This is a genomic window from Delftia sp. SD018, from assembly GCF_017355445.1.
GTDB lineage: Bacteria > Pseudomonadota > Gammaproteobacteria > Burkholderiales > Burkholderiaceae_C > Comamonas > Comamonas acidovorans.
This window is the reverse complement of sequence record NZ_JADDRN010000009.1, coordinates 1-114,312: the sequence shown is the minus strand read 5'-3', so window position 1 is coordinate 114,312 and position 114,312 is coordinate 1. Positions and strand designations below refer to the sequence as shown.

The window sequence follows — 114,312 nt, the reverse complement described above, 5'->3', positions numbered from 1 at the left end:
CGGCTGGGCAAGCGACATGTGATGAAGGTGCTGCATCAAGGCTGAGGGACCGGGGTGCAGGCGGCCTGCCCGCGCCCCTCAATCCATCTTCACGGCCACCAGCCTCCACCCCATCAGGCCTTCGCGCCTGAAGATGAAGCCGCCCGGCTCGCCGCGCGGGTGCACGAAGACCTTGGACCAGCCCTGGTACTCCACGGAGTAGTCCTTGCGCGGCGGCCCGCCCTGGGTGTCCACGCCCACGCCTGCGGCGGCCACGTCCGTGGGTTTGCCGGGCTTGCCTTTTTCCAGCATGAGCATGACGCCGTCGGGCGAGACCAGCGCCTCGGTGAACTGGCTGACCAGGCCTTGGGCCAGTTGCTGGCCAAAGCCGGCCAGGGGGTTGGAGGCGCTGTCGCCCGAGCCGCCCATCTGGGACTGCAGCCTGGCCATCATCTGGCCCTTGATGCTTTCGCGCAGCGCGGGAAAGTCCACGTAGCCGGACAGTGCCTGGGCATCGCGGCGCTCCACGGCCTTGCCGATCTGGTGCAGGGCGATGTAGGGCGATGCGTAGAGCAGTCCGGCCGCAGCCACGCAGAGGGCGGCCAACGCGCCGGCAAGGGTTTTGGGTTTCATGGATCTCTTTCGTGAAGGCAGGCCAGGGGCCTCGCGCAAGCGCGGATGAACGCGCATGAACCGCGCATGCACAGCGCACAAAGGCGGATTCTAGGCGGGCCGTTCGGCGCCGCAGCCACTGCCAGGGCCGTTGCCGCCTGTATTTTTCATAGCGAAGCAATACGCAGAGAGCCCCTATCAGGCCAAGGCCAATACCTGAAAAACTGGTATTGCTTGGCCCATTCAATTCATACTATAGTTTGTAACAAATAGTTTACAAACCAATACAACATGGATCGCCATTGGCCACGCAGGCCACGGCAAGCCAGCATCGCCGTTTCCGGATGCCTGTGAGCATTTGTGCAGACCGGGCATTTCCCGTTAGTGAAATCTCATTTTCATTACCGATTCCGTTATGAGAGATGCGAGCCATCACGGGGCGGCCTGACAACGCAAGTACCCACCAACCATCCGCAATGCATGCAAAGGACGCAGTATGAATAATTTCAAGTTATCGACTCGCCTGACCGCCTTGATTGGTTTTCTCTCACTGCTCATGATCGTGATCGGCGCTTTCGGGCTATATGGAATCAGCGAGTCCAACCGCCGATTCAAGGTGGTCTATGAAGAGCGCCTGGTCGCACTGGGCGATTTGCTGGAAGTGCAGCGCCTGCTGCTGCGCAACCGCCATGCGGTCTCGGGCGCCATTGCCGTGCACCTGCCCGAATACACGCAGCAAAAGCAGCAGGAGATACAGATCAACATCAACGACGTGAACAAGGCCTGGGCCTCGTTCCGCCAGACCCGGATGACCGAGGAAGAGGAGCAGCTGGCCGACCGCTTCGAGGCCGTGCGCGCGCTGTTCCTGCAGGGCTTTCTGAAGCCGGCCCAGCAGGCGCTGCAGTCCGGCGACCTGGAGCTGGCCCGGCAGCTGCTGATCGACAAGGACGAGGCCCTGTACGCGCCGCTGCGTGATGTGATCGTGCAGCTGACCGCGCTGCAGACCCGCGTCGCCAAGGAGGAATACGACGCCGCGCAGTCGCTCTACCAGGTGATTTTTGCGGTGGCCGTGGGCTCCATCATCGCGGGCGTGCTGCTGGGGGTGTTGCTGGGCTGGTCCATCATCCGCAACATGGCGCGGTCGCTGCGCCTGGCCATCCATACGGCCGATGCCGTGGCGGCGGGCGACCTGACACGGCACATCGATGTGCGCGGCAAGGACGAGGTGTCCATGCTGCTGCGCGCGCTGCAGACCATGCAGGAGGGACTGCGCGGCGTGGTGCGCCAGGTGCACCAGGGATCGGTCAGCGTGGCAGCGGCCAGCGGGCAGATCGCGCAGGCCAACCAGGACCTGTCCTCGCGCACGGAAAGCCAGGCCAGCGCGCTGCAGCAGACGGCCGCCTCCATGGAGCAGCTCAGCTCCACCGTGCGCCAGAACGCCGATAACGCGCAGATGGCCAACCAGCTGGCGCTGGGTGCCTCCACCGTGGCCGAGCAGGGCGGCGAGGTCGTGCGGCAGGTGGTGCACACCATGCGCGGCATCAGTGATTCCAGCCGGCAGATCGCCGACATCATCAATGTGATCGACGGCATTGCCTTCCAGACCAATATCCTCGCGCTGAACGCGGCCGTGGAAGCCGCGCGTGCGGGCGAGCAGGGCCGGGGCTTTGCCGTGGTGGCCACCGAGGTGCGCGGCCTGGCCAGCCGCAGTGCCGAGGCCGCCAAGCAGATCAAGCAACTGATCACCGACAGCGCCAGCCGCGTGCACAACGGCAGCGCGCTGGCCGACCAGGCCGGCACGACCATGGCCGAGGTGGTGGACGCCATACGCCGCGTGACGGATCTGATGGGCGAGATCAGCGCCGCCAGTTCCGAGCAAAGCTCGGGCGTGGCGCAGATCGGCCAGGCGGTCACGCAGATGGACCAGGCCACCCAGCAGAACTCGGCACTGGTGGAGGAGATGGCCGCCGCCGCCTCCAGCCTGCGCGGCCAGGCCGGCGACCTGGTGCGCACGGTGGGCGCCTTCAAGCTGGAGGCGGCAAGCGGCCATCAGCATGCCGCCGTGGAACTGCAGCGCAGGCAGCCCATGCTGGCAGCAGGCTGAGACGGCAAGAAAAAAGAGCGCGCGCGAGAAGCAGCGAGACAGGCCGGAGCAAGGCAGCAACAGGTCTTGGCCGCCGGGCCAGGCCTGCGGCTGGCTCAATGCAGCGCGTTGCCCCTGGCTTCGCGGCTGCGCGCCATCTTGACGCGGTACATGGCCGCATCGGCCTTTTGCAGCGCGTCGTCGGCGTCAATGGAGTCCGGCCGCAGGCAGACCACGCCCACGCTGGCGCCGCCGTAGTCCAGCGTCTTGCCATCGGGCAGATCGACCTGGAAGGCCGAGGCATCCGACAGGCGCTGCTGCAGTTCACGCGCCACGGCATCGGCCTCGCTGCCGAACAAGGGCCCCACGCCGATGAAGACGAACTCGTCCCCGCCAAAGCGCGCCAGCATGTCGGCGCTGCGCAGGTGGGCGGACAGGCGTTCGCCCATGGCACGCAGCAGCGCGTCGCCGGCCTCGTGGCCGTGCTCGTCGTTGACGTTCTTGAAGCGGTCCAGGTCGATGAAGCCGACCACCACGCATTCCTGGCTGCGCACACACCGGGCAATGAGCCGGCCCAGCTCATCGGTGAGGCAGCGCCGGTTGGGCAGGCCGGTCAGCGGGTCCAGCAAGGCCAGCGCAGCCAGCTCCCGGTTGGTCCGGTTCAGGCTGGCGATGAGCTGCTCGCGCTCCACGCGCTCGGCAATCAGGTTGGCGAACAGGCGCAGCATGCCTTCGGCCTCGCTGCTCAGGGCCTGCGAGGACTTGCTGGCCGCGCACAGCGTGCCGTAGAGCTGGCCATCCGAAAAACGCACGGGCGCGCTGGCGTAGGTGCGTATGCCCAGTTCACGCGCAGCCTCGGAGTCTCCCCAGCAGTCGCCCACATCGGGCGTGTACATGCGGCCCTCGTCCAGGGCGCGCTTGCACAGCGTGTCGCCCCAGGGAACGACCAGGCCCTCGGGAATCTGCATCTCGCTGGCGTTGCGCGCGTACAGCACGCGCTGCTGGCCCTGTTCTTCGTTGATGGTGGTGAGATAGGTGGACTCCAGATGCGAGCTTTCTTCGAGCATTTGCAGCAGGGGCCGCGTCAACTCTTCCAACGAATGCGCCTGGGTCACGGACTGGGACAGGCGCTGGACAAGGGACTCCATGAAATACCTCTTGAAATGACTACGGAAGCAGACTGCCCGCGCGGCTGATGAGGGAATGGCAAGGCAGGCGGGCGGGCACCAATTTGGGGATTGTGACCCGGCCGGACGCAAGCTGGAAGCATTCCGGCCGCGCTAAAGGCCGACAAGCCTGCGCGCCACGCGCCGCTGTCAGCGGCCCGACACAGGCGGCCAAATCACCTGCACGCGCAGGCCGCCCAGCGTGGGCGAGCGGTCCAGCAGCAGGCGTGCGCCATGCCGCTCGGCAATGGTCTGCACGATGGCCAGGCCCAGGCCGCTGCCCTGCGCCTGCTGGCCCGCAGAAGCCGCAGAAGCCGCTGAAGCCGCTGAAGCCGCTGAAGGTCCACGCACAAAGCGCCGCAGCACCAGTTCGCGCTCGCTTTCGGCAATGCCGGGGCCCGAGTCCTCGACCACCAGCGCGCGGCCCTGGGCATCGCTGCGCCAGCCCACATCGACGCGGCCGCCTTGCGGCACGTACTTGACGGCGTTGTCCAGCAGGTTGCGCACCAGCATCTGCAAGGACTGTGCGTCGCCCGCCACGGCAAAGGATTGCCGCAGTTGCGGGGACTCGCTCAGGCCCATGTCCAGGCCGTGCTGCTGGGCGGCCACGGCCTGGTCTGCCAGGGCCTGCTCCACCACCTCGCGCAGGTCCACGTCGGCAGGTGCGGCCGTGGCAGCGTCGTGCCGGCCCTGCATGCCTTGCACGCCGGGGGCCGTGCCTTGTACCGTGCCTTGGGCTTCCTGCCGCGCCAATGTCAACAATTGTTCGACGAGCCGTGTGGCCCGGTCTATGCCGGCTGAAAGACGCTGCACGGCCTCGTCATGCGCGGCCACATCGGGCGCGCGCTGCAAGGCCACCAGTTGCAGCTTGAGCGCGGCCAGCGGAGAGCGCAGCTCGTGCGCGGCGTCCGCCACGAAGTGCTGCTGCGCCTCGAAGGCCTGGCCCACGCGCTGCAGCAGCGCGTTGAGCTCGGCCACCAGGGGCCGCACCTCGTCGGGCAGGCCCTCGGCAGGCACGGGCGCAAGGTCCTGCGGGCGGCGCGTGGCCAGCTCGCGGCGCACGCGCTGCACGGGCGCCAGCGAACTGCGCACCACCCACCACACGGCCAGCGCCAGCACGGGAGCCAGCAGGGCAATGGGCAGCAGGCTTTGCCAGGCGGCGTCGCGCGCCAGGGTGCGGCGCACGCGCATGTCCTGCGCCACCTGGATCACCTGCGAGCGCGTCTGCAGCGAGAACACGCGGTAGACGGTGCCGCGCGCGGGCACGTCGGCAAAGCCCAGCACGGCCATCTGCGGCAGGGCGGCGCCCAGGGCGGATTCAAAAATGCGCAGGCCTTCGTTGGTCCAGACCTGGACGATGAATTCGTGGTTCTCATCCTCGGGCGGCGTGCCCTGGGGCCTGCCGCGCGCATCCACCGGCAGGCCGGCGCGCAGCGCAAAGGCGGTCTGCTGCATCTGGTAGTCGAACAGGGTGTCGGTCTGCAGCAGCGCATTGCGGTAGGCCAGCAGGCCCTGCAGCAGCGCCGTGAGCACGATGGCGGCGCCCAGGAACATGAGCAGCCGCGTGCCCAGTGCACCGGGCAGGCGGCTGCGCGCCCGGGCGACAAGGGAGGAAACAAGGGAGGAAGCCGGCGCCGTCATGGCTTGGGCACCATGTAGCCCACGCCGCGCACATTGAGGATCAGCCCCGCGCCCAGCTTCTTGCGCAGGCCGTGGATGTAGACCTCGATGGCGTTGCTGCTGACCTCGTCGCCCCAGCCGTAGAGCTTGTCCTCGATCTGCTGGCGCGACAGCGTGCTGCCCGGGCGTGCCAGCAGCGTCTCCAGCACCGCCCATTCGCGGCCGGAGAGCACCACGTCGCGGCCATCGACGCTGGCCTCGCGCGTGGCGGGGTTCAGCCGCACGCCCTCGCGCTCGTACAGCGGGTCGGACCCGCCAGAGGCACGCCGCGCCAGCGCGCGCAGGCGCGCGAGCAGCTCGTCCAGGTCATAGGGCTTGACCACGTAGTCATCGGCCCCCGCATCCAGCCCGGCAATGCGGTCGCGCACGGCATCGCGCGCCGTTGCCACCAGCACCGGCGTGCGATCGCGGCGCCCGCGCAGATGGCGCAGCACCTGCAATCCGTCCTGCCCCGGCAGGCCCAGGTCCAGCAGCACCATGTCATAGCCATGGCCGCCGCCCGGGCCGGGGCACAGGGCCGCATCGGCCTGCAGGCCGTCACGGACCCAGTCCACCGCATGGCCCTCGCCGCGCAGCAGGGTCTGCACGGCCTCGCCGATCATGGCGTCATCTTCGACAAGCAGTAAGCGCATGGTTGAAGAATAGCTCCCTGGAAGGCTGGCTCAGTTGGCGACTCAGGGGGTGAGCGGCGGCTACACCGCCGCTTCAATCTTCGGCATGGCCATCCGGGCCTTGGTCAAGGCCATGCCCAGGTTGGCGGTACGCCGGCAGACGAAGACGGCCACGTAGTCGGGCATGAGCTTGCCGCGCAGGAAGACGTGGATGAGGTTGTCGCTATTGACGATGAGCTCCTGGAAGTAGTGGTGGCCGTCGTCCTTGAGGCCGCGCGACTTCTTGAACAGGCTCTCGATCATCGAGACATTGGGGCCGTTGAACAGGTCGGCCGTGGCGGCGGCCACCAGGTCGATGACTTCGCGCGGATGCGAGTCCACCGTGCGGATGGCCAGCAGCATGCCGGAGGCGGCATCCACGTAGCCGATGGCCAGGCACTCGGGCACGGACCCGGCCACCTCGCTCAAAACGTTATCCAGGCTCATTGCAGCTTTCCTTTTATTGTGAATGGATGTGATCGGTCAGCCCATCTTCAGCAGCAGTGCCACTTCATACGCGTAGAGCAGGTCCTCCTGGGCCTGGGACTGCACGTACTGGGCGTCGATGAGGCGCACGCGGCGCAGCGCCTCGTCGGCGGTGAGGCCCTCGCGCACCAGCCATGCGGCCAGCACCGTGCCCGTGCGGCCCAGGCCGGCCAGGCAGTGCACGGCCAGCACCTCGCCCGCGCGCAGCATGGCCGACATGCGCGCCAGCAGCATCTGGATCTGGGCCACCGTGGGTGATTCGTGGTCGCGCACCGGCAGGTGCAGGTTGCGCAGGCCGTGCCGCTGCAGCGGCTCTTGCGGCAGGTCGTTTTCGGTCAGCGTGATCAGCACGGTGACGCCGCAGCCGCGCAGGGCCTTCAGGTCAAAGTCCATGGACTGCACCACGCCGGGCTGCGGCGCACCGGCCAGCCGGCCCGGCACCAGCCAGGCAAAACCGTTGGGGCCACGGCTGGCGGGCACGGCCTGCGGGTCAGCGGCCAGCGGCTGCCAGTCCACCAGCACGGCGGGATTGACGGCGCGCGGCCGGGCAGCGGCAGCGGGTGTCGGTGCGGGTGCGGGTACCGGCGCAGGCATGGATGCAGGCACGGGTGCAGGCGCAGGCTCAGGTGCAGGCATGGGCTCGGATGCAGGCTCGGTGGCCACTGCATCCGACAGAAACTCGGAGATCGCGGCCACGGCCGCTGCAGGCAGGGGTGGCGGCAGGGGCACGCCCTCCTCCAGGTCTTCGGCCCGCGCATCGGGAGAGGCCACGGCACAGCTGCCGGTGCGCAGGAACTGCTGGCCCGCCAGCGACAGCGGCGCACGCTGAAAGGCTTCCATGGATTGCGCCTCGGCGATGCGGCCGCCGGCCAGCAGCAGCATGTCCTGCGCCACGGCCTGTGCGTGCTGCTGCTGGTGCGTGCTCATCAGCACGGCAGCGCGCTGACCCACCTGGCGCAGCAGCTCCAGCAGCACGAAGGCCTCGTAGCCCTCCAGCTCGGCCGTGGGCTCGTCCACCATCAGCAGCGCCGGCTCGGCCAGCGCCTCGCGCAGGATGGCCACGGCACGCTGCTGCACGGGGGACAGCTGCAGCGCCGGCTGGTCGAACATCAGCGCAAGCTCGGGAAAGCCGAAGGCCTGCACCTGGGCGCGGCACCAGTCGCGCAGTTCATGCGGCACCAGCTTGAGACGGGGGCGCGCCAGCTCCACGATGGCATCGAAGGTGCTGGCCATCATCAGCCTGGCCTGCTGCTGCACCAGGCGCGGCGCCTGCAGGCCGCTGCGCCATGGCTGGCCCGCGTAGCGCGTGCTGCCCCAGCGGCGAAAACGCGGATTGGCGGCATTGAGATCGGCCAGCGTGCGCAGCAGGGTGGATTTGCCCGATCCCGAAGGCCCCAGCAAAACGGTGACGCCCCGGGCGGGCAGTGCGAAGTCCACCTCAGCCAGGATGACGCGCGCACCGAACGATGCGCCCAAACCCGCCACCTGCAAGCTGTAGTCCTGATTCAAAGCCGTGCCCCTCCTGTGATGCGTTGCGCCCCCAGGGGCCGTATTCCGTGAATCAAGACGGTCAGCGCACGCCTCGATGGGCCGGCAGTCTAAGCGGTTTCCCTTACATCAATCCGTCACAAAAAGAAACATTACTAACGCAAACGTGCGTCATTTCACACGATACAACCATCACATTGGCGTACCGCTCCTTGGACCGCTGGCATTTTTCTCTGGGTTTTCCCAAAGCGATAGCCCCGGCGCATTCACGCCGGGGCCGTGCGATCAATCAAGTGTGTGGATGCTTCTGGTCCCTTACCTCCTTTCACTTACCCGAGACGTACGGGGACAAAGATCCTGTTGCCATCGCGCCAGATCAGCACGGCCACGGTCTTGCCGGCCTTGGCCATGGCGGCGCGCACGGCCTCGATATCACCGGCAGGCGAGCCGTTGATGGACAGCAGCACATCGCCCTGCGTGATGCCGGCCTCGGCGGCCGGGCCTGCGGCGTCGGCCACGACCAGGCCGTCCTTCACGCCGATCTGCTGCTTTTCCTCGGGCTGCAGCGGGCGCAGGGCCAGGCCCAGCTTGCCCTTGCCGGCGTCGGGCTTGTCCTTGGCCACCTTGGCGGCCTTGTCGCTGGCATCGCCCAGCACGGCGCTGAGCGTGCGGGCCTCGCCGTTGCGCCATATCTCCAGCGTGACCTTCTGGCCCGGCAGCGCCTGGCCCACAAAGGCCGGCAGATCGCCCGATCCCACGATGGGCTGGCCATCGATCTTGCGCACCACGTCACCGGGCTCCAGGCCTGCCTGGGCGGCGGGGCCGCTCTTGTCCACGCTGGACACCAGGGCGCCTTCGGGACGGTCGAGCTTGAAGGAGTCGGCAAAGGCCTGGTTCACCTCCTGCACGGCCACGCCCAGCCGCGCATGCTGCACCTTGCCCGTGGCCACGATCTGCTGCTGCACGCGCGTGGCCACCTCGATGGGAATGGCGAAGGACACGCCCTGGTAGCCGCCCGAGCGCGAGTAGATCTGGCTGTTGATGCCCACCACCTCGCCGCGTGCGTTGAACAGCGGGCCGCCCGAGTTGCCGGGGTTGATGGCCACGTCGGTCTGCAGGAAGGGCACGAAGGAGTCGTCAGGCAGGGTGCGGCCCTTGGCGCTGACCACGCCGGCCGTCACGCTGCTCTCGAAACCGAAGGGCGAGCCGATGGCCAGCACCCAGTCGCCCACGCGCAGGTCGGCCGTCTTGCCCAGCGATACGGTGGGCAGGTTCTTCGCCTCGATGCGCAGCACGGCCACGTCGGTCTTGGGATCGGCGCCCAGCACCTTGGCGCTGAACTCGCGCCGGTCGGTGAGCTTGACAGTGACTTCCTTGGCGCCACGCACCACGTGGGCATTGGTCAGGATCAGGCCGTCGCTGGAGACGATGAAGCCCGAGCCTTCGCCGCGCGTGGGCAAATCGCGCTGGGGCTGACCCTGGCCCATGCCCGGCATGCCGGGCACGCCGAAGCGGCGGAAGAATTCAAAGAACGGATCGTTGGGGTCCATGCCCTGCAGGCCCTGACCTTGGCCCTGGCCCTGCCCCTGCCCCTGCCGCGCAGCGGCCTCGTCGCCATCGTCGCCCATGGCGCGCGAGCTGCCGACCACGCTGATGTTGACCACGGCCGCGCCGTTGCGCGCCGTGATGTCGGCAAAGTTGGGCGCCACCACGGCGGCGGCGGGAGAAGCTGGAGAAGCGGTAGAAGCAGGCTGTGCTGCAGGCGCAAACAGCGACGTGGCGGCACGTGCATCGCCATGCACCACACCAACCAGACCGGCGCCCGTGGCGCCCAAGGCGCCGATGGCACCTGCGGCCACCAGGGCCAGCACCAGACGGCGGGGAGTGGACAGAATCTTGTTCATCGCAGACCTTTCCTCAAAAGCAGCGTTCCTTGCTGCGTTGAGGAGAAGTCTGAAGGGGCAGACTTAGGCGAGGCTTAGAACCCTCGCCGTGCATCTCAGATCAGCGCCAGCACCTTCTCCGGCGGGCGGCACAGCGCCGCGCCCTTGGGCGTGACGACGATGGGGCGGTTGAGCAGCACGGGGTGCTCGGCCACGGCGGCGATGAGCTGCTCATCGCTGACGGATGCATCGCCCAGGCCCAGCTCGGCGAAGACGGCTTCCTTGCTGCGCAGCAGCTCGCGCACGGGCACGCCAAGCCGCCGGACCAGGGCCTGCAGTTGCGCAGCGTCCAGGGGCTGGGCGATGTAGTCGACGATGGTCGGCTCCACGCCGTTGTCGCGCAGCAGGGCCAGCGCGCCGCGCGAGTTGCTGCAGCGGTTGTTGTGGTAGATGGTGATGTCGGTGCGGGGTGCGGTGGTGTTCATGGGCCGCAGTGTAGGCCCATGAAAATGCGCATCAGGCCACGGCTTCCTCGGGATGGGCATCGACCTCGCGGCCTGGCAGCAGCAGGTTCAGTCCCACCGCGACCAGGGCGCCGACGGTAATGCCCGAGCCGAAGACTTCGCGCACGAAGGCAGGCATGCGGGCCAGCAGGTCCGGGCGCACCGTGACCGCCAGGCCGCAGCCCAGCGAGACCGCGATGATCAGGCTGGCGCGCCGCGAGTGCTCGGCGCCGCTGAGCATGCGGATGCCGGCCGAAATGATCATGGCAAACATCATCAGCCCCGCGCCGCCGAGCACGGGCTGCGGAATCGTCACCACCAGTGCGCCCAGCACAGGAAAGAGGCCGGCCAGCAGCAGCATGACGCCCGTCAGCATGACCACGTGGCGGCTGGCCACGCCGGTCAGCGAGACCACGCCCACGTTCTGGGCGAAGGTGGACAGCGGAGGGCTGGACATCACGGCGGCGAAGGCCGAGCCCACGCCATCGCACAGCATGCCGCTGGACAGGCGCTTGCCGTCGATGCGCGTCTGCGTGGCCGCGCCCAGGGCCATGAAGGTGCCCGTGGTCTCGACGATGGTCACCAGAAAGGCGATGGACATGGCGACGATGCCGGCCACCGGGAACGTCATGCCGAAGGTCAGCGGCTGCGGGATGGCGAAGACCGCGGCCTCGCTCACCTGGGTGAAGTCGATCAGGCCCAGCGCCAGGCACAGCACATAGCCGCAGGCGATGCCCAGCACCACGGCCGAGGCAGAGACGATGCCCCTGCCCCACTGCACGAAGCCGATCACCAGCACCAGGACGAAGCCGGCGATGGCCAGGTGGCCGATCGCGCCGTAGTCGCTGCGGCCCACGCCGCCCGCAGCCCAGTCCACGGCGACGGGGGTCAGCGACAGGCCGATCATGGTCACGACCACGCTGGTCACGGTGTGCGGAAAGAAGCGGCGGATCACGGGCATGAAGTAGCTGCCCACGATCATCACCAGCGACCCTACCAGCGAGGAACCCAGGATGCCGGCCACGCCATGCTCCAGCCCCACGCTGATGCCCGCGCCCACGAAGGCGAAGCTTGTGCCCATGACACAGGGCAGCCGTATGCCCACGGGCCCCACCCCCCTGCACTGGACGATGGTGACAACGCCCGAGCCCAGCAGCGCTGCATTCACCAGCGCCACGATCTGGTCGGCCGGCAGCTTGAGCGCCCCGCCGAAGACCAGGGGCACGGCGATGATGCCGCCCAGCGCCGCCAGCAGGTGCTGCAGCGACAGAAGGACCGTGGTGATGAGCATTGGCGGACGGTCTTCCACCTTGTAAAGCAGTTGTTCCATTGTCTTGTCTCCTTGTGTCCTGGCCGTCGGCCTCTTCAGAGGCGCTTGTATGTATGTCGGGGCAGTGGTGCCGGAAAAGGGTGGGGGTCCTGAAAGTGCTGTCCGGGTCTTCGAGCCTCCTGGAGATGCTTCGGGGGAATGGCGCAGCGCGGCAGGCCAGCACCCGCGATGGCCTGGGTGCCGGCCTGCCGCGCTGCAGGGATATGTCAGTGGCCCGCTGCGCGCTCGAACAGCGTGCGGGCCAGTTCGCGGTGGCGTGTCAGCACGCGCGGCAGGTCGGCGGTGAGCAGGTGTCCGTCGCGGACCACGACGCGGCCGTTGATGACGCTGGTGGACACGTCGGTGGGCGTGCAGAACACCAGCGCGGCCACGGGGTCATGGCCTGCGCCCGCGTAGCCCACGCCCGACATGTCGAAGGCCACGAAGTCGGCCGACATGCCCGGCGCCAGCGCGCCGATGTCGTCGCGCCCCAGCACGCGCGCGCCGCCCAGCGTGGCGATCTCCAGCGCCTCGCGCGCGCCCATGGCGGCAGGGCCGTGGCCCACGCGCTGCAGCAGCAGGGCCTGGCGCGCCTCGCCCAGCATGTGGGCGCCGTCGTTGGAGGCGCTGCCGTCCACGCCCAGGCCCACGGGCACGCCCGCATCACGCATGGTGCGCACGGGCGCGATGCCCGAGGCCAGGCGCATGTTGGAGCACGGGCAATGCGCCACGCCCGTGCCCGTGCGCGCGAACAGCGCAATGCCCTCGGCATCGAGCTTGACGCAGTGGGCATGCCAGACATCGGGGCCGACCCAGCCCAGGCTTTCTGCGTACTGCGCGGGGGTGAGGCCGAATTTCTCGCGCGAGAAGGCGACGTCGTTGTCGTTCTCGGCCAGGTGGGTGTGCAGCGACACGCCGTGCGCACGCGCCAGCACGGCGGACTCGCGCATCAGCTCGCGCGTCACCGAGAACGGCGAGCACGGCGCCAGCACCACGCGCAGCATGGAGTGGCGTGCGCTGTCGTGGTACTGCTGGATCAGGCGCAGGCTGTCGCGCAGGATGGCTTCCTCTTCCTCCACCACCGCGTCAGGCGGCAGGCCGCCCTTGCTGCGGCCCAGGCTCATGGAGCCGCGCGCCGCATGAAAGCGCATGCCCATCTGCTGCGCCGCGGCGATGGAGTCGTCCAGCCGAGCGCCATTCGGATACAGGTACAGGTGGTCGCTGGTGGTGGTGCAGCCCGACAGCATCAGCTCGGCCATGGCGGTCTGGGTGGAGACGTGGATCATCTCCGGCGTGAGGTGCGACCACAGCATGTACAGGTTGGTCAGCCACGAGAACAGCTCCGCATCCTGCGCGGCCGGCACGGCGCGCGTGAGGCTCTGGTACATGTGGTGGTGCGTGTTGACCAGGCCCGGCATGACCACGCGGCCGCGCATGTCCAGCACCTGGGCCGTGCCGTCGTCCACCATGCGGCGGTACTGCGGCGGCAGATCGGCCGTGGCGCCCACCCATTGCACGGCCGGGCCGTCGGCCACCAGGGCGCCGTCGCGGATCTCGCGGCGCTGCGCATCCATGGTGACGAGTACATCGGCGTTCAGTGCGATCAAGGTCATGGCGTTCTCTTCTTCGAAATGGAAAAGCCGCCAGTCTAGGAAGGACAAGCCATTGCCGATAGCGCTGAATTCCGCCCGATGTGTCCACAAAAAGTGGACAAGTGACTAAGACTCACCGCCCCCCGGCAAACAGCCTTGCCAGCGCCTGGCCGATGGACTGGGCCATCAGCTCCCCCGCCGCGCTCAACTGCCCCCTGGCCCGGCCGGTCAGCACCAGCGTCTGCCGCCGCAGATGCGCATCGCGCAAAGGCACGAAGACCAGGGCATTGCGGCTGCGCTCCTCCATCACGTCCAGCGGATTGAGCAAGGCGATGCCCTCGCCCAGCATGACCAGGCGCTGGATCAGCGCCATGGAGGTGGACTCGGCCACGGGCGTGACCTCGATGGCGTTGCGCGCAAAGGCTTCGTCCAGCAGGCTGCGGATGGACAGCGGCGGCGCGGGCAGGATGAGCGGATGGCCTATGCACTCGCTGAGCAGCACGGACGATTGGCGCGCCAGCGCATGCCGGGGCGGCACGATGGCGCCGATCTGCCATTCGCTGGTGGCCAGCGCGCGCAGCGCGGGGCGTTCGGACAGGTCGTAGGCCAGGCCCAGGTCGGCGTCGCCGCCTTCCACGGCGGCCGCGATGTCGCTCAGGGGCAGGTCGATGATGCGCACCACGATGCCCGGGTGGCGCTGGCGGAATTCATGCACCAGCGAGGGCAGCAGCGAACCGGCCAGCCCCGTGGTCGCGGCCACGGTGATCTCGCCGCTGCGCGCGCCCTGCAGTTCGGCAATGCGCTCGCGCAGCGCCGCATGCTCGCGCAGCGTGGCGCGCACATGGGCCAGCACCATCTCGCCCGTCGGGGTGAGGCGCAGGCGCTTGTGGATGCGCTCGAACAGGGGCGTGCCCAGCTCGGCCTCCAGGTCGAGGATCTGGCGGTTGACGGCCGTGGGAGCCACGTGCAGATGTTCGGCCGCCTTGCGGATGGAACCGCGGCGGACCACTTCGTCGAGATAGCGCAGGACTCTGGCGTGCATGGCGCGAGCGTAGCGGGGTTTGCCGCGCCGCGCTTTGCAGCACCCGGCAGCGCAGGCTCAGCGGGCCGTGCCCGGGCGCTCGGCGCGCAGCGTGCGGCTGAGCATGATCACGGGGATCAGGCCCACCAGCACCAGGGCCAGCGACGGCAGGGCGGCCTCGCCCAGGCGTTCGTCGCGCGCGAGCTGGTAGGCCACGACGGCCAGGGTATCGCTGTTGAAGGGGCGCAGCACCATGGTGGCGGGCAGCTCCTTCATCACATCGACGAAGACCAGCAGCGCCGCCGCCGCCGTGGAGCGCCTGAGCAGCGGCCAGTGCACGCGCGACAGCATGCCCCAGGCGCCCGTGCCCAGCATGCGGGCCGAGTCGTCCAGGCTGGGCGCGATGCGCGCATAGCCGCTTTGCATGGACTGCAGGGCCACGGCGCAAAAGCGCACCAGGTAGGCCCAGACAATGCCCACGGCGGTGGCCGTGACCAGGCCGGCAAAGCCCCATTCGGGCCGCACCTGCTGCACCCAGCCCACAGGCAGCAGCAGGCCGACGACGACGACGGCGCCCGGCACCGCATAGCCCAGGCTGGCCAGTTGCACCACGCCGCGCGTGACGGCCGACTCCTTGTGGCGGCGCACGGCAAACGCCAGGGCCACGGCGATGATGACGGCCAGCACCGAGGTGATGGTGCCAAGGCGCACGCTGTTGAGCGCCCAGTCGAGGAAGCGGTCCCAGGGCAGCACCGACCAGTCGGCCGCCAGCGGGCGCAGCATGAAGAACACGGGCGCCACAAAGCCCATGAGCACGGGCAGCAGGCACGCCAGCCAGGCAAGCGCGCAGCGCCAGCCGTGCAGGCGCAGCGGCTGCGCCTCGGCCGAGCTGGCGCGGCCCGTGCTGCCGGTGACGAAGCGCATGCGCCGCTGGGCGCGCAGCTCCAGCTGCAGCAGCAGCACCACCAGCACCAGCAGGAAGGTCGCCAGCTGCGCGGCGGCAATGCGGTTGTCCATGGACAGCCAGGCCTTGTAGATGCCCGTGGTGAAGGTCTGTATGCCGAAATAGCTGACCACGCCGAAGTCGGCCAGCGTCTCCATCACCACCAGGGCCACGCCAGCGGCCACGGCCGGGCGCGCCAGCGGCAGCGCCACCGACCAGATGCGCCGCGACAGCGGCGCGCCCATCAGGCGCGCGGCCTCCATCAGGTGCGCGGCGCGCTCGCCCAGCGCGGTGCGCGCCAGCAGGTAGACATACGGGTAGAGCGAGAAGATGAAGACCCAGACCGCGCCGCCCAGGCTGCGCACCTCGGGCAGGAGCCGGCCTTCCAGGCCATAGGTGTCGCGCAGCCAGGTCTGCAGCGGGCCGCTGAACTGCAGGAAGTCGGTATAGGCATAGGCCGTGACATAGGCCGGCATGGCCAGCGGCAGCAGCAGCAGCCATTCGAGCTGGCGCCGGCCACGGAAGTCGAACAGCGTCACGGCCGCCGCCGTGCCCGTGCCCACGATGGCCGCGCCCAGCGCCACCAGCAGGCCCAGCCAGACCGTGGTCCACAGGTAGCCGGGCAGCACGGTGGCCGCCATCTCGCGCAGGATGGAGCCGGCCAGGGCATCGCCCTGCCCCACGGGCAGCCAGGAGCCGAGCACGGCCAGCACGGGCAGCATCAGCACCAGGGCCAGCAATAGCAGGGGAAGGGAGCGGAGTACGGACGACAGACGGCGCAAAGCGGAGGTCTCGGCTAGAGGATGAGGGAGAGGATCTGGCTGCCGGGCTATGGAACGGGCCGGGATCTGCGGCTGCCGCCGGCCTGTGGGCCGATGTGCCGCCGAGACCGGGCGTACCTGCAGGCTGCTGGAGTCGGCGGGCTCCGGGCATGCCCCTGGCCCGCCAATGCAAATGCGAATTCTATTCATTTGCGCGGTTCTACAATCGCCGCATGTTTTTGACCGTCTCCCAACTCGAGGTGCGCTACCCGGGCCGCGACAGGCCTGCCGTGCAGGGCGTCACGCTGAATCTGGCCGCTGGCGACATCGGCGTGCTCATCGGCCCCTCGGGGTGCGGCAAGACCACGCTGCTGCGTGCCGTGGCGGGCCTGGAGCCCGTGAGCGGCGGCGAGATCCGCATCGACGGCCAGCTCGTGGGCAGCGCGGATTTCTCGCTCCCTCCCGAGCAGCGGCGCATCGGCATGGTGTTCCAGGACTATGCGCTGTTCCCCCATCTGAACGTGGGCCGCAACGTGGCCTTCGGCATCCACCATCTGCCCAAGGCGCGCCAGGCCGAGCGCGTGGCCGAGGTGCTGGAGCTGGTGGGCCTGGCCGGCAGTGCAGGGAGGTTTCCGCACGAGCTGTCGGGCGGCCAGCAGCAGCGCGTGGCACTGGCCCGCGCACTGGCGCCCAGCCCGCAGCTGATGCTGCTGGACGAGCCCTTCTCCAACCTCGACGTGGACCTGCGCGAGCGCCTGGCCCACGAGGTGCGCGGCATCCTCAAGGCCGCAGGCGCCACGGCCCTGTTCGTCACGCACGACCAGCTGGAGGCCTTTGCCATCGGCGACATGATCGGCGTGGTCCACCAGGGGCAGCTGCAGCAGTGGGACGACGCCTATTCGCTGTACCACCGCCCTGCCACGCGCTTCGTGGCGGATTTCATCGGCCACGGCGTCTTCGTGCCGGCCACGCTGGCGCCTTCCGGGGCCGGCGGCGTGGTGGCGCGCACGGCGCTGGGCGATCTGGTCGATCCGGCCACCTGCCCGCTGCCCGCGCAGTTTCCGGGCGGCGAATGCGATGTGCTGCTGCGCGCCGACGATGTGGTGCACGACGATGCCTCGCCCGTGCAGGCACGCATCCTGCGCAAGGCGTTTCGCGGCTCGGAGTTCCTCTACACGCTGGAGCTGGCCAGCGGCCACAGCGTGATGGCCCATGTGCCCAGCCACCACGACCATGCGGTGGGTGAGTGGGTGGGAATCCGGCTCGACATGAATCACGTGGTCGCCTTCCCGCGAGAAACACAGGGCGCCCCGCAGTCCGCTGCAGCCTGAACCAGCGGCGTCCGCCGCGCCGTCCGGGCTTTGTCATTCGACGGTCACGGGTGGAACCCAGAATCAGTCACATCTTGTGACAATTCAAGGCCACCCCATGTTTGCTCTGGACCCCTCCTCCACGCAGCACCCTGCAGCGGATCAGCTACCTGACCCTGAACCCATTCCCGCGCTGGCCCCGGCGCCCGCCGCGCCGCGCCTTGTGGCCCGTGCAGGCCAGCTCAGCCAGCCCACGGCACCGATCGCGCCCGAGGCCAGCAACGAGGATGTGCACCGGCTGTTCAGCGAGCAGCCCCTGCTCGAAACCCTGGCCGTGGTGGCCGATGACCGGCCGCTGGGCCTGATCAACCGCCAGCGCTTCATGGAGCAGTACGCGCGGCCCTTTGCGCGCGACGTGTTCGGCCGCCGCAGCTGCCTGGTATTCACCGACACCGCGCCCATGGTGGTGGCGGCCGGCCTGCCCATCGACCAGCTGGTGCAGCAGGCGCTGGCCAGCGGCAGCCGCGTGCTCAAGGACGGCTTCATCACCGTGGAGGAAGGCCGCTACGCAGGCATAGGCACGGGCCACGCGCTGATGGCCGCCATGTCCGACATCGAGGCCGACAAGACGCGCCAGCTCATGGCCAGCATCGACTACGCCAGCCTGATCCAGCGCTCGCACCTGGTCGAATCCGACCGCGTGCTCGCCAGCCAGCTGGCCGACCACGGCCTGCTGTGGGAGCCGCGCGATGTGGTGGGCGGCGATGCGTATTTCTTCCGCGCCACACCGCAGGGCCTGCTGGGCTGCATGTTCGACTGCACGGGCCACGGCGTGCCGGGCGCCTTCATGACGCTGATTGCGCTGTCCTTTCTCGAACAGGCCGTGGCGCCTGCAGGTATCGGCACTGGCACCGGCGCCGCCATCGACCCCGGCGCCCTGCTGGGCCAGATGAACCGCTACATCAAGCGCGTGCTGCAGCAGCGCAGCCGCGACGTCCAGCCCGCCTGGGGCGCACCGGCAGCGCCCGCCGATGGCCTGCCCGCCGAAAAATCCTCCAGCGACGGCCTGGACGCCGCGCTGTTCCTGCAGTCGCCCTGCGGCACGCAACTGCGCTTTGCCTCGGCCCGGCTGGACCTGCTGGTGGCGCCACCCGGCGTGCAGGAGGCGGCCAAGGTACAGATCCATGCCGGCGACAAGCTGGGCATAGGCTATGCGACCACGCCCGACGACGCGGCCTGGAGCACGCAGGAGCTGGAGGTCGCGCCCGGCTCGCTGCTGATGGTGGCCACCGATGGCGTCATCGACCAATTGGGCGGCCCGCGCCAGATCGCCCACGGCAGAAAGCGCCTGGCGCGCTTCCTGCACGAGCAGCACGACCGCCCCGCCGCCCAGGCCTGCGCCGAATTCCGGCAGGCCTTTGCCCAGTGGCAGGGCACGCAGCGCCGCCGCGACGATGTCTCGCTGCTGGTGTGGCGCAACCAGGCCCTGCAGCCATGAGCCCGTCCGAATTCGCGCACCTGCGCGCCCAGGCCGAGCACAACGGCCTGCTGCTGTACTACGCGGGCACCTTCAACCCCAACGTGATCCAGGCGGCGGCCGACACGCTCAAGTGCCGGCTGGCCAGCGAGGACGGATCGAGCAGCGCCAAGCGCAAGCTGTTTTCCACCTTCATCGAAATGGCGCAGAACGTGCTGCACTACGCGGCGCCGCTGCCTGCCTCTGACGCCGGAGCCAGCCAGGCACTCGGCGAACCCGTGGCACAGGGCGCCATCGGCGTGGGCCGCGTCGATGCACCGGCCGGTGCCCCGGACGCGGGGGCCGATCAGGCACAGGCGCGCTTCTGGATTGCCTGCAGCAACGCCGTGCGCCGCGAACATGTTCCGCGCCTGGCCGCCAAGCTGGATGCCGTGCGCGCCATGAGCCACCCCGAAATCAAGGCCGCCTACAAGGCCCAGCTGCACAACACCGACCACAGCGCCAGCGATGACATCAGCCGCGGCGCGGGCCTGGGCTGGCTGACCATTGCGCGCGACGCCTCGGCACCGCTGCAGTACCACATCGCCACGGGAGAGGACGCCGCAGATACCGCGCCCCATGCCGTGTTCCACGTCAAGGCGCTGATCTGAGCGCCGGGCCCCCTTCCCGAATCCGAATGACGCCGCCATGCAAGCACTGAAATCCGAACGCACTTCCGTCACGCCCGAAGTGGTCTTCTCGCCGGCCGAGCAGCTTTTGCGCATCGAAGGCGAGTGCTATCCCGAAAACCCGCTGCCCTTCTTCAACCCCCTGCTGGCCATGCTGGGCCAGTACTTCGAGGCCAGCCAGCCCGCACGCTTCGTGGCCGAGGTGAAGCTGCAGTACATCAACAGCGCATCGACCATGGGGCTGCGCTCGCTGTTCGAGCTGCTCGACCATGCAGGCAGCAAGGGCACGGACATCCGCGTGCTCTGGGCCTTCGACGAGGAAGACGACGCCATCGAGGAACTGGGCGCCGACCTGGTGGAGGACTTCGCCAACCTGGTGCTGGAGCGACAGCCGTACAGCAACTGAGTGCAGGCCTGCTCCGCCCTGGCCTTCAGGCCAGCGGCTTGCCCATGAGCACCGTGGTCAGACCGCAGTCCCATTCCTCGTCGGGATAGGTGTCCAGCGTGGCATAGCCCTGCGCCGTGTAAAAGCCCAGGGCCTGGGTGTTGAAGCTGTCGGTCTCCAGGCGCACCTGGGCGTGGCCGGCGGCGCGCAGAGCCTGCTCGGCATGGGCCAGCAGGGCACGGCCCACGCCGCGCCCCTGCCAGGCCGGCAGCACATGCAGGGCGCCGATGAAGTCATCCACCCAGTCCACGAAGCCGGCGACCACGCCATCGCGCTCGGCCACCCAGAACAGGTGGCCGCGCGACTGCACGTACTGCCCGGTCTTGCCGGAGGCGCAGAACTGCGCATGCTTGTCCGCCGTCAGCTGGGGCTTCCAGGTGCTCTCGTAGGTGGCCCAGAGAACGGCGTTCAGGGCCGGAAGGTCATCAGGCCGCGAGGGCCGGAGCTTGAGGGTGTCTGTCATGTCGCTGGCAGCGTTCAGGCCTGGCGCAGCCGGTCCACCTCGGCATGCAGGTCCTGGGCCCAGACGCGGCGGTCGCGGCCTTCGGCCGTCTGCGGCTGGCCATAGTGGACGACGGCCACCAGGTCGTCGGCGCACAGCGTGCGCCAGATGGAGCCCAGCAGGGTTTCGTCGCCCTCGTAACTGGGTGCGTGGCTGATCTGCCCGGTGGCGCCGTCGATGAAGCGCAGGCCCACGGGCAGCACGGGCGCATCGATCTGCACGGCCGCTTGCAGCAGGTTGGCATGGAAGGGCAGCAGCTTGCGGCCGTCGCCCGTCGTGCCTTCCGGGAAGATGGCCAGGATCTCGCGGCGCTGCAGGGATTCCTCCATGCTCTGCACCATGCGCCGGGCATCGCGGCGCGAGGTGCGCTCGATGTACAGCGTGCCCGCCGCCGTGGCCAGCGTGCCGATCAGCGGCCAGCCCTTGACGTCGGACTTGGAGATGAAGCGGCAGTGCCGTGCCGCATGCAGCACGGGAATGTCGAGCCAGGAAATATGGTTGCTGACCATGAGCATGGGGCCCTGGCGCGGCGGCTCGCCCTGGATCTCCAGGCGCACGCCCGCATGGGCCAGCAACTGCAGGGCCCAGGCCTGTACATGGGCGTGCTGGCGCGCCTCGGGCAGCTGCGGAAAGCGCAGGGCCACGATCCACAGCCCCTTGCACACATGGCCGAACAGGCGCGCTGCGCGCAGCGTGGCGCGCCCTCCATTACGCAAGCGTTTCATTTCAGCCATTCAGCGCGTTTGGCAACGCCCATGCCCGTGAAACAGGCACGCTCCATCTCAGGGACACCGAGGAAGGGCCGCCCCGCACCGAGGGTGTCGTCCCCCTCCCTCGCGTAGCGAGTAGAGAGGGGGAAGTCGCGAAGCGACTCAGGGGGCGCTTCATTTCAGCGGCGTTCGTAAGCGATACGGCCATCGACCAGCGTGCAGCGCACGCGGGCCGGCAGCTCGTAGCCGCCGAAGGGCGTGCTCTTGCCCTGGCTGGCCAGTTCCTGGGGCTTCACGGTCCAGGCCGCCTGCGGATCGACGATGCACAGGTCGGCCACGCCGCCCTCGGCCAGACGGCCCAGTTGCTCCTGCAGCTCGCCCAGCGCCGATCCCAGCACCTGCACGGGCGATGCCGTGATGGCGGCCAGTGCGCGGCTCAGGGGCACACCGCTTTCCTGCGACCACTTGACGGCCAGCGACAGCAGCAGCTCCACGCCCGTGGCGCCGGGCTCGGCCTCGGCAAAGGGCAGGACCTTGGCGTCTTCATCGACGGGCGTGTGGTCGGAGACCAGGGCATCAATGGTGCCATCGGCCAGCGCGGCAGACAGCGCATCGCGGTCGCGCTGCTGGCGCAGCGGAGGCGTGACGCGCGCGCTGCTGTCGAAGTAGCCGATATCGGTATCGGTCAGGTGCAGCGAGTTGATGGACACGTCGGCCGTGACCTGCAGGCCTTCGGCCTTGGCACGGCGCACCAGTTCCACGCCTGCGGCGCTGGACAGGCGGCACAGGTGCACGCGCGCCTGGGTGCCGCGCATCAGCTCGAAGATGGTGTGCAGGGCAATCGTCTCGGCCGCCACGGGCACGCCGGACAGGCCCATGCGCGTGGCCAGCGGGCCGCTGGCGGCCACGCCCTTGCCCAGGTACAGCTCCTGCGGGCGCAGCCACACGGTGTAGCCGTAGGTGGCCGCATACGCCAGCGCGCGCTGCAGGGTCTGGGTGCTGGTCATGGGCACTTCGGCCTGGCTGAAGCCGATGCAGCCGGACTCGGTCAGCTCGGCCATCTCGGTCAGCACCTCGCCCTTGAGGCCCAGCGTCAGCGCGCCCAGCGGGAACAGGCGCGACTGGTGCAGCTTCTCTGCGCGGAACTTGAGCATCTCCACCAGGCCCTGCTCGTCGAGCACGGGATCGGTGTCGGGCGGGCAGACCAGGCTGGTCACGCCACCGGCCACCGATGCAGCCATCTCGGACTGCAGCATGCCTTCGTGCTCGTGGCCGGGCTCGCGCAGGCGCACGGCCAGATCGACCAGGCCCGGCAGCACCCAGCAGCCGGCGGCATCGATCTCGCGTTCTGCGGCGAATCCCTCGGGCGCCTTGCCGATGGCCAGCACCTTGCCGCCGTCGATGGCCACGTCGGCCTGCTGGTCCAGGCCCCGTGCCGGGTCCATCACTCGGCCGTTGCGGATGAGTATCTTCATGGTTTGCTACCCCGTAGACCGCAGGCGGCGCATGGGCTGCGGCCTGCGGCGATCAAAAACATATGCATTCACAAAAAGCGCCTGGACTCAGTCCAGGACACCGGGCATGGAAAAAGCATGGCCCATCTCAGGGACGCCGAGCAAAGGCCGCCCTGCAGCGAGGGCGTCGTCCCCCTCCCGCGTAGCGAGAGAGGGGGAAGCGACGCAGTCGCTCAGGGGGTGCTTCATTTCAAGCCTCGTTACCGGCGACGATGGACATGACGGCCATGCGCACGGCGATGCCGAACGAGACCTGCGACAGGATCACGGCCTGCGGGCCATCGACGACTTCGGAGTCGATCTCCACGCCGCGGTTGATGGGGCCCGGGTGCATGACGATGGCGTCCGGCTTGGCCAGGCGCAGCTTCTCGGCCGTGAGGCCGAAGCTCTTGAAGTATTCCTGGCTGGACGGCAGCAGGGCGCCGCTCATGCGCTCGTTCTGCAGGCGCAGCATGATGATCACGTCACAGTCCCGGATGCCCTCTTCCAGCGTGTGGAAGACGCGCACGCCCATCTGCGCCAGGTCCGGCGGCACCAGGGTGCGCGGGCCGACGACGCGCACTTCGGCCGCGCCCAGCGTGGTCAGCGCATGGATGTCGGAGCGCGCCACGCGCGAATGCAGCACATCGCCCACGATGGCCACGCGCAGGTTGGCGAAGTCCTTCTTGTAGTGGCGGATGGTGTACATGTCCAGCAGCCCCTGCGTGGGGTGGGCGTGGCGGCCGTCGCCGGCATTGACCACGTGGACATGGGGCGCCACATGCTGGGCGATGAGGTAGGGCGCGCCCGACTCGCTGTGGCGCACGACGAAGATGTCGGCGGCCATGGCCGAGAGGTTGGCGATGGTGTCCAGCAGCGACTCGCCCTTGCTGGCCGAGCTGCGCGCGATGTCCAGGTTGAACACGTCGGCCGACAGGCGCTTGGCCGCGATCTCGAACGTGGTGCGCGTGCGCGTGCTGTTCTCGAAGAACAGGTTGAACACGCTCTTGCCGCGCAGCAGCGGCACCTTCTTGACCTCGCGGTCATTGACGCTGACGAAGTTGGCCGCCGTGTCCAGGATGTGGGTCAGGATGTCCTTGGACAGTCCTTCGGTGGACAGCAGGTGGATCAGTTCGCCGTTCTTGTTGAGCTGGGGATTGCGCTTGTACAGCACGGTCAGGCCTCTTGGATGCGGAATTGGAAGACGCCGGCGTCATCGCGCGCCAGCGACAGCAGGCGGTCGGCCGGCAGCGCGATGCGCGCGGCGGCAAAGTCGGCCTGGAAGGGCAACTCGCGCCCGCCCCGGTCCACCAGCACCGCCAGGCGCACGCAGGCCGGGCGGCCGTAGTCATAGAGTTCGTTGAGCACGGCGCGCACGGTGCGGCCGGTGTAGAGCACGTCGTCCAGCACCAGGATGTCGGCGCCGTTCACGTCAAAGTCGATCTGCGTCTGAGCGCTGGTGGCCATGCCGCGCTGCGCGAAGTCGTCGCGGTGCAGGGCCGAGGACAGCACGCTGGGGTTGCCGGGCAGGTTCAGGTCCTTGTGCAGCCGCTCCACCAGCCAGGCGCCGCCGGAGGTGATGCCGGCCAGGCGGGTTTCAGGCCCCATGAGGCTGCGCACGCCGCGCAGCAGTTCGCGGTACAGGGCCTCGGCGTCCAGCACCAGGCTGCCGGCTCCCGCAATGGTTTCACTCATGGAAGACTCCTCAAAAACTGTTCAAGAATGATGCAGGCCGAGGCCGCATCGGCATCCCTTGCGCCACCGGCCAGGGCCTCGGTGGTGCTGTAGCGCTCGTCCACCTCATAGACAGGCAGGCCGAAGCGGCTCTTGAGCTGGCGGCCGAATTTCTTCGCCCGCGCCGTGTTCTCGTGCGCATTGCCGTCGGGGTGGTAGGGCACGCCGATGACCAGCGCATCGGGCTGCCACTCCTTGATGCGCTCGCCGGCCTGGGCCAGGCGGGCCTCGCCGGCCTCGGCGCGGATGGTAGGCAGCGGGTTGGCCGAGCGCAGCATGCGCGTGCCCACGGCGCAGCCCGTGCGCTTGGCCCCGAAGTCGAAGGCCACGAAACTCTGGAAATGGGAGGGAACGGTGGGCGGCACGGCCGTGCCGGCTGCCGCTGCTGCCTGGGACTCGGGAGCGGGCAGGCTCATGCGCGCCCCGCCTCGGGCGAGATCATCCAGCGCTGCAGGCCCAGCAGGCCCAGGGCGCGGTCATAGCGGTCGTCGACCGGGGTATCGAAGATGACGTTGGCGTCGGCGCCCACCGTGAGCCAGGCGTTTTCGGCCAGCTCCGACTCCAGCTGTCCCTCGCCCCAGGACGCGTAGCCCAGGGTGACCAGCAGGCGCTTGGGGCCTGCGCCGTCGGACAGGGCTTCGAGCACGTCCTTGGAGGTGGTCATCTCCAGGCCGCCGGGAATGGTCATGGTCGAGGCGTAGGCGGACTCGTCGTCGGGCGCGCCTTCGATGACCATGGGATCGTGCAGCACAAAGCCGCGATCGGTCTGCACGGGTCCGCCGTTGAAGACACGGTTGCCGCGAAGGTCCTCGCGGCCCAGGGCCAGATCCACCTTTTCCAGCAAGCCTTCCAGCGTAAGCTGCGAGGGCTTGTTGATAATCAGACCGAGCGCACCGCGCTCGCTGTGTTCGCACAGGTAGATCACACTGCGCGAGAACGCTTCGTCTTCCAGGCCAGGCATGGCAATCAGGAAGTGGTGCGTCAGATTGATAGGCGCAGTTTCAGCAGACATAACCACGGATTTTACCGGCGATCCATGCCACCTTCTTACCCTGTGGGCTTGGTCTGGCTGCGGCGCGACCTGCGCCTGGCCGACCACGCTGCCCTCTACCACGCGCTGCGCCAATGTCGGCAGGTGCATTGCGTGTTCGTGTTCGACGACGACATCCTCGCCCCCCTGCCCCGTGCAGACCGGCGCGTGGAGTTCATCTGCCAGAGCCTGAGCGGGCTGGACGATGCGCTGCGCCAGGCCTCGGGCCGCGCCGACACCGGCCTCATCGTGCGCCGCGGCCAGCCCGCTGAGCAGATCCCGGACCTGGCCCGGCAGCTCGGCGCCCAGGCCGTGTTCTGCAACTGGGACGACGAGCCCGACGCCCTGGCCCGCGACGCCCGCGTGCGCCAGGCCCTGGCCGCCGAGGGCGTGGCCCTGCACAGCTTCAAGGACCACATGGTCTTTGCGCGCGACGAGGTGCTGACCCAGGCCGGCGCGCCGTTCTCGGTGTTCACCCCGTACAAGAACGCCTGGCTGCGCCAGATCACGCCCTTCTTCCTGTCCGCCTATCCCAGCGAGCGCGACCTGCCCGAGCGCCTGGCCCCGCGCCCCGAAGGCGAGCGCCGCCCCGTGCCCACCGCAGCCGACCTGGGCTTCGAAGCCGGCACGCTGGACGGCCTGCGCCTTCCCACGGGCTGCGCTGGCGCCGAGGAACTGCTGGCCGACTTCCTGCCGCGCCTGCCGCGCTACAAGCAGGCGCGCGACTTTCCCGCCGTCAAGGGCCCCAGCTACCTGAGCGTGCACCTGCGCTTTGGCACGGTCTCCATCCGCCGCCTTGCAAGGCTGGCCTGGGAGCAGACGCAGAGCCAGCCCCATGATGCCGAGGGCGCCACCACCTGGCTGTCCGAGCTCATCTGGCGCGACTTCTATTTCCAGATCCTGGCCCACCATCCGCACGTGGTGCACGCCAGCTTCAAGCCCGCCTACGACGCCATCGTGTGGGATACCGGCCCCGAGGCCGATGCGCTGTACGCCGCCTGGTGCGAGGGCCGCACCGGCTATCCGCTGGTCGATGCCGCCATGCGCCAGCTCAACACCACGGGCTACATGCACAACAGGCTGCGCATGGTGGCGGCCAGCTTTCTGGTCAAGGATCTGGGCATAGACTGGCGCCGGGGCGAAGCCTGGTTTGCGCGCCAGCTCAACGACTTCGACCTGGCGGCCAACAACGGCGGCTGGCAGTGGGCGGCCTCCACGGGCTGCGATGCCCAGCCCTGGTTCCGCATCTTCAACCCCATCACGCAAAGCCAGAAGTTCGATGCCGACGCGCGCTTCATCGAGCGCTACGTGCCCGAGCTGGCCCGCCTGCCCGCTGCGCTGCGCCACGCGCCCTGGCAGGCCCGGCCGCTGGAGCTGGCCGAGGCCGGCGTGGTGCTGGGCACGGACTACCCCCATCCCGTGGTGGACCACGCAGCCGCGCGCGAGCGCACGCTGGCCCGCTACGGCGTGGTCAAGCAGGCCGGCTGAAAAAACTGCTGGAATAAAAAAAGAGCAGCGAATGCTGCTCTTTTTTGTTCAGGCCACCAGCCCTCAGGCCCCTTCGCCCAGGGGCTCGTTGTCCACCTGCAGCGCCTGCAGCGACTGCAGCGACTGCGGCGACTGCGGCGCCAGCGGGCCGCCGCTGATGCTGCCGCCCTGCAGGGAGTAGTGCTGGATCAGGCCCAGCAGTTCCTCGTCCGAGTAGGGCTTGCCCAGGTAGTGGTTGGCGCCCAGCTGGCGCGCCATCTCGCGATGCTTCTGGGCGATGCGCGAGGTGATCATGACCACGGGCAGGTCGCGCAGGGCCTCGTCGGCGCGGATGTTGCGCAGCAGGTCGAAGCCGTCCATGCGCGGCATTTCGATGTCGGACAGCACCAGGGTGGGACGTTCCTCGGCCAGGCGCTCCATGGCCTGCAGGCCGTCGGCCGCCAGGGCCACGCGGTAGCCTTCGCGCTGCAGCAGGCGCTGGGTGACGCGGCGCACGGTGATGGAGTCGTCCACCACCAGCACCAGCGGCACCGAGGCCGGCCCTGCGCTGGCCAGCACGGCTTCGCCGTCGCCCTGGCCTGCGGCGCGCTCGGCCTCTTCGGTCCGGGCGCGCACCTCGTCGCCATAGACGTTGGCCAGCGCCACGGGGTTGTAGATCTGCACCACGGCGCCCGAGGCCAGCACCGACATGCCGGTCAGGCCGGGCAGGCGGGCCAGCTGGGGGCCGAGGTTCTTGATCACCACTTCCTGGTTGCCCAGCACTTCGTCCACGTGCAGCGCAATGCGCTGCGCCGCGCTGCGCAGGATGACCACGGGCCGGGTACGGCCCACGGTTTCCTCGCTGCGCAGCGAGGACTGCCACAGCGCGCCGGCCCAGTAGAACGGCAGGGTCTCGCTGCCGTCTTCGAAGCTGTGGCTGGCATAGGCCTGCTGCAGCAGCTCCAGCGGCGCGCGGCGCACGATTTCCACCAGGCTGGCGGGCACGCCGACCAGCAACTGGCCCGCGCGCAGCATGACCACCTGGGTGACGGCGGTCGTCAGCGGCAGCACGAGGCGGAAGGCACTGCCCCGGCCCGCCTCGCTGTGGGTTTCGATGCGGCCGCCCAGCGCGTTGACTTCGGAGCGCACCACGTCCATGCCGATGCCGCGCCCGGCCACGCCGGTCACCTCGGTGGCCGTGGTGAAGCCGGGCTCGAAGATCAGGCGGCCGGCGTCCTGCTCCGTCAGCGTCTGGTCCTCGGGCCACAGGCCCTGGGCCACGGCCTTGTCGCGGATGCGCTGCAGGTTCAGGCCGGCGCCATCGTCCTCCACCGACAGCGCCACGTCGTTGCGCTCCTGGCTCAGGATGATTTCAATGGTGCCCATGGCGGGCTTGCCTGCGGCGGCACGCTGCTCGGGCGACTCGATGCCGTGGGCCACGCAGTTGCGCAGCAAGTGCTCGAAGGCCGGCATCATGCGGTCCAGCATGCCCCGGTCCATTTCAATGGTGCCGCCCAGGATGTTCAGCCGCACCTGCTTGCCCATCTCCTTGGAGGTCTGGCGGACCACGGCGTACAGGCGCTCGGCCAGGGAGTCGAACTCCACCATGCGCGTGCGCAGCAGGTCGCGCTGCAACTCGCGGGCCTGGCGGCCCTGGGCGACCAGGTCGTCCTCGGCGCCGGCCATGTCGCGCTGCAGGTTGCGCTGCACGGTGGCCACGTCGTTGACCGACTCGGCCATCATGCGGGTGAGTTCCTGCACGCGCGTGAAGCGGTCGAACTCCAGCGGGTCGAAGCCCACGGCCGAGTCCTTGGACAGGGCCAGGCGCGACTGCATCTGGCTCTCGGCCTGGACCTCGATGTCGCGCAGCTGCATGCGCAGGCGCTCCAGGTTGCCGGCCAGCTCGTCCAGCGATCCACGGGCCTGGGCCAGGCGCGCATCGACACGCGAGCGCGCAATCAGCACCTCGCCGGCCTGGCTGATCAGGCGGTCCAGCAGCTGGGCGCGCACGCGCACCGTCTGCTGGGCACCGGCGCGCAGCGGCGCAGTGACAGGCGCTGGCACAGGGGCCGCGGCCGCCGGTGATCCAGCCGCTGCCGATGCGTCGGAGGCCGCAGCCGCTGCGGGCTCGTCGAGGGAGATTTCATCGCCCAGGTCCAGCGGCGCTTCCTGCGCCTGCTCACCGGCCACGCGCAGCACGTCGAAGCCGGCCTGCAGCGCGTCGAAGCTGCCCAGCAAGGGCTCGATCTGCTCGGCGGTCGGAGATTCGCCATCGACCCGCTCCACGGCAGATTCAAGGCGGTGGGCCATCTCGCCCAGGCGCATGGCGCCCGCCAGCCGGGCACTGCCCTTGAGCGTGTGCAGGGCGCGCAGGGTTTCGTGGCGCGCCTCGTCCAGCGAGGGCCGGCCATGCCAGCGGCGCAGCGCAGCGCCCAGGCGGGGCAGCAGCTCGATGGCCTCTTCCTCGAAGATGGGGAACAGGTCGGGATCGACCTCATCCAGCGCATCGATGTCATCGTCCAGGTCGCTGCCCACGGCCACGGCATGGGCGATGGCCTCGTCGATGCGGCGCTGCAGCTCGGCTTCGTGGCGCGCATCGTTGACCAGGGGGCGCATGGAGTAGGCCAGGGGCGCCACCGACGGTGTCTGCGCCTGGGCACCGGCGTCGAGCACGGCGTCCGTGCCATCGCTGGCGTCCTGAGGCTCCAGCTGGTCCAGTTGGTCCAATTGGTCCAGCTGCTCCAGCGCGTCCAGGCGGCTGTCCGGCGCGTCTGCGGCCTCGATGTCCAGCGCCAGCAGCGCCTGCAGGGCCTCTTCCACGCCCGGCTGGGGCGTCTTGAGGAAACCGGCGGCGAACTGGTGCAGCAGGCGCTGCACTTCGTCGGAGGCCGCCACGCAGGCGGCAACCTGGTCGGGCGTGCCACAGCGCTGCGGCTGCAGATGGGTCAGCGTATGTTCCAGCAGGCGCGCCAGGTCCGACAAGGCCTTGAAGCCCACGGTGGCCGAGCTTCCCGCCAGCGAATGCGCAAAGGCGACGGCGTCGTCGGGCACGGGCTCGCCGGGCTCGGTCGCCCATTGCTGCAGCGTCAGGTCCAGGCGGCGCGACCATTCGTCGGCCTCGTTGAGGTAGACGTTGTACAGCGGCGCGCTGATGCGCAGGCCATCCACGACCTTGAAGCCATCGGCGTCGATGCCGGACAGATCCTCGTCGCCGGACTCTTCGGCCTGCGGGGTTTCTGCCTCGGGCACCTCGGGCGCCGTGACCGGCTCGACTGCGTCGGATGCTTCAACCGCTTCAACCGCTTCTGGCGCTTCGACCGCTTCAACCGTTTCAGGCACCGCGATCATCTCGATCGCTTCGGCGGGTGCCGCTGCCGGGGTCAGGCCCAGATCCAGGTCCAGCCCCTCGAAAGGCGCCAGGGGCACGGCGGCTTGCGGTACTTCAGTTTCAGTTTCGGTTCCAGCTTCGGCCTCGATGGCGGCGGCCTCGGGCAGCGCGGGCGGTTCGCCCGCGACGACGGCCAGGGCCTCCTGCTCGCTGTCGCGCATGGCAGCTTCGAAGGCCGCAAAGTCCAGTTCCTCGACGGCGTCGGTGGCCAGTTCGGCAGGCGCCTCGGGGGCTTGCGGCGTCAGTGTCTCCAGCGACTCCTGAGGCGCGGCAGCCGAAGGCTGGGGATCCGGCTCCAGCAGGTCGAAGTCCAGCGCAAAGTCCAGCTCGCCAGAGGTCTGGACGGGCTGGGCGGGCTGGGCGGGCGTGGCCTGCTCGGGCGCATCCAGGTGTTCTGCCTGCGGCTCCTGGGCCACGGGCGCGAATTCCTCGATTGCGGCGGGTGCGGGCTCGAGTTCGGGTTCGGGCTGTGCGAGGGGCTCGGCACGCGGTGTGCGCGGCACCAGGGCCACGTCGGCGCGCAGGCCTTCCAGGCGCATGGCATCGGCCGCAGCGCGGAAAGGCGTGGCCTGCCAGGCGTCGGCCTGGTGGCGCTCTATGGCCGAGGCCCAGGCGCCAAAGGCGCGCAACGCATCGCTGGCCAGCTCCTGCATGGGCTGGGGCATGGCCTTTTGCTCGGCCAGCCAGGCGTTGAGCATCTGCTCCATGGCCCAGCCGGCTTCGCCGAATTCATCCAGGCCCACCATGCGCGAACTGCCCTTGAGCGTATGGAAGGCGCGGCGCAGCGTGGTCTGCTCGCTGAGGTTGCCCGGCTCGTCGGCCAGGGCGCGCAGGGCCTGCAGGCCGTTGTCCACCACCTCGCGGGCCTCTTCCAGGAAGATGCCCAGCAGTTCGTCGTCCGAGTCTTCTTCCGAGACCGACAGGCCGGCCGGCGGGGGCACGGGCTCGGACACGGATGCAGAGACGGATTCAGAAACGGTTTCAGGCGCGGATTCGGCTGCGGGCTCTGGCTCGACCAGGGACTGGTCCAGCTGGAAGACCGGCTCGGCCGGCGCTTCGAGGGCCTTGGCAAATTGCGCCAGTTCCGCGGCATCGGCCAGCGCGTCCTGCTCGGCGGCCGCGGGCTGCGCCAGCGGCTCGGTCGCGATGTCCACGGGAGCCGGGGGCGGCGGGGGCGGCGTGGAGTGCGCGGCAAATTGCGGCTCGGCGATGGCGTCCTGCGGCACGGGCAGCGGCTGGGCCACGGCAACGGCTTCGCGCTGCGGCGGCACGGCGGCGGTGTCCAGGGCGGGCAGTTGCTCGGGCGCCTTGCCCGCATCATCGGCCCGGTGGCCGCGACGGCCCATGAGGATGCGCAGGCCGCCTTCGGCCTCGTCATAGACGAAGAGCTTGCGCGCCATGCTGCGCTGGTAGCTCAGCATGTCGATCAGAAAGCCCATGGCGCCCAGGCTGTTGCCCAGTTTCTCGAACACCTGGGGACGTTCTGCGTCGTCGATCTCACCCAGCACCAGCCGTTCCACGGTCTCGCGCATGCGCTGCATGGCCTGCGTGGCCTGGTCCAGGCCCAGCACGGACAGCACGCCGCGCATCTGCGCCATCTGGCCCGAGACGGGTGCCAGCACGGTGGCATCGGCAGGATTGCGGAAATACTGGTCCAGGTGCCGCTCGGCCTCGGCCAGCGTGGCACGCAGCTCGCCCACGACCGAGCCCATGGTCTGGTGGTCGCTGGCCTGGCGGTACAGCTCCTCCATCCAGGGCTCCAGCGGACGCGCGGGCGCGCCCTGCAGGGATTCCTCCAGGCGCTGGACCAGGTTGGCGGACTGCTCGGCCAGTTCCTCGTCGCCCATGTCCATGGTGGCAAAGGCCGCCTGCAGGTAGAGCACGGAGGTGGCCACTTCCATGGCCAGTTCGGCCGGTGGCGGCTCGCCGATGCGGGCCACGGTTTCGGCCACCTTGATCAGCATGCGCGCCAGGCCATGGCTGGCCGGGTGCAGCTTGACCAGGGATTCGGCCACCTGGGCGAACTGGTCCACCACGGTCTTGGTGCGGGCACGGTCGCCGCCGGCCAGGGCGGACCAGGTATCGGCTGCCGTGGTGATGCGCTTGCGCGCCTGCACCAGCACCGCCGGGTCGTAGCGGCCAAAGCGTGTCTGCTGGTAGTCCACCTGGGGCTGGGCCTGCATGCCGTAGGCCTGGCGCACCGCCTGCAGGGCGGCGCCAGCCTGCTCGGCAGGGCGGGCCTGGGCGCAGAAGAACAGCAGGTCCTGCAGCAGCCGCGCAGGCGGCGTGCGGTCGCCCTTGGCCATGGCCGCGTACTGCATGAGCACGCGCGAGGCCATGCGCTTGACGTACAGGTCGACCACGATCATCCCGCGCGACTGCGCGTCGAAGAAGCCGGCCGCCACCTTCCAGAAGCTGCGCGCGGTGACATCCTCGGTCTGGCCCACGGCAAAGCGCAGGCACAGGTCGCGCATCTGGGCGGCGGCCTCGCGGTCGTCGCTCTTGACCATGCGCAGCACCACGCCGTCGAGCAGGGCCCGGGCATCGGGGCCGTAGGCCAGCGGCTCGGGCTGGCGCGCCCACTCGGGCTCGCGCGCGCGGCGCTCGGCAGGCCACAGGTCGGCAGGGTGCACCTTGTCGTTGCCGGCCAGCGCCTGGGTGTCGCGGTATTGGGGAAACAGGGCCACGGCCGAGACGGTCTTGCCGGCCAGCACGGTTTCCAGGTATTCGATGAGCGCGAAGCTGGCGCGCTCCAGCGTGGCGGCGGCCTGGTCGGTGCACAGCTCGGGGCGCTGCACGAAGCGCTGCACGGCGCTTTCCATGCCGCGCAGCACCAGGGCCGGAGAGCCCAGGCCCACCATTTCGAGGGCGCCGCAGGCCTGGTGCAGTTGCTGGCGGGCGATGCGCAGGGCCGAGGTGTCAAGCTCCTCAAGGTCCGAGGCGCGTGCCGCATCGGCATCGCGCACGAAACGGGCCACCGCCTTGCTCGCCCCTTCCAGCGACTTGCGCAGCTCATCGAGCACCCAGGCCAGCGGGCCCAGGTCCTGTTCGGTGTGCGCGGCCTGCGCCGCGCCCGTTTGCGATTCGTCAACCACTGACATGGACAGTTCCCCAAGCCCCTAGGGCCTGTGCATAGCTATGTTGGACCGGGTCAGGCAATCTTGAAACGCGCCACCGACTGGCGCAGTTCCTCGGCCATGTGCGAGAGTTCGCGCACCTGCTGTGCCGTGGTGCGCGTACCTTCGCCCGTCTGCTCGGTCACCGCGAAAATGTGCTGGATGTTCTCGGCCACGTCGTTGGCCAGAACGGCTTCGCGCGAGGTGGACGAGGAGATCAGCTCGATCAGCTCGGCCAGATGGCGCGACACGGAGTCGATCTCGGTCAGCGCGGTGCCGGCGGAGTCGGACAGGCGGGCCCCCTCGACCACACCCTGGGTGGAGCGCTCCATGGCGGCCACGGCATCCTGGGTGTCGGTCTGAATCGCCTTCACCAGCGCCGCGATCTGGCGCGTCGCGTCGGCCGAGCGTTCGGCCAGGCGCTGCACTTCTTCGGCCACCACCGAGAAGCCGCGACCGGCTTCACCGGCCGATGCGGCCTGGATGGCGGCGTTCAGCGCCAGCACGTTGGTCTGCTCGGTAATGTCGGAAATCAGCTCGGTGATTTCGCCGATCTCCTGCGAGGATTCGCCCAGCCGCTTGATGCGCTTGGAGGTTTCCTGGATCTGGTCGCGGATGGAGTTCATGCCGCCGATGGCGTTCTGCACGGCCTTCAGGCCCAGGTCGGCAGCTTCCAGCGACTGGCGCGCCACCTGGGCAGATTCCTGCGCCTGGGTGGAGACCTCGTTGATGCGGCCGGCCATGTCCAGCACGGAGCGGCCGGTTTCGCGGATCTCGCGCAGCTGCTCGGTCGACGCGGCCAGCAGCTCGGTGGAGTTGGCATCCACCTCGGCCGTGGTCTGCGCCACGCGCGTTGCCGTGTTCTGCACGCTGCCCACCAGGGCGCGCAACTCTTCCACCGTGTAGTTCACCGAGTCGGCGATGGCGCCGGTGATGTCCTCGGTCACGGTCGCTTCCTGCGTCAGATCGCCCTCGGCCACCGACTGCAACTCGTTCATCAAACGCAAAATGGCGGCCTGGTTGGCGTCGTTGATGCGCTTGGCTTCATGCTCCTGCACGCGCGACTCTTCCTGGCGGCGTTCGGCAGCTTCCTGGCGCAGGCGGCTGTCGAGCAGCTGCACGCGGGACAGGCCCACGCCGCACAGCAGCACCAGCACGGTGGCCAGGGCCAGCAGGCCCATGGGCAGCGAGCCGATGCCGGCGCCGCTTTGCAGCTTGGTCTGCAGGTCTTCCAGCTGGCGGCGCAGCGGTTCGCTGTCGGCATTGATGGCGGTCTGTGCCTCGCGGGCGGAGACCAGGCCCTGCAGGTTGCCCAGAATGGCGCTGGCCTCGGTGCGGGTCTCTTCGTAGAGCTTGATCAGTGCCTCGATCTGCTCGCGGGTCTGGGCGTCGCGCGTGGGGGGCAGGCGCAGTTCGCTGCTGCCGCCCAGCAGGCTTTCGGAGATTTCCTTGAACGAGTTCAAGTCCTTGCCCAGCAGGAACACGGCCTCGGGGCTCACGCCTTCGGCGGTCTGGAATTCGTTGGCCGACTTGCCGATACGCTGGGTCAACATCACCAGCTGGCCTGCGGCCGAGATCTCGGCGGGGCTGGCGCCCTGCTGCAGCTTGAGCGAGGAGATGGTTTCGGCGATCTCCAGCAGGTCCGAGGACTGGCGGTTGATGGTGCGCAGCGCGTCGCCGACCTGGGTCAGGATCTGCTTTTGCTCCATCACCACCTTGGCGCTTTGCTCGGCGCGCTCCATCAGCGGCATGATCTGGCCCAGCTCGTCGGCGTAGGCGCCGCCCAGCGGGCGCACGCCCATGGAGTCATCGCCCGAGGTGAGGGCGCGCACGTTGCGCGCCAGCACGCCCGCACTGTCTTGCACGTCCGCAAACGAAGGTGCCGCGCCGGTCAGCGCCTGCGACACCGACTTGGCAAGGCGCTGCGACTGCATCAGGGCCTGGCCGGTGGCGGCCAGCTGCTGCGCCGAGCCGTCCGCCTGGCGCAGAGCCCATGCCGCCGCCAGCACCAGAGCCAGCACGGAAACGCCCAGCAGCGTGGACAGCGTGCGCTGGTGGCGCGCGGCAGGCGCGCGGCCCAGCAGCGGCAGGACCACCGTTTCCTGGTCCAGGACTGCGCCGGCATCGCCCGGCATGGCGTCGGGCGCGCCCTGCACGGTCATGGACGCATCGAGTGCGTACATATCCTGGGAGACGGTGTCTCCGAGCATGCTGTTGTCCGCGCCCGAGCCGGAGTCGGCCGGCTTGCGTTGGAAGCGATTTGCAAGACGTTGCAAGAATGACATGGGACGACCTTCAGAAACTCAGGCGCGAATGCTCAGAAACTCGGAGGTTTGGGACAGGCGCTGCAATTGCAGCTCCTGCCAGCGGTGGCCCGCTTCATCGATATGCACGGGGCCGAAAAAGGCGGGGGATTGCTCGGGCGCGGGCTCGGTGCGCACAAAGGCGTCGGCGCTGCGCAGGCCCTGCAGGCGGTCCACCAGCAGGGAGGCGTTCACTTCCAGCGCGGCATTGAAGGCCAGCAGGCTGGACTCGGCCAGCGCCGGTTCGCTGCGCGCCACGCCATGGCCCAGCAGGCTGGCCAGGTCGATCACCCCGGCCAGGGTGCCGCGCAGGTTGGCAATGCCCAGGAACCAGGGCTTTGTATAGGGCACGGGCTGTACGCCGGCCCAGGGAAAGATCTCGCCGGACTGGCCCAGCGGCATCAGGTAGTTGCGCCCGCCGGCCTGGACGGCCAGCCAGGCCGCCACCTTGACGCCTTCGCTGCGTGCGGCCTGGAGACGGCCGGCCAGACGGGATTGCAGATCGCGCAGTGCTTCACGGTTCGCCATGGCCAGCGCACCGCGTCAGTTCAGCGCCGCGATCTTGGCCTGCAGCTCGCCTGCATCCACCGGCTTGGTGATGTAGTCACGCGCGCCCTGGCGCATGCCCCAGACCCGGTCGGTTTCCTGGTTCTTGCTGGTGCACATGATGATGGGCAGGTCCGCGTACAGCGGGTCGCGCGTGATGGCGCGCGTGAGCTGAAAGCCGTTCTGGCCGGGCATGACCACGTCCATCAGGATCAGGTCGGGCCGGTCTTCGGCCAGGCTGCGCAGGGCCTCTTCGCCGTTCTCGGCCGTACGTACCTGCAGTCCCTGCTTTTGCAGCATGTCGGACAGAAACATCAGTTCGGTCTTGGAATCGTCCACGACCAGGACTTTGCGGATGGGCATCAAAGTGCTCCTATGGTTTGCTTGCCGAACTGCTCCACGGCCTGCAGCAGCTGGTCTTTGGTGAAGGGTTTCGTGAGGTAGTCCTGGCAGCCCACCATGCGCCCGCGCGCCTTGTCGAATACGCCGTCCTTGGACGAGAGCATGACCACGGGCGTATCGGAGAAGCGCGCGTTGCGCTTGATGATGGCGCAGGTCTGGTAGCCGTCCAGCTTGGGCATGAGGATGTCGCAGAAGATCAGCTGGGGCTGATAGTCGTTGACTTTGGACAGTGCGTCGAAGCCGTCGTCGGCCAGGAGCACTTCGTGCCCGCCCTGTTTGAGGAAGATTTCTGCGCTGCGGCGGATGGTATTGCTGTCATCCACCACGAGTACGCGCAAGGGTGCGCCCGATGTCGTCACTGAGAAACCTCCCGGAAATGTATGAGTCGGCGCGGGTGGTCCCGCGCTCAGATTTCGACCATCTCAAAGTCTTCTTTACGTGCACCGCATTCGGGACAGGTCCAATTCATGGGCACGTCATCCCAACGCGTCTGGGGTGCGATGCCATGCTCGGGGCAGCCTTGCGCCTCGTCATAGATCCACCCGCAGATCAAGCACATCCAAGTTTTAGGGTCGGTCACAGCTTAAAGGGCCTTCACATAGAATGCAACGATTGTATCTAGTCATAACCACCCGCCACGGCCTTCGCTGGCGGGGCGCAAACTGGGCTGAGCCATGGCATTGAACCCCTCCAACTCCCCCAGTCCCGACACCGAATTGGTGGACGAAACCGCTCCCGTATGCGTGCTGGTCTTCAACGCCAGCGACCCCAGCGGAGCAGGTGGCCTGTCGGCCGACATCGCCACCATCGCCTCGGTCGGCGGTCATCCGCTGCCCGTGGTCACGGGTGCCTACGCACGCGATTCGGCCAAGATCTTCGAGCATTTTCCCTTTGACGACGAGGCCGTGGCCGAGCAGGCGCGCGCCGTGCTGGAGGACATACCCGTATCCGCCATCAAGGTCGGCTTCGTGGGCAGCCCGGGCAACCTGGCGGCGATCGCCGAGATAGCTTCCGACTATCCCGACATCCCCATCGTCTGCTACATGCCGGACCTGTCGTGGTGGGAGGAAGACCCGCTCGACCAGTACATGGACGCGCTCAAGGAGCTTGTGCTGCCGCAAACCTCGGTGTTGGTTGGAAGCCACAGTACGCTGTGCCGCTGGCTGCTGCCCGACTGGAGCAACAGCCGCAGCCCCACGGCGCGCGACATCGCCATGGCGGCCGAGGCCCTGGAAGTGCCCTACGTGCTGGTCACCGGCATCCCCCTGCCCGACCAGTTCGTGGACAACGTGCTGGCCACGGCGCAGTCCGTGCTGGGCAACAGCAAGTACGAGATGTTCGACGCCACGTTCACCGGCTCGGGCGACACCCTGTCGGCCGCGCTGGCGGCCCTGGTGGCCAGCGGCAACGACCTGGGGCTGGCCACGCAGGAGGCGCTGGAGTACCTGGACCGCAGCCTGGACAGCGGCTTTCGCCCCGGCATGGGCCACTTCATCCCGGACCGCATGTTCTGGGCCCAGCCTGAGCCCGAGGACGAAGACGCCGAGGCGGCCGAGCCGCTCACCGAGCTTGACGCCGACACCCAGGCCATCGAAGGCTTCGTGATGCCGCCCCATGACACCAAGCATTGAGGCAGGCCGCCCCCTGAGCGGCTGCGCCCTTGCTTGGCGCCTCTGGCTTGTACCCCGCACATGGCAGACTCCTGCACTATGACCACTGACCTGAATATTCCCCTGTTCGAACGCGCCAAGGCCGTGATCCCCGGCGGCGTGAATTCACCCGTGCGCGCCTTCAACGCCGTGGGCGGCACGCCGCGCTTCGTGCGCCGTGCCCAGGGCGCGCATTTCTGGGACGAGAACGCCCAGCAGTTCACCGACTACATCGGCTCCTGGGGTCCGATGATCCTGGGCCACGGCCACCCCGAGGTGATGGCCGCCGTGCAGGCCGCCGCACTGGAAGGCTTCTCCTTCGGCGCACCCACGGAGCGCGAGGTCGTGCTGGCCGAGAAGATCCTCTCGCTCATGCCCTCCATGGACATGGTGCGCATGGTCAGCTCGGGCACCGAGGCCGGCATGAGCGCGCTGCGCCTGGCGCGCGGCTTCACGGGCCGCAACAAGATCATCAAGTTCAACGGCTGCTACCACGGCCATGCCGACGCGCTGCTGGTCAAGGCCGGCTCGGGCCTGGCGACCTTTGGCGCCTCCTCCTCGGCCGGCGTGCCGCAGGACGTGGTCAAGGACACCGTGGTGCTGGAATACAACGACGTGGGCCAGCTCGAGGAGGCCTTCGCCCAGTTCGGCGACCAGATCGCCTGCGTGATCATGGAGCCCATTGCCGGCAACATGAACTTCGTGCGCGCCAGCGTGCCCTTCACGCGCCGCATCCGCGAACTCACGCGCGAGCATGGCGCGCTGATGGTCTACGACGAGGTGATGACCGGCTTTCGCGTGGCCCTGGGCAGCGCCCAGAGCCTGTACGCCCAGCAGATCGAAGGCTTTGCGCCCGACATCACCGTGCTGGGCAAGGTCATCGGCGGCGGCATGCCCATGGCGGCCTTCGGCGCGCGCCGCGAGATCATGGAAAAGCTCTCGCCCCTGGGCCCGGTCTACCAGGCCGGTACGCTGTCGGGCAACCCCATTGCCACGGCCTGCGGCCTCAAGACGCTGGAGCTGATCAGCGAGCCGGGCTTCCACGACGCCCTGCACGCGAAGACCGGCCGCCTGATGGCCGGCTTCAAGGCCGAGGCCGACGCCGCCGGCGTGCCCTTCAGCGTGGACCACCAGGGCGGCCTGTTCGGCTTCTACCTGCTGCCCGAGCTGCCCAGCACCTGGACCGAGGTCATGAAGACCGATGGCGCCCGCTTCAACCGCTTCTTCCACGGCATGCTGGAGCGCGGCCACTACTTCGCGCCCGCCCTGTACGAGGCCGGCTTCGTGAGCGCCGCGCACACGGACGCGGACATCGACAAAACCATCGAAGCCGCGCGCGAAGTGTTCAAGACGCTCTGATATCCGCAGATATCTTCCCTTGCACGCCAACGCCACCAACGCCGTACCCCGGCGCTGGCGTGCAGGTCACATCACTCGTCGTCGCCCTGGTCCACGAACTCCACCAGCTCCGGCAGCATCTCCAGCTGCTGGATGGCATCCTTGAGCCGCAGGCCAAAGCGTGACTGCGGCCGCCCGAAGGCGCCCTGCGCCAGCCGCAGCGCCGCCGTTGCCTTGACCCATTCCACCTCGAAGGCATAGCGGTCCGCGTGCTGCTGGACACTCATGCGCTTGATGTGTTCCAGCGCCAGCTCCACGACGCAGTCCACATCGATTTCACTGTCGTCCCTGTCGGGATCGTCGACCATCAGTTCAATCAACTGCTGCAGCGTGCTGTGCACCAGGCCCAGCGAAGCATGCATGGCCTGCTGCCAGGTGGGAAGAAAAGGTGGTGGGGAATGGGCCGCCTGAGCGGCGATGAGAGGGTGCATGTCTTGGCTCCTACTTGCGCGCACGAACGCGCCAGCCCCAGAAATCTGGGTACAACAGAACCCCACTTTTCGCTGGGGGTCACAAACGCTGTTGAAAAGATGCTTCGACACACCGGGCCTTTCGGCCTCCCGCAAGTGTAGTAGCTGGATGTTTTCAAAACCAGGCCGAGCGCAGCGACGGCCCGCCCCCACTCCCCGTATGTCAGCGCCTGCGTCGGGCCGCCTGCGGGGTTGCAGTCCTGCCGAAGGACAGGACTGCCTCGTCATCTGACTCGCCGTGATTGTTTGAACGTAGCGCGCAGCGCGAAGTGAGTTTCACGGCGAACCCCGCAGGCGGCCCGACGCAGGTGGCCCCGCAGCGAAGCGAAGGGGTCGCGGACATTCGGGTCGTCTTTCTTTTGCCTCCTTTTCTTTGACGAATCAAAGAAAAGGAGGTCGGCCGCCGGGCCGAAACCCGGCCTCGAAAAACAACCACCCGGCAGGGTCAAAAACCAGACCTCAGCTCAAGCACCAAGCAGAAACGCCCCCCGCGCCCGCTCCACCTCACCCCTCACCACACACCCCAAAGCATGGTCATTGACCAACCCCATGGCCTGCATGAACGAGTAGACAGTCGTAGGCCCCACGAACTTCCACCCGAGCTTCTTCAGCTCCTTGGACAGCGCCCGGGACTCGGCCGTCTCGGACACGGGCCCGCCACCGGTCACGGGTGCAGGCGCATGGCGCCAGAAGAAGGCCGACAGCGAGCCTTGCGCCTCCACCATCTCCAGCGCCCGCTGCGCGTTGTTGATCACGGCCTCGATCTTGCCGCGATGCCGCACGATGCCCGCATCGCCCAGCAGCCGCAGCACGTCGTCTTCGGTGAAGCGCGCGACCTGGTGGAAGTCGAAGCCCGCAAAGGCCGCGCGGAAGTTCTCGCGCTTGTTGAGGATGGTCAGCCAGCTCAGGCCGGACTGGAAGCCTTCGAGGCTGAGCTTCTCGAACAGGCGCCGGTCGTCGGTGACGGGAAAGCCCCATTCACGGTCGTGGTAGGCCAGGTAGTTGTCCGTGGCGGCGCACCAGTGGCAGCGCGGCCGGCCGTCAGGGGCGGTGAACAGGCGGGACATGGTCAGGACTTCCCGGGCTCGGGAGAGGGGAGGGACAGCAGCCAGGCCGCCATCTGCAGGGATTGCGCCGTATCGAGGTGCGGGTGGCGCGGCATGATGGCGCGGCCCCATTCGCCGGCCCCGCCCTCGCGGATCTTGCGCGCCAGGTAGTCGGCGGCATCTTCGCGGGCCCGGTAGCGCTCGGCGATCTGCTGGAAGGACGGGCCCACGTAGTGGCGCACCATGCCGTGGCAGCGCAGGCAGTCATTGCCTTCCACCAGGGCCTTGCCGGCGGCCAGCTGCGCGTCGGCTGTCACGGCAGCGGCGGCCGGTGCCGCATTGGCCGCCGCCGTGGTGGCCCCGACAGCCGGCCCGCGCATGATGCGCCAGCCGATGTTGAAGACACCCAGCGCCACCAGCAGCATGAAGACCACGAGCGCCCAGCCCAGCCAGCGGGGCCGGTGGGGGGCGTCGTCGCCCTCGTCGTCTGCGTCAGGAGGCAGTTGGCCGGCCATCAGTGGCGGAAGTGGCGCACGCCGGTGAAGACCATGGCGACGCCGCGCTCGTTGGCGGCGTCAATGACTTCCTGGTCGCGCATGGAGCCGCCGGGCTGGGCCACGCAGGTGGCGCCTGCGTCAACGACCACGTCCAGGCCGTCGCGGAAGGGGAAGAAGGCATCGCTGGCCACGACCGTGCCCTGCAGGCTCAGCTTGGCGGCCTCGGCCTTGATGGAGGCGATGCGTGCCGAGTCCAGGCGGCTCATCTGGCCTGCGCCCACGCCCATGGTCATGCCGTTCTTGCAGAACACGATGGCATTGCTCTTGACGTACTTGGCGACCTTCCAGGCGAACAGCAGGTCCTGCAGTTCTTCGGGGGTAGGCTGCTTGACGGTGACGACCTTGAGGTCGGCCAGGGCCAGCTCATGGTTGTCGGCGGTCTGCAGCAGCAGGCCCGAGCCGACGCGCTTGGCGTCCATGGCGTTGCGGCCCTGGTCCCAGGCGCGCTCTCCACCGGCAGGCAGGGCGATCTTCATCAGGCGCACATTGACCTTGGGCTTGAAGATTTCCAGCGCCTCGGCCGTGAAGTCGGGGGCCATCAGCACCTCGACGAACTGCTTGACCACGGCCTCGGCCGCTGCCTTGTCCACCGTGCGGTTGAAGGCGATGATGCCGCCGAAGGCGCTGGTGGGGTCGGTCTGGAAGGCCTTGGCATAGGCTTCGTGCGCGTCCTTGCCCACGGCCACGCCGCAGGGGTTGGCGTGCTTGACGATCACGCAGGCGGGCTGCTCGAAGCTCTTGACGCATTCCCAGGCGGCGTCGGCGTCGGCGATGTTGTTGTACGACAGCTCCTTGCCCTGCAGCTGCTCGCCCGTGACCAGGGAGCCGGGAGCCGGATACAGGTCGCGGTACAGGGCGGCCTGCTGGTGGCTGTTTTCGCCGTAGCGCAGGTCCTGCACCTTGGTGAAGTGGCCGTTGCTCTGGCCGGGGAAGGGGCTGCGCTCGGGCACGTAGGTTTCGGAGAGCTTCTCGTCCTCGAACTTCACGCTGGACAGGTAGTCGCTGATGGCGCCGTCGTACTGGGCGATGCGGTTGAAGGCGGCCACGGACAGCGCAAAGCGCAGCTTGTCGGACAGCTTTCCGTTGGCCTTGAGTTCACCCAGCACGGCCTCGTACTGGCCGGCGTCGGTGATCACGCCCACGTCGGCCCAGTTCTTGGCGGCAGAGCGCACCATGGCCGGGCCGCCGATGTCGATGTTCTCGATGGCGTCGGCCAGCGTGCAGCCGGCCTTGGCCACGGTGGCCTCGAAGGGGTAGAGGTTCACCACCAGCAGGTCGATGGTGTCGATGCCGTGCTCCTTGAGGGCCGCCATGTGGGCGGGCAGCTCGCGGCGCGCCAGCAGGCCGCCGTGGACCTTGGGGTGCAGGGTCTTGACGCGGCCGTCCAGCATTTCGGGGAACTGGGTGACTTCGGCCACCTCGGTCACGGGCAGGCCGGCCTCGGCCAGCAGCTTGGCGGTGCCGCCGGTGGACAGCAGCTTGATGCCCAGGGCGTGCAGGCCTTGGGCGAATTCGACGATACCGGTCTTGTCAGAGACGGAGAGCAGGGCGTTCATGGGCGTCAGTGCAGGGAGTTTGAAGAAATGGAGATTCGTGCCGCTCAGAGCATGTCGTGCTCGAGCAGCTTCTTGCGCAGCGTGTTGCGGTTCAGGCCCAGCCAGTCGGCAGCGCGGGACTGGTTGTTGTCGGCCTGGGTCATCACCACTTCCAGCAGCGGCTTTTCGACCAGGTGGATCAGCATGTCGTACATGCCGTTGGGCTTTTCGCCGTCGAGATCGCGAAAATACCCCTCCAGGCTTTCACGCACGCATTGTTCGATGTTCTGGTTGCTCATACTGTCATTCCTGCGGGCTCTCCGAATTCGGCGCTTGTGGCGCCGGCATCGATGGCGGCCGGTATCCGGTCCATCTGTGCGCCCAGGGCGTCCAGATAGTCGGCCACGGCCTGCCATTGCACCGCGCAGTCCTCGATGGTGTTGATGTGTTGTCTGAATGCTTCACCGCCCGGCAGGCTGCGCAGGTACCAGGCGATGTGCTTGCGCGCGCTGCGCACGCCGGTGCCCTCGCCGTACAGGCTGTAGTGGTCCTGCAGGTGGTCCAGCAGGAGCCGGCGCAGTTCGGCCACCAGCGGCGGGGCCATGTGCTCGCCCGTGGCCATGAAGTGCGCGATCTCGCGGAAGATCCACGGCCGGCCCTGGGCCGCGCGGCCGATCATCACGGCATCGGCGTCCGTGTAGGCGAGCACGTCGCGCGCCTTCTCGGGGCTGGTGATGTCGCCATTGGCCACCACCGGCACGCGCACCGCCGCCTTGACGGCAGCGATGGTGTCGTACTCGGCAAAGCCCTTGTAACCCTGCTCGCGCGTGCGGCCGTGCACGGTGAGCATCTGTATGCCCACCTCCTCGAAGCGGCGGGCCAGCACCACGGCGTTCCTGTGCGCGTCGCACCAGCCGGTGCGCATCTTCAGCGTGACGGGCACGCCGTGCGGGGCACAGGCCTCTACCACAGCCTGGGCAATCTCCACGGCCAGGGCCTCGTTCTGCATCAGGGCCGAGCCGGCCCATTTGTTGCAGACCTTCTTGGCCGGGCAGCCCATGTTGATGTCGATGATCTGGGCGCCGCGGTCCAGGTTGTAGCGCGCGGCCTCGGCCATCATCTCGGCGTCCGTGCCCGCGATCTGCACCGCGATGGGGCCGGGCTCGCCTTCATGGTTGGCGCGGCGCGAGGTCTTGAGGCTGTTCCACAGGTCCTTGCGCGATGTCACCATCTCGCTGACCGCGTAGCCCGCGCCCAGGGCCTTGCACAGCTGGCGGAACGGCCGATCCGTCACCCCGGCCATGGGGGCGACGAACAGGCGATTGGCCAGGGCATGGGGGCCTATGGACAGGGGTGGGGAGGACATCGGAAAAGCCGGAGAAAACGCGCGCGCCGAGCACAAAACGGGCGGCAACAAAGGACCAAGATTGTACCTGCCCAAATTTTCAGCAGGGCTAAAACCGGGCCGTCAAGACGGCCAAGCAGCGAAAACAAGACAGTGCGCAGTTTTCATGGTGTGGGCACGAAGGTGCGCACCTGGCCCGGAACGGCCTGCAGCCCGTAGGCACCGAGCCGGCCCTGCCACCAGCGGCGGTTGAATTGCACGTCGGGAGAGACCTGGTCGTCGGGCATGGGGCGCAGGCCGACCTTCTGCAGCCCGGCTTTCGGCTGCCCGGCTGTCTGCGGCCCAGCTGTCTGCAGCCCAGCCTCCAGTCCCAGGTCCAGCGCCTCGCCGTCGGCCAGCGGGCCGCGCACCACGGCCATGGCCTTGCGCCCGTCGGTCACCCAGGCGTCCAGCACCAGTGCCGGGCCGGGCTCGGACCCGGCCTGGCTCACGCAGCCTTGAAGACGCGGCTCCAGGCCCAGCGGCTCCAGCTCGCGCTGCAGCTGCTCCAGCCTGTCGCCCACGGCCGGGTCCGGCAGGGTGCAGCCCTTGGCCTGCAGCGCCTTGCCCCAGGCCGAGGGCGGTGCAGCCTGGGCTGGCGGCGCCTGGACAGCGGCCTGTGCCACCACGGTGGTGTCCTTGCCTGGCGATGGCTGCAACGCAGCGCAGCCGGCCAAGCCGGCTGCTGCCATTCCCAATGCCGCGCATCCCGCCCATCCTGCAATCCGCCCTGTCTGCATGACGCCCCCTGTGCTTGTGGTTCTGGAACGGGTTCCACGATAGCTTCAGGCCGACAAGGCGTCAGCCAGCGCAGACCTACACTTGGCAGCACCTATGGAATTCTGGATGCATCAATTGCTGAGCTGGCTGGCGCTGCCGCAGTTCGGCCTCAGCACCGTGTTCATCGTGGCCCTGATCTCGGCCACGCTGCTGCCGCTGGGCTCCGAGCCTGCGGTGGTCGGCCTGCTGCAGCTCAACCCCGATCTGTTCTGGCAGACGGTCTTCGTGGCCACGGCCGGCAATACGCTGGGCGGCGCCATCAGCTGGTGGATGGGCCTGGGTGCGCACAAGGCCTGGCGCGCGGCCCGCGAGCGGCGGCGCGCCGGACTGCCCGAGGATCTGCGGGCCAAGCCGCCCCGCGCCCTGTCACGCCACGAGCGCCGCGCCCGCGTGTGGCTGCGCCGCCTGGGCGCCAAGGCCTGCCTGCTGAGCTGGCTGCCCGTGGTGGGCGATCCGCTGTGCGCCGTGGCCGGCTGGCTGCGGCTGCCGTTCTGGCCCTGCGTGTTCTACATGGCCATCGGCAAGTTCCTGCGCTATGTGGTGATGACGGTGGTGCTGCTGCAGTTGCTGCCGGCCTCCTGGGCCAGCTGAGGCCGAAGCCCTCCCACCGAAGCCCTCCCCTTTTTGCGATCTACGCCTGCGGCTCACGCGCCCAGGGCGCCAGCGCGAAGTGCGCAGCCAGGAAATCGATCAGCGCCTGCACGCGCGCCGGCCGGGCGCGCCCGGGTGGCGTGACGATGTGCAGGGCGATGGAGGGCACCTGCCAGTCGTCCATGCAGGTCTGCAGCGCACCCGATTGCAAATCTTCCCAGGCCAGGAACTCGGGCTGCAGGGCCAGGCCCAGCCCGGCGCGCAGGGCCGGCGCCAGGCCCTCGGCATTGTTCACGCGCATGGCCGTGGGAACGACCTGGGCGAACTCGCCGCGGCGCGCATGCACGAAGCGCCAGGCCTCGCCCAGGCGGCTGTGCACATAGCGCAGCGCCCGGTGCTGCGCCAGCTCGCGCGGATGGGAGGGGCGGCCGTGGCGCTCGAAGTATTCGGGTGATCCCACCAGCAGCAGGCGCACCGTGCACAGGCGCCGCGCCAGCAGGCTGGAGTCGGGCAGCGAGGAGATGCGCAGCGCGATGTCGAAGCCCTGGGCCACGACGTCGATCAGCTCGTCGCTGAAGTGCAGGTCCAGCGTGACTTCCGGGTGCTCGGCCATGAAGGCGGGCACGGCCGGCGCCAGGTGCGAGATGCCGAACGACATGGGCGCCGCAATGCGGATGGGGCCGCGCAGGCTTTTGGACTGTTCGCTGATCTCGGCCTCCACGGCCTCGCCCTCGGCCAGGATGCGCGCGGCGCGCTCCAGCGAGGCCTGGCCGCTGGCCGTCAGCGACATGCGCCGCGAGGTGCGGTGGAACAGGCTGGTCTTGAGCCGCGTCTCCAGCCGCGTGATGGCCTTGGAGATGGTGGGCTGGGAGACGCCCAGGTCGGCGGCGGCCTTGGCGAAGGAGCCCGTTTCGGCCACCTTGGCGAAGACGGCCCAGGCTTCGAGGTCAGGAAGTCTTGGCATGAAAGTTTTGGAATAGATGTCTTTGCATATTTTCTATTCTCTTCTTGATCGGCAAAACATAAAGTTCATCCATCGCAACACACAACGCAGCAGGAGAACACCATGATCGAACGCCGTCCCTTCCAAGCCCTTGGCGGTGCCAACCACGGCTGGCTCGATGCCAAGCATCACTTTTCCTTCGCCGGCTACCACGATCCGGCCCGCATGGGCTGGGGCGCGCTGCGGGTGTGGAACGACGACACCATCGCCGCCGGCACGGGCTTCCCGCCCCATGCCCACGCCAACATGGAAATCATCACCTATGTCCGTGAAGGCGCCATCACCCACCAGGACAGCCTGGGCAACAAGGGCCGCACCGAAGCGGGCGATGTGCAGGTGATGAGCGCGGGCACCGGCATCCGCCACTCGGAATACAACCAGGAAAAGGACACGACGCGGATCTTCCAGATCTGGATCATGCCCGACGAGCGCGGCCAGCAGCCCCCGTCCTGGGGTGCCAAGCCCTTCCCCAAGGGCGAGCGCTCGGGCAGCTTCGTGGCCCTGGCCAGCGGCCTGCCCGGCGACGAGGACGCCCTGCCCATCCGCACCGCCGCCCGGGTGCTGGGCGCCACGCTGAAGGCCGGCGAGAGCACGGAGTACCGCATCGGCCGTGATCGCCTGGGCTACCTGGTGCCGGCCAGCGGCTCGGTGCAGATCGACGGCGTGACGCTGCAGGAGCGCGACGGCGCCGCCATCAGCGATGTGGACAGCTTCCGTGTGACGGCCCTGGCCGACACCGAGCTGGTGCTCGTCGACACGGCGCGCTGAAGCGCCCTGCCCGCCTCTTCCCAAGAAAACATTTCCCGTACCCCGTCCAACCCCTCACAGGAGATCACCATGACCGACCGCAAGTACCTCGAAGTCCTGACGCCCGCCAACAGCCAGATCATCTTCATCGACCAGCAGCCCCAGATGGCCTTCGGCGTGCAGTCCATCGACCGCCAGGTGCTCAAGAACAACGTGGTGGGCCTGGCCAAGGCGGCCAAGGCCTTCGGCATCCCCGCCACCATCACCACGGTGGAGACGGGCAGCTTCTCCGGCCACACCTATCCCGAACTGCTGGCCGTGTTCCCCGAGCACCCACTGCTGGAGCGCAGCTCCATGAATTCCTGGGACGACCAGAACGTGCGGGACGCACTGGCCAGGAACGCCGCCCAGGGCCGCAAGAAGATCGTGGTCTCCGGCCTGTGGACCGAGGTGTGCAACACCACCTTCGCCCTGTCGGCCCTGCATGACACGGACTACGAGATCTACATGGTGGCCGACGCCTCGGGCGGCACGTCGCTGGACGCGCACAACTACGCCATGGACCGCATGGTGCAGGCCGGCGTGGTGCCCGTGACCTGGCAGCAGGTGCTGCTGGAATGGCAGCGCGACTGGGCCCGCCGCGAGACCTACGACGCGGTGATGGACATCGTGCGCGAGCATTCCGGCGCCTACGGCATGGGCGTGGACTATGCCTACACCATGGTGCACAAGGCGGCCGAGCGCGTGCAGCATGGCGAGACCGTGGGCCCGAACCCCGCCAAGGTCTGAGCACCAGCGCCGCCGCCGGCCCGCCAAAGGAGTCTCGCCATGAAGCTCTATGCACTTTCCCTGGGGGCCGGCCTGCTGGTCGGCGTGGGCCAGGGCCTGTACGCCCTCATTTGGGGATCGCGTTGCCCGGCTCCAGGGTCGTATGCAAGGCGCACGTGCGCAGCAAGGCCCCTGCCTTGCAAGCACGTGCAACGCCGCAGACGGCCCTGGAGCCGGGCAACCCGAAGGGAAGCTGCATGCCGGCCCGCCACTCGGCGTTGCGCTCCTTGTGCGTGTGAGCACACGCACGGCGTCGCGCGCCTTGATTGGCGGGCCGGCATACAGCTTCGCGACCCCAAATGAGGACGTACAGGCCCTACAGCCTGCTGCAGGTGCGCTCGCCCGCACCGCCGCTGGTGGCCCTGGTCGGCCTGCTGGGCATCCTGGCCGGCGAGCAGATCGTGCCCGTGGGCCGGCACCTGCTGCAGGGCATGGACCTGCGCAGCGCCTGCAGCAAGACGCAGGCCACCGAGCATGTGCTGGGCCAGCTGCCCGGCCGCAAGAACGCCGATGCCGATGCCGATCGGCACCACGGCTGACACCTCCCCCTCTCTCCAAGAAAACTGCACCATGACCACGCGCAGAAAAGTCCTGGGCTCCGCCGCCACCCTTGCCATGGGTGGACTGCTGGGTTGCACCACCAACGCTCGCCAAGGAGCCTCCATGTCCGATTCCACGCCCGAAGTCATCTTCCACAACGGCCGCTTCACCACGCTGAACAAGGCCCAGCCCACCGCCACCGCCGTGGCCGTGAAGGACGGCCGGTTCATCGCCGTGGGCTCGGACGCCGAGGTGCTGGCCCTGGCCGGCAGCGGCACGCGCCGCATCGATCTGCAGCGCCGCAGCGTGCTGCCCGGCCTGTTCGACAACCACACGCACGTGATCCGTGGCGGCCTGAACTTCAACCTGGAGCTGCGCTGGGACGGCGTGCGCTCGCTGGCCGACGCGCTGGACATGCTCAAGCGCCAGGTGGCCATCACGCCTGCGCCGCAGTGGGTGCGCGTGGTCGGGGGGTTCACCGAGCACCAGTTCGTGGAAAAGCGCCTGCCCACCATCGACGAGATCAACGCCATCGCGCCCGATACGCCGGTCTTCCTGCTGCACCTGTATGACCGCGCCCTGCTCAACGCGGCCGCCCTGCGCGCCGTGGGCTACACCCGCGACACGCCCCAGCCCGCCGGCGGCGAGATCACGCGCGATGCCAACGGCAACCCCACGGGCCTGCTGCTGGCCAAGCCCAACGCCACCATCCTCTACAGCACGCTGGCCAAGGGCCCCAAGCTGCCGCTGGACTACCAGGTCAACTCCACGCGCCACTTCATGCGCGAACTCAACCGCCTGGGCGTGACCGGCGTGATCGATGCGGGCGGGGGCTTTCAGAACTACCCCGACGACTACGACGTGATCCAGAAGCTCAGCGACGCCAACCAGATCACCGTGCGCCTGGCCTACAACCTGTTCACGCAAAAGCCCAAGGAGGAGAAGGCCGACTTCCTCAACTGGACGCAAAGCGTGAAGTACAAGCAGGGCAACGACTATTTCCGCCACAACGGCGCGGGCGAGATGCTGGTGTACTCGGCCGCCGACTTCGAGGACTTCCGCCAGCCGCGCCCCGACATGCCGCCCAGCATGGAGGGCGACCTGGAGGAAGTGGTGCGCGTGCTGGTGCAGAACCAATGGCCGTGGCGCCTGCACGCCACCTATGACGAGACCATCTCGCGCGCGCTCGATGTGTTCGAGAAGGTGCACCGCGACACGCCCATCGACGGCCTGAACTGGTTCTTCGACCATGCCGAGACCATTTCGGACAAGTCCATCGACCGCATTGCGGCGCTGGGCGGCGGCGTGGCCGTGCAGCACCGCATGGCCTACCAGGGCGAATATTTCACCGAACGCTACGGCGCACGCGCCACCGAGGCCACGCCGCCCGTCAAGAAGATCCTGGAGCGCGGCGTGAAGACCTCGGCCGGCACGGACGCCACGCGCGTGGCCTCCTACAACCCCTGGGTGTCGCTGTCGTGGATGGTGACGGGCAAGACCGTGGGCGGCCTGCAGATGTACCCCCAGCGCAACCTGCTGGACCGCGAGACCGCGCTGCGCATGTGGACCGAGAACGTAGCCTGGTTCTCCAACGAGGAAGGCCTGCGCGGCCGCATCCAGGTGGGCCAGCTGGCCGACATGATCGTGCCCAGCAAGGACTACTTCGCCGTGCCCGAGGACGAGATCTCCTTCCTCACCTCCGAGCTCACCGTGGTGGGCGGCCGCGTGGTCTATGGCGCAGGCCCCTTCCAGCAGCATGACGACAACCCGCTGCCGCCGGCCATGCCCGACTGGTCGCCCGTGCGGCGCTTTGGCGGCTACGGCGCCTGGGGCGAGCCCGAGGGTGCGGGCAGGAACTCGTTCAACCCCGCGCGCTACCGCAGCCTGGCGGCGGCCTGCGGCTGCGGCACCAGCTGCGGCATGCACGGCCACAGCCATGCCGACGCCTGGGCATCGAACGTGCCGACCTCGGACCCCCGAAGCTTCTTCGGCGCGCTGGGCTGCTCCTGCTGGATGGCCTGAGGACCACACGCATGACACCCGCCATGACCCAAGCCAGTACGTTCTCCGGCCGCCTTGCGGCCACCGCACGCCCGGTGTTCGGCAGCCAGGCCGTGCGCCTGGTGGCCTACCTGGGCCTGTGCGCCGCCTATCTGCAGGGTGGCCTGGTCAAGCTCACCGACTTTCCCGGTGCGCTGGGCGAGATGGCCCACTTCGGCCTGTCGCCGGCACCGCTGTTCGCGGTCCTGGTGATCGCGCTGGAGCTGGGCGCCTCGGCCATGATCATCACCGGCCGGCTGCGCTGGCTGGGCGCCCTGGCGCTGGCCGCGTTCACGCTGCTGGCCACCTTCGTCGCGCTGCGCTTCTGGGAGCTTCCCGCAGGGCAGGAGCGCTTCATGGCGGCCAATTCCTTCTTCGAGCATCTGGGCCTGGTCGGCGGCTTTCTGTTCGTCGCCTGGCATGACCTGGGAGAGCGCCATGACCGCTGATTCGACCCGGCCCGCAGCCACTGCCTCCGGCAGCTTCGCGCCGCTGCGCCAGCCCGTGTTCGCGGTGCTGTGGGCCGCCACGGTGCTGGGCAACATCGGCAGCTTCATGCGCGATGTGGCCAGCTCCTGGATGGTGACCGAGCTGTCGGCCAGCCCGGCCGCCGTGGCCCTGATCCAGACGGCAGCCACGCTGCCCATCTTCCTGCTGGCGATTCCGGCCGGTGTGCTGTCCGACATCCTGGACCGCCGACGCTTCCTGATCGGCATCCAGATCCTGCTGGCCGCCGTCAGCGCCAGCCTGCTGCTGCTGGCACGCACCAACACGCTGACCGTGGAGTACCTGGTGGCGCTGACCTTCGTGGGCGGCATAGGCGCGGCGCTGATGGGGCCGACCTGGCAGTCCATCGTGCCCGAGCTGGTGCCGCGCAGCGACCTCAAGAACGCGGTGGCGCTGAACTCGCTGGGCATCAACATCGCACGCGCCCTGGGCCCTGCGGCCGGCGGCCTGCTGCTGGCCAGCTTCGGCGCGGCGGCGGCCTATGGTGCGGACGTGGCCAGCTATGTGTTCGTGATCGCCGCGCTGGTCTGGTGGAAGCGCCCCAAGGCCGAGGCCTCGGCCCTGAACGAGCAGTTCTTCGGCGCCTTCCGTGCAGGCCTGCGCTATGCCCGCTCCAGCCGCGAGCTGCATGTGGTGCTGCTGCGCGCCGCCGTGTTCTTCCTGTTCGCCAGCTCGGTCTGGGCCCTGCTGCCGCTGGTGGCGCGGCGCATGCTGGGCGGCTCGGCAGGCTTTTACGGCGTGATGCTGGGCGCCGTGGGCGCAGGTGCCATCCTGGGCGCCCTGCTGCTGCCGCGCCTGCGCCAGAAGCTCGATGCCGATGGACTGGTGCTGCTGTCCTCCGTGCTCAGCGCCGCCGTGATGGCCGCGCTGTCCACCGCGCCGCCGCAATGGGCCGCCGTGCTGCTGATGCTGGTGCTGGGCCTGGGCTGGATCATTGCGCTGACCACGCTCAACGGCGTGGCCCAGGCGGTGCTGCCCAACTGGGTGCGCGGCCGCGGGCTGGCCATCTACCTGATGGTGTTCAACGGCGCCATGGCGGGCGGCAGCCTGGCCTGGGGGCTGTTCGCGCAGGGCGTGGGCATTCCCACGGCGCTGCTGATCGGCGCGGCGGGCCTGGTGGCCATCTCGCTGGTGTTCCACCGCATCAAGCTGCCCACGGGCGAGGCGGACCTGCAGGCCTCCAACCACTGGCCCGAGCCGCTGCTGGCCGAACCCGTGGCCCATGACCGTGGCCCGGTGATGATCCAGGTGGAGTACCAGGTGCGCCGCGACGACCTGCCAGCCTTCATCGAGGCCATGCAGCATGTGGCGCGCGAACGGCGGCGCGACGGCGCCTATGCCTGGGGCATTGCCGAGCACACGGGCGAGCCGGGCCGGGTGATCGAGTGGTTCCTGGTGGAGTCCTGGGCCGAGCATCTGCGCCAGCACCAGCGCGTGTCCAGGGCCGATGCCGATCTGCAGGCCCAGGCGCTGCGCTTTCACATCGGCCCCGAGCGGCCCGTGGTCCACCACTTCCTGGCGCTGGATGCCGCCAGTGCCGCCAGTGCCGCAAGCGGGCCTGCGCAGGCACCGGCGCACGGCCACGCCCACTGAAGCGTTGCGGCAGGCCGGCCCCTGGCCTGCGCCCGGCCTGCCAGGACACCTCAGCGGATATCCAGCCGCTCCAGCGCACGCACCAGGTCGGCCAGCGTGCGCACCTGCATCTTGCGCATGGCCTGGCCACGCCGCACCTTCACCGTGATCTCGCTCACGCCCAGGTCTGCCGCGATCTGCTTGTTCAGCAGGCCGCGCACCACGCCCACGACCACTTCCTGCTCGCCCGGCGACAGCGATTGCCAGCAGGCGCGCAGCGCCTGTTCGCCGGCCTCCAGCGCGCGGCGCTGGCGGTCCAGGGCAATGCCCTGCTGGATGGCGTCCAGCAGGTCCTGGTCGCGGAAGGGCTTGGCCAGGAACTCGATGGCGCCGGTCTTCATGGCCTCCACGCTCATGGGAATGTCGCCATGGCCGGTGATGAAGATGGTGGGCAGCTTCAGGCCCATCTCCAGCATCTGGCGCCGGAAGTCCATGCCGCTTTGGCCCGGCATGCGGATGTCCAGCACCAGGCATGCAGGCCCCGCGGGCGGCTGCCGCTGCCAGTGGTCCAGAAACTCGCGCGTGGCGCCGAAGGCGCGCACGCACAGGCCCACCGAGGCCAGCAGGTCCTCGATGGCGGCGCGCACCGAGGCGTCGTCATCGACGATGTAGACAAGTGCCTCGGCTTCGGCCGTGGAGGGTTCAGCCATGGCGCAATCCCGTGGAAGACCTGCCGCCCGTGGCCGGGGCGCAGGCAATGGTGATGTGAAAGACCGTGCCGCCGCGCATGTCCTCGCGGTCCGTGGCCCAGATGCGGCCGCCGTTGGCCTCGGCCATGTGGCGGCAGATGTTCAGGCCCAGGCCCATGCCGTCGGGCTTGGTGGTCCAGAAGGCATCGAACAGGTGGGTGCGGGCCAGGGGCGACAGGCCTTCGCCCGCATCGGCCACGGTCAGCACCAGTTGCTGGCCCAGGGCCTGGGTGGTGACGGTGATGCGCCGCTGCGCGGCGGGCGTGCCCTGCATGGCATCCATGGCATTGATCAGCAGGTTGGCCAGCACCTGCTGGATGTGCACGCGGTCGGCCCAGGCCGGCTGCAGCGCGGGCGCCAGTTGCAGGTCCAGGGCCACGCCGCGCCGGTCCAGCTCGGCGTCCGACAGGCGCGCCATCTCGCGCACGGCGTCGTTGAGGTCGAAGGACTGGCGGCTGGGCGCCTCGCCGCGCGCCATGCTGCGGATGCGGGCAATGACATCGCTGGCGCGCTGAGCATCGCCCAGGATGCGCTCCAGCGCCTGGCCGGCCTTGGCCAGATTGGGCGGGTCCTGGGCCAGCCAGCGCTGGCAGGCATTGCCGCTGGTGACGATGGCGGCCAGCGGCTGGTTGACCTCATGGGCGATGGAGGCCGTCAACTGCCCCAGGCTGGTGGTCTGGGTGATGCGCATCAGCTGGGTGCGCGCCTCATGGGCCGCGTTCTGGGCCGCCACCATCTTCAGGCCCAGATAGGCCGTGATGGCAATGGCCAGGATGCTGATCACCATGTTGATCAGTCCGGTGCGATAGGCACCGGCAGGCGTGAGCGCGAAGCTGGCCAGGGTCAGCACGATGCACAGCGCCGTGAGGCCGATGACCACGCGCGGGCTGAACCAGCGCACCGCCACCAGGATGATGGCGGTATGGAACACGGCGGCCGCCACGGCGTAGTCGGTCAGCGTGTCCAGCGCGAAGATCGCGGCCATGGCGACGCCCATGGCCGCCAGGATCAGGGCCCGGGGCCAATGGGGAAAGCGGCGCAGAGCGGTGGTCATGACGTGCAGGGAAAAGGAATGGACTGTCAGCTGCCAATTCTCATTCAAGAAGGCGCTGCACCTGAATGCAAGCTATACCCGAACCGTACGATACTGGCGCGACCCAAAACAAGGGACACCGAGGAAGGGACGCCCCGCACCGAAGGTGTCGTCCCCCTCCCGCGTAGCGAGAGAGGGGGAAGCCGCGCAGCGGCTCAGGGGGTTCACAACACTGGCCGCCGGCCCACGCTCAGTTGGAGTTCCACCGTGGCCTTGGCCAGCTCGGTCTCGGCCTCCAGCGATCCCAGGTAGGCCTCGTCGGCCGAGCGCTGGGCGGACAGCAGCTCCAGCAGCGAAGCCTCGCCATGCCGGTAGGACAGGCGCATGCCCTCGAGCACGCGCTGCGCATCGCGCAGCACGCCGTCGCGGTAGCGCTGCACGTTCTCGCGCGCGGCGGTCAGGCGAAAGCGCGCGCCGCGCACATCGGCCTCGGCCCGGTTCTGGGCCTGCTGCAGGGCCAGCATGGCCTGGGTCACGGCCGCCTCGGCCTGCACCAGATCGCCCCGGTTCAGGCGCGACAGCGGCAGCGGCACGCTGACCGAGACCGACAGCGTGCGCGAGCGCCCGCCGCCATCGAAGGGATTGCCCTGGGCATCGGTGCCGGCCGCCGTGGACGGCACTGCGGCCATGCCCACGGCCAGCGTGGGATTGACCCAGCGGTTGGCCTGGGCCAGGCCCGCGTTGTCGCGCGCATGCTCCAGCGCCGCCTGGGCGATGCGCACCTCGGCGCGCGACTGCAGCGCCTGGGCGACCAGGGCATCGGCATCCTCCAGCCCCGAGTCTTCGGCCAATTCCATGAAGCCGCATTGCAGCGTGTCGCTGGCAAAGACTTCGGACAGGCGGCGCCCCAGCGGGACGGACAGCGCCAGCCGCGCGGTCTGCGCCTCGGCGCGCGCCTGCACCACCTCGGCCTGGAAGCGGTCGCGCTCCACGCGCGACTGCAGCCATTCCACGCCGCCGATGTCGCCGGCCTTGCGCCGCAGCTCGTTGGCCTGCACCACGTCGCCCAGCGCCTTCAGCGTCTGCTGCTTGCGCTCCAGCGCCAGCGAGTCGCGGCAGGCCTGGGTGTAGTCCTGGGCGGCATCGGAGAACAGCTGGCTGCGCACGCCTTCAAGGCCGGCCTCGGACAGGCGCACCTGGCTGCGTGCGGACTGGATGCGCGCGGCGCGCTTGCCGCCCGTCTCCAGCTCCATGCTGATCTCGTAGTTGCGCGTGGTGGGCCGGGGCTGGCCGGTGCGCACCTGCTCGCGCGAAGCGCCCAGCGTGAGGCTGGGGTCGGGGCGTATGCCGGCGATGCCGATGCCGGCACGCGCGGATTCCACGCCCAGCTCCTCCGAGCGCAGCAGGGGGCTGTGCTGCTCCACGGCGTTGAGGTAGTCGGAGAAGCGCAGGCCGGCGGACGGCGCCGTCTGCGCCTGGGCTGCGGCGCCAAGGCACAGCAGCAGGGCCAGGGCCTGCCTGGGGAAGAAAAGGGTCGTTTGCATGGCGACTCGCATCAATGGGGTTGGCTCGTTGCGGTGCGATGCCCGCCCTCGTCCTCGGCGGCATCCAGATCGCCGCTCTCACCGCGTTCGGCGGCGCGGCGCTGGCGGCGCTCGGCCGCGCGGGCGGCACGGGCCTCGATCACGTAGTAGAGGTTGGGCAGCAGCAGCAGGGTCAGCAAGGTGGCGCTGAACAGGCCGCAGACCACGACCGTGGCCAGGGGCCGCTGCACATCGCTGCCCAGGCCCGTGGCCAGCATGGCCGGCGTGAGGCCGAAGGCGGCGACGGTGGCCGTCATCAGCACGGGGCGCATGCGGCTGGAGGCGCCTTCGAGCACGGCTTCGCGCAGGCCCAGGCCGTCCTCGCGGCGCAGCCGGTTGATCTGCGAGACCATGAGCACGCCCGAGAGCACGGCCACGCCGAACAGCGCGATGAAGCCCACGGCGCTGGAGACGTTGAGCGTCATGCCGCGCAGGTGCAGGCCCGCAAAGCCGCCGATCATGGCCAGCGGCACCACGCCCAGCACCAGCAGCGGCTGGCGCAGGTTGCCGAACTCGCCGAACAGCAGCACCAGCATGATGCCCAGCGTCAGCGGCAGGATCATGAGCAGCCGCGCCTCGGCACGCTGCAGGTTCTCGAACTGCCCGCCCCACTCGATGTGCAGCTTCTGGCGGTCGTAGTCCAGGTGCTGGTCGATGGCGGTGTGCGCATCCTTGAGGAAGCCCGCCAGGTCGCGGCCGCGCACATTGAGCTTGACGAGAATGTGGCGCTCGCCGCCCTCGCGCACGATGACGCTCTGGCCCACGGTGGTGGTGATGCGCGCCACGTCGGCCAGCGGCACCTGGGCGCCATTGGCCGCCGACAGGCGCAGCGCGCCGATGGCCTCGGGGCTGCTGCGCGTGTCGGGCGTGAAGCGCACGGCCATGTCGTAGCTGCGCTCGCCCACGTAGAGCTGGCCAATGGAGGCCCCGCCCACGCCGGTGGAGATGAGCTGCGCCACCTCGGAGGCATTGATGCCGTAGCGCGCGGCAGCGGCGCGGTCCAGCGCAATGCGCAGGTTGGGCAGCGGCGGCTCCACGTCCACGGCCACGTCGGCCGCGCCGGGCACTTTCTCCAGCACGGCCACCAGGGCATCGGCCACGCGCCGGTCTTCGGCCAGGTCCTGGCCGAAGACCTTCACCGTGAGGTCGCTGTGCGCGCCCGACAGCTTGTCCTGCACGCCGTCGATCATGGGCTGCATGAAGCCCACGGAATAGCCGGGCAGCTGGTCGAAGCGCGCGGCCATCTTCGCGATCAGCTGCTGCTTGGTCAGGCCCGACTTCCATTCGCCATAGGGATGCAGGCCCACGCTGGCCTCGATGTGCGAGGGCGTCCAGTAGTCCGTGCCGTCATCGTTGCGCCCGGTCTGGGTGACGATGTAGGAGACCTCGGGGAACTCCAGCGCAGCGCTGCGCAGCGCGTCGGCCATGTCGCGCGCCTTGTCCAGCGTGATGCCGGGCGGCATCTGCACCTGCAGCCAGATGGAGCCTTCGTCCAGGTACGGCAGGAAGTCGCGGCCCATGGTGCCGGCCAGCACGCCCAGTGCCAGCAGCGAGGCCGCCACGGCCCCCGCCAGCCAGCGCACGCGGCCCACGGCCACGCCCAGGAAGCGGTCATAGCCCACGCCCAGCCGGTGCAGCACGGGGTTGTGGAAGATCTTGCGCGGCCTGCGGAAGGCCAGCCAGGCCAGGGCCGGCGTGAGCAGCAGGGCCACGGCCAGCGCCCCCACCAGGGCCGCGCCCACGGCGCTGGCCATGGGCGAGAACAGCTTGTACTCGATGCGCTCGAAAGCGAACAGCGGCAGGTAGGCGGCCGCGATCACGCACATGCCGAAGAAGATGGGCCGCGCCACCTGCAGTGTGGCCGTGATGGCGTCCCTGGGCGTGAGCGGCCGGTTCTGGTCGGCCTCGCGGCGCCGCAGGATGTTCTCGACCACGACCACGGCCCCGTCCACCAGGATGCCGAAGTCGATGGCGCCCAGCGACAGCAGGTTGGCCGGAATCTTCGCGTGGTGCATGAAGATGAAGGCCAGCAGCAGCGCCATGGGAATGGTCAGCGCCACGATCAGCGCCGCGCGCGGGCTGCCCAGGAAGACCAGCAGCACCAGGGTGACGACGATCAGGCCTTCGGCCAGGGTCTTGCCCACGGTGTGGGTGGTGCGCTCGATCAGCGTGGTGCGGTCCAGGTAGGGCACGACCTTCACGTCGGGCGGCAGCAGCTTGCCGTTGAGCTCCTCCACGGCGGCGTGGATGCCCTCCAGCGCCTGCGAGGGGTTGGAGCCCTTGAGCAGCAGCACGATGCCCTGCAGGGTGTCGGAGTTGCCGTCCTTGCCCAGGATGCCGCGCCGCTCCACGTTGCCGTAGGTCAGCCGCCCCAGGTCCTTGACCAGCACGGGCGTGCCGCTGTCCGTGGTCTTGACGACCACGTTGCCCATGTCGTCCAGCGAGCCCAGCAGGCCCACGCCGCGCACCACATAGGAGACATCGCCCCGGTCGATGACGCTGCCGCCGCCGCTGGCGTTGTTGGCATTGATGGCCTCGATCACCTGGGACAGCGCCAGCCCGTACTGCAGCAGCCGCGCCGGGTCCAGCTCCAGCATGAACTGCGTGGTCAGGCCGCCGAAGTTGGTCACGTCCACCACGGACTGCGCCTTCTTCAGGCGCGGGATCACCACCCATTGCTGCAGCTCGGACAGCTCGCGCAGGCTGCGCACGGGGCTTTCCAGCGTGTAGCGGTAGACCTCGCCCGTGGGCGAGCTGTAGGGGTCCAGCCCGGCGCGGGCGCCGTAGGGCAGCGTGACCTCGTCGATGCGCTCCTTCAGGCGCTGGCGCGCCCAGTAGCCGTCCACGCCGTCCTCGAAGACCACGGTGATCAGCGACAGCGCGAACAGGCTGCGCGAGCGCAGCACGTGCATGCCGGGCGTGGCCAGCAGGGCGCGCTCCAGCGGAATGGTGATCTGCTGCTCTATCTCCTCGGCCGCGAGACCGGGCACCTGGGTGACGATCTGCGAGGTCACGTCGGCGATGTCGGGATAGGCCTCCAGCGGCAGCTGCTTCCAGCTGAACACGCCATACAGGGCCGCGAAGCAAAAGACCAGCCAGACCACGCCGCGGCGCGAAAAGCCGATGTTGACGATGCGCTCGATCATTGCAGCAGCACTCCCCCGTTGACCACCACGCGCTCGCCGGCCGCCAGGCCCGAGAGGATCTCGGCCTGGCCGTCCTGCTGCGCGCCGACCTGCACGTCGCGCGGCTCGAAGCGCCAGCCGCCCTTGTCCACGAAGACGCGCGTGCTGACCTGGCCCTGCAGCAGGGCCGCGGCCGGCACCATCACGGCCTGGCGCGCCGGGGCGTCGAAGCCCACGCGCGCAAACATGCCGGGGCGCAGCCGCCCTTCGGGGTTGTCCACGGCCACGCGCACCTTGACGCTGCGCGTGGCGGTGTCCACCAGCTCGCCCACGTACTGCACGCGGCCCTGCAGCTGCAGGTCGGGATAGGCGGCCAGCGCGATGTGGGCCTGCTGGCCCACGTCCACATGGGCCAGGTCGCGCTCGCTGACGCTGGCGCTGAGCCAGACCTTGCGCAGGTCGGCCACGGTCATGACGGAGGCATTCACATCGTTCCAGTAGCCGCCCTGCGAGCCCGCCATCTCGACCACGCGGCCGCTGATGGGCGACTTGACCACGTAGCTGCCGCGCGAGCCTTCCTGCACGGCCGCACCCAGCTGGGACAGGTGGTCGGAGGCGGCGCGCGCATCGGCACCTGCTGCGGCCAGCGACTGCTGCGCGGCCTCGTAGTCCTTGCGCGCGGCGATCTCGGCATCGAACAGCAGCTTCTGGCGGTCGAATTCCTGGCGCGCGTGCAGCAGCGCGGCCTGGGCCTTGGCGTGCTCGGCACGCACGCTGGAGATCTCGGAGGAGTCCATGGTGATCAGCGCATCGCCGGCCTTCACCGCATCGCCCAGCTGGTGGTGCAGGCGCACCAGGCGGCCCGCCACGGGCGGCGTGATGCGGACCAGCTTTTCAGGCTCGGCCTCGATGGTGGCGGGGGCCGACAGGCGGGTCTGCAGCGGCTGCAGGGCGATCTCGGCCACCTGCAGGCGCTCGCGCAGCGGCGAGCCTTCGGGCACCACGATGAGGTTGCCTTCGCGGCGCACGGGGGCCGGCTGCGGGGCGGCGGTGGCGGGGGTTGCTACTGCAGCCTGGGTTTCGGCCGGGCCGTTGCAGGCGGCCATGGCCACGCTGATCAGCAGCCCGCCCACAGGCCAGGCGGCCGCCAGCAAGGGATGGCGCGGGTGCAGGCCATGGAGTCGGTCATGGGATCGGCCATGTGGTTGGCCATGGGGTCGGCCTGGTCGTTCGGAAGCGAGAAAGCGGGTCATCCTGAGGTCTCCGGGTGCCACGGACCCGCGCAGACCTCTCGCCCCTTCAGGCGATCACAGGCCTCCGCCCGGGTCCGGGCAGATCAAGAAATGGAAGAAGGGAAAGACGGGAAGGGGCGGCGCGGCAGCGCCTGGCAGGATCGGGATCGGAATCAGGATCGGGGTCCATGGGGTATTCCTTTGCGTGTGGGTGGCGCAGTCCCCGTGCAGGCCGGGAGCCCTGTTTGCTGCAGTGCAATATGTGCCCGGAATTATCAAAGGCGAAAGTGCCTGCGGCCAGCCTTTGTTGGGAAGGCTGGCCTGTTCATTGGTGGATGCGGGATATACCTTCGTATAGAAGATGGCCGGCACAAGCCCCCCTCGGCCCGGCCCGACCCAGCCCGGCCCGGAAAGCAAAAAGCCGCCAGCGCGGAGCGGGCGGCTTGCGGGCGAAGGCCTGCGGGAAAGCTCAGTCCACTTTCAGGCCGATGGCTTTCACCAGTTCGCCAAAGCGCTCGCGCTCGGTGGCGTGGTGGTCGATGAAGGCCTTGCGGCTCAGCGGCGCGGGCGTGGCGCCCAGGGTGAGGATGACGTCGTTGACGTTCTTTTGCTCCAGCGCCTTGGCCACGGCAGTGCGAACGGCCTCGATCACCGATTCGGGCGTGCCGGTGGGCGCGTAGATGCCGAACAGCGTGTCCGCATCAAAGCCCGGCAGGCCGCTTTCGGCCAGCGTGGGCACGTTGGGGTATTGCGGCGAGCGGTGCGGGCTGCCGATGGCCAGCAGGCGCAGCTTGCCCGCCTCGACCTGCTTGAGGCCCGGACCCGGGTCGAACCAGAACTGCAGCTGCCCGCTGAGCACGTCGCTGAGCGCCGGGCCCGCGCCCTTGTAGGGGGCGTGCACGGCATCGACACCGGCCATGCGCTTGAACATCTCGCCTGCCAAATGCGGCGAGCTGCCCTGGCCCGGCGAGCCGTAGGACAGCTTGCCGGGGTTGGCCTTCAGGTGCTTGATGAACTCGGCCACGTTGGTGGCGGGCACGGCGGGATTGGTCTCCAGGAACACATGCACGCGCGCCACGGCAGCCACGGGCGTCAAATCCTTTTCGGGATTGAAGGCCAGCTTGCTGTAGATCATCGGATTGATGGTGATGGCCCCGCCCGAGCTGAGCAGCAGCGTGTAGCCATCCTTGGGCGCGCGCACGGTTTCGCTGATGCCGATGTTGCCGCCCGCACCGGGCTTGTTGTCCACCACCACCGACTGGCCCAGTACCTGGGACATGGTGGGCGTGATGGCGCGCGCCAGCACATCGGCCGCGCCGCCGGGCGCGAAGTTCACCACCAGGCGCACGGGGCGCTCGGGCCATTTGTCGCCGGCCTTCTGCGCCAGCGCAGGGACCGAGGCCGTCGCGCCCAGCAGGGCCAGCAGGCCCAGGCGGCGCCAGCGGCTGAAGGGGGTTGTCTTGTGCATGAGCTATGTCTCCTTGGGTTATGAGTTCTTGAAAACGGTGAGGGCGCCTGAAGCAGCAGCGGCGCAGCGGCGCTACGGTCAATCCAGCCGTATGCCCGCCGACTCGATGACCTGGCCCCAGCGCCGGCTTTCGCTGCGCCAGTAGTCACGCATCTGGGCGGGCGTGCCGGGCAGCGGCTCCAGCGACAGCGCCTCGAAGCGCGCCAGCACGGCAGGCGAGCGCAGCGCCTGCTGCAGCGCCACGGACCAGGCCTGTACGGTGGCGTCGTCCGTGCCTGCGGGTGCAACCAGGCCCTGCCAGGCATGGGCCTCGAAATCCTTCACGCCCTGCTCGGCCAGCGTGGGCACGCCCGGGTGGCTCTTGAGACGCTCGGCGCTGGCCACGCCGATGACGCGCAGCTTGCCGGCCGCAATGTGCTGGGCCGCCGCCGCGCTGTCGGCCAGCATGAAGGGGATCTGGCCGCCGATCACGTCGATCAGGGCCGGCCCCGCGCCGCGATAGGGCACATGGGACATCTTCACGCCCAGGCGCTGGGCCAGCAGTTCGGTGGCCAGGTGGTGGGGCGTGCCCAGGCCCGGGCTGCCGTAGCTGACGGGGCCTGGCTGGGCCTTCACCCACTGCGTGAACTCCTGCAGGTTGTGCACCGGCAGCTGGTTGCCGACCACGAGGAACAGCGGAAAGCGCGCCAGCAGGCCGATGGGCACGAAGTCCTTCTCGGCGTTGTAGGCCAGCTTGCGAAACAGGTGGGGGTTGGCCGCCAGCGTGGCGAAGTCGGCCGTGAAGACCAGGCTGCCCAGCTCGCGCGTGCGCGCCGCGTATTCGGCGGCGATGTTGGTGCCGGCCCCGGGCTTGTTCATGACGACCACGGTGCGGCCCAGGGCCTTGCCAAAGGACTCGCCCACGGTGCGCGCCACGGCGTCCGAGCCGCCGCCTGCGGCAAAGCCCACCACCCATTCGACGGGCTTGCCGGTCTGTGCGTGTGCCGTGCCCATGCCCAGCAGGGGCGGGGCGCCTATGGCCAGTGCGGCCTTGAGTGCTTGTCTGCGCAGCATCTTGTCTCCTTCTTGTAGTGGCTCGTTTTGCCTTGAGCGCGTTCAGCGCGGTGCGACAGCGCCCGCGTTCTCCGACAGGCTGACCAGTGCGTGCAGCGTGCGCGTCACGGGCACGGCAATGCCCAGGCGGTCGGCCACCTGCAGCACGGCGCCATGGATGGCGCCCGTCTCGGTGGCACGGCCAGCCAGCAGGTCCTGCAGCATCGAGGGCTGGTGGCCCCGGTGGTGGTCCAGCGCATCGCGCACGGCCGCGCCCACGCGCTCGGCACTGGCGGCGACGCCATGGGCATGGGCGACGGACAGCACCTCGTCCAGCACGCGCTGCAGCAGGGCCTCGCCCTGCGGATTGGCCAGTCCGTCCACGGTCTGGCGCGTCACGGCGCACACGCCGTTGAAGGCGGCATTGAAGGCCAGCTTTTCCCAGATGGCTTCCTGCACCTGCGGGTCGATGCGGCAATGCATGCCTGCGCGGTTGAGGTCGTCCGCCAGCAGGTCGAAGACCGCGCTGTGCTGGCCATCGCAAGGCATGAAGCGAATGCCGCCCTGCCCCATGGAGCTGACCTCGCCCGGCGACATCACGCGCGCAGGCCAGGTGGTCACGCCCACGGCGATGCGCTCGGCCGGCACCCGCTCGCGCAGCACGTCGGCATGGCCTATGCCGTTTTGCAGGCTCAGGAAGTGCGTGTCCGGCCCGATGAGATGGGCAATGCCCTGCAGCGCGGCCCGCGTATGGGCCGACTTGGTGAAGACCAGCCACAGCGCGGGCCCCGCCGTGAGCTGCTCGGCCCGCGCGGCCTGTACGCGGGCCTGCAGCAGCCCCTCATCGGTGTGGCAGCGCGCGCCATCGCGGTTCAGGGCCTGCAGCAGCTCGTCGTTCACATCGACCAGGGTCACGTCCAGGCCGATGCGGGCCAGCCGCGCCCCGAACAGGGTGCCCATGGCGCCTGCGCCGAGGATGCCTATGCTTCTTGTGTTTTCCATTGCCGTGTCTCCTGCAGGGGGCTTCGCCTCAGGCGACTTCGACCTCGACCACGATGGGCTTGGGATGGGCCAGCGCGCGGGCCAGCACATCGGCCAGCTCGGCCGCGTTCTCCACATGCACGCCGTCGCAGCCCTGGCCACGCGCCAGCGCCACGAAGTCGATGTCGGGCAGTTCCGTGCCCTCGACCTTCTCGCCCTCGCGGTAGCCGAAGACATGGGCGAAGTCCTGCAGCGCCGCATAGCGGCGGTTCTTGAGAATCACGAAGCTGATGGGCAGGCGCAGCTGGGCTGCACTCCAGAGGGCCTGGATGGCGTACATGGCCGAGCCGTCGCCGATGACGGCGACCACCTTGGCCTCGGGCTGCGCCAGTGCCACGCCCACGGCGGCCGGCATGCTGTGGCCCAGGCCGCCGCTGCACATGGTGTAGAAGGTGCCCGAGTGGAAGATGGGCAGATAGGTCTGGATGGTGGAGCGCGAGCTGGGCGCCTCTTCCACCACGATGCTGCGGCGGTCGCGCACCTGGGCCAGCGTGTGCATGGCAAAGGCCACCGACATGCGCTCGCCTGCGGCGGGCGCGGCCGGCACGGGCGCTGCGGGCCGGGGTGCGGGCGCCTGGCGCGGTGCGGGTGCGGGGCGCTGCAGCAGCTCCTCCACGCCCATGCGCACATTGCCCACGGCAGCCGTGCCCACGGGGGCCCAGGCGGCAATGGCCGGGTCTTCGATCAGTTGGTAGAGCGCCGTGCCTTCGGGGATGTGCGGGCCCTCGCCTTCCACGTGGTAGGTGAAGGCGGCCGCGCCCACGGCGAAGACCACGTCATGGCCGGACAGCAGTTGCACGATGCGCTCACGCATGGCGGGCAGGAAGCCGGCGAACAGGGGATGGTCCTCGGGGAAGCTGCAGCGCCCGCTCATGGGGGCCACGAAGACGCGGGCCTGGTGGCGCTCGGCCAGCGCGACCACGGCATCCCAGCCCTGGGCCCGGTCCACGGCCGCGCCCACGACCAGGGCCGGGGCACGCGCCGCATCCAGCGCCTGGCCTATGAGGTCCAGCGTGCGCGGATCGGGCCGCGTCTCGAAGCCCACATGGCGCAGCGTGACGGGCTCGGCCGGCTTGTCCCAGTCATCGGCGGGAATGGAGACCAGCACGGGGCCGCGCGGCTCCTGCATGGCGATGTAGTAGGCGCGCGCCAGCGCCTGGGGCACGTCTTCGGCGCGCGCGGGCTCGCAGCTCCACTTCACATAGGGCTTGGGCAGCTCGGCGGCCTGGTTGGAGTGCAGGAAGGGGTCGAACTGCAGCAGCGAGCGCGCCTGCTGGCCCGCCGTGATCACCAGGGGCGTGCGGTTCTTGAAGGCCGTGAAGATGTTGGCCATGGCATGGCCCACGCCCGCGGCCGAATGCAGGTTCACGAAGCTGGCATTGCGCGTGGCCTGGGCATGGCCGTCGGCCATGCCCACGACCACGGTTTCCTGCAGGCCCAGCACATAGGAGAAGTCTTCGGGGTAGTCGCGGAACAGCGGCAGCTCGGTCGAGCCCGGGTTGCCGAAGATGCGCGTCATGCCCAGCTCGCGCAGCATGGCGATCACGGCATGGCGCACGGTGTACGTCGCGGTGCAGGTCGCGGTGGAAGAGGATGCCTCGGCGGGCTGGCTGCGCGGTGTGGTGGGTGCTTGCAAGATGGGGTCTCCTGGGGAATGGGCCGGCCGCCCGGTGCGTGCCGCGCGGAGGCCATGGAAGTCGGTGCCCATGGTGCAGGCGCTTATGATTTCCAGCAATTGAATAAACTATCTAAGAGATATTCACCAAATGGATATCAAGAACCTGGACCTCAACCTGCTGCGCGTCTTTGACGCCGTGTACCGCCACTGCAGCGTCAGCCGCGCGGCCGAGGAGCTGGGCATGTCCCAGCCCGCCGCCAGCCAGGCCGTGACGCGGCTGCGCCTGCTGCTGGGCAATCCGCTGTTCGAGCGCGCGCACGCAGGCGTGCGCCCCACGCCGCGTGCCGAGCGCCTGGCGCTGGCCGTGCGCCAGGCGCTGGAGGTGCTCGAAGTCGCCATGTCCGAGGCCCAGAGCTTCGAGCCACTGCAGGCGCGCCAGCGCTTTCGCATCCACCTGAGCGACATCGGCGAGGCGCGCTTTCTGCCGCCGCTGATGCAGGCGCTGCACCAGCGCGCCCCGCATGTGCAGCTGGAGACCCTGCCCATGCCGCTGGACGGCATTGCCGATGCGCTGGACCGGGGCACGCTGGACATCGCCATCGGCTTTCTGCCGGGTGGCACGCGGACCCGGCAGACCGTGCTGCTGTCCGACCACTACGGCGTGCTGCTGCGCAGCGGCCACCCCGCGCTGGCGCACCTGCCCGAAGACGCGCCACTGGCGCTGGCCACGCTGCGCCAGCTGGATTTCGCGGCGGTGCGCTCGCATTCGGAGACGCTGCGCATCCTGCAGGCGCTGCGGCTCGATGAGCGCATCCGCCTGTCGGCAGCACACTTCATGGCCGTGCCCTCCATCGTGGGCAAGACCGACCTGGCGGTGATCATGCCGGCCGAGATCGCGGCCGGCTTTGTCGAGCGCGGCGGCTATGCGGTGCGCGATGCCGACCTGCCCGATCACCGCTTCGACGTGTCGCTGCACTGGAGCTGGCGCTTCGAGCAGGAACCGGCCAAGCGCTGGCTGCGCGAACTGGTCTGCGAGCTGTTCCAGCAGCCCCGGCACCGCGAGGCCGCCGCGCCCTGAAGGGCCGGCCGTCAAGGCCATGACTTGCGGGCCTGCCGACTCAGTTTCGTCTAAGAAACCGGCGCCAGACTGGTCCCTGCGCCGACAAGGGCACGCGGCCGGCCCCGCCGAAGATGGGCACCGGCCTGTTTCATCCACTCTCCAGGAAAGACTCACCATGCAACTCAAGGACAAGGTCGCCTTCATCACCGGCTCGGCCAGCGGCATCGGCAAGGAGATCGCCACGCTGTTCGCCAGCGAGGGCGCGCGCATCGTCATTGCCGACCTCAACAAGGAGGCGGCCGACGCCACGGCGGCCGAGCTGCGCGCCACGGGAGCGCAGGCCATGGGCGTGGCCGTGGACGTGACCGACGAGGCCCAGGTCAACGCCTCGGTCGAGGAGGCCGCCCGGGCCTTCGGCGGCATCGACATCCTGGTCAGCAATGCCGGGATACAGATCGTGCATCCGGTGGAGGAATTCAGCTTTGCCGACTGGAAGAAGATGCTGGCCATCCACCTGGACGGCGCCTTCCTCACCACGCGCGCCTGCCTCAAGCACATGTATGCGCAGGGCCGCGGCGGCAGCGTGATCTACATGGGATCGGTGCACTCCAAGGAGGCCTCGCTGCTCAAGGCGCCCTATGTCACGGCCAAGCACGGCCTGATCGGGCTGGCCAAGACCGTGGCCAAGGAAGGCGCCAAGCACGGCGTGCGCGCCAATGTGATCTGCCCGGGCTTCGTACGCACGCCGCTGGTGGACAAGCAGATTCCCGAGCAGGCCCGCACGCTGGGCATCAGCGAGGACGAGGTCATCAAGAACGTGATGCTCAAGGAAACCGTGGACGGCGAGTTCACCACCACCGAGGACGTGGCCCGCGTGGCCCTGCTGTTCGCGGGCTTCCCCAGCAATGCGCTGACCGGCCAGTCGCTGGTGGTCAGCCACGGCTGGTTCATGCAGTAAGTCGCCAGTCGGCCCCTCAATCGGCCTTCAATCGGCCTTCAGGCCCAGCGCCCGGGTCACGGCGGCATAGCGGTCGATGTCGGCCGCGATCAGCGCCTGGAATTGGCCCGGTGTCTGCCGCGCCAGGGTGTAGCCCTGGTCGCGCAAGCCAGCGCTGACGGCGGGATCGGCCAGCGCCTGCTCCAGCGTGTCATGCAATGCCTGCACCGTGGCCCGGGGCGTGGCGGCAGGTGCCAGCAGGCCGTGCCACTGCTCCACCGCAAAGCCCGGCAGGCCGCGCTCGGCCACCGTGGGAACGCCGGCCAGCTGCGGCAGTCGCTGCGGCGCCGTGACGGCCAGGGCGCGCACGCGGCCTGCAGCGATCATGGCCGCCGCACTGCTGGCCGTGACCATGCCCGCCGCCACCTGGCCTGCCGCCACGGCCGTGATGGCCGGGCCGCAGCCCTTGTAGGGCACATGCTGCACAAAGCGCTTCGCCTCCCGGGCCAGCATCTCGCCGGCCAGGTGCTGGGGCGTGCCGTTGCCGCAGGAGGCGAACAGCAGCGGCCGTTCCTGGCGCGCCTGGGCCAGCGCATCCTCCAGCGTCTGCAGCGCGCTGTCCGCAGGCACGACCAGCACCGAGGCGATGGAGCCGGCGTTGAACACCGCCGTGAAGTCCTTGCGCGGGTCGAAATCCAGGCGTTCGTAGACACCGGGGTTGATGGCGAACGAGCTGTTGGCCATCAGCAAGGTGCTGCCGTCCGCTGCGGCCTGGGCCACGGCATGGGCGCCGATGTTGCCGCTGGCGCCGGGCCGGTTCTCCACCACCACGGGCTGGCCCAGGCGCTGCTGCAGCTGCTCGCCCAGGCGCCGCGCCAGCAGGTCCGTGCCGCCGCCCGGCGGAAACGTCACGACGATGGTGATGGGGCGCTCGAAGCGCGTGCCGGCCTTGCCCGGCGCCGCCAGCCACAGCCCCGATGCGCCCGCCAGCAGCGCGCAGGCCGCCAGCGTCCAGAGTCTCCGTCGCTTCAAGGTACGCCCTTCAAAAAACATGGCAACTGCTCCACTGGGCTAGGTGCAAAAAACCGGCGCAGCCCAACTCAGGGACACCGAGCAAGGGCCTGAGCCGGCCGCGCCGCCCCGCAGCCAGGGTGTCGCCGGTTGCCCGGACGCCCCCCTCCCGCGCAGCGAGAGAGGGGGAAGCCGCGCAGCGGCTCAGGGGGTGCCTCATTTCAGGTGTCGAGGCCGATGTCGAGAACCCGGGCGCTGTGCGTGATCCAGCCCACGGCGATCTGGTCCACGCCAGTCTCGGCCACGGCGCGCGCCGTCTCGGGCGTGATGCGGCCCGAGGCTTCGGTCACCGCGCGCCCGCGCGCCATGGAGACGGCCGTGCGCAGCGTGTCCAGGTCCATGTTGTCCAGCAGCACCACTTCCACGCCCAGGGACAGCGCCACCTCCAGCTGCTCCAGCGTGTCCACCTCCAGCTGGATCTGCACCATGTGGCCCACGCCTGCGCGCGCCCGGGCCAGGGCTTCGGCCACGCCGCCGGCCAGCGCGATGTGGTTGTCCTTGATCAGCACGGCATCGTCCAGGCCGAAGCGGTGGTTGCTGCCGCCGCCCACGCGCACCGCGTACTTCTGCAGCGCGCGCAGGCCTGGCATGGTCTTGCGCGTGCAGGTCACGCGTGCGCCCGTGTCGGCGATGGCCCTCGCGATCGATGCCGTGGCCGTGGCCACGCCGCTCAGGTGGCACAGGTAGTTGAGCGCCACGCGCTCGGCGGTGAGGATGGCGCGCGCGCTGCCGTGGATGCGCGCGATCTCCTGGCCGGGCGCCAGTTCGCTGCCATCGCGCAGCACCGGCTCGAAGCGCGACTGCGCATCCAGCGCACGGAACGCCAGCCGCGCCATGTCCAGCCCGGCCAGCACGCCCTCCTGGCGCGCCACCAGGCGCAGTTCGGCCTGTGCGTTGGCAGGAACAATGGCATCCGTGGTCAGGTCGCCCGCGCGGCCCAGGTCTTCCAGCAGGGCCGAGCGCACCAGCGGCTCCAGCATCAGGTCGGGCAGCGGCGGTACCGGCAGGCGGGCACTGAGGGCATTGGCAATATTAATGCTCATTTTGAGTATATGTAGGTCAAAAAAATGTGGCGCGCGGCCTTGCGGGCTTGAGCGAGGAACTTATGCTAGATACGAGCATAAGTGCTGTCAAGCCATTGTCACAATCGGGCAAGTGCCGTGCGGCTCAGGGAGAACCGTCGATACCCTTGGCCAGGGGCAGCTTGCTGCCGGAGATGGCGCGTTCCAGCAGCACATCGCTGCGAAAGCGGAACAGCTTGGCCGGCCGGCCCGCCGAGCCCACCGTGAGCTGGCCGGTCTCCTCGACCAGATCCTGCTGCTCGATCAGACGGCGGAAGTTCTGCTTGTGCAGCCCGCGCCCGGCCAGGGCCTCCACCGTCTGCTGCAGCTGCAGCAGCGTGAACTCGGGCGGCATCAGCTCGAACACCACGGGCCGGTACTTGATCTTGGCGCGCAGCCGCGCCATGCCCGTGGCCAGGATGCGGCGGTGGTCGTGGTGCATGGCCTCGCCGGGCAGCATGGCGGCCGCGCCATGGACGCGGTGGGCCGCCTCCTGCACCAGTCCGGCCTCGTACAGCAGCTCGTAGCGCTGCAGCACCATGTCCTCGTTCCAGGGCCCGCCGTCCAGGCCGAAGGCAATGTCCGCGCGCTGGCGCCGCAGCGCACGCTGGGCGCCGCGCGCCTCGGCCATCCAGGCATGCAGGCGCGGAGCGATGTGGGAGCGCAGCAGGGCCGGCTCGCCGCTGCGCCAGTCTTCCCAGGGAAAGTAGCGGTACCAGTCCTGCCAGACGGCCTGCCCCGCGCTGCGGTCCGCGGATTCGCGCGTCAGCCCCAGGTAGCTGACCGAGATCACGCGCGCCCCGCTGGCATCGGTGCGATCGCCATCGGCAAAGGTGTAGAGCTGCTCCATGTAGCCCAGCGGGTGATGGGTCTGCTCCTCCACCCAGGCGCGCAGGCCGGCCTGCAGCGAACGGTGCCCCACCTCGAACGGCCCCGCCGGCAGCAACTGCCCGTCCGCCGTGGTCAGCACGCGCGGTGTGCCCTGGGTCACGGCCGCCAGCACGGCAACGAGTTCGGCATGGATGGGAGAGGCTGCGGGACTGGTGGGGTGGGGCACGAAGGTGAGGGAGGTCGGTTGGCGGGATGGGTGATTATGGTGGGTTGCCGCCGCTGCGGCCGGCTGCCCGACCTGCCCGCCCGGCCACTCAGGCCAGCGCGGCCTTGAGGATCTTCCTGTCCACCTTCCCTACGGAATTTTCTGGAAGGGCGTCAACGTAGTGGTAGGCAACGGGTGCATGCATCCGCGAGAGCTCGCCCAGCACCGCAGCGGTCAGGTGCTGCTGCGTGAGTGCACGTCCCGTTTCGTCGCCGGTTCTCACGACGAAGGCGCACGGCACCTCGCCCAGGTCGGCATCGGGCCGGCCCACGACACAGCAGGCGCGTACGCCCGGCACCTTCGCAAGCACGCCTTCGATGAGGTTGGGAGAGAGGTTCTCGCCGCCGCGGATGATCACGTCCTTGATGCGGCCGGTGATGTACAGATACCCCTGGGCATCGAAGCGCCCCAGGTCTCCGGTGCGCAGTGCCGGCCCGGGGTCGGCGGGCGCGCCTGCGGTCTCCTCTTCGAGATAGCCCAGCATGAGGGTGGGTCCGCTGATGCAGATTTCTCCTTCTTGCAGGGGATCTTCGATCTCGGCACCGCCCGGCCTGGCAAGAAAGACCCGCTGCCCCGGCAGCACCGTGCCCACGGAGCCTACCCTGCGCGCGAGCGGCGGATTCATCGCAGAGGTGCAGGTCGCTTCCGAGAGCCCGTACGACACGACCAGGGGCACGCCCAACTTTTCCTCGACCCGCCTGTGCAGCTCCTCGGTGATGGGGGCCGAGCCGCAGCGCGCCATGCGCAAGGCGGCCAGCGAGGCTGGCGGAAACTCGAACGCGAGCATGCGCGAGTACATGGTCGGCACTCCCGTGATCACGGTGGGCCGATGCCGCTCCATCAGCGCCGGCATGTCCTGCGCCTTGAAGCGCTCCGCCAGCACGACGGTCGAGCCCGCCAGCAGTGGGGCCAGCAATTGGTTGTTGACGCCATTGGTGTGGTGCAGCGGCATGGTGTGCAGCAGCCGGTCCTGCGGGCCGAGCCCCGTGTGCCGGACGATGCCGTCCGCGTTGACCCGCAACCCCAGGTGGCCTTGCAGCACGCCCTTGGGCTTGCCGCTGCTGCCGGAAGTGAACAGCAGGTAGGCACAGTCCCGGGGGCCCGATGTGCAAGCCCAGTACGGCTGCACATCGGGAGCAAGGCTTTCCAATGCAATGCGCCGTACCTGCGCAACGGCCGCCAGACAGGGGTCGTCATGGTGGCTCCGGTCATGCACCAGCCAGGTCATGGCCGTCGCCGCAAAACGCCTTGCGGTCTCCTCGGCGCCAAGCCCGGGCTCCAGCACGCAGGGACAGGCGCCGGCCACCAGGGTCGCGAGCAGTGCGCAGGCCAGGTCCAGCGACCGCGGCACGGCAATGGCCACGCGGTCGCCCTCGCGTATCCCGGCAGCCCGCAGGCCACCGGCCAGCACGCCCACCCGCTGCGCGAGGGCTCCGTAGCTCAGGACACCGCCTTGCGCCACCAGGGCCGGCCTTGCGGCCCACCCTGGCGACTGCCAGCGGCGATGAAAGGCCGCGACCAGGGATTCGAATTCGTCGGTCATTGGCAGCTCCTGTCCGGTGCGGCTCAGCGCAGGCTCACGCGTGCATCGCGCTCGAACTGCCCGTCAGGGTCCAGCGAGGCCAGGGCCTGGAGCTCGCGCTGCGTTGGCGGGTCGGTGGGATGCGCCGTGCTGGCGTCAAACTCGAAACCCGTGCGCTCGCGCACTTCTTCGAGGGATGCCTGCGGGTGCCATGAATCCAGCGCCAGGCGTCCGTCGCGCTTGATGAAGGTCGCGATCGGAGTGACCACTCCATGAAAGCCTCCCCACGAGGTGCGAAAGTCGAGCTTGTTCACCAGGGTGCGCGTCGAATGCTCGGTACGCCAGGTGCACGCGCGCAAGGCGGTGGGAAGCATGACGGCGCCGCCGCCTCCACCGGGAAGGCGCACCTTGGGCCTGTGCCAGTCGCCGATCGCCGAGTTGTTGGCGCACCCCTCGCCGTCGATCTGCGCCGCGCCAAGAAACGTCAAATCCATGCGCCCGCGGCAGCACAGGTCGTAGAAGTCCTCGTTGGCGAAGATGGACGCGCTGCGCTGCGCGAGCACGGGGTCCGAGCTCGACAGCGGGACGCTGGACGGCTCGGGGTCCACGCCGCCCGCGACGTTGATGTAGATGAAGTCCTCATCCAGCGTCTTTTTGGCCAGCAGGCAGGCCAGCATGGGCAGTGTCGAATTGACGCCGCTGAACGTGATCTCGCCGGGCCGGATGAACCGGGCCAGGTTGATGGCGATGTATGAAAAACCGGACCAGTTCGCGCTCATCGTGCCTTCTCCTGTGTTGCTGCCTCGGGCGCTTTCGCCAGGTGCGCGGCCAGGGCTTCGTCGCCCTCGGCCAGATAGCTTTCGACCGCGGGGTAGTCGATCGGATAGCTGGGCCAGCATGAGCCTGGCCAGGCGCCGCCGGGGACGACGGAGAAGGCTTCGACCATGAAATACGGCACGACGGTGGACTCCGGGTTGTCCTGGAATACCTGCGTGTCCACCAGCTTTTCCGCCACCACCAGCACACTGCGTGAGGCACGGCTCATGATGCGGTCCCAATGCGGCGTGCCCGCAATGCGCACGTTCCCCTGCCGGTCGATCTCCGAGGCAAGCAGCACCGCATAGTCCGGCTCGATGGCCGGGATGGCGTACACCGGTGCGCGATCCGAGTACGGGTCCGGCAGGCTCACCCAGCCGTTCAAGGCGGGCAGGTCGCTTCCGTGCAAGCCCGCGCACGGCTGAAAGGGGATGCCGTACGCCGCCGCGCGCAGCCCGGCGGTCAGGCTCGCGCAGGCATGCTCTTCGAGAACGACTTCCTGGCGCTCGACGGCCCGGCGGTACCAGGGCGCCAGGCCGAAGTTACCCTCCATCGCGACGATGCCGGCCCGCACCTTTCTGACGGCCCCGGCCCGGCAAAGAATGTCGATGTCGTAGCCGGGAGACTGCTTGATGATTTCAAGGCCGGTCCTGCCCTGGCGGATCAGTTCGCGCACGAAGGCGAACGGGCCACGGTGAAGAAAGCTCCCGCCGATGGCCAGGGAGGCCCCGTCCGGTACGCGCGAGACGAGTTCCTGCAGGGGAACACATTTGTTTTTTCCGACGAATCCAGAAGGCATGGGTTGGTCCTTGTGAAAATTGCTCCACTACTGGCCCAGATACTTGCGCAGCCGGTCTTTCAACCCTGGCCGCGCGGCGGAACGCACCAGATGCGCCAGGTCGGCATCCGCCTGTACCGTATCGAGCGCGCGATACAGCGAGGCCCGGGCCTCGTCCTCGAGTTCAACGACCAGCGCTTCGCATTCCTGCACCACGCCCGGCCAATCCTCCTGGGCCAGGACCTGCTGGACGAATCCCATCTGCACGGCCTCGTCCGTGGAAAACGGCCGGCTTGCGCCGAGGATGTCCAAGGCCTTCTGCGTTCCCACCAGGTCGGCGAAGCGCCGGGTTCCGAGCACCAGGCCGAACTTCAGGCCGGGCATGCGGAACATGCCCTGTGCGCTGGCAATACGCCGGCGGCATGCGGCGAACAGGTCGACGCCAGCCCCGTACACCTTGCCATGCGCCAGGGCGACGGTGTATGCCGGCGACGTTGCAAGCGCCTGAAGCAGCTGTTCGATGCGGATGAAGCGCAGGACGAGATCGCCTTCGCTCTGTGCCTCCAGGTCGGACAGATCGAAGCCGGCGCACAGGCTCTTTCCAGCGCCGCGCAGGACCAGCAGGCGAGCCCCCTGGGCATGGGCATGCCGTACCCCCTCCAGCAGTGCGTCGACCAGCTCCGCGTTGAGGGCATTGAGCTTGTCGGGGCGGTTGAGGGTGAAAGTCCAGCGGTGGCCGCTGACCTGGATATCCAGGACGCCGCTCATACCGTCTCCTTTGCGCCATCGCGCAGCGGACCCAGCACCTGCTCGTTGTGCTCGCCCAGCGAAGGCGGCCGCAGCCGCACCGCCAGCGTGCGGTCATCGAAGCGGACGGGCGAGACAAAGGTCCTGGTCTTCACGCCGTTGGGCAGCTCCAGCGGTTGCACCCACTGCATGTGCTCGACCTGCGGGTCGGCGAGCACCTCCGAGTACCGATTGATGGGCGCGCAGGGCACCCCCGCGTCGCGAAAGCGCTGCAGCCAGGTCGCCGTGTCGGCTCGCACGAACTCCTCTTCGAGGATCTCCAGCAGAGCATCCTGGTGCTGGGCACGCAGCGTCGGCGTCAGGAAACGGGCATCATCCAGCAGCGCCATCTTGCCGACCACTTCGCAGACCGAACGCCACAGCGCGTTGTTGCCGGCGGCCATGCCGAAGTAGCCATCGGACGAGCGAAAGACGCGGTACGGCGCGTTGCGGGGATGGGCCGAGCCCAGCGCGCGCGGGTCACGCCCGCTGCCGAAGTACTCCGATGTCTGTAGCGCCGCGATACCCAGCGTGGCGCCCAGCATTGGCACATCCAGATGTACACCCTGTCCGCTGGCCTGCGCCGCACGCAATGCCGCCGCAATGGAGAAAGCGGCATACAGGCCCGCGGAGAAATCGGCCAGCGGCACGCCGCACTTCACGGGAGCGCTGCCCTCCTCCCCGGTGATGCTCATGATGCCGCTCATGGCCTGGACGGTGAGATCGAACCCGCCTTCCCCGGACCGCGGCCCCGACTGTCCGTAGGCCGAGATGGAGCAGTAGACCAGGCGCCGGTTCAGGGCCTGCAGGTCCTTGTAGCCCAGCCCCAGGCGGTCCATGACACCGGGGCGATTGTTCTCGATGAGCACATCGGCACCCCGGACCAGCTCGCGCAGCAGTTGCACATCGCCGGCCTCCTTGAGGTTGAGGGTGACCGACTTCTTGTTGCGATTGAGCGAGGCGAAGTTCTCGCTGTAACCGTCACTGATGGGTGGCCAGCTGCGCAGGGTGTCACCGCCTTGCGGGTTCTCCACCTTGATCAGCTCGGCCCCCAGGTCCGCCAGGAGCATTCCACAAAAAGGCCCAGCCGCCACGTTGCAGATCTCGATCACTTTGATGCCGTCCAGCGGCAGTTGATGGCTCATGTTGTCTCCAAAAACGAGGGGCGTGGTCGGCGTGGTCGGCGTGTGCGGTTGGCTGGGGTTATCGCCAAGGTGTTGCCGCGTTGACAAATCCTACCAGCGGCGCCCATGATGTCAACAAATTATGAGACATCAATCCTAATTTTTGGGAATAAACAAAGAAATGAATTCAAGCCGACAGCGATCAGAAACCCATCGACCACAAGGGCAAAAGGAGACAAAAGATGATTCACAGACGCCAAATCCTGGCAGGCATCGCAGGCATGGCCTGCTCGGGGCCGTTGCTCGCACAGCAATGGCCGGCAAAGCCCGTGCGCGTCGTCACGCCCTACCCGCCCGGCGGCGCGACCGACATCACGGCACGCGTCTATGCGCAGTACCTGGGTCAATGGCTGGGCCAGCCCTTCGTCATCGAAAACCGGGCAGGCGCCGGAGGCGAAATCGGCGCCACGGCCGTGGCCAACAGCGCCGGCGACGGCTACAGCCTGTTGTTCGGAGCGATTGGCAGCCTGGCCATCCACGCGGTCATCCCCGCGCAAAAGCCTCCCTACGACCTGATGACGGCATTGACCGGCGTCTCCATGGGCAGCTCGGTGCCTCTGGCCATCGCGGTGCGCAGCGACCTGCCCGCCCATTCCGTGGCCGAGCTGGTCAAGCTCGGCAAGGCCGGCGGCAAAGGCCTGACCTATGGTTCCGCGGGCAATGGTTCCACCCAGCACATGACGGGGGAGTACTTCCAGCAGGCGGCCGGCATGAAGCTGGTGCACATCCCCTACAAGGGAAGCGCGCCCGCTGTCGCCGATCTGCTGGGTGGCCAGATCGACCTGGTCTTCGAGACGCTGCCGGCACTGGCCTCGCAGATCGGCAGTGGCAAGCTGCGCATCCTGGCCGTGACCAGCGCCAGGCGCAGCGACATGCTGCCCGACGTGCCCACGCTCAAGGAATCGGGCTTCCCGGATTTCGAAGTCACGACCTACTACGGGCTGCTCGCGCCCAAGGCCACACCACCGGCCATCGTGGCCCAGCTCTCGAAGGCCATGCAGGAGATCGCAAAGATGCGCGAAGTACGCCAGACGCTGCAAAAGCAGGGCGCCGATGCCTACGCAAGCAGTCCCGAACACACCACCCGGCTCATCGAGGCCGAGCTGGCCAAGTGGGGCCAGGTTCAAAAGACTGCCCAGGTGCAGTGAACGCAACGGCACCCTCATGCAAAGCATGCGAATTGCCGTCGTGGGAGGCGGCTCCGTGGCCACATCCTTCCTGTTCCATCTGGTGCGTGCGCGAGTGCAGGCACAAAGCGCCCTCCCTCGGCTGCAGGTGCTGGTCTTCGAGCCGGCCCCTGCCGTCGGCCGTGGAGCGGCCTATGCCGACGACGCACCCACCAATCTTCTGAACGTCACGGCCGGCAGCATGTCCGTCGCCGAAGATGACCGGCAACACTTTCTGCGCTGGCTCCACCGCCAGGCAATCACCCATTTCCAGGGCGAGCAGATCACGCACGACTCGTTTCTGCCGCGCCCGCTTTTCGGCCGCTATCTGGAAGATGTCTACCGCGAAACCTGTGCCACGGGGGCTACGTTGGGCGTAGACATCCGCCACGTCCGGGAGGCCGTGCACGATGTCAGGGCAGACCCACCGGCCGGCTACCGGCTCGTGACACAGCAGGCAGAGCACATCGCGCAACGGGTGATCCTCGCCATCGGCAACCTGAGCTCGGCCGCGTTCGAGGACCTGCGCGGCCACGCCGGCTACTTCGACAGCCCGTACCCGGTCCGGGCACTGGCCTGTGGCATCCCCCGCGATGCGACGGTATGCGTGCTGGGCACGAGCCTGAGCGCCATCGACGCCGTGGTGGCGCTTGCCGAAGCCGGCCACACGGGGCCGATGTACTGCATGTCCCGCAACGGCAGGCTTCCGTCGGTCAGGGGCCTGAAGAACCAGCCCGTCACACTGAGTCCGCGCCTTGTGGCCACCCTTGCCGAAGGGGTCGCCCAAGGCCGCCGCCTGACACTGCGAGAGGCAATGGGTCTGCTCGCAGACGAACTGGCGCACCAGGGCATAGCGTTCGACGAACTCCTGGACCTGCAGGCTGCACCGCCCCCAGCCACGAACTACCTGCAAGAGGAAATCACGCTGTCCTCATCGCGTCCACGGCAATGGCAGTCGCTGGGCAATGCGCTCAACGCCGTCGTGGACGCCATCTGGCAGCAGCTCGACGACGCCGGGCGCGAGCGCTTCGACGCCACGCTGCGCAGCATCTGGATGGCTCGCCGCGTGACCTTCCCCATCGAGAATGCACGCAGGCTGCAGGCACTGCTTCGTGCGGGGCGCCTGCAGGTGATGCCGGGCCTGCAGTCTGTAGCCCCGGTCCCCGGCCAGCACCACCGGTTCCGCATTCAGGCCCGGGACAGGGCCGAGCTGCAAGCGGACGTGGTCATCAATGCCACGAGCTTTTCCGCGGACGCCAGGCACTCGGACCTGCCATTGCTGCGCAACCTGCTGGACCGGGGCGAGGCCTGCCCTCACCGCTTCGGCGGCTTGTGCGTGGATTTCGCGACCGGAAATCTGATGCGGTCCGACGGCAGCATCAATGCGGACATCAGCGTGCTGGGCACCATGGCGGCAGGAACCTACTTCTGGACCAACTCCATGGATGTCAACGCACGGCTCGCACGGGGAGTGGCCGGCCGACTGGTCCAGGAGTTGTGCGCATCGGAAACTCGGGCCGAGCGAACCTGCCCCATCTGATCCCCGAGCACCGCGCGAGCGGGCTCGCAAAGATGCTGTCCGGGCCGTGAGCGACGCCATGCGTGCTAAGCTCATCCCAACATTTGGGATTCATTGCATGGACAAAACGCTACTCAAGGGCCTGGCAGTGCTGGAGGCCATTGCCGAGATGCAGGGCGAGGCACGCGTCATCGACGACGTGGCGGCCCGCGTGGGCCTCACCCGAAGCAATGCGCACAGGACACTGCAGACCCTCATCCACGCCGGATACGTGGAGCGCGACCCGGCAGGCGGGGGCTTTCGCAGCACGACCAAGATGTATGCACTGGGCGTGCGCCAGCTGGGACAGCTCGACCTGCGCAAGATCGCCCCCTCTTTCATGGCGGTACTGGCCGAGGAAAGCGCGGAGACGGTCCATCTGTCGGTGCTTGAAGGGCAGGATGTCATCTACGTGGACAAGATAGACAGCGTCCAGCCCATACGCGCCTACTCGATGATCGGTGGCCGCGCTCCCGCCTATGCCGTGGCCACGGGCAAGGCCCTGCTGGCGGCGCAGCCCGCGCAGTACCTTGACCGGCTACCTGACCCTTTGCCGAGGTTCACGCCAAACACGATCGTGAGCAAGGAGCTTCTGAAGGCCGAATGCGCCAAGGCGCTTCGCGTCGGATATGCGGTCAATCGCGGGGAATGGCGCGAAGGCGTTGGCGGCCTGGCCGCAGCCGTTTACGACGCCTTCGAGCGTCCCGTGGCCGCCATCGGCATTTCGGGACCGCTGGACCGCCTGAGCGTGGCCCGCATGAAGGAGATGGCGCCGCGCGTCATCGACGCCGCCGCGCAACTCTCGAAGGCCCTGGGGTACACGCGCGGGTATTTCGGCGAATCGGTCTGAACGGACTCATAGATCCACTGACCCGTGGCCTGGAGGCCTGGCCGTTTGATCATCCCTGCATCCCAGTTCACGCTCGAGGTCGGGGCGGTCGGTTGGCGGGGTGGGTTTGCCCGCGTTCAGGCATGGCGGTCCAAGCTTCCGATGTACTGGTCCACCATGGCCTTGGCCTGTCCCAGGCTGCAGCCATGCTCGCTCTGACAGGCCCTGATGGCCGCCATCTTCTGCAGGGGGTCGGCGGCAAGGGTGCGCCAGTCGATCTTTGCGGGCTCTGGCGCAGGGCCGTGCCGCGCGTCTCCCTCCTCCACCGAACGCACTTCCCAGCGCGCCACGACGGGAAAGGAAAGGTCCACGGCAGGCAGCCGGTCCAGTTCGGCCGCCAGTTCATCCTGTGAAATCAATGAAGCCACCTGGCGAACACGCGCCCGGGGCCCATCGCGCCAAGGCCTGATCTCCAAGGGACGCCGGCAGAAATCCTGCAGATAGTCACCCAACTCCTGCGTCATGAAGCGCGTGGTCTGTGCGACATCGGCCCGCAACAATTGCAAAGCCTCCGGCTGCGAGAAGTCATCCAGTTGATCGCTCAGGTCCGCAAAGGCCTGCAGAAATCCCGCACAGACAAAGTCATCGAAGCAGGCGTGCGAAAGACTGCTGGCCTCGTCATCGTGCAACACCAGCGCCACGCCCACGCCATGCGTGTCCAGCGGCGTCAGGCACCAGGCATCGCCGGCGCCCGACTGGGCGAATGGCAGAAAGCTCCGGCCGTTCTGTGCGCCAGGATGAAGCCAGCCCTCGATGATTTCCCGGCTGGCTTCGGCATCTATCCATTCGAAGTCCTGCCAACTCATGAACAAGGGCGGGTCCTGCAGGCAGCGCTGGCGCCAGGTATCCGCCCAATCCGGACCGTAGACCGTCTTTCCCGATGCCAGGAGGTCGCTCAACAGCGGCGGCAGCGCAATGCCGGTCTGGATGGAGAGATTGGCGTAGGTGGTCATTGGATTCATCCCACGTCCATATGCAGCCGATGCCGGCCGCAATGCACGCATCGGAAAAGGCAGCCGGAAATCATGCCGTCCGTGGACATGCGCTCCAGCATCCACTGCGCATCGTTCCTGTAGCTGCCTTCGATGTCGGGCAGGACTTCAGCGAGGAAAGGCTCGACGGCCTGCCTGTCGGCGTGACCCAGGAAGACACAGGGTGCGTTGCAGTGCGTGAGCCACACAGGCTGCTGCCAGGCCCTGTAGCCGGGCGTGCGCTGCGCTATTTCCAGCAGCAGTTCCCTGGCGATGGTGGGCTCGGGGTCGGCCGGATCAGGAGACACGCCTTCGATATCGGTATATCCCACAAGTTCGCCGTCGTATGTCTCGCAAGCCTGCCCGCTGGCAATGCACCAGGGACACAGGTAGTCGGGGCTTTGCTGGCTGTAGAACGGGCCTTCGTACTTGAGGCTGCGCCTCTTTCCGCAGCATGAGCACACACCGTCCTCTTGCTCGAAGACAGTTTCATAGGCGCCGGGGTGGAATCTGAAATGCGGGCGTTCCATTGCACGGACTCTCTTTCCCGATTGATTGGAAAGGCGCCATTGTCCATGGCAGCTCAGCGCGTGGGAATGAACGTTTCTGGCAAGAAAAAACCGCGCAAAGCGCGGTTTTTCCGAGAAGCGCGAGAGCTGCTTTAGCAGCCCCGCTGCAGCATGTGCCGCCTCAGACGTTGAACAGGAAGTTCATCACATCGCCATCCTTGACGACATATTCCTTGCCTTCGGCGCGCATCTTGCCCGCGTCCTTGGCGCCTTGCTCGCCCTTGAAGGCGATGAAGTCGTCAAAGGCGATGGTCTGGGCACGGATGAAGCCGCGCTCGAAGTCGCCGTGGATGACGCCTGCGGCCTGGGGGGCGGTGTCGCCGACCTTGATGGTCCAGGCGCGCACTTCCTTGACGCCGGCCGTGAAGTAGGTCTGCAGGCCCAGCAGGCCGAAGCCGGCGCGGATCAGGCGGTTCAGGCCGGGTTCTTCCAGGCCCAGTTCCTGCAGGAACATGTCGCGGTCCTCGTCGCTCATCTCGGCCATTTCAGCCTCGATCTTGGCGCAGATGGCCACGACGGGAGCGCCTTGTGCCTCGGCATAGGCCTTGAGGCTGTCGAGCAGCGGGTTGTTCTCGAAGCCGTCTTCGCTGACGTTGCCCACGAACATGGCGGGCTTGGCGGTGATCAGGCAGAACTGCTTGAGCAGGGGCGCATCTTCCTTGGAGACGGGCACCGTGCGTGCGGGCTTGCCCTGGTCCAGGGCAGCCTGGATGGGGGTCAGCAGCGCCACCACCTTGGCGGCTTCCTTGTCGTTGCCCGACTTGGCGGCCTTGCTGTAGCGGTTCAGCGCCTTCTCGACGGTGGCCAGGTCGGCCAGGCACAGCTCGGTCTGGATGACCTCGATGTCGGCGATGGGGTCCACCTTGTTGGCCACGTGGATGACGTTCGGGTCTTCGAAGCAGCGCACCACGTTGACGATGGCGTCGGTCTCGCGGATGTGGGCCAGGAACTGGTTGCCCAGGCCTTCACCCTTGGAGGCACCGGCCACCAGGCCCGCGATGTCCACGAATTCGACGATGGCCGGCACGATGCGCTCGGGCGTGATGATGTCGGCCAGCTTCTGCAGGCGCGGATCGGGCACTTCCACCACGCCGGTGTTCGGCTCGATGGTGCAGAAGGGATAGTTCTCGGCGGCGATGCCGGCCTTCGTCAGCGCGTTGAAGAGAGTGGACTTGCCCACATTGGGCAGGCCCACGATGCCGCATTTGAGGCTCATGGCAGGGCTTTCTACAGGGATTCTGGGGACAAACCCCGTATTTTAGTCAACCGGGCATTTCCTGTCGTTTCAGGCGAACTGCCAGTCGCCGGCCACGGACTGGCCAACGACCAGTTCGGCCCCGTCGTGCAGGCCTTCCAGCACGGCATTCATGCCGAAGGTGATGGCGCCATCGACACGGTCGTCCTGGCGGTAGGTACGGATGGCGTCACCCACGGCGGTGCCCTGCACGGCCGTGACGGGGTCGATGTCGGGAATGGGGCAGCGTGTGCAGGGCTTGGCCATGCGCAGCCGCAGGCCCTGGGCATCGAGCACGTCGAGCCCGTCGACCCGGTCCTCGTCATGGGCTTCGAGGCCTTCGATCACGATGTTGGGGCGAAAGCGCCGTGCGTCCACCGCGGCGTGGCCGGCTGCCTGCAGGCGCTGGTTGAGTTCTTCGATGGCGGCCTGGCTCAGTACCAGCAGCGGATAGCCGTCCGCGAAGTGCACAGGTGCGGCCTCGCCCCCGGTCCAGCGCTCGCTGGTGCGGCGCGGCGCTGCCGGGTCGAAGCGCACCAGGGCGCAGTCCGTGCCCAGGGCCTGCGTCAGCCAGCGGGCGGCCTCGGGGCCCATGTCCCAGGCCTGCACCCAGTCCGACCAGACGCGCGCCCGGCGCTCCGGCCCCGTGGCCTGCAGCGCGATGCGCAGCGGCGGCTGCTGGGGAAAGTGCAGCACCAGGTGCCCGGCCTCCAGCTCGGGGCGTATCCAGGCCATGCGCGGATGGTCGCGCTGGGTCAGGAATTCGCCCTGCGCATCGACCACCATCCAGTGGCGGTCCCAGGCCAGGCCGGTGGCGCCGACGCCGCTGCTTTGCAGCGCGATGCCCGCGCAGGATTTGACGGGATATACCCACAACTGGGCAATGCGACCCTGCACGTCTCTTTCTTGGTCAAACATCGGATAGCTCTTTGTGGGAAATCTGGAGTGTGTATGCCATCCATGGTGCGAATGGCGCCATGCGATGGGCGGCAATATGCCAGATGGCGACGCAGGCTGCGGCAGGTCATGCCAAAGCCGGAGTTTGCGCCAGTTGGAATCCCCGGCATGGCCCGGACTCCTACAATGCCGGCCATGGCGCAAACCTTTGATGTATGTATACGCGGGGCCGGCATTGCAGGCCGGACCCTGGCTCTCCTGCTGGCCCGGGAACGGCTGCGCGTGGCCCTGGTGGTGGCCGCGCCGACCGGCAACGCGCCCGATGTGCGCGCCTACGCGCTCAATGCCAGCGCACGCGGCCTGCTGGACAGCCTGCGTTGCTGGCCCGATGACCAGCACGCCACGCCCGTGACGCAAATGGAAGTCTTTGGCGACCTGGACGGCCATGTGCTGTTCGACGCCGCCAGCCAGGATGTCGAGGCCCTGACCTGGATCGTCGATGTGCCCGCGCTGGAGCAGCGCCTGGCCGAGGCCGTGCGCTACCAGCCCATGGTCGAGGTGGTGGACCAGCCGGTGGCCGCGCCGCTGACGGCCATCTGCGAGGGCCGCGCCAGCCGCACGCGCAGCGAGTTCGGCGTGGACTTCGCCGTCACGCCCTATGCACAGCACGCCATCGCCACCCGGCTGCACTGCGAGCTGCCGCACGGACAGGTGGCGCGACAGTGGTTCACGCCCGAAGGCATCCTGGCCCTGCTGCCGTTGGACGGCCCGCAAGGCCACAGCGTGGCCGTGGTCTGGTCCATCGCCCGCGAGCTGGCCGACGGCTGGCTGGCCGCCGACACACAGGATTTCACCTCGCGGCTGGAAGCCATCAGCCAGGGCGCGCTGGGGCGGCTGGAGCTGAGCGCACCGCGCATGGCCTGGCCGCTGCAGCAGGCCGTGGCCGACCACTGGTGCGGCTCCATGCCCGACGGCGATGCACGCTCGGCCCGCAGCTGGGTGCTGGTGGGCGATGCCGCCCACAACGTGCATCCGCTGGCAGGCCAGGGCCTGAACCTGGGCCTGGGCGATGTGCAGGCGCTGGCACGCGTGCTGCAGGAGCGCGGCTACTGGCGCAGCACCGGCGATCTGCGCCTGCTGCGCCGCTATGAACGCGAGCGCAAGGCCGCGCTGGCGCCCATGGGCCTGGCCATGGACGGGCTGCAGCAGCTGTTCAGCCGCTCCGAGGTTCCGGTGCAGATGCTGCGCAACTGGGGTATGAAGGGCTTCGAGCGCTTCGGCCCGCTCAAGGACTGGATGGCGCGCCAGGCCATGGGCCTGGACCCGCGCAGCGGCGCCTGAGCCTGGAGCCAAGCCGATCCCGTGCCGTTGAACCCTTTGCCGTTTTGCGACTCGTACCCCTGCTCCGTGGCGCCCCGCGCCGCGCAATCCCCCTCAACCACGGCGCGGCCGGCCTGAACGCGGCCCCGCCCACCCACCGCATTGCCATGAAACTCTTCGCCTGCCTGCTGACGGCCGCCAGCCTGACCTGGAGCCTCGGTGTCCATGCCCAGGACGCCAACCTGCGCAAGACGCTGACCGAGCGCATTCCCCAGCTGGAAAAGATCGATGAAATCCGCCCCACGCCCATGTCCGGCCTCTTCGAGGTGCGCATCGGCACGGACCTGTTCTATACGGACGCCAAGGGCAACTACCTGATCCAGGGCGAGCTGATCGACACCAAGGCGCGCCGCAATCTCACCGAAGACCGCATGAACCAGCTGACGGCGGTGGACTTCAAGCAGCTGCCGCTCAAGGACGCCGTGACCATCGTCCACGGCAAGGGCGAGCGCAAGATGGCCGTGTTCGAAGACCCCAACTGCGGCTACTGCAAGCGCTTCGAGCGCGACCTGCAGACCGTGGACAACGTCACCATCTACCTGTTCCTGTACCCCATCCTGAGCCCCGACTCGGCCGAGAAGTCGCGCAACATCTGGTGCGCCAAGGACCAGGCCGGTGCATGGGCCGACCACATGCTGCGCGACAAGGTGCCGGCCGCCGCCCAGTGCGACACCTCGGCCGTGCAGCGCAACCTGGCCTTTGGGCGCAAGTACAAGATCACGGGAACGCCCACCGTCATCTTCACCAACAACACCCGCGTGCCTGGCGCCATCAGCGCCCAGGAAGTCGAGAAGAACCTGGCCGCAGCCGCAGCCGCGCGCTGACCGCCACCGGGCGGGCCCGGCGCCATGGACGCCGGGCCCGCCCACCTGATCCCCCCTTGGCCGGAGCTTCCCGGCTCCAGCCCGCCGCAGCGGGCCCGGGCAGCCTCCAGGCCACACCTGCAGGAGCCCGAATGACCTCTCCCCTCGCCGCCACCGCCGCTGCCACTGCCGCAGCGGACATCCACTACCGCGTGCAGGCCCTTGATGTGGACGCGCACCTGTTCAGCGTGCAACTGCACATCGCCCGCCCGGCCGCTGGCCAGACCCTGTCGCTGCCGGTCTGGATTCCCGGCAGCTATCTGGTGCGGGAATTCTCCAAGAACCTCCAGGGCCTGTCTGCCGAGCAGGACGGCCGCCCCATCGCGCTGGCCCAGCAGGGCAAGAACCTCTGGCAGGCCGATTGCGCAGCCGGCGTGCCGCTGGTGCTCCACTACCAGTTCTGCGCCTATGACAGCTCGGTCCGCACGGCCTGGCTGGACCGCCGCCGCGGCTTTTTCAACGGCACCAGCCTGTGCCTGCGCGTGCACGGCCAGGAAGACACGCCGCACACGCTGCAACTGCTTGCGTCGGACGCCACGGCATCGTGGCAGGTGGCGACCGGCCTGGACGCCATGGACACCGATGCGCGCGGCTGGGGCCTGTACCGCGCCGCCCACTACGACGAATTGGTGGACTGCCCCGTGGAGATGGGCAGCTTCTGGCGTGGCGACTTCGTGGCCGCGGGCGTGCCGCACAGCTTCGTCGTGGCGGGCGCCGCGCCCAGCTTCGACGGCGCGCGCCTGATTGCCGATGCACGCAAGATCTGCGAGACCGTGCTGGCCTTCTGGCACGGTACGGGCGAGCAGGCCACGCCCGCACCCATGCAGCGCTACGTGTTCATGCTCAACGTGGTGGACGACGGCTACGGTGGTCTTGAGCATCGCAACTCCACGGCCCTGATCTGCGGCCGGCGCGACCTGCCGCGCGTGGGCGAGCGCAAGGCCGCCGAGGGCTACACCACCTTGCTCGGCCTGATCAGCCACGAGTACTTCCACACCTGGAACGTCAAGCGCCTGCGCCCGGCCGAATTCGCGCGCTACGACTACGGGCAGGAGAACTACACCGAGCTGCTGTGGTTCTTCGAAGGGTTCACCAGCTACTACGACGACCTGCTGCTGCGCCGCGCCGGCCTGATCGACAACGCCCAGTACCTCAAGCTCGTCACGCGCACCATCAACCAGGTGCTGCAGACGCCGGGCCGACACCTGCAGTCCGTGGCCCAGGCCAGCTATGACGCCTGGGTCAAGTACTACCGCCAGGACGAGAACACGCCCAACCAGACCGTCAGCTACTACACCAAGGGCTGCCTGGTCGCACTGGCCCTGGACCTGCAACTGCGCCGCGAAGGCCGCAGCACGCTGGACGACGTGATGCGCGCGCTGTGGCAGCGCTGCCAGGGCGGCCCCATGCGCGAGGCCGACGTGCTGGCCGTGCTGCAGGACCTGGGCAGGCGCAGCTTCGCGCCCGAGATCACGCAATGGGTGCACGGCACCGACGACCTGCCGCTGGCCGAGCTGCTGGCCGCGCACGGCGTGCAGGCCAAGGCCGAACCGGCGCAGACTGCCCAGCGCCTGGGCCTGCGCGTGCAGGAAAGCCAGGGCATCACCATCAAGACCGTGCTGCGCTGCAGCATGGCCGAGCGCGCAGGCTTCATGGCGGGCGACGAATGGCTGGCCATCGAGCTGCCCACCGGCGCCGAGGATTCACAGCCCGCGCGCTGGCGCATCACCCGGCTGGACGACGTGGCGCTTTATGCAGGCACGGCCCTGGACATCGTCGCCTGGGTGGCCCGCGACCGGCAGATCCTGGCCTTGACCCTGCCCTGGGGCTCGGGCCTGCTGTCCGAGGCCGCCGCCATGGTGGAGAAAACGGACAACGGCGATGCAAAAGCTGCCACATCCGGCACCCTGGCGGCGCCCGCCCCCAGCAATCTCGGACTGGAAATCACGGACGAGGAGACCGCTGGACGCTGGCTGGCCGGGTACACCGGCACTGCGCAGGCGCCTGCCACGCCCTGAACGGCGCATGCCGTCCCGCGCCGCCGGCCGGTTATTCTTGAGGATCACGACGACAACCCCAGCAGGAGACTCCCTTGGCCTACGAAATGATTGAAGTTCGCGTCGAAGCCGACAAGGTCGGCATCATCACGCTCAACCGCCCCAAGCAGCTCAACGCGCTCAACGACCAGCTCATGGACGAGCTGGGCCAGGCCCTGCAGGCCTTCGATGCCGATGAGGCCATCGGCTGCATGATCATCACCGGCAGCGAGAAAGCCTTTGCGGCTGGCGCCGACATCGGCGCCATGGCCAAGTACAGCTTTGCCGACGCCTACAAGGGCGACTACATCACGCGCAACTGGGAAGCCATCCGCTCCATCCGCAAGCCCGTGATCGCCGCCGTCAGCGGCTTTGCCCTCGGCGGCGGCTGCGAGCTGGCCATGATGTGCGACTTCATCATCGCCGCCGACAACGCGAAGTTCGGCCAGCCGGAAATCAAGCTGGGCGTGATCCCCGGCGCCGGCGGCACGCAGCGCCTGCCGCGCGCCGTGGGCAAGTCCAAGGCCATGGACATGGCCCTCACGGCCCGCATGATGGACGCTACCGAAGCCGAGCGCGCCGGCCTGGTCAGCCGTGTCGTGCCCTTCGACAAGCTCATGGACGAGGCGCTGGGCGCCGCCATCATCATCAGCGGCTTCTCGCAGATTGCCGTCATGGCGGCCAAGGAATCGGTGAACCGCGCCTTCGAGGGCTCGCTGGCCGACGGCGTCATGTTCGAGCGCCGCCTGTTCCACGCGCTGTTCGCCACCCAGGACCAGAAGGAAGGCATGGACGCCTTCGTCAACAAGCGTCCCGCCAGCTTCAAGCATCTCTGAGCGGGCTGAAAGTCGCGCTACAATGCGCGTCTTCCGGCAAGGCGCAGCAAGCCTCTCGCAAAGAAATTTCGAGAAATTTGCACAACTTGCCGGACGGGCCGAAAATTTTGCATATAATTTAGGTCTTACGGCGCTTTAGCTCAGTCGGTTAGAGCGATGGAATCATAATCCACAGGTCCGCGGTTCGAATCCGTGAAGCGCCACCAAACAAAGAAAAGGGTCTACGTGCAAACGTAGACCCTTTTTCCGTTGGCGCTGCACTCCGCCAGAGCGCGCCGCTTGCGGCGCCGCCTCCGGCTGCTAGCTGCCGCGCTCCAACCCGATCCAGTGGTTGTCCAGCGCCATTCCAGGCACCGGCACCGTGCGCAGCACCTGGCCGCGCTGGCGCAATTGGGCCTGGCGTGCGCCGCCCATCCACAGCGCGGGCTCGGCAGGCAGGGGCCGGCCCTTGGCATCCAGCGAGACACTTGCATTGGCCACGCAGTACACGCCCGGCATGGCATCGCCGCGCAGCCAGCGGCCACTGGCCTGGCCGCTGTCGGGCACCTGCCACCAGGTGACGGTGTTCACGCGCGGGCAGCTGACGGCAAAGAGCTGGCCGTCGCAACCGATGTCGCCGCCATAGCCGGCCAGGGGCTCGCGCCCTTCGGGCAGGGGCACGGCATGCAAACGGTGGCCATCGAACAGGGCCAGCACGGGCGCGGCGGCGCGCGCTTCGGTGTCGCGGTGCTCGGCCTGCAGCGCAATGCCCAGCCAGCGGCGCGCGGGCGCGTGGGCGACCTGCGGGCCCCAGGCCAGGTGGCGCAGGCTCAGGCGGCTGTCGTCCAGCTTCCACAGGCCGGCACGGGCGCCGCCTTCGGCCGGCAGCAGCCGTGCGATGGACGAATCCATGTGGTCCAGCTGCAGCTTGCGCCGGCCGGTTTCGGACTGCGTGGGAATGCCGCCGTTGGCGACCATCAGCGTGCCGTCGGCGTCCAGCAGCAACTGGTGCGGGTCCATGCCGCCCGTGCGCCATTCGGCGATCTTCTCCAAGGTGATGGCATCGCGCACGCCGATCAGGCCCTGGGCATCTTCCAGGTCGGTCTCGGTGGTGTAGAGATGGCGGCCATCGGCGCTTTCGATGACATGGCCGTTGAAGAAGCGGTCGGGCTCGATCCACTGCCACTGCGCATCCTCGGCGGCCTGCCCCGGCTTCAGGCGCACCAGCCAGTCACCGGGGCGGCGGCTGGCGAAGACCACGGAGCCGTCGCGCAGCGCGGCCATGCCATGGGCGCGCGTGGGCACATCCAGGGCCTGCAGCACCTGCAGCGGCCTGTCCACTTGCGCACTGGCCTGCACGATGCCGACACGCATCTGGTCACCCTGCATCCAGGCCGCAGCCAGCGACCGTGCCAGCCCGGAGGGCCTGGCCGCATGGGAGGTTGCCAGCGGCATGGCAGCCAGCAGCCCCATGCCCTGCAGCCAGCGGCGGCGATTCAGCGCCTGCTCAATCCCCGTCGGCATCCGAGAACCCGATGTTGACTTCCAGCGCAGGCGCCACCTCGCCTTCCATGAGGCGCTTGAGGCGCGACAGCGGCTTGGTCGCGGCATCGACGGCCTTGGCGGTCGGCTCGGTCAGGGCGCGCATGCCGGCATCGGCCTCGTTGACGGCCTTGAGCCAGCGGTCGGCCAGCGGGTTGAGGCCACGGCCGCGCAGGTAGGACTCGATGGGCACGATGTCCACGCCGGGCTGGGGCACCTTGCGGTCCACGCTCACGGCCAGCGTGCGCAGGCCCTGCCAGTGCGCGCGCCAGATCTCAACGGTGCTGCCGCTGGCCAGGTGCTCCCAGGCGGGGGGCTTGCTGCCTGCACTGCGCAAAGGCTTTTCCATGTCCGCCCAGCGCAGGCGCTCCAGGCCGCCCACCCACTGGTTGATGAACTCGGCCATGGCTTCGGTGGTGGCATCGCCGTCCTCGGACCAATCCTGGGCCGCGAGCTTGGCAAAGCCGTTGCTGAGGATGCCCATCTCGGCGCCGATTTCCTCGGCCACCAGGGTGGCATAGGCGCAGGCCGGCGTCTGCGGCTCCACGGGCTGGGTCCACAGCAGGTTCTCGAGCGCCGGGTATCCCTTGGCGGGTGCGCCGATGCGCTCCATGGCAGCCAGATCGGCGGGGGCCGACTGTATGGCCTTCTTGAGCAGGGCCGGGCGCATGGGGCGAAAGTCCACCAGACGTGCCGAGCGGCGCTCCACCAGCGGCCCCAGGGCCACGGCCGAGAGGCTGCTCCACTGCCGCGACGATTGCACATAGGCCTGGCGCGCCGTCTGCAGCGTGGCGGCAGCCGATCCCGCAGGTGCCGTGCAGTGCGCGCGCAGCGCCTGGTTCAGCGCCTGGGCGGATGCCTGCGCGGCCTTGGCCTGGGGCGAGAACCATTGGCCGTACAGCCCCTGCACGGCGTGGGCCGTGTTGTAGAAGGGAATGGCCATGTTGGCATCCACTTCCTGGGCATGGACAGGGGCGGCGGCCAGCAGCGCCAGCGCGGCGGCACAAAGGATTTGGCGAGGGGTCATGCGCATGTCTTGCATCAGAGGGACTCCACAAATTTGACCAGGGCTTCACGGTCTTCGGCGCTGAACTGGCGCACCTGTTCGCGCGCGGCTTCGGCCTCGCCGCCGTGCCAGAGGATGGCTTCGAGCACGCCGCGCGCACGGCCGTCGTGCAGCAGGCGCTGGTGGTTGTTGACATCGGGCAGCAGGCCTATGCCCCACAGCGGCGGCGTGCGCCACTGGCGGCCTGAGGCCTTGAAGTCGGGCCGGCCATCGGCCAGCGCATCGCCCATGTCGTGCAGCAGCAGGTCGGTGTAGGGCGCAATGGTCTGGCCCGACAACCCCTTGCTGCTGAGTGCCGGCGACAGCGCGGGGAACAGCTCCCCGCCGGTCTTGTACGAGGGCCGGTGGCACTGCGCGCACTGGGCCTGGTGGAACAGTGCCTCGCCACGGCGCACGGCCGGGTCGCTGGCGTTGCGCCGTGCAGGCGGCGCCAGCGTGGCCTGGTAGAAGATCACGTCGTCCAGCACGCGGTCCTCGATCTCCACGCCCTCGGCGCCGTTGCCGTCGGGCGCGGCCAGGCAGTCCTTTTGTGCGGGCGTGCAGGTCTGGTGCGGGAAACGCTTCGATGTGATGCCGATATCGCCCAGGAAGGCCGAAGCCGTCTGGTGGGCAATGGAGGCCACGTTGGCCTTCCAGCCGAAGCGGCCCAGCATCATGCGTTCGCCGTAGGCATCCCAGACATAGTTGGGCTGGCCCTTGATGGGGCCGCCCAGGGCCGCCTGGGCGGCAGCGTTGGCCAGGATCTCGGACTCCGGGATGTGCTCCAGCAGGCCCAGGCCGATGACCTGGGGCGCAATGCGCGGGCTGGTCATCAGGTTGGCAGCCAGGGGGCCGTAGTTGAGCGCAGCCAGCTCGTAGACCGGCTTTTCCAGCGTGTAGGCCGTGCCGTCGGCAAAGCGGCCATGCACCAGTTCATAGCGGATGCGCAGCTGGCCCTCGCCCTTGACGCCCAGCACGCCCTCGGTGTTGAACTGGTCGCCATAGACCGGGTCCGGCACCGGGCTGCCGTGCGGGCCTTCGCCCGGAATGGACAGCCGCATGAGCAGGCCCGCGAAGGGCTGGGGCTTGAGCGGGTTGTGGAAGTCGGGCGGCTGGGCACGGCCGTCCTGCACATGGCAGCCGCCGCAGGAGCGCGCCAGGAAGTGCGGGCCCAGGCCATCGCGCGCCGTGGTGGAGGCCGGCGCCTGCACCCAGTTGCGCTTGAAGAAGGAGTTGCCGATGACGAAGCGCGTGCGCTCTGCATCCTCCAGGTTGGCGGCGGGCAGCGAGAAGGCGTTGCGGCCCGTGGCGTGGACCGTGGTCTGGCCGCCAGGGGGCAGGGGCTCGCCGGGTGCCGCGAACAAAAGAGCTGGATCGGGAGCTGGATCGGGAGCTGGATCGGGAGCAGGCTGCGGTGCTGGCGCGCGCGCTGGAGCGGCAGCCACCGTGTCCTGCTGTTGGGCCGAGCAGCCCATCAGGACCAGGGAGGCAGCGACCAGCAGCGAGGGGGAGAGATTCATGGGTGGGGACGTCCCTGGAAAAGCCAGGGCCGCCGAACCCTTTCGGGGGCGGCGGCCTTGGCACATGGGCGCAGGAATGGATGGACGCTGGCGTGGATGTTCTTTTAGTTGGCCTTGGGGTCCACCAGGTTGAGCTGGGTGATGCCGACGGCATTGGCCGCCTCCACCAGATCCTTGCTCTGCTGGACCAGGCTGTCGATGGTGGCCTGGATCTTGGCGCGCGAGGCCGAGTCGCGTGCGCCCTGGATGGCCTGGTCGAACGGCGCGGGAATGGCCTGGGCCGCCTGCACCGACTGCGTGATCTGGCGCGTGGTCCTGTCGGCCAGCGCGCTGTCCTTGGAGGCCACCCAGTCCTTGATGCCCGGGCCTTGCAGCTCGCTGCCATCCAGGCGCTTGTAGCTGCCCTGCCAGACGTTGAGGATGCCCTGGGCATTGGTCACCGCATCGCGGTGCGTGTTGTCCGAGAAGCAGGAGTGCTCGTCTTCCTGGTCGCGGCTGGCCAGGGCCACTTCCAGGCGCTCGCCGGCCAGCTCGCCGCGCGACAGCGAACCCAGGCCCACGAAGATGCGGCGCAGCGCATCGTCGGGCTTTTTCTCGAACTGGGCGCGGAAGTTCTTGGGCGAGCCGGGCTTCCACTGGTCGGCCACGGACTGCAGGTCTTCGATCAGCAGCGCGGTCACCACCTTCAGGTACTCGCGGCGGCGGTCGGCATTGGACTTCTTGCCATCGACAAAGTCGGTGTACGGACGCGCGCCCGGCCCCTTGTCGTTCAGGTCCTGGCCCCAGAGCATGAACTCGATGGCGTGCCAGCCGGTGGAAACGTTCTCCTCGCCGTCATGCTCGTTGAGCTCGGCCAGGCGCTTCTTGGTGATGGCTTCCTTGCGGTTGTTGATGATGCCGGCGTTGGGGTTGCCTTCCACATAGTCCACATAGGACTCGTCCATGGGCCAGGCGTTGATCTGGCCTTCGGGGCCTTCATCGTTGTCGATGGGACCGGCGTAGAAGCGGAAGGCCTCGGTCTGACCGTAGTACTCCCGGGCATCCAGCCAGGCCTTGCGTGCCTGGTTCAGGCCCTGCTCGCTGGGCGCCGCCAGAAAGGCCGCAATGGCTTTCTGCATGGTCTTGGCGGAGCTGATGGAGTCCGAGTAATTGGCGTGCACCAGGGTGCCGTAATGCTTGACCACCTCCGCAACGGAGAGGCTCTTCTTCACGGGCTGTTGAACGGTGCCGGCGGCTGCGGCCTGGCTCATCGGGGCGGCCGCGCCCAGGGCCAGGGCGGCTGCAATCAGGATGGGATGCATGGCAGAAAGGATCGGAGGTTGGAGAACTCGGAATGCCAAACTGTAATGAGAATTGTTTTTATTGGCAAAACCTGCGAGATATCGCCGCACTGCACCGCAAGGTCATAGACGGACCCGGGCAGTAATGGGGCGCGCCAGCGGCGCAATGGCCGCAGCGGGCGCCAGCCTAGCACGAGCCCCCTTGGCGCCCCGGCCAAAGACCCAGCGCCCTGGCATAAGCCCCGCAGCTTGCCTTGGCTGGCGACTTGCCTTACCATTGCGCCCGCTCGCATGGGCCGCCCTCTCCTCGCAGGGCCTGCCCACTGCCTCAAAGCCCTGATCGCCCAGCCGATTTCAGGGCTTTCGCTTTTTGCAGAAGCGGTCTTTTGGCGCTGCACCTTGCGCTCTGTCTTTGCGCGCAGCCCCTGCCATGCTCCGGCATGCCGGCCGCCCAGCTTGTTTTCCCACCAGGATTTCCCGTGCCCATCGCCACTCCAGGATGCCGCACACGCGCAGCGTGCCCGCACGCCGGCCCAGCCGGCGGCGCAGGCGTTTTGCGTGGTGCCGCACCCCAGCGAGAGCGCGCGCCGTCCTGGCTTTCAAGGATTTTCACGTGACCACCACTTCCTCCGGGGCGCTCGCAGCCAATGCTGCCGGCGCCAGCACAGACACGCATGTCGGCACACATGCCACCCAGGTCAATGGCTACAGCTGGAAGGCCCTGGCCGGCTCGGCCGTGGGCTATGCCATGGACGGCTTCGACCTGCTGATCCTGGGCTTCATGCTGTCGGCCATTTCGGCCGACCTGCACCTCACGCCGGGCCAGGCCGGTTCGCTGGTGACCTGGACGCTGATCGGTGCCGTGTTCGGCGGCATCTTCTTCGGCCTGCTCAGCGACCGCTACGGGCGCATCCGCGTGCTGACCTGGACCATCATGCTGTTCGCAGTCTTCACGGGCCTGTGCGCCTTCGCCCAGGGCTACTGGGATCTGCTGGCCTACCGCACGATTGCGGGCATCGGCCTGGGCGGCGAGTTCGGCATCGGCATGGCACTGGCCGCCGAGGCCTGGCCCGCACGCCACCGCGCCCGCGTCTCGTCCTACGTGGCCTTGGGCTGGCAAATGGGCGTGCTGGGTGCGGCGCTGCTGACGCCACTGCTGCTGCCCCTCATCGGCTGGCGCGGCATGTTCCTGGTGGGCGTGATACCGGCCGTGGTGGCCTGGGTGATCCGCAACAAGCTGCACGAGCCCGAAGTCTTCGTGAAGCGCCAGCAGTCCGCCACGCCCTCGGCCCGCGTGCCGGTGCTGCAAAGCCTGAAGCTGCTGGTGAAGGACCGCGCCACGACCAAGGTCAGCCTGGGCGTGATCGTGCTGACCTCGGTCCAGAACTTCGGCTACTACGGCATCATGATCTGGATGCCCAGCTTCCTGTCCAAGCAACTGGGCTTCAGCCTGACCAAGTCCTCGATATGGACTGCCGTGACCGTGGTGGGAATGATGGTCGGCATCTGGGTCTTCGGCCAGCTGGCCGACCGCATCGGCCGCAAGCCCAGCTTCCTGATCTTCCAACTGGGCTCGGTCATCATGGTCGTGCTCTATTCGCAGCTGTCCGACCCCACGGCCATGCTCTGGGCGGGGGCCCTCATGGGCCTGTTCGTCAACGGCATGATGGGCGGCTACGGCGCCGTGATGAGCGAGGCCTACCCCACCGAGGCGCGCGCCACCGCGCAGAACGTGCTGTTCAACATCGGCCGCGCCGTGGGCGGACTGGGCCCGGTGGTGATCGGTGCGCTGGCCATGAGCTATTCGTTCCAGGTGGCCATCGCCCTGCTGGCGGCCATCTATGTGCTGGACATGCTGGCCACGGCCTTCCTGATCCCCGAACTCAAGGGACGCGAGCTGTCCTGAGCGGCTCAGATCCTCCGGCTCAGAACGATGCCCCACAATGCAAAGAGCTGCCGATGGCAGCTCTTTTTTTGTCCGGCAACCGGCGTGCCCAGGCTCAACCGCCTTCGCTGCACTCCAGGTTTTCGATGCGGTCTGCCGCCTCGCGGATGTCTTCCTGGAACATCTGGTCTCCCAGCATCACGGAGACCTGGCCCTCAAAGCCGCGCAGCTTGATCAGCGCGGCCTCGTAGCCGCCGCTGCCCATGCGCTTGAGGCCGCACAGCGCATAGAGCTTGGCCACGGGAGATCGACGCGGATCGTCGATCACCGACAGCAGGACGGCATTGGCCTCGGGCCGCCTGAGCATGGCCTCCAGGTGCCGCTCCGCAGGCGAGATCTCGCCCGCGAACCCGACCAGCCCCAGGTTGAACTGCGAGGCATCCAGAGGAGCCGGGTCCAGCGGACGGGACATGGCCGGGGTGGACAGGAGCAGGCAGATCAGGGCGGCGGACAGGGTGGTCTTCATGGCAGGGGCAAGGCCGTGGATGGCCTGGTGAGGCAGTCGAAAAGGATCTTCGATGCAAAGCGTGGCGGCAGGTTCCCCGACCACCTTCACCACCTTCACCGTCGTCATCCGCCAAACAGCCACCCTGCGGCCAGCGTGCCGGCATAAAACAGCAGCAGGGTCACAGGCACCAGATGCCAGCCCCAGACCCGGAACCACCAGTGATTGAACCAGGTCACCAGCGCACCGATGACGGCGCAGATGGCTAGCGCATCCAGCCGCTGCCGAAAACTGTCAGCAACACCTTCGGACGCGAAGAAGATGAACGCCGCGATGAAGGAACACAGCAGGGCGGTGTAGACCGCCACTTTCTCTTGTCTGCGCAATTTCAGGATGCTCATGGAGGGCCAGGGAGGTTTCGATGATTCGGTCGCCAGAAAAGCCCGCGCCGCCAGAGCGCGCAGGTTTCACAGCGGCGCAATTCTTCGTATACCGCCCTGAATGCGCCATCAGACCCGTCCGAATCTGCAGCCACTGCTGCGCATGCGCAACGCGCTGCTGCTCCTTCAACACTTCATCCGCCCACCCGCTCCACCCGCTCCACCCGCTCCATCCGCTCAATCAGCCACGGCCAGCACCACGGCGGACTCCGGCACCGTCAGCCAGACCTTGCGCCCTGCGCGCAAGGTCCAGGACTCGCCCTCTGCCGGCTCGGCCGCGTAACCCACGCCGCTACCGCCCCAGGGCAGTTGTGCCACCACTTCACGCGGCCCCGCCCTGTCGGCCCGGGCCACGCGCTGCACCTGGGCGGGCCAGGCATTGGCCTGGGCATGCACATCGGAGCGTGGCGCCGAAGGCAGCACCTGCACGGCTGCGGCCTTGCACAGCGCCATCAGGGGCAGGCCCGGCGCCAGGCCCAGCAACTGGGCGCTTTCTTCGGTGATGCGTGCGGCAATGCCTGATGCATCCCCGCCGCCGTCGGGCAGCAGCCAGACGCGGACCTGGGCGCCCTGCGCCTGCAGGGCACCAACCCGGCAAGGCCACAGATTGCGCATGCTGGTGCGCAGGCCCAGCCCCAGCCCGGGAGCCGCCGAAGAAACGCCGGCGGGCCCGCCAAAGCGCTGCAGCACCTGCGCGCGCGCCTGCTCCAGCGCATCGGCCATGGCCAGCAGGGACTGCCCGGCCTCGGTGATGCGCGCGCCACCACCGCCGGCGCCGCCCACCGAGCGCTCCACCAGGGCACGGCCCGCCAGATTGGTCAGCACATCCAGCGCCTGCCAGGCCGCCTTGTAGCTGACACCCGCCTCGCGCGCGGCCTGGGAAATCGAATGCCCTGCCGCGATATGCCGCAGGATGGCGATGCGCCGGTCGGCCAGGTCATGGCCCAGCGCGGGCACCAGGTCTGAGGGAGAAGCGGGGGTTGCGGCAGTCATGCGCAGCATCATGCCCGCCAAGCGTTATTTCCCGCCAAGCAAAACGCCTGCACCCTGCATGCGCATTTTCAGGTCGTTACACTGCGCTATTCACCAACGGAATAGCGAGAGACCCATGAACGTGAACCAGCCCCTGCGTGCCACCGCCTTCACCGCCCTTGCCCTGTTCGGCTGGGCCGCCGCGCAGGCCGCCGAAGTGTCGGTGGCCGTCGCCGCCAACTTCACGGCGCCCATGCAGAAGATCGCCGCCGAGTTCGAGAAGGACACCGGCCACAAGGCCCTGCTGTCCTTCGGCGCCACGGGCAAGTTCTATGCGCAGATCGTCAACGGCGCGCCCTTCCAGATCCTGCTGGCCGCCGACGACACCACGCCCGAGAAGATCGCCAAGGAAGGCCGCGGCCTGCCCGATTCGCGCTTCACCTACGCCATCGGCCAGCTGGTGCTGTGGAGCCCCAAGGCCGGTTATGTGGACGACAAGGGCGAAGTCCTCAAGACCGGCGACTACAAGCACATCGCCGTGGCCAATCCCAAGCTGGCGCCCTACGGCACGGCAGCCATGGAAGTGCTGAACAAGCTGGGCATCACGGCCCAGGTGCAGCCGCGCATCGTCATGGGCGAGAACATTGCCCAGACCTACCAGTTCGCGGCCACGGGCAATGCCCAGCTGGGCTTTGTGGCCCTGTCGCAGGTGATGGAAAACGGCAAGCTGCGCGAAGGCTCGGCCTGGCAGGTGCCCGGCTCCATGCACGAGCCCATCCGCCAGGACGCCATCGTGCTCAACAACGGCAAGGACAACGAAGCCGCCACCGAGCTGATGAAGTACCTGCGCGCCGACAAGGCCCGTGCCATCATCCGCTCCTACGGCTATAGCTTCTGACACCTGTTGAGGCGCGCTTGCGCGCCTTCCCTCTCTCCTGGGGAGGGGTCGGCCGGCACGGGCCCGTGCTCAGCGTCGCTGAGCCGGGCCGCGCCGGTTTCGTGCGTTGAGTGAGATCCAACAGCGCTGCGAACCACTGAATTCTTCCCGCATGATTCTTACCGCCGACGACTACGCCGCCATACGGCTGACGCTGAAACTTGCCAGCGTGACCACGGTGCTGCTGCTGACGCTGTGCACGCCGCTGGCCTGGTGGCTGGCGCATACGCGCTCGCGCTGGCGCGGCCCAATTGGCGCCGTGGTGGCGCTGCCCCTGGTGCTTCCGCCCACGGTGATCGGTTTTTACCTGCTGGTGACCATGGGTCCCAACGGCCCCGTGGGGCAGCTGACGCAGGCGCTGGGGCTGAGCACCCTGCCCTTCACTTTTCCGGGCCTGGTCATCGGTTCGCTGGTCTATTCCATGCCGTTCACGGTGCAGCCGCTGCAGCGCGCCTTCGAATCCCTGGGCACGCGGCCCATGGAGGCTGCGGCCAGCCTGGGCGCGGGGCCGCTGGACCGCTTCTTCACCGTGGCGCTGCCGCTGGCGCGGCCGGGCTTCATCACGGCGGCCGTGCTGACCTTTGCGCACACCGTGGGTGAGTTCGGCGTGGTGCTGATGCTGGGCGGCAATATTCCCGGCGTGACGCGCGTGGTCTCGGTACAGATCTACGACCATGTGGAGGCCATGGAGTACGCCCACGCCCACTGGCTGGCAGGCGGCATGGTGGTGTTCTCTTTCCTGGTTCTTCTGGCCCTGCACCTGTTGCAGCCGCGCGAGGAGCGCCGCGCATGATGACCGCCTTCTCTCCCTCCCTGATGTCCGACGCCGCGCACCCCCACCCCTCCTCGGAAATCATCGCAAACCTGGCGCTGGAGCGCGCCGACTTCCGTCTTGATGTGCAGCTGCAGTTGCCCGGGCGCGGCGTCACCGCCCTGTTCGGCCCCTCGGGCTGCGGCAAGACCACCTGCCTGCGCGCCCTGGCAGGACTGGAGCGCGCGCGCGGCCGCGTCGCCGTCAACGGCGAGGTCTGGCAGGACGATGCGGCCAGCCAATGGCTGCCCACGCACCGCCGTGCGCTGGGCTATGTGTTCCAGGAGGCCAGCCTGTTCCCGCACCTGACCGTGCGGCGCAACATCGACTACGGCATGCGGCGCACGCCGGCCGCGCGGCGCAAGGTGTCCCAGGACCAGGCCGTGTCCCTGCTGGGCATAGGCCACCTGATGGACCGCATGCCCTCCACCCTGTCGGGCGGCGAGCGCCAGCGCGTGGCCATTGCGCGGGCGCTGGCCACCAGCCCGCGGGTGCTGCTGATGGACGAGCCCCTGGCCGCGCTGGACGCCCAGCGCAAGGCCGAGGTCCTGCCCTACCTGGACCAGCTGCGCCGCGAACTCGACATTCCCGTCCTCTACGTCAGCCACTCCATCGACGAGGTCGCTCGCCTGGCCCAGCACCTGGTGCTGCTCAAGGCAGGCGGCATCGTCGCGGCCGGCGCCACCAGCGAGCTGCTGGCACGGCTGGACCTGCCCCTGAGCATGGGCGACACGGCAGCGGCCATGGTCAGCGCACAGGTCCAGCAGCACGATCCCGATGCACACCTGAGCACGCTGTCCTTCGATGGCGGGCGTCTGCGCCTTGTCATGGCCTCCCCGCGCCCCGTCGGCGAAACCGTGCAGTTGCGCGTGCAGGCACGCGATGTGAGCCTGAGCCTGCAGCACCCGCAAGACAGCAGCATCCTCAACATCCTGCCTGCCACCGTGCAGGAGCTGCGCGAGGACGGCCCGGGCCAGGTCATGGTCTCGCTGCAGCTGGGCCCGTCCCGCCTGCTGGCACGCATCACCCTGCATTCCGCCCGGCAGCTGGGCATTGCGCCGGGCATGCATGTCTTCGCCCAGATCAAGGGCATGGCATTGCTGGACTGAGCACGCGCGGCGGCGCCGATATCATGCGGAAGCCGCCTGCGCGGCCCACGCCATGAACGCCACCACCGAACACGCCCCCGCACCCGTCCCCGCCCCAGACGCAGGCCCCGGCGCAGCAGATGCTGCATGCGCCGCCCCGCCTGCCATTGCCGCGCTGCGCACGCATGCGGTGGCGCGCCACCGGCTCGGTGAAGGCGGCGCCGTCAGCATCCAGGCCGAACCGCAGGTGCTGGCCAGCGAAGTCCCCATCGCCCTGGTGTTCAATGGCATCTCTCACGCCGTGATGATGGGTACGCCCTCGGACCTGGAAGACTTTGCGCTGGGCTTTGCGCTCACCGAAGGCATTCTGGACAGCGCTGCCGACTGCTACGGCATCGAGGTGCGCACCGTGGCTGCACAGGCCGCAGGCCTGCCGGCCGGCATGGACGGCATCGAGGTGCAGCTGGACGTGGCCTCGCGCTGCTTCGCCCGCCTCAAGGACCGGCGCCGCAGCATGAGCGGGCGCACGGGCTGCGGTGTCTGCGGCGTGGACAGCTTCGCGGCGCTGGACCTGTCCTTCGACCCCCTGCCCGCGCACGACTGGATCGCCCGTGTCGATGCCGACACCGTCTGCGCAGCCATCGCGGCACTGCCGCCGCTGCAGTTGCTCAACGCCGAAGCCGGAGCCGTGCATGCCGCAGGCTGGGCAGGGCTGGACGGGCAACTGACGGATGTGCTCGAAGACGTGGGCCGCCACAACGCGCTGGACAAGCTGGTCGGCCGCCTCTCCCGTACGGGCCGCCTGGGCGAGGCCGGCTTTGTCGTGCTCTCCAGCCGCGGCAGCCATGAGCTGGTGCGCAAATGCGCCAAGGTCGGCATCGCCGCCCTGGCCACCATCTCCGCGCCCACGGCCATGGGCGTGCAGATGGCCGAACTGATCGGCCTGCGCTTCTGGGGCCTGTGCCGCCCGCCCAAGGCGGTGCTGTATGCGCCGGGCCGCACCTGACCCAATGCCCGAGTGCCGCGCCTGCGCGGCGGCAAGTTCGTAGAATCGCGGGTTCAGCCCCTGGATGTACACCATGAACCGCTGCAAGCCCCATTTCTCTCCCGTCCGCCGCCTGTGTGCCGGCGCCCTGCTCGCCGGCCTGGCCTGCGCCAGCCTGGGCGTGGCCGCGCAAGGCCTGCCGTCCAACGAGACGCGCAATTTCCCGCCGCAGGCCCAGTTCGGCGAGCTGGTCGTGACCCAGTTTCCCGAGGTGGAGATCGACGGCAAGACCATTCGCACCAGTCCGGGCTTTCGCCTGTTCAGCCCTGAACGCACGCTGGTGCAGGCCATCAATTACCAGGGCAGCAAGCTCGTGGTGGGCTATGTGATCGAGCCGCAGACGCAGTGGCTGCACCAGGCCTGGATCCTGACCAAGGCCGAGGCCGACAAGCACTACAAGCCCAAGTCGATGCTGCAGCGCATCTTCAACTGAGCACCGCGCACACCACAGCAAGCGCTCAGCACGTACACGGCTGACGCGGCCCGCGCCTCGCAGGCCACAGCGGCCCGGCCATGGGGCACGCCGCCCCCTGGCCGAGCCACCTTCATTTTTTGCAGACCGCCGCTTGCAGTGCGGCGGCTGCCTGACGGAACCCCACCATGTCCAAGAAAGTCTTTATCAAAACCTTCGGCTGCCAGATGAACGAGTACGACTCGGACAAGATGGCCGATGTGCTGGGCGCAGCCCAGGGCTACGAATCCACCGACGACCCCGAGCAGGCCGACCTGATCCTGTTCAACACCTGCTCGGTGCGCGAGAAGGCGCAGGAGAAGGTGTTCAGCGACCTGGGCCGCTACAAGCACCTGAAGGAACGCGGCGTGCTCATCGGCGTGGGCGGCTGCGTGGCCAGCCAGGAGGGCGAGGAAATCATCAAGCGCGCACCCTATGTGGACGTGGTCTTCGGCCCGCAGACCCTGCACCGCCTGCCCGAGCTGCTCAATGCACGCGCCGCCAAGCACAAACCCCAGGTCGATATCAGCTTTCCCGAGATCGAGAAATTCGACCACCTGCCGCCCGCGCGCGTGGAAGGCTCCTCGGCCTTCGTCTCCATCATGGAAGGCTGCTCCAAGTACTGCAGCTACTGCGTCGTGCCCTATACGCGCGGCGAGGAAGTCAGCCGCCCGTTCGAGGACGTGCTGATCGAGGTCGCCGGCCTGGCCGATCAGGGCGTGAAGGAAGTCACGCTGCTGGGCCAGAACGTCAACGCCTACCTGGGCAAGATGGGTGACACGGCCGAGATCGCCGACTTTGCCCTGCTGCTGGAGTACGTGTCCGAGATCCCCGGCATCGAGCGCATCCGCTACACCACCAGCCACCCCAACGAGTTCACGCCGCGCCTGATCGAGGCCTACGCTCGGCTGCCCAAGCTGGTCAGCCACCTGCACCTGCCCGTGCAGCACGGCAGCGACAAGATCCTCATGGCCATGAAGCGCGGCTACACGGCCATGGAATACAAGAGCACCATCCGCAAGCTGCGCGCCATCCGGCCCGAAATGGCCATGAGCAGCGACTTCATCGTGGGCTTCCCCGGCGAGACCGAGGAAGACTTCCAGAAGATGATGAAGCTCATCCACGACGTGCGCTTCGACAACAGCTTCAGCTTCATCTTCAGCCCCCGCCCCGGCACGCCGGCCGCCAACCTGCACGACGACACGCCGCACGAGGTCAAGCTGCGCCGCCTGCAGGAGCTGCAGGCCGTGATCAACAACAACATCAAGGACATCAGCGACGAGCGCGTGGGCACGGTGCAGCGCCTGCTGGTGGAAGGCCTGTCCAAGCGCGATGGCAGCGAACTCATGGGCCGCACCGAGTGCAACCGCGTGGTCAACTTCCCGGGCAACGAACGCCTGATCGGCCAGATGATCGATGTGAAGATCACCGAGGCCCGCACCTTCACGCTGCGCGGTGAAGTCGTGGTGCGCCACTGAGCCCAACCCGGCCCCGGCGGCCCAGCGACCTCCTGCGTAACCAAAGCCCGGCAATGCCGGGCTTTTTTGCATGTAACAGGACGTGAAAACAGCCCGACCACTCTGGCATGGTGCCGGCTGGCCCGCTAGCATCGCGGGGTCGCCGCCCTGAGGTCCGTCGGCCTGCAGGGCTTTTCCAGCTTCGCTTGCTTGCTATCGATTCCATGAACACCTCCCAGCCCGCCACCGCCCAGGCCGTCCTTGAGGGCGAAGCCCTGCATGCCTTCATGGACCAGGCGCACGACCTGCTGCAGCAGGAGGCTGATGCCAGCCCCATCGCCCCGGCCGAACGCCAGGCGGCCGTCATGGAGCTGCTCTCGCAGCAGCGCTTCGCCCCGGCCACGGTGGGCGAGCTGGAGCGTCTGCACGATCTCTGGCTGGACCTGGAACGACCCGAAACCGCCAACGCACTGCTGCGCGAACACCGCGCTGCCACGCTGCAACCCTTGCAGGGCGACAACCACCTGCTGGCCACGGCCAGCCTGGCGCTCAGCGACATCCAGAGCCGGCTGCGCTTTGACCGTGAAGGCGGCGTGGCCCTGCTCGCGCCCGCTGCCGATCTCATGGGCCGGCTGCCGCATACCGGCGAGCCCTACCGCTACTGGAACGGCTGGCACTACCTGGCCCGCGAAGCCCAGGCCTGGGAGCTGGCCGAGCAAGGCGTGGACCTGCAGCGCAGCCACGAACGCAGCGACCCGGATGGCGAGGCCTCCCCCGCGCGCCGCGACGCGCGTGCCTGCCTGCGCAAGGCCGAGCTGGCCCGTCTGCGCGGCGATGTGCCCGCCACCGTGCGCCAGGTGCAGGCTGCCACGGCGCTGCTGACCCAGGCCGATGCAGAGCAGAACGTGGACTTCGACGACTGGCTGCACCTTGCACGCGAGGTCCTGCCGCTGGCCCCGCAAAGCGTTCCGGCCGTGCTCATGGCGGCAGAGCAGCACCTGGCCCGCACCGAAAGCCCCGCCGCATCGCAGGCGGTACGCACGCACCGCAAGGTCCATGCGGCCCGGCTGCAGGCCATGGCCTGCCATGCCATGGGCCAGCCCGAGGCCGCGCTGCAGCTGGCCGCGCTGGGCCGCTTCGGCCTGGTGGATGACTCCGACGATGCCTTCAGCGGCCTGGTGCTGCGGTGGCTGGAAGAGGCGGGGCGCCTGGCCGATGCGGCGGACCTGGCGCTGGAAAGCGTGCTGCACAGCCGCCCCGGATCGGCCCGTCAGGGCTATGAACTGGCCTTGCGCAGAGTGGACAGCGACACCGCCCATGCACCGGCCTGGGCGCTGATCCTGGCCTGGGCGGGACTGGATTCCGACATGCAGGAGATCCTGGAAGACAGCCCGGCTGCTCCGCGCAGCGCCGACGACTACCTGGCCCTGGCGCGCACCCAGGCGCCCGGCCACCCTCTGCTGGACCTGATCGACGGCTGGCGCCTGGCCAAGGAACGCCAATGGGAGCAGGCCCTGCCTCTGCTGGAGCGCGGCGTGACCGACCAGCCCCGGCACGCCAACTCCGAGCTGCTGCCTATGCTCTGGGCCGCGCGCTTCGCCGTGCTGCCCGCCGCGCAGGTGCTGCAGCGCCCCTTTGCGCAGGGCCATGGCGCCCACTGGTGCTATGCAGCGGGCGTGACCCTGGACGACGAGGACGACCTGGCCGCCATCATGGGCGAAGGCCGGCAGGTGCCGGGCGACGAGGTGCGTGAGCCGCTGGTGCAGCGTTACTACGAAGAGGGCCTGGCCCGCTTCGAAGCCTTCTGGGCCAGCGGCCAGGGCCGGTACAAGGACGCGCACCTGCACGTCTACTCCATGCTCTGCAACAACCTGGCCATCAAGTACCGATCGCAGCAGCGCTATGACGAGGCGGCGGCCCTGCACCACAAGGGCCTGTCCAGCAGCCCCTTTGCCGAACACCACGACGGCCTGCTGTGGTGCGCCATCCGCCGTGACGACCGCCCCGGCATCGTCACGGCGGCCGAGCAGCTGTGGCACTTCACCCAGGACTACGGCTACAGCCGCCACTGCCCCACGGACTACTTCCCCAGCGCGGCGCTGGCGCTCTACCAGCTGGGCCGCGCAGGCGAAATCGGCATCTGGCTGGAGCGCCTGGACCAGTGGTTCGAGGAACTGGACGAGGACGACCAGCGCGAACAGCGGCGCGACTATCTGGCCTCGCTGATGTCCCTGCTCGACTTCTTCTCCGAAAACCATGGCGAACTGGTGCGCCCGCGCCTGGACGCCCTGCTGCCCGAAGTGCGCGCCCTGGGCGAGTGCTACACGCTGCGCCGCCTGGCCTGCGCCATGGAAAGCTGCGGTCCCATCGACCAGGCCGTGGCCCTGCACCGCGAGGCCATCGCCAAGCTCACGCCCGACGACGGCGAGGCCGAGCACAGGATGGCAAAGGACGGCCTCAAGCGCTGCCTCAAGCTGCGCTCGGACAGCAAGCCCTGGTGGAAGCTGTGGTGAACCCGGGCGCCGGTGCCAACGCCGCCAGTGCCTATCGGCCGCGCGACGTGGTCAATGCGCCGGCCATCAAGCAGCGCATCCGCGAGCGCAGCGCTGCACGCGGCGACAGCGAGGAGATCGCCGCCTGGCTGGCCAATCACTTCTACCGCCATGTGATCGGCAACCTCGACGCCGATCCGCCTGCCGTGCAGCCCGTGTCCACGCAGGCCGAGCTGATGCGCCTGCACCGGCGCGCCGAGCCTGCCGCCTGGGCGCTGGAGCGCCTGCGCGAACATGCGTCCCGCCAGCCGCTGTCACCGGACAGGCCGGCGGCCGACGGCAGCGCGCCGCTGTGGTGGGTGGAGCCCGACAGCGCACCCCTGCTGGCGCTGGAGAGCCGGCTGCTGGAGTTCCTGTCCACCCGGCGCGGCACCGCGCTGGAGGGCAAGCTGCAGCGCATCAACTGCCCGCAGGCGCTGGCGCGCTGGACGCTGGAGCACCTGGCCTTCGCCCGGAGAAGCGACAGCGGCTGGGCCGAGCACCGGCCCGGCGCCGTGCGCCCGCTGCTGCGTGGCCAGCTGGGTGTCTTCGTCGAATTCGATGCCCAAAGCCCGGACCTGCGCGCCGAAATGGCCTATGAAAGCCAGATGATGCGCCACTGCCTGGGCCAGTTCAGCGAGCGCGGCGCACTGCGCGGCGGCTATGGCGAGCACTACGCCGAAGCCTGCGAGCAGGGCCGGCTGCGGCTGTTCAGCTACCGCACGGGCACGGCCCAGCCGCGCATCACCGTCAGCGCCCAGGTGCGGGACGACGGGCGGCTGCGCATCGACCAGATCAAGGGCAAGCAGAACCGCCCGCCGATTGCGCGCTACCTGGCCGATGTGCTGGCCCTGCTCAATCACCTCGATACCGATGGCGAGGCGCCGGCGGACGCCCTGGCCATGGGCATCGTGCGCCGACCGGCACAGCTGCTGGCCACGGGCAGCGCGGCTGCCTGGTGCGCGGCCAGCGAGCTGCACACCGAGGCCGAGCAGCTGTGGCTGCTGCAGTCCCACCCGGCGCTGCTGGAGCAGTTGGATATCCGGTCGCCCCTGATGCAATGGCTGGTCGCGGCACGCCGCGACACCGTGCCCGTGCCCGCCTTCGAGCGCATGCCGCGCAGCGCGGCCCTGCAGCAGTCGCTGGAGCTGGCGCGGCGCCGGGCGGGATCGCCGGGAACACCGGGCAGGACAGGAAATCCGCGATGAACGCCTTCACCCTTGTTGTGCTGTCTGCACTGCTCTGGTGGGCAGTGCGCGCCGGCCTGCGGCGCATGCGTGCGTCGCGCCAACGCGGCGACTTCAGCAGCTACCGCAGCGGTGACGCGGCACTGGACTGGGCCCTGGCGCTGGCCCATCCCATGGCCTTTCACGCCATCCAGGGCGGCTTTGCGGACCGGCAGCTCAACGGCGCCGACTCCGCACTGACCACCCAGCTGCGCCCCATGGTGCTGCACCACCTGGGCCTGCGCACCGACCTGGACGATGCCCAGATCGCACGCCAGTTGCCCGACGGCCTGCGCCAGCGCTGGTTCACGCTGGACCTGCAGCGCCTGCAGGCCGGTGACGATCCCCATGCCGCCATGGCCTTTGCCTGCGCGCGCGTGGCCTTCCATGTGCGCTGCGCCTGGCTGCTGGGCTGGGTGGACGAGGCCCTGCACCAGCAGATCCTGCACCTGAACGCATGCCGCGCGCGGGATTGCTTTGACAGCTGGCTGGCCTTCGGCCTGGCCTACGCACGCGGCCGCAGCCAGTGGCTGGCCCGTGGCCGCGCCGACGTGCTGGGGCGCAGCGTGACGCCCGAGCAAGTGCAGCAGTGGGTGGCCGATCCGCGCCACCCCTGGCATGCCATGCCCTGGCAGCAGCAGGCCGTCCGGTGACTGACGCCAGGTGGGTGCGCTGCCTGCCCTGCCCGGTGCTCAGCCTTCGCCATGCACCTTGGCGAAGGTGAGGATCACCTCCCGCACCACCTGGCGCTGAGGCGCGGGCAGCTTCAGAAAGGCATCGAAGGTTTCGCGTTCGAGATAGCCCACGCCCGGCTCCTGGCATTCGAGCGGCGACGGCAGGGACGGCGGGGACCGCTGGGCTGATTCGCCATAGCGCAACACATCGGGCTCGACCTCGAGCAAACCCGCCAGCAGCACCAGCTTGTCCTGCTCGGGAACGGCCTCGCCGTTCAGCCAGCGCGAGACCGCCTGGAAGGAGATCGGCCGCCCCCAGTAACTGGAATTGAACAGCTTCAGAAGCACGCTGGGCCGGGGCTCCAGTCCCGCAGCCTCGATGGCCTGGCGCAGGCGCAGGGCGAATTCGAGCTTGTTACGCATTCCGACACCCTGGATTTCCCTGGAATCTTGATTGAATCATCAGCCCGTCGCCCGGCCAGCGTTCAGGCGAAGATGCTGCGCGCCTCGGTGAAGCGCTTGGCGAAATAGGTGTTGTCCATGCGCACGCGCTGCACCGTGCCGCCGCTGGACGGTGCATGCACGAACTGGCCGTTGCCCACGAAGATGCCCATGTGCGAATAGCGCGCGCCCAGGGTATTGAAGAACACGAAGTCGCCGCGCTGCAGGCTACGGCTGCCCACGGGATTGCTGAACTGCGCCCACTGCGCCGTGGTGCGCGGCAGGCGGTTTTCGGTGATGCCACCCACGGCCCACTGGATCAGGCCGCTGCAGTCGAAACCGCCTTCGGGCGAATTGCCGCCATAGGTATAGGGCGTGTTGACCACAAGCATGGTGCGCGCCAGCAGCGCCTCGCGCAATTCGCCGTCCAGATTGAGCGCCTGCGGCGAAGGCACCGGCGCCGGGCCCGAGCCTTTGCGTGGTGCGGAAGAGCAGCCAGCCAGCAGCACGGCGGCCGCCAGCAGACCCCAGTCACGGCGCGAGAGCCGCGCCCCGGTCACCGGAGACACCGCAAGGGAAGTCGAAACACCAGCCTTCATGGCGCTGCATGTTCTCACAAAGCCCTCGCGGCCAAAAGAAAAGCCGCAGGCTGCGCTGCGGCTTGGCGGGAAAGAGCACGCGGCCCGGCGGCTCAGGCGGTGCCCGTCAGAACGGGAGCTTGGGCATGCCGCCGCCACCGCCCATCATTCCCTTCATGGCCTTCATGCCGCCCATGCGCTTCATCATCTTCATGAGGCCGCCGCCCTTCATCTTCTTCATCATCTCCTGCATCTGCTCGAACTCCTTGAGCAGGCGGTTGACTTCCTGGACCTGCACGCCCGCGCCATCGGCAATGCGCTTCTTGCGCGTGGCCTTGATGATCTCGGGCTTCTTGCGTTCCTTGGCAGTCATGGAGCAGATGATGCCTTCCTTGCGGCGGATCTCGCGCTCGGCCTTGTCCATGTCCACCTGGCCGGCCTTGGCCGTGAGCTGGGCCGGCAGCTTGTCCATGAGGTTGGACAGGCCGCCCATCTGCTTCATCTGCTGGATCTGGGCCAGGAAGTCGTTGAGGTCGAAGCCGTCGCCGCTCTTGACCTTCTCGGCCAGCTTCTGCGCGGCCTCCATGTCCACGCCCTTGGTGACCTGCTCGACCAGGGCCACGATGTCGCCCATGCCCAGCACGCGCTGCGCGTGGCGGTCGGCGTCGAACACCTCCAGGCCGTCGATCTTCTCGGACACACCGGCGAACTTGATGGGGGCGCCCGTGATCTGTCGCACCGACAGCGCCGCGCCACCGCGCGAGTCGCCGTCGAGCTTGGTCAGCACGATGCCGGTCAGGGGCAGCGCTTCCTTGAAGGCCTTGGCCGTGTTGATCGCATCCTGGCCCTGCATGGCATCGACGACGAACAGGGTCTCGACCGGCTTGAGCGTGGCGTGCAGATCCTTGATCTCGGCCATCAGCAGCTCGTCGATGGCCAGGCGGCCGGCCGTATCGACCAGCAGCACGTCAAAGAAGTGGCGCTTGGCGTAGTCCAGCGCGGCCACGGCGATGTCGTGCGGCTTCTGGTCAGGCGTGGAGGGGAACCACTCGGCACCGGCCTGGGCGGTCACGGTCTTGAGCTGCTCGATGGCGGCGGGGCGGTACACGTCGCCCGACACGGTGAGCACCTTCTTCTTGCGCCGCTCGATCAGGTGCTTGGCCAGCTTGGCCGTGGTCGTGGTCTTGCCGGCGCCCTGCAGGCCGGCCATCAGGATGACGGCCGGCGGCTGGGCGTTGAGGTTGATGTCGGCCACGCCCTCGCCCATGGTGGCGGCGAGTTCCTTGTTGACGATGGACACCAGCAGCTGGCCCGGCTGCAGCGAGCCCAGCACCTCCTGGCCCAGCGCCTTTTCCTTGACGCGCGCAACGAAGTCGCGCACCACGGGCAGAGCCACGTCGGCCTCGAGCAGGGCCATGCGCACTTCGCGCAGCATGTCCTGCACGTTGGATTCGGTGATGCGGGCCTGGCCGCGCATCTCCTTGACGAGTCGCGAAAGTTTGTCGGTCAGAGCGGAGGCCATAAGCGGGGAGGAACTGGAGTCGTCGGAAAGGAAAAGGTGTGCTGCAGCGAGCCAGCCGGGGCCAGGTGGCCAAGTGGGGCCGGGTCGCGGCACGGACCCTGCAGATCCCGATGATTCTACCCGCTGCCCCTGCCGGGGTAAGTACCGGCCTTCCGTGCCCCACGGCACGCACTGGCCAGCAGTAACATGCGCAATGTTTCCATAGTTTATGGCTATCACATTCCGCAATGCTGGCTTGCTACCGCCTGGGAGTCTTCATGCCTGATACGCCGTATCGCCAGTTCCTGGACCGTGTGCCCGACGGGTTTCTTCTGTTTGACGAGCAGGGCGGCCTGCTCGATGCCAATGCCCAGGCCTGCGCCAGCCTGGGCCATCACAAGGCCGCCATGCTGGGGCTGGGCATCATGGACGTATGGCTGGACCTGGATGGACGGCCGCGTGACTTCTGGCGGGACATGGTCGTGGACAGCCAGGCCCGTCTGCGAGGCTGGCTGACCTGCCGCGATGGCAGCAGCTTGCCCGCCGAGATCCATGTCCATTGCCTGTCACTATCGGGCAGGCGGCTTTTCTTCACTACCTGGCACGACCTCGGCGAGCGCACCGGCCAGGACGAGCCGATCGGCCAGCCCAATGCGCAGCTTGAGCCGCACCTGCAAAACCGCACCTGGCCGTGGCAGGACTCGACGCGCCTGCTGGAGACCGTGATGCGCGAGACGCCCGACCTGGTCTTCGCCAAGGACCGGCAGGGCCGCTACACCTTCGCCAACCCCGCCACAGCCCGCTTTGCCGGGCGCGCGCCCGAAGACATCGTGGGCAAGACCGACCAGGAGCTTTTCTCCGACAGCAGCTTCACCGACAGCGACCGCCGGGTGCTGGACAGCGATGCGCCCGTGGTGATGGACGATCATCTGCTGGTCGACGGGCAGCGCCGCATCTTCCAGTCCACCAAGATTCCCTATCGCGATGCCGAGGGCCGGACCGTGGGCGTGCTGGGCATTGCGCGCGACATCACCCTCATGCGCCAGACCGAGTCCCAGCTGCAAAAAAGCTACGACGTGCTGCGCCAGGCCGAACAGCTGGCGCGCCTGGGCAGCTGGACATGGGAGCTGGACACCGGGCACTTTCAGGCCTCGGAGATGATGTATGTGATGAACGGCCTGGACCCCCAGGGTCCGCCACTGAAGCGCCATGCCCTGCGCGCCATGCTCGGGCCGCAGGATCTTGCACGGCTCACCGCTGCCGTGGATCTGTGCATCAGCACCGGCCAGTCCTACAGCATCGATGTGGTCCAGCGCTGCCCGGACGGCCGGCAGTTCGCTGCCCGCCTCATGGGCCGGGCCCTGCGCGACGAGCAAGGCCGCATCGTCGCGCTCAGCGGCACGCTGCAGGACCTGTCCGAACGCGAGGACGCGCGCATGCGCCTCGAAGCCCTGGCCGACAACCTGCCCAGCGGCGCCATCTACCGCCTGGAAGGCGGCTTGACGCAACTGCGGCTCAGCTACATCAGCGCCGGCATAGAGAACCTGATCGGCGTGCCGGCCCACGCCATCATGGCCGATCGGCAGGTCTACCTGAATGCCATCCATCCCGAGGACCTGCCGCTCTACCAGGGGATGATGCAACGCTCGATCGATACGCTGCGGGTCTTCGATTGCCGCTTTCGCGTGATCAGGCCCGACGGAGAGATCCGCTGGCTGCGCTGCCGCTCGGCCCCACGGCGCTGTCAGGAGGGCATGGTCTGGGACGGCATCATGCTGGACATCACCCGCGAACGCGAGGCCGAGCAGGCGCTGCGGCAGGCCAAGGAAGCCGCCGAAGCGGCCGAACGCGCCAAATCGGATTTCCTGGCCATCATGAGCCACGAAATCCGCACACCCATGAATACCGTCATCGGCATGACGCGCCTGGTGCAGCAGACCGCGCTGACATCGCGCCAGCGCGGCTACCTGGAGAAGGTGGAGCGCTCGGCCAGCGCCCTGCTGGCCGTGATCAACGACATCCTCGATTTCTCCAAGATAGAGGCGGGCATGCTGGCGCTGGAGGAAGTGGACTTCGCCCTTGACGATGTGCTGGAGACCGTGACGGCCTCCACGGCGCTGCGCGCAGAGGAAAAGGGGTTGGAAGTGGTCTATGCGCTGGACCCGCAGCTGCCACCCCGTTTGCGCGGCGACCCAATGCGCCTGGGCCAGGTGCTGACCAACCTGGTCGGCAACGCCATCAAGTTCACAGAGCATGGCGAGGTGGTGATCTCCCTGCATCTGGAGCCGCCGCCGGTGGACGCGCCTGCGGATGCCGATGCGGACACCACGGCAGCGCCCCTGCACCACCTGTGCGTGAGCGTGCGCGACACCGGCATAGGCCTGGATGCATCGCGGGCCGAGCGGCTGTTCCAGCCCTTCACCCAGGCCGACATCCAGACCACGCGCCGCCACGGCGGCACCGGCCTGGGCCTGGCCATCTGCCACAGGCTGGTGCAGCTCATGGGCGGCAAGATCGGCGTGTGCAGCCAGCCCGGCCAGGGCAGCGACTTCCGCTTCACGGCCAAGGTCCGGCTTGCCACGGATGCGCTGCCGGACGGCCACGACAACCTGGGCAGCACCGGCGTTCTCATCGTCGATGACAACGCCAGCGCGCGCGAGGCGCTGGCCGCCATGGTGCGCAGACTGGGCATGCGCTGCGATACGGCGGCGGACGGCATGCAGGCGCTGCGCATGCTTCAAGAGGCCGCACGCCAGGAATCTCCCTATGGCCTGGCCCTGCTGGACTGGCGCATGCCCGGCATGGACGGACTGGAGCTGGCACGCCGCATGCGCGAGCGACAGGACCTGGTCAAGACCCCGGCCGCGCTCATGGTCACGGCCTTCGGGCGCGACGAAGTGCAGCTGCATGCCGCGCAGTTTGGCCTGCGGGGCCTGCGAGGCCTGCTGATCAAGCCCCTGACCGCATCGGCACTGAGGTCCTCCATCCGGGAGGCGCTGCGGGACCCCGAATCGACCCAGCTTGAAGACCCGGCGGCCGGCCCGTCGCCACAGCAGCGCTACCCGGGCCTGCCTGGGCGCAGGGTGCTGGTGGTGGATGACAACGTGCTCAACCGCGAGGTGGCCACCGAACTGCTGGAGCAGGCCGGCATATCGGTACAGACTGCGCAGGACGGTCTGCAGGCGCTGCAGCTGCTCGACAGCCAGCCTTTCGATGCCGTGCTCATGGACGTGCACATGCCCGGCATGGACGGCCTCAGTGCCACGCGCGCCCTGCGCACGCGCAGCGCGCTGCGGCATCTTCCGGTGATCGCGCTGACTGCACAGGCCTATGCCGAGGAGCGCGCCCGGATCGAGGCCGCAGGCATGAATGCCCATCTGACCAAACCCGTTGACGATGTGCTGCTGTACGAGACGCTG

Annotated in this window: 100 protein-coding genes and 1 tRNA gene (1 of these 101 only partly in view); 37 read left to right on the top strand and 64 right to left on the bottom strand. The window is 68.5% G+C overall.

Translation table 11 applies throughout. The features are described from left to right. Positions 1-45, top strand: partial view of a hypothetical protein gene (locus INR38_RS11500; protein WP_016453212.1) — the 3' portion only. Its footprint begins 180 nt before the window's first position; 45 of the gene's 225 nt are visible here — the last part of the coding sequence; its start codon lies beyond the left edge, outside the window; its stop codon occupies positions 43-45. A gap of 33 nt (positions 46-78) precedes the next feature. Here INR38_RS11500 and INR38_RS11495 read toward each other — a convergent pair whose 3' ends face one another. Then, a complete protein-coding gene (locus INR38_RS11495; protein WP_046987310.1) occupies positions 79-612 on the bottom strand; it encodes a DUF2939 domain-containing protein in 534 nt (177 codons plus the stop codon). 475 nt (positions 613-1,087) lie between these two features. Between INR38_RS11495 and INR38_RS11490 the strand changes: the two genes are divergently transcribed. Beyond that, the gene (locus INR38_RS11490; protein WP_207444423.1) at positions 1,088-2,695 is read left to right on the top strand and encodes a methyl-accepting chemotaxis protein; all 1,608 of its coding nucleotides are present in this window, start codon (positions 1,088-1,090) and stop codon (positions 2,693-2,695) included. 95 nt (positions 2,696-2,790) lie between these two features. Here the strand turns inward: INR38_RS11490 and INR38_RS11485 are convergent, their stop codons facing one another. The 11 genes from INR38_RS11485 to INR38_RS11435 form a co-directional block, all read right to left on the bottom strand. Next, positions 2,791-3,822: a sensor domain-containing diguanylate cyclase gene (locus INR38_RS11485; RefSeq protein ID WP_207444424.1), complete on the bottom strand. Its 1,032-nt coding sequence runs from the start codon at positions 3,820-3,822 to the stop codon at positions 2,791-2,793. Between the two features lie 168 nt (positions 3,823-3,990). Next, the gene (locus tag INR38_RS11480; RefSeq protein WP_207444425.1) at positions 3,991-5,481 is read right to left on the bottom strand and encodes an ATP-binding protein; all 1,491 of its coding nucleotides are present in this window, start codon (positions 5,479-5,481) and stop codon (positions 3,991-3,993) included. Continuing rightward, on the bottom strand, positions 5,478-6,152 hold the full coding sequence (locus tag INR38_RS11475) for a response regulator transcription factor (RefSeq protein WP_012203526.1): 675 nt from the start codon (positions 6,150-6,152) through the stop codon (positions 5,478-5,480). The genes INR38_RS11480 and INR38_RS11475 overlap by 4 nt, the downstream gene beginning before the upstream one ends. A gap of 60 nt (positions 6,153-6,212) precedes the next feature. Continuing rightward, a complete protein-coding gene (locus tag INR38_RS11470; RefSeq protein WP_012203525.1) occupies positions 6,213-6,617 on the bottom strand; it encodes a hypothetical protein in 405 nt (134 codons plus the stop codon). Positions 6,618-6,653: 36 nt separating this feature from the next. Further along, the gene (locus INR38_RS11465; RefSeq protein WP_207444426.1) at positions 6,654-8,165 is read right to left on the bottom strand and encodes an ATP-binding cassette domain-containing protein; all 1,512 of its coding nucleotides are present in this window, start codon (positions 8,163-8,165) and stop codon (positions 6,654-6,656) included. A 308-nt stretch (positions 8,166-8,473) separates the two neighbouring features. Beyond that, complete coding sequence (locus tag INR38_RS11460; RefSeq protein ID WP_207444427.1) at positions 8,474-10,048, bottom strand: Do family serine endopeptidase; 1,575 nt, start codon at positions 10,046-10,048, stop codon at positions 8,474-8,476. Between the two features lie 95 nt (positions 10,049-10,143). After that, positions 10,144-10,512 carry an arsenate reductase (glutaredoxin) gene (gene arsC / locus INR38_RS11455; protein WP_096915295.1) on the bottom strand — a complete coding sequence of 123 codons (369 nt, stop codon included), beginning with the start codon at positions 10,510-10,512 and terminating at the stop codon, positions 10,144-10,146. 31 nt (positions 10,513-10,543) lie between these two features. After that, positions 10,544-11,860 carry a nucleobase:cation symporter-2 family protein gene (locus tag INR38_RS11450; protein ID WP_013804016.1) on the bottom strand — a complete coding sequence of 439 codons (1,317 nt, stop codon included), beginning with the start codon at positions 11,858-11,860 and terminating at the stop codon, positions 10,544-10,546. 206 nt (positions 11,861-12,066) lie between these two features. Then, positions 12,067-13,452 carry an 8-oxoguanine deaminase gene (locus tag INR38_RS11445; protein ID WP_013804017.1) on the bottom strand — a complete coding sequence of 462 codons (1,386 nt, stop codon included), beginning with the start codon at positions 13,450-13,452 and terminating at the stop codon, positions 12,067-12,069. Between the two features lie 112 nt (positions 13,453-13,564). After that, complete coding sequence (locus INR38_RS11440) at positions 13,565-14,473, bottom strand: LysR family transcriptional regulator (protein WP_012203519.1); 909 nt, start codon at positions 14,471-14,473, stop codon at positions 13,565-13,567. 57 nt (positions 14,474-14,530) lie between these two features. Beyond that, the gene (locus INR38_RS11435) at positions 14,531-16,177 is read right to left on the bottom strand and encodes an iron ABC transporter permease (RefSeq protein ID WP_207444428.1); all 1,647 of its coding nucleotides are present in this window, start codon (positions 16,175-16,177) and stop codon (positions 14,531-14,533) included. 212 nt (positions 16,178-16,389) lie between these two features. On the opposite strand from INR38_RS11435, the gene INR38_RS11430 reads away from it, so the two are divergent. From INR38_RS11430 to INR38_RS11415, 4 genes are all read left to right on the top strand, one after another. Further along, a complete protein-coding gene (locus INR38_RS11430) occupies positions 16,390-17,487 on the top strand; it encodes an ABC transporter ATP-binding protein (protein WP_013804019.1) in 1,098 nt (365 codons plus the stop codon). Between the two features lie 97 nt (positions 17,488-17,584). Then, positions 17,585-18,964, top strand: a complete 1,380-nt coding sequence (locus INR38_RS11425) for a SpoIIE family protein phosphatase (protein ID WP_207444429.1) — start codon at positions 17,585-17,587, stop codon at positions 18,962-18,964. Then, positions 18,961-19,593, top strand: coding sequence for a DUF6272 family protein (locus INR38_RS11420; RefSeq protein WP_207444430.1), 633 nt, complete (start codon positions 18,961-18,963; stop codon positions 19,591-19,593). Before INR38_RS11425 ends, INR38_RS11420 begins: the two co-directional genes overlap by 4 nt. A 37-nt stretch (positions 19,594-19,630) precedes the next feature. Continuing rightward, the gene (locus tag INR38_RS11415; protein WP_012203514.1) at positions 19,631-20,017 is read left to right on the top strand and encodes a DUF1987 domain-containing protein; all 387 of its coding nucleotides are present in this window, start codon (positions 19,631-19,633) and stop codon (positions 20,015-20,017) included. A 25-nt stretch (positions 20,018-20,042) separates the two neighbouring features. On the opposite strand, the gene INR38_RS11410 is transcribed toward INR38_RS11415, so the two are convergent. The 7 genes from INR38_RS11410 to INR38_RS11380 form a co-directional block, all read right to left on the bottom strand. Further along, the gene (locus INR38_RS11410; protein ID WP_207444431.1) at positions 20,043-20,519 is read right to left on the bottom strand and encodes a GNAT family N-acetyltransferase; all 477 of its coding nucleotides are present in this window, start codon (positions 20,517-20,519) and stop codon (positions 20,043-20,045) included. Between the two features lie 14 nt (positions 20,520-20,533). Then, positions 20,534-21,283: a lysophospholipid acyltransferase family protein gene (locus tag INR38_RS11405; RefSeq protein ID WP_043824190.1), complete on the bottom strand. Its 750-nt coding sequence runs from the start codon at positions 21,281-21,283 to the stop codon at positions 20,534-20,536. Positions 21,284-21,447: 164 nt separating this feature from the next. Then, a complete protein-coding gene (locus tag INR38_RS11400; protein ID WP_013804025.1) occupies positions 21,448-22,743 on the bottom strand; it encodes a dihydroorotase in 1,296 nt (431 codons plus the stop codon). A gap of 229 nt (positions 22,744-22,972) precedes the next feature. Further along, complete coding sequence (locus INR38_RS11395; protein WP_012203510.1) at positions 22,973-23,935, bottom strand: aspartate carbamoyltransferase catalytic subunit; 963 nt, start codon at positions 23,933-23,935, stop codon at positions 22,973-22,975. Between the two features lie 2 nt (positions 23,936-23,937). Beyond that, positions 23,938-24,456: a bifunctional pyr operon transcriptional regulator/uracil phosphoribosyltransferase PyrR gene (gene pyrR / locus INR38_RS11390; protein WP_012203509.1), complete on the bottom strand. Its 519-nt coding sequence runs from the start codon at positions 24,454-24,456 to the stop codon at positions 23,938-23,940. After that, positions 24,453-24,911, bottom strand: a complete 459-nt coding sequence (gene ruvX, locus INR38_RS11385; protein ID WP_012203508.1) for a Holliday junction resolvase RuvX — start codon at positions 24,909-24,911, stop codon at positions 24,453-24,455. Before ruvX ends, pyrR begins: the two co-directional genes overlap by 4 nt. Beyond that, entirely contained in the window at positions 24,908-25,507 is a 600-nt protein-coding gene (locus INR38_RS11380; protein ID WP_012203507.1) for a YqgE/AlgH family protein, read from the bottom strand. The genes ruvX and INR38_RS11380 overlap by 4 nt, the downstream gene beginning before the upstream one ends. Before the next feature lie 24 nt (positions 25,508-25,531). Between INR38_RS11380 and INR38_RS11375 the strand changes: the two genes are divergently transcribed. Continuing rightward, entirely contained in the window at positions 25,532-27,013 is a 1,482-nt protein-coding gene (locus tag INR38_RS11375; RefSeq protein ID WP_207444432.1) for a deoxyribodipyrimidine photo-lyase, read from the top strand. 63 nt (positions 27,014-27,076) lie between these two features. On the opposite strand, the gene INR38_RS11370 is transcribed toward INR38_RS11375, so the two are convergent. Genes INR38_RS11370 through INR38_RS11345 form a run of 6 tightly spaced genes read right to left on the bottom strand, consistent with a single transcriptional unit; the run spans position 27,077 to position 37,306 of the window. Then, the gene (locus INR38_RS11370; protein ID WP_207475951.1) at positions 27,077-33,481 is read right to left on the bottom strand and encodes an Hpt domain-containing protein; all 6,405 of its coding nucleotides are present in this window, start codon (positions 33,479-33,481) and stop codon (positions 27,077-27,079) included. Between the two features lie 50 nt (positions 33,482-33,531). Continuing rightward, a complete protein-coding gene (locus INR38_RS11365) occupies positions 33,532-35,781 on the bottom strand; it encodes a methyl-accepting chemotaxis protein (protein ID WP_012203504.1) in 2,250 nt (749 codons plus the stop codon). Positions 35,782-35,799: 18 nt separating this feature from the next. After that, positions 35,800-36,327 (bottom strand): chemotaxis protein CheW, encoded by a 528-nt coding sequence (locus INR38_RS11360; protein ID WP_012203503.1) that lies wholly within the window; start codon positions 36,325-36,327, stop codon positions 35,800-35,802. Between the two features lie 15 nt (positions 36,328-36,342). Then, complete coding sequence (locus tag INR38_RS11355; protein ID WP_013804030.1) at positions 36,343-36,708, bottom strand: response regulator; 366 nt, start codon at positions 36,706-36,708, stop codon at positions 36,343-36,345. Continuing rightward, positions 36,708-37,106, bottom strand: coding sequence for a response regulator (locus INR38_RS11350; RefSeq protein WP_012203501.1), 399 nt, complete (start codon positions 37,104-37,106; stop codon positions 36,708-36,710). Before INR38_RS11350 ends, INR38_RS11355 begins: the two co-directional genes overlap by 1 nt. A 47-nt stretch (positions 37,107-37,153) precedes the next feature. Further along, a complete protein-coding gene (locus INR38_RS11345) occupies positions 37,154-37,306 on the bottom strand; it encodes a rubredoxin (RefSeq protein WP_013804031.1) in 153 nt (50 codons plus the stop codon). A 115-nt stretch (positions 37,307-37,421) separates the two neighbouring features. Here INR38_RS11345 and INR38_RS11340 point away from each other — a divergent pair, with 115 nt between their 5' ends. Together INR38_RS11340 and hemL are read left to right on the top strand one after the other, a co-directional pair. Further along, positions 37,422-38,378 carry a bifunctional hydroxymethylpyrimidine kinase/phosphomethylpyrimidine kinase gene (locus INR38_RS11340; protein ID WP_012203499.1) on the top strand — a complete coding sequence of 319 codons (957 nt, stop codon included), beginning with the start codon at positions 37,422-37,424 and terminating at the stop codon, positions 38,376-38,378. A 78-nt stretch (positions 38,379-38,456) separates the two neighbouring features. Beyond that, positions 38,457-39,755: a glutamate-1-semialdehyde 2,1-aminomutase gene (hemL, locus tag INR38_RS11335; RefSeq protein ID WP_013804032.1), complete on the top strand. Its 1,299-nt coding sequence runs from the start codon at positions 38,457-38,459 to the stop codon at positions 39,753-39,755. A gap of 71 nt (positions 39,756-39,826) precedes the next feature. Here hemL and INR38_RS11330 read toward each other — a convergent pair whose 3' ends face one another. The 7 genes from INR38_RS11330 to INR38_RS11300 all read right to left on the bottom strand — a co-directional run bounded on the left by INR38_RS11330 (position 39,827) and on the right by INR38_RS11300 (position 45,526). Beyond that, positions 39,827-40,225, bottom strand: coding sequence for a hypothetical protein (locus INR38_RS11330; protein ID WP_207443370.1), 399 nt, complete (start codon positions 40,223-40,225; stop codon positions 39,827-39,829). 503 nt (positions 40,226-40,728) lie between these two features. After that, the gene (locus INR38_RS11325; RefSeq protein WP_141830133.1) at positions 40,729-41,331 is read right to left on the bottom strand and encodes a DNA-3-methyladenine glycosylase I; all 603 of its coding nucleotides are present in this window, start codon (positions 41,329-41,331) and stop codon (positions 40,729-40,731) included. A gap of 2 nt (positions 41,332-41,333) precedes the next feature. Then, entirely contained in the window at positions 41,334-41,825 is a 492-nt protein-coding gene (locus tag INR38_RS11320) for a c-type cytochrome (RefSeq protein WP_207443371.1), read from the bottom strand. Then, complete coding sequence (gene purH, locus INR38_RS11315) at positions 41,825-43,423, bottom strand: bifunctional phosphoribosylaminoimidazolecarboxamide formyltransferase/IMP cyclohydrolase (RefSeq protein WP_034390602.1); 1,599 nt, start codon at positions 43,421-43,423, stop codon at positions 41,825-41,827. Before purH ends, INR38_RS11320 begins: the two co-directional genes overlap by 1 nt. A gap of 44 nt (positions 43,424-43,467) precedes the next feature. Further along, positions 43,468-43,701 carry a Fis family transcriptional regulator gene (locus tag INR38_RS11310; protein ID WP_013804037.1) on the bottom strand — a complete coding sequence of 78 codons (234 nt, stop codon included), beginning with the start codon at positions 43,699-43,701 and terminating at the stop codon, positions 43,468-43,470. After that, a complete protein-coding gene (gene dusB, locus INR38_RS11305; RefSeq protein WP_207443372.1) occupies positions 43,698-44,768 on the bottom strand; it encodes a tRNA dihydrouridine synthase DusB in 1,071 nt (356 codons plus the stop codon). The genes INR38_RS11310 and dusB overlap by 4 nt, the downstream gene beginning before the upstream one ends. A gap of 143 nt (positions 44,769-44,911) precedes the next feature. Beyond that, a complete protein-coding gene (locus tag INR38_RS11300; RefSeq protein ID WP_207443373.1) occupies positions 44,912-45,526 on the bottom strand; it encodes a hypothetical protein in 615 nt (204 codons plus the stop codon). A 106-nt stretch (positions 45,527-45,632) separates the two neighbouring features. Here INR38_RS11300 and INR38_RS11295 point away from each other — a divergent pair, with 106 nt between their 5' ends. Next, positions 45,633-46,157, top strand: a complete 525-nt coding sequence (locus tag INR38_RS11295) for a YqaA family protein (protein ID WP_043780881.1) — start codon at positions 45,633-45,635, stop codon at positions 46,155-46,157. Positions 46,158-46,197: 40 nt separating this feature from the next. Here INR38_RS11295 and INR38_RS11290 read toward each other — a convergent pair whose 3' ends face one another. After that, the gene (locus INR38_RS11290; protein ID WP_063327170.1) at positions 46,198-47,121 is read right to left on the bottom strand and encodes a LysR family transcriptional regulator; all 924 of its coding nucleotides are present in this window, start codon (positions 47,119-47,121) and stop codon (positions 46,198-46,200) included. A gap of 102 nt (positions 47,122-47,223) precedes the next feature. Between INR38_RS11290 and INR38_RS11285 the strand changes: the two genes are divergently transcribed. From INR38_RS11285 to INR38_RS11260, 6 genes are all read left to right on the top strand, one after another. Beyond that, complete coding sequence (locus INR38_RS11285; protein ID WP_012203489.1) at positions 47,224-47,928, top strand: pirin family protein; 705 nt, start codon at positions 47,224-47,226, stop codon at positions 47,926-47,928. A 69-nt stretch (positions 47,929-47,997) separates the two neighbouring features. Beyond that, on the top strand, positions 47,998-48,696 hold the full coding sequence (locus INR38_RS11280) for a hydrolase (protein WP_043824894.1): 699 nt from the start codon (positions 47,998-48,000) through the stop codon (positions 48,694-48,696). Between the two features lie 338 nt (positions 48,697-49,034). Continuing rightward, entirely contained in the window at positions 49,035-49,274 is a 240-nt protein-coding gene (locus INR38_RS11275; protein ID WP_207443374.1) for a XapX domain-containing protein, read from the top strand. A gap of 124 nt (positions 49,275-49,398) precedes the next feature. Then, positions 49,399-51,297 (top strand): amidohydrolase, encoded by a 1,899-nt coding sequence (locus INR38_RS11270; protein ID WP_207443375.1) that lies wholly within the window; start codon positions 49,399-49,401, stop codon positions 51,295-51,297. An 11-nt stretch (positions 51,298-51,308) separates the two neighbouring features. Continuing rightward, positions 51,309-51,764, top strand: a complete 456-nt coding sequence (locus tag INR38_RS11265) for a DoxX family protein (RefSeq protein WP_012203485.1) — start codon at positions 51,309-51,311, stop codon at positions 51,762-51,764. Further along, positions 51,754-53,415 carry an MFS transporter gene (locus INR38_RS11260; protein WP_207443376.1) on the top strand — a complete coding sequence of 554 codons (1,662 nt, stop codon included), beginning with the start codon at positions 51,754-51,756 and terminating at the stop codon, positions 53,413-53,415. The genes INR38_RS11265 and INR38_RS11260 overlap by 11 nt, the downstream gene beginning before the upstream one ends. Before the next feature lie 50 nt (positions 53,416-53,465). On the opposite strand, the gene INR38_RS11255 is transcribed toward INR38_RS11260, so the two are convergent. The 9 genes from INR38_RS11255 to mdlC form a co-directional block, all read right to left on the bottom strand. Continuing rightward, positions 53,466-54,104: a response regulator gene (locus INR38_RS11255; protein ID WP_207443377.1), complete on the bottom strand. Its 639-nt coding sequence runs from the start codon at positions 54,102-54,104 to the stop codon at positions 53,466-53,468. Then, the gene (locus INR38_RS11250; RefSeq protein ID WP_183019075.1) at positions 54,097-55,197 is read right to left on the bottom strand and encodes an ATP-binding protein; all 1,101 of its coding nucleotides are present in this window, start codon (positions 55,195-55,197) and stop codon (positions 54,097-54,099) included. Before INR38_RS11250 ends, INR38_RS11255 begins: the two co-directional genes overlap by 8 nt. 203 nt (positions 55,198-55,400) lie before the next feature. Continuing rightward, positions 55,401-56,720 carry a TolC family protein gene (locus INR38_RS11245; protein WP_207443378.1) on the bottom strand — a complete coding sequence of 440 codons (1,320 nt, stop codon included), beginning with the start codon at positions 56,718-56,720 and terminating at the stop codon, positions 55,401-55,403. 11 nt (positions 56,721-56,731) lie between these two features. Further along, positions 56,732-59,905: a CusA/CzcA family heavy metal efflux RND transporter gene (locus INR38_RS11240; RefSeq protein ID WP_207443379.1), complete on the bottom strand. Its 3,174-nt coding sequence runs from the start codon at positions 59,903-59,905 to the stop codon at positions 56,732-56,734. Then, positions 59,902-61,137, bottom strand: coding sequence for an efflux RND transporter periplasmic adaptor subunit (locus INR38_RS11235; protein ID WP_207443380.1), 1,236 nt, complete (start codon positions 61,135-61,137; stop codon positions 59,902-59,904). The genes INR38_RS11240 and INR38_RS11235 overlap by 4 nt, the downstream gene beginning before the upstream one ends. A gap of 448 nt (positions 61,138-61,585) precedes the next feature. Beyond that, the gene (locus tag INR38_RS11230) at positions 61,586-62,584 is read right to left on the bottom strand and encodes a tripartite tricarboxylate transporter substrate binding protein (RefSeq protein ID WP_013804051.1); all 999 of its coding nucleotides are present in this window, start codon (positions 62,582-62,584) and stop codon (positions 61,586-61,588) included. A gap of 78 nt (positions 62,585-62,662) precedes the next feature. Beyond that, the gene (locus INR38_RS11225; protein WP_047326100.1) at positions 62,663-63,637 is read right to left on the bottom strand and encodes a tripartite tricarboxylate transporter substrate binding protein; all 975 of its coding nucleotides are present in this window, start codon (positions 63,635-63,637) and stop codon (positions 62,663-62,665) included. A 42-nt stretch (positions 63,638-63,679) separates the two neighbouring features. Next, positions 63,680-64,618 (bottom strand): 2-dehydropantoate 2-reductase, encoded by a 939-nt coding sequence (locus INR38_RS11220; RefSeq protein ID WP_207443381.1) that lies wholly within the window; start codon positions 64,616-64,618, stop codon positions 63,680-63,682. Positions 64,619-64,646: 28 nt separating this feature from the next. Next, complete coding sequence (mdlC, locus tag INR38_RS11215) at positions 64,647-66,215, bottom strand: benzoylformate decarboxylase (protein ID WP_207443398.1); 1,569 nt, start codon at positions 66,213-66,215, stop codon at positions 64,647-64,649. Between the two features lie 208 nt (positions 66,216-66,423). Here mdlC and INR38_RS11210 point away from each other — a divergent pair, with 208 nt between their 5' ends. Beyond that, complete coding sequence (locus INR38_RS11210; protein ID WP_016453174.1) at positions 66,424-67,353, top strand: LysR family transcriptional regulator; 930 nt, start codon at positions 66,424-66,426, stop codon at positions 67,351-67,353. A gap of 157 nt (positions 67,354-67,510) precedes the next feature. After that, positions 67,511-68,293: a 3-hydroxybutyrate dehydrogenase gene (locus INR38_RS11205; RefSeq protein ID WP_012203473.1), complete on the top strand. Its 783-nt coding sequence runs from the start codon at positions 67,511-67,513 to the stop codon at positions 68,291-68,293. Between the two features lie 27 nt (positions 68,294-68,320). Here INR38_RS11205 and INR38_RS11200 read toward each other — a convergent pair whose 3' ends face one another. The 8 genes from INR38_RS11200 to INR38_RS11165 all read right to left on the bottom strand — a co-directional run bounded on the left by INR38_RS11200 (position 68,321) and on the right by INR38_RS11165 (position 76,547). Next, positions 68,321-69,325: a tripartite tricarboxylate transporter substrate-binding protein gene (locus tag INR38_RS11200; protein WP_207443382.1), complete on the bottom strand. Its 1,005-nt coding sequence runs from the start codon at positions 69,323-69,325 to the stop codon at positions 68,321-68,323. Positions 69,326-69,504: 179 nt separating this feature from the next. Beyond that, on the bottom strand, positions 69,505-70,386 hold the full coding sequence (gene nadC / locus INR38_RS11195; protein ID WP_099751357.1) for a carboxylating nicotinate-nucleotide diphosphorylase: 882 nt from the start codon (positions 70,384-70,386) through the stop codon (positions 69,505-69,507). Between the two features lie 124 nt (positions 70,387-70,510). Then, entirely contained in the window at positions 70,511-71,461 is a 951-nt protein-coding gene (locus tag INR38_RS11190) for a membrane protein (protein ID WP_034390572.1), read from the bottom strand. A gap of 88 nt (positions 71,462-71,549) precedes the next feature. Beyond that, positions 71,550-73,043 carry a class I adenylate-forming enzyme family protein gene (locus INR38_RS11185; RefSeq protein WP_207443383.1) on the bottom strand — a complete coding sequence of 498 codons (1,494 nt, stop codon included), beginning with the start codon at positions 73,041-73,043 and terminating at the stop codon, positions 71,550-71,552. 23 nt (positions 73,044-73,066) lie between these two features. Further along, positions 73,067-73,801, bottom strand: coding sequence for a CoA-transferase (locus INR38_RS11180; protein ID WP_063327183.1), 735 nt, complete (start codon positions 73,799-73,801; stop codon positions 73,067-73,069). Then, entirely contained in the window at positions 73,798-74,637 is an 840-nt protein-coding gene (locus INR38_RS11175) for a CoA-transferase (protein ID WP_065347412.1), read from the bottom strand. Before INR38_RS11175 ends, INR38_RS11180 begins: the two co-directional genes overlap by 4 nt. A 27-nt stretch (positions 74,638-74,664) precedes the next feature. Further along, entirely contained in the window at positions 74,665-75,384 is a 720-nt protein-coding gene (locus INR38_RS11170; protein WP_063327185.1) for an enoyl-CoA hydratase/isomerase family protein, read from the bottom strand. Further along, complete coding sequence (locus INR38_RS11165) at positions 75,381-76,547, bottom strand: CoA transferase (protein WP_207443384.1); 1,167 nt, start codon at positions 76,545-76,547, stop codon at positions 75,381-75,383. Before INR38_RS11165 ends, INR38_RS11170 begins: the two co-directional genes overlap by 4 nt. A 221-nt stretch (positions 76,548-76,768) precedes the next feature. Between INR38_RS11165 and INR38_RS11160 the strand changes: the two genes are divergently transcribed. From INR38_RS11160 to INR38_RS11150, 3 genes are all read left to right on the top strand, one after another. After that, the gene (locus INR38_RS11160; protein ID WP_207443385.1) at positions 76,769-77,734 is read left to right on the top strand and encodes a tripartite tricarboxylate transporter substrate binding protein; all 966 of its coding nucleotides are present in this window, start codon (positions 76,769-76,771) and stop codon (positions 77,732-77,734) included. Then, positions 77,640-79,292: an FAD/NAD(P)-binding protein gene (locus INR38_RS11155; RefSeq protein ID WP_347566756.1), complete on the top strand. Its 1,653-nt coding sequence runs from the start codon at positions 77,640-77,642 to the stop codon at positions 79,290-79,292. Before INR38_RS11160 ends, INR38_RS11155 begins: the two co-directional genes overlap by 95 nt. Positions 79,293-79,389: 97 nt before the next feature. Continuing rightward, on the top strand, positions 79,390-80,160 hold the full coding sequence (locus tag INR38_RS11150; RefSeq protein WP_065347416.1) for an IclR family transcriptional regulator: 771 nt from the start codon (positions 79,390-79,392) through the stop codon (positions 80,158-80,160). Positions 80,161-80,276: 116 nt separating this feature from the next. Here INR38_RS11150 and INR38_RS11145 read toward each other — a convergent pair whose 3' ends face one another. The 4 genes from INR38_RS11145 to INR38_RS11130 form a co-directional block, all read right to left on the bottom strand. After that, positions 80,277-81,161 carry an SMI1/KNR4 family protein gene (locus tag INR38_RS11145; RefSeq protein WP_207443399.1) on the bottom strand — a complete coding sequence of 295 codons (885 nt, stop codon included), beginning with the start codon at positions 81,159-81,161 and terminating at the stop codon, positions 80,277-80,279. After that, complete coding sequence (locus INR38_RS11140) at positions 81,158-81,700, bottom strand: CbrC family protein (RefSeq protein WP_207443387.1); 543 nt, start codon at positions 81,698-81,700, stop codon at positions 81,158-81,160. Before INR38_RS11140 ends, INR38_RS11145 begins: the two co-directional genes overlap by 4 nt. A 160-nt stretch (positions 81,701-81,860) precedes the next feature. After that, positions 81,861-82,955, bottom strand: a complete 1,095-nt coding sequence (gene ychF, locus INR38_RS11135) for a redox-regulated ATPase YchF (protein WP_012203464.1) — start codon at positions 82,953-82,955, stop codon at positions 81,861-81,863. A 69-nt stretch (positions 82,956-83,024) separates the two neighbouring features. Further along, on the bottom strand, positions 83,025-83,891 hold the full coding sequence (locus INR38_RS11130; RefSeq protein WP_207443388.1) for an MOSC N-terminal beta barrel domain-containing protein: 867 nt from the start codon (positions 83,889-83,891) through the stop codon (positions 83,025-83,027). Between the two features lie 174 nt (positions 83,892-84,065). Between INR38_RS11130 and INR38_RS11125 the strand changes: the two genes are divergently transcribed. From INR38_RS11125 to INR38_RS11105, 5 genes are all read left to right on the top strand, one after another. Continuing rightward, positions 84,066-85,211, top strand: a complete 1,146-nt coding sequence (locus tag INR38_RS11125) for an FAD-dependent monooxygenase (protein WP_207443389.1) — start codon at positions 84,066-84,068, stop codon at positions 85,209-85,211. 146 nt (positions 85,212-85,357) lie between these two features. Further along, on the top strand, positions 85,358-86,074 hold the full coding sequence (locus tag INR38_RS11120; protein WP_034390564.1) for a DsbC family protein: 717 nt from the start codon (positions 85,358-85,360) through the stop codon (positions 86,072-86,074). 131 nt (positions 86,075-86,205) lie between these two features. Further along, positions 86,206-88,131, top strand: a complete 1,926-nt coding sequence (locus tag INR38_RS11115; protein ID WP_207443390.1) for a M61 family metallopeptidase — start codon at positions 86,206-86,208, stop codon at positions 88,129-88,131. A 74-nt stretch (positions 88,132-88,205) separates the two neighbouring features. Then, positions 88,206-88,985 carry an enoyl-CoA hydratase gene (locus tag INR38_RS11110; RefSeq protein WP_012203459.1) on the top strand — a complete coding sequence of 260 codons (780 nt, stop codon included), beginning with the start codon at positions 88,206-88,208 and terminating at the stop codon, positions 88,983-88,985. Positions 88,986-89,114: 129 nt separating this feature from the next. Further along, positions 89,115-89,191, top strand: a tRNA-Met gene (locus INR38_RS11105). Between the two features lie 94 nt (positions 89,192-89,285). On the opposite strand, the gene INR38_RS11100 is transcribed toward INR38_RS11105, so the two are convergent. From INR38_RS11100 to INR38_RS11085, 4 genes are all read right to left on the bottom strand, one after another. Continuing rightward, positions 89,286-90,488: a DUF1513 domain-containing protein gene (locus tag INR38_RS11100; RefSeq protein ID WP_207443391.1), complete on the bottom strand. Its 1,203-nt coding sequence runs from the start codon at positions 90,486-90,488 to the stop codon at positions 89,286-89,288. Continuing rightward, a complete protein-coding gene (locus INR38_RS11095) occupies positions 90,472-91,548 on the bottom strand; it encodes an imelysin family protein (RefSeq protein ID WP_207443392.1) in 1,077 nt (358 codons plus the stop codon). The genes INR38_RS11100 and INR38_RS11095 overlap by 17 nt, the downstream gene beginning before the upstream one ends. After that, entirely contained in the window at positions 91,548-93,071 is a 1,524-nt protein-coding gene (locus INR38_RS11090; protein ID WP_207443393.1) for a di-heme oxidoredictase family protein, read from the bottom strand. Before INR38_RS11090 ends, INR38_RS11095 begins: the two co-directional genes overlap by 1 nt. Positions 93,072-93,175: 104 nt before the next feature. Further along, positions 93,176-94,372: an imelysin family protein gene (locus INR38_RS11085; protein ID WP_013804069.1), complete on the bottom strand. Its 1,197-nt coding sequence runs from the start codon at positions 94,370-94,372 to the stop codon at positions 93,176-93,178. Between the two features lie 700 nt (positions 94,373-95,072). Between INR38_RS11085 and INR38_RS11080 the strand changes: the two genes are divergently transcribed. Next, on the top strand, positions 95,073-96,257 hold the full coding sequence (locus INR38_RS11080) for an MFS transporter (protein WP_170962147.1): 1,185 nt from the start codon (positions 95,073-95,075) through the stop codon (positions 96,255-96,257). Between the two features lie 94 nt (positions 96,258-96,351). On the opposite strand, the gene INR38_RS11075 is transcribed toward INR38_RS11080, so the two are convergent. From INR38_RS11075 to INR38_RS11065, 3 genes are all read right to left on the bottom strand, one after another. Continuing rightward, entirely contained in the window at positions 96,352-96,762 is a 411-nt protein-coding gene (locus INR38_RS11075; RefSeq protein WP_123693103.1) for a hypothetical protein, read from the bottom strand. 104 nt (positions 96,763-96,866) lie between these two features. Then, positions 96,867-97,142 (bottom strand): hypothetical protein, encoded by a 276-nt coding sequence (locus INR38_RS11070; RefSeq protein WP_012203452.1) that lies wholly within the window; start codon positions 97,140-97,142, stop codon positions 96,867-96,869. Positions 97,143-97,358: 216 nt separating this feature from the next. Continuing rightward, positions 97,359-98,186: a TOBE domain-containing protein gene (locus INR38_RS11065; RefSeq protein WP_099734613.1), complete on the bottom strand. Its 828-nt coding sequence runs from the start codon at positions 98,184-98,186 to the stop codon at positions 97,359-97,361. A 103-nt stretch (positions 98,187-98,289) separates the two neighbouring features. On the opposite strand from INR38_RS11065, the gene modA reads away from it, so the two are divergent. From modA to INR38_RS11020, 9 genes are all read left to right on the top strand, one after another. After that, positions 98,290-99,051 carry a molybdate ABC transporter substrate-binding protein gene (modA, locus tag INR38_RS11060; protein WP_192367186.1) on the top strand — a complete coding sequence of 254 codons (762 nt, stop codon included), beginning with the start codon at positions 98,290-98,292 and terminating at the stop codon, positions 99,049-99,051. A 151-nt stretch (positions 99,052-99,202) separates the two neighbouring features. After that, entirely contained in the window at positions 99,203-99,883 is a 681-nt protein-coding gene (modB, locus tag INR38_RS11055) for a molybdate ABC transporter permease subunit (protein WP_013804076.1), read from the top strand. Next, on the top strand, positions 99,880-101,010 hold the full coding sequence (gene modC / locus INR38_RS11050) for a molybdenum ABC transporter ATP-binding protein (RefSeq protein WP_207443394.1): 1,131 nt from the start codon (positions 99,880-99,882) through the stop codon (positions 101,008-101,010). The genes modB and modC overlap by 4 nt, the downstream gene beginning before the upstream one ends. 52 nt (positions 101,011-101,062) lie before the next feature. Continuing rightward, positions 101,063-101,995: a formate dehydrogenase accessory sulfurtransferase FdhD gene (gene fdhD, locus INR38_RS11045; protein WP_012203447.1), complete on the top strand. Its 933-nt coding sequence runs from the start codon at positions 101,063-101,065 to the stop codon at positions 101,993-101,995. Positions 101,996-102,068: 73 nt separating this feature from the next. Further along, on the top strand, positions 102,069-102,467 hold the full coding sequence (locus INR38_RS11040; RefSeq protein ID WP_043783237.1) for a hypothetical protein: 399 nt from the start codon (positions 102,069-102,071) through the stop codon (positions 102,465-102,467). Positions 102,468-102,634: 167 nt separating this feature from the next. Beyond that, positions 102,635-103,963 (top strand): tRNA (N6-isopentenyl adenosine(37)-C2)-methylthiotransferase MiaB, encoded by a 1,329-nt coding sequence (miaB, locus tag INR38_RS11035; protein WP_012203445.1) that lies wholly within the window; start codon positions 102,635-102,637, stop codon positions 103,961-103,963. Between the two features lie 203 nt (positions 103,964-104,166). Continuing rightward, positions 104,167-106,455 carry a tetratricopeptide repeat protein gene (locus INR38_RS11030; protein ID WP_207443395.1) on the top strand — a complete coding sequence of 763 codons (2,289 nt, stop codon included), beginning with the start codon at positions 104,167-104,169 and terminating at the stop codon, positions 106,453-106,455. Further along, positions 106,452-107,681, top strand: coding sequence for a hypothetical protein (locus tag INR38_RS11025; protein ID WP_207443400.1), 1,230 nt, complete (start codon positions 106,452-106,454; stop codon positions 107,679-107,681). The genes INR38_RS11030 and INR38_RS11025 overlap by 4 nt, the downstream gene beginning before the upstream one ends. Then, entirely contained in the window at positions 107,678-108,352 is a 675-nt protein-coding gene (locus INR38_RS11020; protein ID WP_207443396.1) for a DUF1266 domain-containing protein, read from the top strand. The genes INR38_RS11025 and INR38_RS11020 overlap by 4 nt, the downstream gene beginning before the upstream one ends. 39 nt (positions 108,353-108,391) lie before the next feature. Here INR38_RS11020 and INR38_RS11015 read toward each other — a convergent pair whose 3' ends face one another. The 3 genes from INR38_RS11015 to ffh form a co-directional block, all read right to left on the bottom strand. Then, positions 108,392-108,796, bottom strand: a complete 405-nt coding sequence (locus tag INR38_RS11015; RefSeq protein ID WP_097203552.1) for a helix-turn-helix domain-containing protein — start codon at positions 108,794-108,796, stop codon at positions 108,392-108,394. Positions 108,797-108,858: 62 nt separating this feature from the next. Continuing rightward, positions 108,859-109,413, bottom strand: a complete 555-nt coding sequence (locus tag INR38_RS11010) for a C40 family peptidase (protein WP_012203440.1) — start codon at positions 109,411-109,413, stop codon at positions 108,859-108,861. A gap of 106 nt (positions 109,414-109,519) precedes the next feature. Then, a complete protein-coding gene (gene ffh / locus INR38_RS11005) occupies positions 109,520-110,914 on the bottom strand; it encodes a signal recognition particle protein (RefSeq protein ID WP_012203439.1) in 1,395 nt (464 codons plus the stop codon). 257 nt (positions 110,915-111,171) lie between these two features. Here ffh and INR38_RS11000 point away from each other — a divergent pair. After that, positions 111,172-114,312, top strand: a 3,141-nt coding sequence (locus INR38_RS11000; protein WP_207475949.1) for a response regulator, incomplete at its 3' end; no start/stop codon positions are given.

Coding starts and splice junctions, on each gene's coding strand:
- INR38_RS11495 (WP_046987310.1), bottom strand. CDS start 612: ATGAAACCCAAAACCCTTGCCGGCGCGTTGGCCGCCCTCTGCGTGGCT.
- INR38_RS11490 (WP_207444423.1), top strand. CDS start 1,088: ATGAATAATTTCAAGTTATCGACTCGCCTGACCGCCTTGATTGGTTTT.
- INR38_RS11485 (WP_207444424.1), bottom strand. CDS start 3,822: ATGGAGTCCCTTGTCCAGCGCCTGTCCCAGTCCGTGACCCAGGCGCAT.
- INR38_RS11480 (WP_207444425.1), bottom strand. CDS start 5,481: ATGACGGCGCCGGCTTCCTCCCTTGTTTCCTCCCTTGTCGCCCGGGCG.
- INR38_RS11475 (WP_012203526.1), bottom strand. CDS start 6,152: ATGCGCTTACTGCTTGTCGAAGATGACGCCATGATCGGCGAGGCCGTG.
- INR38_RS11470 (WP_012203525.1), bottom strand. CDS start 6,617: ATGAGCCTGGATAACGTTTTGAGCGAGGTGGCCGGGTCCGTGCCCGAG.
- INR38_RS11460 (WP_207444427.1), bottom strand. CDS start 10,048: ATGAACAAGATTCTGTCCACTCCCCGCCGTCTGGTGCTGGCCCTGGTG.
- arsC (WP_096915295.1), bottom strand. CDS start 10,512: ATGAACACCACCGCACCCCGCACCGACATCACCATCTACCACAACAAC.
- INR38_RS11450 (WP_013804016.1), bottom strand. CDS start 11,860: ATGGAACAACTGCTTTACAAGGTGGAAGACCGTCCGCCAATGCTCATC.
- INR38_RS11445 (WP_013804017.1), bottom strand. CDS start 13,452: ATGACCTTGATCGCACTGAACGCCGATGTACTCGTCACCATGGATGCG.
- INR38_RS11440 (WP_012203519.1), bottom strand. CDS start 14,473: ATGCACGCCAGAGTCCTGCGCTATCTCGACGAAGTGGTCCGCCGCGGT.
- INR38_RS11430 (WP_013804019.1), top strand. CDS start 16,390: ATGTTTTTGACCGTCTCCCAACTCGAGGTGCGCTACCCGGGCCGCGAC.
- INR38_RS11425 (WP_207444429.1), top strand. CDS start 17,585: ATGTTTGCTCTGGACCCCTCCTCCACGCAGCACCCTGCAGCGGATCAG.
- INR38_RS11420 (WP_207444430.1), top strand. CDS start 18,961: ATGAGCCCGTCCGAATTCGCGCACCTGCGCGCCCAGGCCGAGCACAAC.
- INR38_RS11415 (WP_012203514.1), top strand. CDS start 19,631: ATGCAAGCACTGAAATCCGAACGCACTTCCGTCACGCCCGAAGTGGTC.
- INR38_RS11410 (WP_207444431.1), bottom strand. CDS start 20,519: ATGACAGACACCCTCAAGCTCCGGCCCTCGCGGCCTGATGACCTTCCG.
- INR38_RS11405 (WP_043824190.1), bottom strand. CDS start 21,283: ATGAAACGCTTGCGTAATGGAGGGCGCGCCACGCTGCGCGCAGCGCGC.
- INR38_RS11400 (WP_013804025.1), bottom strand. CDS start 22,743: ATGAAGATACTCATCCGCAACGGCCGAGTGATGGACCCGGCACGGGGC.
- pyrR (WP_012203509.1), bottom strand. CDS start 24,456: ATGAGTGAAACCATTGCGGGAGCCGGCAGCCTGGTGCTGGACGCCGAG.
- ruvX (WP_012203508.1), bottom strand. CDS start 24,911: ATGAGCCTGCCCGCTCCCGAGTCCCAGGCAGCAGCGGCAGCCGGCACG.
- INR38_RS11380 (WP_012203507.1), bottom strand. CDS start 25,507: ATGTCTGCTGAAACTGCGCCTATCAATCTGACGCACCACTTCCTGATT.
- INR38_RS11375 (WP_207444432.1), top strand. CDS start 25,532: ATGCCACCTTCTTACCCTGTGGGCTTGGTCTGGCTGCGGCGCGACCTG.
- INR38_RS11370 (WP_207475951.1), bottom strand. CDS start 33,481: ATGTCAGTGGTTGACGAATCGCAAACGGGCGCGGCGCAGGCCGCGCAC.
- INR38_RS11365 (WP_012203504.1), bottom strand. CDS start 35,781: ATGTCATTCTTGCAACGTCTTGCAAATCGCTTCCAACGCAAGCCGGCC.
- INR38_RS11360 (WP_012203503.1), bottom strand. CDS start 36,327: ATGGCGAACCGTGAAGCACTGCGCGATCTGCAATCCCGTCTGGCCGGC.
- INR38_RS11355 (WP_013804030.1), bottom strand. CDS start 36,708: ATGCCCATCCGCAAAGTCCTGGTCGTGGACGATTCCAAGACCGAACTG.
- INR38_RS11345 (WP_013804031.1), bottom strand. CDS start 37,306: ATGTGCTTGATCTGCGGGTGGATCTATGACGAGGCGCAAGGCTGCCCC.
- INR38_RS11340 (WP_012203499.1), top strand. CDS start 37,422: ATGGCATTGAACCCCTCCAACTCCCCCAGTCCCGACACCGAATTGGTG.
- hemL (WP_013804032.1), top strand. CDS start 38,457: ATGACCACTGACCTGAATATTCCCCTGTTCGAACGCGCCAAGGCCGTG.
- INR38_RS11330 (WP_207443370.1), bottom strand. CDS start 40,225: ATGCACCCTCTCATCGCCGCTCAGGCGGCCCATTCCCCACCACCTTTT.
- INR38_RS11325 (WP_141830133.1), bottom strand. CDS start 41,331: ATGTCCCGCCTGTTCACCGCCCCTGACGGCCGGCCGCGCTGCCACTGG.
- INR38_RS11320 (WP_207443371.1), bottom strand. CDS start 41,825: ATGGCCGGCCAACTGCCTCCTGACGCAGACGACGAGGGCGACGACGCC.
- purH (WP_034390602.1), bottom strand. CDS start 43,423: ATGAACGCCCTGCTCTCCGTCTCTGACAAGACCGGTATCGTCGAATTC.
- INR38_RS11310 (WP_013804037.1), bottom strand. CDS start 43,701: ATGAGCAACCAGAACATCGAACAATGCGTGCGTGAAAGCCTGGAGGGG.
- dusB (WP_207443372.1), bottom strand. CDS start 44,768: ATGTCCTCCCCACCCCTGTCCATAGGCCCCCATGCCCTGGCCAATCGC.
- INR38_RS11300 (WP_207443373.1), bottom strand. CDS start 45,526: ATGCAGACAGGGCGGATTGCAGGATGGGCGGGATGCGCGGCATTGGGA.
- INR38_RS11295 (WP_043780881.1), top strand. CDS start 45,633: ATGCATCAATTGCTGAGCTGGCTGGCGCTGCCGCAGTTCGGCCTCAGC.
- INR38_RS11290 (WP_063327170.1), bottom strand. CDS start 47,121: ATGCCAAGACTTCCTGACCTCGAAGCCTGGGCCGTCTTCGCCAAGGTG.
- INR38_RS11285 (WP_012203489.1), top strand. CDS start 47,224: ATGATCGAACGCCGTCCCTTCCAAGCCCTTGGCGGTGCCAACCACGGC.
- INR38_RS11280 (WP_043824894.1), top strand. CDS start 47,998: ATGACCGACCGCAAGTACCTCGAAGTCCTGACGCCCGCCAACAGCCAG.
- INR38_RS11275 (WP_207443374.1), top strand. CDS start 49,035: ATGAGGACGTACAGGCCCTACAGCCTGCTGCAGGTGCGCTCGCCCGCA.
- INR38_RS11270 (WP_207443375.1), top strand. CDS start 49,399: ATGTCCGATTCCACGCCCGAAGTCATCTTCCACAACGGCCGCTTCACC.
- INR38_RS11265 (WP_012203485.1), top strand. CDS start 51,309: ATGACACCCGCCATGACCCAAGCCAGTACGTTCTCCGGCCGCCTTGCG.
- INR38_RS11260 (WP_207443376.1), top strand. CDS start 51,754: ATGACCGCTGATTCGACCCGGCCCGCAGCCACTGCCTCCGGCAGCTTC.
- INR38_RS11255 (WP_207443377.1), bottom strand. CDS start 54,104: ATGGCTGAACCCTCCACGGCCGAAGCCGAGGCACTTGTCTACATCGTC.
- INR38_RS11250 (WP_183019075.1), bottom strand. CDS start 55,197: ATGACCACCGCTCTGCGCCGCTTTCCCCATTGGCCCCGGGCCCTGATC.
- INR38_RS11245 (WP_207443378.1), bottom strand. CDS start 56,720: ATGCAAACGACCCTTTTCTTCCCCAGGCAGGCCCTGGCCCTGCTGCTG.
- INR38_RS11240 (WP_207443379.1), bottom strand. CDS start 59,905: ATGATCGAGCGCATCGTCAACATCGGCTTTTCGCGCCGCGGCGTGGTC.
- INR38_RS11235 (WP_207443380.1), bottom strand. CDS start 61,137: ATGACCCGCTTTCTCGCTTCCGAACGACCAGGCCGACCCCATGGCCAA.
- INR38_RS11230 (WP_013804051.1), bottom strand. CDS start 62,584: ATGCACAAGACAACCCCCTTCAGCCGCTGGCGCCGCCTGGGCCTGCTG.
- INR38_RS11225 (WP_047326100.1), bottom strand. CDS start 63,637: ATGCTGCGCAGACAAGCACTCAAGGCCGCACTGGCCATAGGCGCCCCG.
- INR38_RS11220 (WP_207443381.1), bottom strand. CDS start 64,618: ATGGAAAACACAAGAAGCATAGGCATCCTCGGCGCAGGCGCCATGGGC.
- INR38_RS11210 (WP_016453174.1), top strand. CDS start 66,424: ATGGATATCAAGAACCTGGACCTCAACCTGCTGCGCGTCTTTGACGCC.
- INR38_RS11205 (WP_012203473.1), top strand. CDS start 67,511: ATGCAACTCAAGGACAAGGTCGCCTTCATCACCGGCTCGGCCAGCGGC.
- INR38_RS11200 (WP_207443382.1), bottom strand. CDS start 69,325: ATGTTTTTTGAAGGGCGTACCTTGAAGCGACGGAGACTCTGGACGCTG.
- nadC (WP_099751357.1), bottom strand. CDS start 70,386: ATGAGCATTAATATTGCCAATGCCCTCAGTGCCCGCCTGCCGGTACCG.
- INR38_RS11185 (WP_207443383.1), bottom strand. CDS start 73,043: ATGACCGACGAATTCGAATCCCTGGTCGCGGCCTTTCATCGCCGCTGG.
- INR38_RS11180 (WP_063327183.1), bottom strand. CDS start 73,801: ATGAGCGCGAACTGGTCCGGTTTTTCATACATCGCCATCAACCTGGCC.
- INR38_RS11175 (WP_065347412.1), bottom strand. CDS start 74,637: ATGCCTTCTGGATTCGTCGGAAAAAACAAATGTGTTCCCCTGCAGGAA.
- INR38_RS11170 (WP_063327185.1), bottom strand. CDS start 75,384: ATGAGCGGCGTCCTGGATATCCAGGTCAGCGGCCACCGCTGGACTTTC.
- INR38_RS11165 (WP_207443384.1), bottom strand. CDS start 76,547: ATGAGCCATCAACTGCCGCTGGACGGCATCAAAGTGATCGAGATCTGC.
- INR38_RS11160 (WP_207443385.1), top strand. CDS start 76,769: ATGATTCACAGACGCCAAATCCTGGCAGGCATCGCAGGCATGGCCTGC.
- INR38_RS11155 (WP_347566756.1), top strand. CDS start 77,640: ATGCCTACGCAAGCAGTCCCGAACACACCACCCGGCTCATCGAGGCCG.
- INR38_RS11150 (WP_065347416.1), top strand. CDS start 79,390: ATGGACAAAACGCTACTCAAGGGCCTGGCAGTGCTGGAGGCCATTGCC.
- INR38_RS11145 (WP_207443399.1), bottom strand. CDS start 81,161: ATGAATCCAATGACCACCTACGCCAATCTCTCCATCCAGACCGGCATT.
- INR38_RS11140 (WP_207443387.1), bottom strand. CDS start 81,700: ATGGAACGCCCGCATTTCAGATTCCACCCCGGCGCCTATGAAACTGTC.
- ychF (WP_012203464.1), bottom strand. CDS start 82,955: ATGAGCCTCAAATGCGGCATCGTGGGCCTGCCCAATGTGGGCAAGTCC.
- INR38_RS11130 (WP_207443388.1), bottom strand. CDS start 83,891: ATGTTTGACCAAGAAAGAGACGTGCAGGGTCGCATTGCCCAGTTGTGG.
- INR38_RS11125 (WP_207443389.1), top strand. CDS start 84,066: ATGGCGCAAACCTTTGATGTATGTATACGCGGGGCCGGCATTGCAGGC.
- INR38_RS11120 (WP_034390564.1), top strand. CDS start 85,358: ATGAAACTCTTCGCCTGCCTGCTGACGGCCGCCAGCCTGACCTGGAGC.
- INR38_RS11115 (WP_207443390.1), top strand. CDS start 86,206: ATGACCTCTCCCCTCGCCGCCACCGCCGCTGCCACTGCCGCAGCGGAC.
- INR38_RS11100 (WP_207443391.1), bottom strand. CDS start 90,488: ATGCCGACGGGGATTGAGCAGGCGCTGAATCGCCGCCGCTGGCTGCAG.
- INR38_RS11095 (WP_207443392.1), bottom strand. CDS start 91,548: ATGCAAGACATGCGCATGACCCCTCGCCAAATCCTTTGTGCCGCCGCG.
- INR38_RS11090 (WP_207443393.1), bottom strand. CDS start 93,071: ATGAATCTCTCCCCCTCGCTGCTGGTCGCTGCCTCCCTGGTCCTGATG.
- INR38_RS11085 (WP_013804069.1), bottom strand. CDS start 94,372: ATGCATCCCATCCTGATTGCAGCCGCCCTGGCCCTGGGCGCGGCCGCC.
- INR38_RS11075 (WP_123693103.1), bottom strand. CDS start 96,762: ATGAAGACCACCCTGTCCGCCGCCCTGATCTGCCTGCTCCTGTCCACC.
- INR38_RS11070 (WP_012203452.1), bottom strand. CDS start 97,142: ATGAGCATCCTGAAATTGCGCAGACAAGAGAAAGTGGCGGTCTACACC.
- INR38_RS11065 (WP_099734613.1), bottom strand. CDS start 98,186: ATGATGCTGCGCATGACTGCCGCAACCCCCGCTTCTCCCTCAGACCTG.
- modA (WP_192367186.1), top strand. CDS start 98,290: ATGAACGTGAACCAGCCCCTGCGTGCCACCGCCTTCACCGCCCTTGCC.
- modB (WP_013804076.1), top strand. CDS start 99,203: ATGATTCTTACCGCCGACGACTACGCCGCCATACGGCTGACGCTGAAA.
- modC (WP_207443394.1), top strand. CDS start 99,880: ATGATGACCGCCTTCTCTCCCTCCCTGATGTCCGACGCCGCGCACCCC.
- fdhD (WP_012203447.1), top strand. CDS start 101,063: ATGAACGCCACCACCGAACACGCCCCCGCACCCGTCCCCGCCCCAGAC.
- INR38_RS11040 (WP_043783237.1), top strand. CDS start 102,069: ATGAACCGCTGCAAGCCCCATTTCTCTCCCGTCCGCCGCCTGTGTGCC.
- miaB (WP_012203445.1), top strand. CDS start 102,635: ATGTCCAAGAAAGTCTTTATCAAAACCTTCGGCTGCCAGATGAACGAG.
- INR38_RS11030 (WP_207443395.1), top strand. CDS start 104,167: ATGAACACCTCCCAGCCCGCCACCGCCCAGGCCGTCCTTGAGGGCGAA.
- INR38_RS11020 (WP_207443396.1), top strand. CDS start 107,678: ATGAACGCCTTCACCCTTGTTGTGCTGTCTGCACTGCTCTGGTGGGCA.
- INR38_RS11015 (WP_097203552.1), bottom strand. CDS start 108,796: ATGCGTAACAAGCTCGAATTCGCCCTGCGCCTGCGCCAGGCCATCGAG.
- INR38_RS11010 (WP_012203440.1), bottom strand. CDS start 109,413: ATGAAGGCTGGTGTTTCGACTTCCCTTGCGGTGTCTCCGGTGACCGGG.
- ffh (WP_012203439.1), bottom strand. CDS start 110,914: ATGGCCTCCGCTCTGACCGACAAACTTTCGCGACTCGTCAAGGAGATG.